Annotated in this window: 98 protein-coding genes, 1 pseudogene and 1 riboswitch (1 of these 100 running past the window's edge); of the genes and pseudogenes, 49 read left to right on the top strand and 50 right to left on the bottom strand. The window is 72.0% G+C overall.

From position 1 onward, the window contains the following. Nucleotides 1-1,237, bottom strand: partial view of an extracellular solute-binding protein gene (locus AB0C33_RS27705; RefSeq protein WP_358293029.1) — the 5' portion only. 104 nt of this gene lie to the left of the window's left edge; 1,237 of the gene's 1,341 nt are visible here — the first part of the coding sequence; the start codon lies at nt 1,235-1,237; its stop codon lies beyond the left edge, outside the window. 513 nt (nt 1,238-1,750) lie between these two features. Here AB0C33_RS27705 and AB0C33_RS27700 point away from each other — a divergent pair. Next, nucleotides 1,751-2,045 (top strand): annotated as a pseudogene (locus AB0C33_RS27700) (IS5/IS1182 family transposase); the annotation flags it as partial. 28 nt (nt 2,046-2,073) lie between these two features. On the opposite strand, the gene AB0C33_RS27695 reads toward AB0C33_RS27700, so the two are convergent. The 3 genes from AB0C33_RS27695 to AB0C33_RS27685 form a co-directional block, all read right to left on the bottom strand. Continuing rightward, nucleotides 2,074-2,589: a hypothetical protein gene (locus tag AB0C33_RS27695; protein ID WP_358293027.1), complete on the bottom strand. Its 516-nt coding sequence runs from the start codon at nt 2,587-2,589 to the stop codon at nt 2,074-2,076. Between the two features lie 175 nt (nt 2,590-2,764). Beyond that, nucleotides 2,765-4,033 carry an RNA polymerase sigma factor gene (locus tag AB0C33_RS27690; protein ID WP_358293025.1) on the bottom strand — a complete coding sequence of 423 codons (1,269 nt, stop codon included), beginning with the start codon at nt 4,031-4,033 and terminating at the stop codon, nt 2,765-2,767. 45 nt (nt 4,034-4,078) lie between these two features. Then, nucleotides 4,079-4,516, bottom strand: coding sequence for a YciI family protein (locus tag AB0C33_RS27685; RefSeq protein ID WP_358293023.1), 438 nt, complete (start codon nt 4,514-4,516; stop codon nt 4,079-4,081). 155 nt (nt 4,517-4,671) lie between these two features. On the opposite strand from AB0C33_RS27685, the gene AB0C33_RS27680 reads away from it, so the two are divergent. After that, entirely contained in the window at nt 4,672-5,490 is an 819-nt protein-coding gene (locus AB0C33_RS27680) for a methyltransferase (protein ID WP_358293021.1), read from the top strand. 55 nt (nt 5,491-5,545) lie between these two features. Here AB0C33_RS27680 and AB0C33_RS27675 read toward each other — a convergent pair whose 3' ends face one another. The 3 genes from AB0C33_RS27675 to AB0C33_RS27665 form a co-directional block, all read right to left on the bottom strand. Then, nucleotides 5,546-6,241, bottom strand: coding sequence for a CHAP domain-containing protein (locus tag AB0C33_RS27675; RefSeq protein ID WP_358293019.1), 696 nt, complete (start codon nt 6,239-6,241; stop codon nt 5,546-5,548). A gap of 13 nt (nt 6,242-6,254) precedes the next feature. Continuing rightward, a riboswitch (cyclic di-AMP (ydaO/yuaA leader) is annotated at nt 6,255-6,392 on the bottom strand. Between the two features lie 117 nt (nt 6,393-6,509). Beyond that, nucleotides 6,510-7,463 carry a Gfo/Idh/MocA family oxidoreductase gene (locus tag AB0C33_RS27670; protein WP_358293016.1) on the bottom strand — a complete coding sequence of 318 codons (954 nt, stop codon included), beginning with the start codon at nt 7,461-7,463 and terminating at the stop codon, nt 6,510-6,512. Between the two features lie 19 nt (nt 7,464-7,482). Then, entirely contained in the window at nt 7,483-8,304 is an 822-nt protein-coding gene (locus AB0C33_RS27665) for an aldo/keto reductase (RefSeq protein ID WP_358293013.1), read from the bottom strand. A 97-nt stretch (nt 8,305-8,401) separates the two neighbouring features. Here AB0C33_RS27665 and AB0C33_RS27660 point away from each other — a divergent pair, with 97 nt between their 5' ends. Together AB0C33_RS27660 and AB0C33_RS27655 are read left to right on the top strand one after the other, a co-directional pair. Further along, the gene (locus AB0C33_RS27660) at nt 8,402-9,346 is read left to right on the top strand and encodes a hypothetical protein (protein ID WP_358293011.1); all 945 of its coding nucleotides are present in this window, start codon (nt 8,402-8,404) and stop codon (nt 9,344-9,346) included. Then, complete coding sequence (locus tag AB0C33_RS27655; RefSeq protein ID WP_358293008.1) at nt 9,343-10,521, top strand: DUF6716 putative glycosyltransferase; 1,179 nt, start codon at nt 9,343-9,345, stop codon at nt 10,519-10,521. The genes AB0C33_RS27660 and AB0C33_RS27655 overlap by 4 nt, the downstream gene beginning before the upstream one ends. On the opposite strand, the gene AB0C33_RS27650 is transcribed toward AB0C33_RS27655, so the two are convergent. From AB0C33_RS27650 to AB0C33_RS27630, 5 genes are all read right to left on the bottom strand, one after another. Further along, entirely contained in the window at nt 10,505-11,752 is a 1,248-nt protein-coding gene (locus AB0C33_RS27650) for a polysialyltransferase family glycosyltransferase (protein WP_358293006.1), read from the bottom strand. The genes AB0C33_RS27655 and AB0C33_RS27650 overlap by 17 nt on opposite strands. Next, a complete protein-coding gene (locus AB0C33_RS27645) occupies nt 11,752-12,738 on the bottom strand; it encodes a glycosyltransferase family 2 protein (protein WP_358293003.1) in 987 nt (328 codons plus the stop codon). The genes AB0C33_RS27650 and AB0C33_RS27645 overlap by 1 nt, the downstream gene beginning before the upstream one ends. A gap of 3 nt (nt 12,739-12,741) precedes the next feature. Beyond that, nucleotides 12,742-14,778, bottom strand: coding sequence for an N-acetylneuraminate synthase family protein (locus AB0C33_RS27640; RefSeq protein ID WP_358293000.1), 2,037 nt, complete (start codon nt 14,776-14,778; stop codon nt 12,742-12,744). Nucleotides 14,779-14,851: 73 nt separating this feature from the next. Beyond that, complete coding sequence (locus tag AB0C33_RS27635) at nt 14,852-15,583, bottom strand: response regulator (protein ID WP_358292998.1); 732 nt, start codon at nt 15,581-15,583, stop codon at nt 14,852-14,854. Beyond that, complete coding sequence (locus tag AB0C33_RS27630; protein WP_358292996.1) at nt 15,580-17,073, bottom strand: ATP-binding protein; 1,494 nt, start codon at nt 17,071-17,073, stop codon at nt 15,580-15,582. Before AB0C33_RS27630 ends, AB0C33_RS27635 begins: the two co-directional genes overlap by 4 nt. A 104-nt stretch (nt 17,074-17,177) precedes the next feature. On the opposite strand from AB0C33_RS27630, the gene AB0C33_RS27625 reads away from it, so the two are divergent. Continuing rightward, a complete protein-coding gene (locus tag AB0C33_RS27625; RefSeq protein ID WP_358292994.1) occupies nt 17,178-18,506 on the top strand; it encodes a cation:dicarboxylase symporter family transporter in 1,329 nt (442 codons plus the stop codon). Between the two features lie 27 nt (nt 18,507-18,533). On the opposite strand, the gene AB0C33_RS27620 is transcribed toward AB0C33_RS27625, so the two are convergent. The 3 genes from AB0C33_RS27620 to AB0C33_RS27610 all read right to left on the bottom strand — a co-directional run bounded on the left by AB0C33_RS27620 (nt 18,534) and on the right by AB0C33_RS27610 (nt 22,312). Beyond that, nucleotides 18,534-19,352: an SAM-dependent methyltransferase gene (locus tag AB0C33_RS27620; RefSeq protein WP_358292992.1), complete on the bottom strand. Its 819-nt coding sequence runs from the start codon at nt 19,350-19,352 to the stop codon at nt 18,534-18,536. Nucleotides 19,353-19,399: 47 nt separating this feature from the next. Then, a complete protein-coding gene (locus tag AB0C33_RS27615) occupies nt 19,400-20,755 on the bottom strand; it encodes an ATP-binding protein (protein WP_358292990.1) in 1,356 nt (451 codons plus the stop codon). Between the two features lie 63 nt (nt 20,756-20,818). Next, nucleotides 20,819-22,312 carry a glycoside hydrolase family 13 protein gene (locus AB0C33_RS27610; RefSeq protein ID WP_358292988.1) on the bottom strand — a complete coding sequence of 498 codons (1,494 nt, stop codon included), beginning with the start codon at nt 22,310-22,312 and terminating at the stop codon, nt 20,819-20,821. A 298-nt stretch (nt 22,313-22,610) separates the two neighbouring features. Between AB0C33_RS27610 and AB0C33_RS27605 the strand changes: the two genes are divergently transcribed. Genes AB0C33_RS27605 through AB0C33_RS27580 form a run of 6 tightly spaced genes read left to right on the top strand, consistent with a single transcriptional unit; the run spans nt 22,611 to nt 29,681 of the window. Further along, the gene (locus AB0C33_RS27605) at nt 22,611-23,888 is read left to right on the top strand and encodes a maltose ABC transporter substrate-binding protein (RefSeq protein WP_358292986.1); all 1,278 of its coding nucleotides are present in this window, start codon (nt 22,611-22,613) and stop codon (nt 23,886-23,888) included. A 1-nt stretch (nt 23,889) separates the two neighbouring features. Then, a complete protein-coding gene (locus AB0C33_RS27600; protein WP_358292984.1) occupies nt 23,890-25,458 on the top strand; it encodes an ABC transporter permease subunit in 1,569 nt (522 codons plus the stop codon). Beyond that, complete coding sequence (locus tag AB0C33_RS27595) at nt 25,455-26,294, top strand: sugar ABC transporter permease (protein ID WP_358292982.1); 840 nt, start codon at nt 25,455-25,457, stop codon at nt 26,292-26,294. The genes AB0C33_RS27600 and AB0C33_RS27595 overlap by 4 nt, the downstream gene beginning before the upstream one ends. A 5-nt stretch (nt 26,295-26,299) precedes the next feature. Beyond that, nucleotides 26,300-28,084: a glycoside hydrolase family 13 protein gene (locus AB0C33_RS27590; RefSeq protein ID WP_358292980.1), complete on the top strand. Its 1,785-nt coding sequence runs from the start codon at nt 26,300-26,302 to the stop codon at nt 28,082-28,084. A gap of 58 nt (nt 28,085-28,142) precedes the next feature. After that, nucleotides 28,143-29,393 (top strand): right-handed parallel beta-helix repeat-containing protein, encoded by a 1,251-nt coding sequence (locus tag AB0C33_RS27585; RefSeq protein WP_358292978.1) that lies wholly within the window; start codon nt 28,143-28,145, stop codon nt 29,391-29,393. Nucleotides 29,394-29,411: 18 nt separating this feature from the next. Continuing rightward, entirely contained in the window at nt 29,412-29,681 is a 270-nt protein-coding gene (locus AB0C33_RS27580; protein WP_358292975.1) for a hypothetical protein, read from the top strand. Between the two features lie 3 nt (nt 29,682-29,684). Here the strand turns inward: AB0C33_RS27580 and AB0C33_RS27575 are convergent, their stop codons facing one another. After that, entirely contained in the window at nt 29,685-30,845 is a 1,161-nt protein-coding gene (locus AB0C33_RS27575; protein ID WP_358292972.1) for a thiolase family protein, read from the bottom strand. Between the two features lie 70 nt (nt 30,846-30,915). Beyond that, nucleotides 30,916-31,473 carry a WHG domain-containing protein gene (locus tag AB0C33_RS27570; protein ID WP_358292969.1) on the bottom strand — a complete coding sequence of 186 codons (558 nt, stop codon included), beginning with the start codon at nt 31,471-31,473 and terminating at the stop codon, nt 30,916-30,918. A gap of 54 nt (nt 31,474-31,527) precedes the next feature. Between AB0C33_RS27570 and AB0C33_RS27565 the strand changes: the two genes are divergently transcribed. The 3 genes from AB0C33_RS27565 to AB0C33_RS27555 all read left to right on the top strand — a co-directional run bounded on the left by AB0C33_RS27565 (nt 31,528) and on the right by AB0C33_RS27555 (nt 36,781). After that, nucleotides 31,528-34,674 carry a cytochrome P450 gene (locus AB0C33_RS27565; protein ID WP_358292966.1) on the top strand — a complete coding sequence of 1,049 codons (3,147 nt, stop codon included), beginning with the start codon at nt 31,528-31,530 and terminating at the stop codon, nt 34,672-34,674. A gap of 265 nt (nt 34,675-34,939) precedes the next feature. Beyond that, nucleotides 34,940-35,575 carry an amino acid-binding protein gene (locus AB0C33_RS27560; protein ID WP_358292963.1) on the top strand — a complete coding sequence of 212 codons (636 nt, stop codon included), beginning with the start codon at nt 34,940-34,942 and terminating at the stop codon, nt 35,573-35,575. A gap of 42 nt (nt 35,576-35,617) precedes the next feature. After that, nucleotides 35,618-36,781: an acyl-CoA dehydrogenase family protein gene (locus AB0C33_RS27555; RefSeq protein ID WP_358292961.1), complete on the top strand. Its 1,164-nt coding sequence runs from the start codon at nt 35,618-35,620 to the stop codon at nt 36,779-36,781. Here AB0C33_RS27555 and AB0C33_RS27550 read toward each other — a convergent pair whose 3' ends face one another. Then, on the bottom strand, nt 36,782-37,138 hold the full coding sequence (locus AB0C33_RS27550; RefSeq protein WP_358292958.1) for a metalloregulator ArsR/SmtB family transcription factor: 357 nt from the start codon (nt 37,136-37,138) through the stop codon (nt 36,782-36,784). Between the two features lie 51 nt (nt 37,139-37,189). Here AB0C33_RS27550 and AB0C33_RS27545 point away from each other — a divergent pair, with 51 nt between their 5' ends. From AB0C33_RS27545 to AB0C33_RS27535, 3 genes are all read left to right on the top strand, one after another. Further along, a complete protein-coding gene (locus tag AB0C33_RS27545; RefSeq protein WP_358292955.1) occupies nt 37,190-38,284 on the top strand; it encodes a cation diffusion facilitator family transporter in 1,095 nt (364 codons plus the stop codon). Between the two features lie 24 nt (nt 38,285-38,308). Beyond that, nucleotides 38,309-39,571, top strand: coding sequence for an acyltransferase (locus tag AB0C33_RS27540; RefSeq protein ID WP_358292952.1), 1,263 nt, complete (start codon nt 38,309-38,311; stop codon nt 39,569-39,571). A gap of 186 nt (nt 39,572-39,757) precedes the next feature. Beyond that, a complete protein-coding gene (locus AB0C33_RS27535; protein ID WP_358292950.1) occupies nt 39,758-40,939 on the top strand; it encodes a hypothetical protein in 1,182 nt (393 codons plus the stop codon). Here AB0C33_RS27535 and AB0C33_RS27530 read toward each other — a convergent pair. After that, nucleotides 40,936-41,559 carry an NAD(P)H-dependent oxidoreductase gene (locus AB0C33_RS27530; RefSeq protein WP_358292947.1) on the bottom strand — a complete coding sequence of 208 codons (624 nt, stop codon included), beginning with the start codon at nt 41,557-41,559 and terminating at the stop codon, nt 40,936-40,938. The two genes, AB0C33_RS27535 and AB0C33_RS27530, sit on opposite strands and share 4 nt — an antisense overlap. Before the next feature lie 213 nt (nt 41,560-41,772). Next, nucleotides 41,773-43,056, bottom strand: a complete 1,284-nt coding sequence (locus AB0C33_RS27525) for an ATP-binding cassette domain-containing protein (protein ID WP_358292944.1) — start codon at nt 43,054-43,056, stop codon at nt 41,773-41,775. Nucleotides 43,057-43,286: 230 nt separating this feature from the next. Between AB0C33_RS27525 and AB0C33_RS27520 the strand changes: the two genes are divergently transcribed. From AB0C33_RS27520 to AB0C33_RS27505, 4 genes are all read left to right on the top strand, one after another. Then, nucleotides 43,287-44,756 (top strand): glycoside hydrolase family 13 protein, encoded by a 1,470-nt coding sequence (locus AB0C33_RS27520; protein WP_358292941.1) that lies wholly within the window; start codon nt 43,287-43,289, stop codon nt 44,754-44,756. Beyond that, entirely contained in the window at nt 44,753-45,778 is a 1,026-nt protein-coding gene (locus tag AB0C33_RS27515; protein WP_352328468.1) for a LacI family DNA-binding transcriptional regulator, read from the top strand. The genes AB0C33_RS27520 and AB0C33_RS27515 overlap by 4 nt, the downstream gene beginning before the upstream one ends. Before the next feature lie 34 nt (nt 45,779-45,812). Next, a complete protein-coding gene (locus AB0C33_RS27510; RefSeq protein ID WP_358292937.1) occupies nt 45,813-46,691 on the top strand; it encodes a PfkB family carbohydrate kinase in 879 nt (292 codons plus the stop codon). A gap of 65 nt (nt 46,692-46,756) precedes the next feature. Next, the gene (locus AB0C33_RS27505; protein ID WP_358292935.1) at nt 46,757-47,323 is read left to right on the top strand and encodes a signal peptidase II; all 567 of its coding nucleotides are present in this window, start codon (nt 46,757-46,759) and stop codon (nt 47,321-47,323) included. Between the two features lie 538 nt (nt 47,324-47,861). Here the strand turns inward: AB0C33_RS27505 and AB0C33_RS27500 are convergent. Beyond that, nucleotides 47,862-49,235, bottom strand: coding sequence for a sorbosone dehydrogenase family protein (locus AB0C33_RS27500; RefSeq protein ID WP_358292932.1), 1,374 nt, complete (start codon nt 49,233-49,235; stop codon nt 47,862-47,864). A gap of 216 nt (nt 49,236-49,451) precedes the next feature. On the opposite strand from AB0C33_RS27500, the gene AB0C33_RS27495 reads away from it, so the two are divergent. From AB0C33_RS27495 to AB0C33_RS27470, 6 genes are all read left to right on the top strand, one after another. Then, nucleotides 49,452-50,057, top strand: a complete 606-nt coding sequence (locus AB0C33_RS27495) for a TetR/AcrR family transcriptional regulator (RefSeq protein ID WP_358292929.1) — start codon at nt 49,452-49,454, stop codon at nt 50,055-50,057. Nucleotides 50,058-50,311: 254 nt separating this feature from the next. Beyond that, a complete protein-coding gene (locus AB0C33_RS27490; protein ID WP_358292926.1) occupies nt 50,312-51,634 on the top strand; it encodes an MFS transporter in 1,323 nt (440 codons plus the stop codon). A gap of 73 nt (nt 51,635-51,707) precedes the next feature. Next, nucleotides 51,708-52,622: a sugar kinase gene (locus AB0C33_RS27485; protein WP_358292923.1), complete on the top strand. Its 915-nt coding sequence runs from the start codon at nt 51,708-51,710 to the stop codon at nt 52,620-52,622. A gap of 781 nt (nt 52,623-53,403) precedes the next feature. Continuing rightward, nucleotides 53,404-54,024, top strand: a complete 621-nt coding sequence (locus AB0C33_RS27480) for a bifunctional 4-hydroxy-2-oxoglutarate aldolase/2-dehydro-3-deoxy-phosphogluconate aldolase (RefSeq protein WP_358292921.1) — start codon at nt 53,404-53,406, stop codon at nt 54,022-54,024. 2 nt (nt 54,025-54,026) lie between these two features. After that, entirely contained in the window at nt 54,027-54,758 is a 732-nt protein-coding gene (locus AB0C33_RS27475) for an FCD domain-containing protein (RefSeq protein ID WP_358292906.1), read from the top strand. After that, nucleotides 54,755-55,660: a D-isomer specific 2-hydroxyacid dehydrogenase family protein gene (locus AB0C33_RS27470; RefSeq protein WP_358292904.1), complete on the top strand. Its 906-nt coding sequence runs from the start codon at nt 54,755-54,757 to the stop codon at nt 55,658-55,660. Before AB0C33_RS27475 ends, AB0C33_RS27470 begins: the two co-directional genes overlap by 4 nt. Before the next feature lie 475 nt (nt 55,661-56,135). Here the strand turns inward: AB0C33_RS27470 and AB0C33_RS27465 are convergent, their stop codons facing one another. The 7 genes from AB0C33_RS27465 to zwf all read right to left on the bottom strand — a co-directional run bounded on the left by AB0C33_RS27465 (nt 56,136) and on the right by zwf (nt 66,308). Further along, entirely contained in the window at nt 56,136-58,211 is a 2,076-nt protein-coding gene (locus AB0C33_RS27465; protein ID WP_358292902.1) for a protein kinase, read from the bottom strand. A gap of 120 nt (nt 58,212-58,331) precedes the next feature. After that, the gene (locus tag AB0C33_RS27460) at nt 58,332-59,468 is read right to left on the bottom strand and encodes a cytochrome P450 (protein WP_358292899.1); all 1,137 of its coding nucleotides are present in this window, start codon (nt 59,466-59,468) and stop codon (nt 58,332-58,334) included. A 212-nt stretch (nt 59,469-59,680) separates the two neighbouring features. Further along, on the bottom strand, nt 59,681-60,463 hold the full coding sequence (locus AB0C33_RS27455; protein ID WP_358292897.1) for an IclR family transcriptional regulator: 783 nt from the start codon (nt 60,461-60,463) through the stop codon (nt 59,681-59,683). A 690-nt stretch (nt 60,464-61,153) separates the two neighbouring features. Continuing rightward, nucleotides 61,154-61,768: a bifunctional 4-hydroxy-2-oxoglutarate aldolase/2-dehydro-3-deoxy-phosphogluconate aldolase gene (gene eda / locus AB0C33_RS27450; protein WP_352351613.1), complete on the bottom strand. Its 615-nt coding sequence runs from the start codon at nt 61,766-61,768 to the stop codon at nt 61,154-61,156. Nucleotides 61,769-61,826: 58 nt separating this feature from the next. Next, complete coding sequence (gene glk / locus AB0C33_RS27445; RefSeq protein ID WP_358292894.1) at nt 61,827-62,792, bottom strand: glucokinase; 966 nt, start codon at nt 62,790-62,792, stop codon at nt 61,827-61,829. A gap of 88 nt (nt 62,793-62,880) precedes the next feature. Next, nucleotides 62,881-64,833, bottom strand: coding sequence for a phosphogluconate dehydratase (edd, locus tag AB0C33_RS27440; RefSeq protein ID WP_358292891.1), 1,953 nt, complete (start codon nt 64,831-64,833; stop codon nt 62,881-62,883). Then, a complete protein-coding gene (zwf, locus tag AB0C33_RS27435) occupies nt 64,830-66,308 on the bottom strand; it encodes a glucose-6-phosphate dehydrogenase (protein ID WP_358009482.1) in 1,479 nt (492 codons plus the stop codon). Before zwf ends, edd begins: the two co-directional genes overlap by 4 nt. 140 nt (nt 66,309-66,448) lie before the next feature. Here zwf and AB0C33_RS27430 point away from each other — a divergent pair, with 140 nt between their 5' ends. Beyond that, the gene (locus AB0C33_RS27430; protein ID WP_358292888.1) at nt 66,449-67,660 is read left to right on the top strand and encodes an ROK family transcriptional regulator; all 1,212 of its coding nucleotides are present in this window, start codon (nt 66,449-66,451) and stop codon (nt 67,658-67,660) included. On the opposite strand, the gene AB0C33_RS27425 is transcribed toward AB0C33_RS27430, so the two are convergent. Continuing rightward, nucleotides 67,657-69,231: an ATP-binding cassette domain-containing protein gene (locus tag AB0C33_RS27425; protein ID WP_358292885.1), complete on the bottom strand. Its 1,575-nt coding sequence runs from the start codon at nt 69,229-69,231 to the stop codon at nt 67,657-67,659. The genes AB0C33_RS27430 and AB0C33_RS27425 overlap by 4 nt on opposite strands. Before the next feature lie 52 nt (nt 69,232-69,283). Here AB0C33_RS27425 and AB0C33_RS27420 point away from each other — a divergent pair, with 52 nt between their 5' ends. After that, a complete protein-coding gene (locus AB0C33_RS27420) occupies nt 69,284-69,910 on the top strand; it encodes a TetR/AcrR family transcriptional regulator C-terminal domain-containing protein (protein ID WP_358292883.1) in 627 nt (208 codons plus the stop codon). A gap of 49 nt (nt 69,911-69,959) precedes the next feature. On the opposite strand, the gene AB0C33_RS27415 is transcribed toward AB0C33_RS27420, so the two are convergent. Both AB0C33_RS27415 and AB0C33_RS27410 read right to left on the bottom strand, forming a co-directional pair. Beyond that, nucleotides 69,960-70,556 carry a hypothetical protein gene (locus tag AB0C33_RS27415; RefSeq protein WP_358292880.1) on the bottom strand — a complete coding sequence of 199 codons (597 nt, stop codon included), beginning with the start codon at nt 70,554-70,556 and terminating at the stop codon, nt 69,960-69,962. 79 nt (nt 70,557-70,635) lie between these two features. Then, nucleotides 70,636-71,337 (bottom strand): DUF2470 domain-containing protein, encoded by a 702-nt coding sequence (locus AB0C33_RS27410; RefSeq protein WP_358292877.1) that lies wholly within the window; start codon nt 71,335-71,337, stop codon nt 70,636-70,638. A gap of 67 nt (nt 71,338-71,404) precedes the next feature. Between AB0C33_RS27410 and rpsD the strand changes: the two genes are divergently transcribed. Both rpsD and AB0C33_RS27400 read left to right on the top strand, forming a co-directional pair. Then, entirely contained in the window at nt 71,405-72,019 is a 615-nt protein-coding gene (gene rpsD / locus AB0C33_RS27405; RefSeq protein ID WP_358293658.1) for a 30S ribosomal protein S4, read from the top strand. 2 nt (nt 72,020-72,021) lie between these two features. Further along, nucleotides 72,022-73,263: a low temperature requirement protein A gene (locus AB0C33_RS27400; RefSeq protein ID WP_358292874.1), complete on the top strand. Its 1,242-nt coding sequence runs from the start codon at nt 72,022-72,024 to the stop codon at nt 73,261-73,263. On the opposite strand, the gene AB0C33_RS27395 is transcribed toward AB0C33_RS27400, so the two are convergent. Next, the gene (locus tag AB0C33_RS27395) at nt 73,237-74,028 is read right to left on the bottom strand and encodes an ion transporter (RefSeq protein WP_358292872.1); all 792 of its coding nucleotides are present in this window, start codon (nt 74,026-74,028) and stop codon (nt 73,237-73,239) included. The genes AB0C33_RS27400 and AB0C33_RS27395 overlap by 27 nt on opposite strands. A gap of 118 nt (nt 74,029-74,146) precedes the next feature. On the opposite strand from AB0C33_RS27395, the gene AB0C33_RS27390 reads away from it, so the two are divergent. Then, nucleotides 74,147-74,455, top strand: coding sequence for a DUF4190 domain-containing protein (locus AB0C33_RS27390; protein WP_358292870.1), 309 nt, complete (start codon nt 74,147-74,149; stop codon nt 74,453-74,455). Here the strand turns inward: AB0C33_RS27390 and AB0C33_RS27385 are convergent. After that, nucleotides 74,384-75,088 carry a TetR family transcriptional regulator gene (locus AB0C33_RS27385; RefSeq protein WP_358292867.1) on the bottom strand — a complete coding sequence of 235 codons (705 nt, stop codon included), beginning with the start codon at nt 75,086-75,088 and terminating at the stop codon, nt 74,384-74,386. The genes AB0C33_RS27390 and AB0C33_RS27385 overlap by 72 nt on opposite strands. A gap of 66 nt (nt 75,089-75,154) precedes the next feature. On the opposite strand from AB0C33_RS27385, the gene AB0C33_RS27380 reads away from it, so the two are divergent. Continuing rightward, a complete protein-coding gene (locus AB0C33_RS27380) occupies nt 75,155-75,892 on the top strand; it encodes an ATP-binding cassette domain-containing protein (RefSeq protein ID WP_358292864.1) in 738 nt (245 codons plus the stop codon). After that, nucleotides 75,892-76,617 carry an ABC transporter permease gene (locus AB0C33_RS27375; RefSeq protein ID WP_358292861.1) on the top strand — a complete coding sequence of 242 codons (726 nt, stop codon included), beginning with the start codon at nt 75,892-75,894 and terminating at the stop codon, nt 76,615-76,617. Before AB0C33_RS27380 ends, AB0C33_RS27375 begins: the two co-directional genes overlap by 1 nt. A gap of 58 nt (nt 76,618-76,675) precedes the next feature. Here AB0C33_RS27375 and AB0C33_RS27370 read toward each other — a convergent pair whose 3' ends face one another. Further along, on the bottom strand, nt 76,676-78,034 hold the full coding sequence (locus AB0C33_RS27370; protein WP_358292858.1) for a S8 family serine peptidase: 1,359 nt from the start codon (nt 78,032-78,034) through the stop codon (nt 76,676-76,678). 185 nt (nt 78,035-78,219) lie between these two features. Between AB0C33_RS27370 and AB0C33_RS27365 the strand changes: the two genes are divergently transcribed. Further along, nucleotides 78,220-80,256: a spermidine synthase gene (locus AB0C33_RS27365; protein ID WP_358292855.1), complete on the top strand. Its 2,037-nt coding sequence runs from the start codon at nt 78,220-78,222 to the stop codon at nt 80,254-80,256. Nucleotides 80,257-80,460: 204 nt separating this feature from the next. After that, on the top strand, nt 80,461-81,798 hold the full coding sequence (locus tag AB0C33_RS27360; RefSeq protein WP_358292852.1) for a hypothetical protein: 1,338 nt from the start codon (nt 80,461-80,463) through the stop codon (nt 81,796-81,798). A gap of 64 nt (nt 81,799-81,862) precedes the next feature. Here AB0C33_RS27360 and AB0C33_RS27355 read toward each other — a convergent pair whose 3' ends face one another. Together AB0C33_RS27355 and AB0C33_RS27350 are read right to left on the bottom strand one after the other, a co-directional pair. After that, nucleotides 81,863-83,416 carry an LCP family protein gene (locus tag AB0C33_RS27355; RefSeq protein ID WP_358292850.1) on the bottom strand — a complete coding sequence of 518 codons (1,554 nt, stop codon included), beginning with the start codon at nt 83,414-83,416 and terminating at the stop codon, nt 81,863-81,865. Nucleotides 83,417-83,551: 135 nt separating this feature from the next. Beyond that, nucleotides 83,552-84,643 carry a neutral zinc metallopeptidase gene (locus AB0C33_RS27350; RefSeq protein WP_358292847.1) on the bottom strand — a complete coding sequence of 364 codons (1,092 nt, stop codon included), beginning with the start codon at nt 84,641-84,643 and terminating at the stop codon, nt 83,552-83,554. A 592-nt stretch (nt 84,644-85,235) separates the two neighbouring features. Here AB0C33_RS27350 and AB0C33_RS27345 point away from each other — a divergent pair. Beyond that, complete coding sequence (locus AB0C33_RS27345; protein ID WP_358292844.1) at nt 85,236-86,105, top strand: LysR family transcriptional regulator; 870 nt, start codon at nt 85,236-85,238, stop codon at nt 86,103-86,105. Nucleotides 86,106-86,245: 140 nt separating this feature from the next. Here the strand turns inward: AB0C33_RS27345 and AB0C33_RS27340 are convergent, their stop codons facing one another. Together AB0C33_RS27340 and AB0C33_RS27335 are read right to left on the bottom strand one after the other, a co-directional pair. Continuing rightward, nucleotides 86,246-87,592, bottom strand: a complete 1,347-nt coding sequence (locus AB0C33_RS27340) for an ATP-binding protein (RefSeq protein WP_352351573.1) — start codon at nt 87,590-87,592, stop codon at nt 86,246-86,248. Beyond that, nucleotides 87,585-88,259, bottom strand: a complete 675-nt coding sequence (locus tag AB0C33_RS27335) for a response regulator transcription factor (protein WP_352328085.1) — start codon at nt 88,257-88,259, stop codon at nt 87,585-87,587. Before AB0C33_RS27335 ends, AB0C33_RS27340 begins: the two co-directional genes overlap by 8 nt. Nucleotides 88,260-88,386: 127 nt before the next feature. Here AB0C33_RS27335 and AB0C33_RS27330 point away from each other — a divergent pair, with 127 nt between their 5' ends. From AB0C33_RS27330 to AB0C33_RS27320, 3 genes are all read left to right on the top strand, one after another. Continuing rightward, nucleotides 88,387-89,550 carry a DUF2092 domain-containing protein gene (locus AB0C33_RS27330; protein WP_358292841.1) on the top strand — a complete coding sequence of 388 codons (1,164 nt, stop codon included), beginning with the start codon at nt 88,387-88,389 and terminating at the stop codon, nt 89,548-89,550. After that, nucleotides 89,547-90,524 (top strand): ABC transporter ATP-binding protein, encoded by a 978-nt coding sequence (locus AB0C33_RS27325; RefSeq protein ID WP_358292838.1) that lies wholly within the window; start codon nt 89,547-89,549, stop codon nt 90,522-90,524. Before AB0C33_RS27330 ends, AB0C33_RS27325 begins: the two co-directional genes overlap by 4 nt. A gap of 88 nt (nt 90,525-90,612) precedes the next feature. Further along, nucleotides 90,613-91,563 (top strand): ABC transporter permease, encoded by a 951-nt coding sequence (locus tag AB0C33_RS27320; protein WP_358292835.1) that lies wholly within the window; start codon nt 90,613-90,615, stop codon nt 91,561-91,563. Between the two features lie 75 nt (nt 91,564-91,638). Here the strand turns inward: AB0C33_RS27320 and AB0C33_RS27315 are convergent, their stop codons facing one another. Continuing rightward, a complete protein-coding gene (locus tag AB0C33_RS27315) occupies nt 91,639-92,373 on the bottom strand; it encodes a YcnI family protein (protein ID WP_358292832.1) in 735 nt (244 codons plus the stop codon). Nucleotides 92,374-92,422: 49 nt separating this feature from the next. Next, complete coding sequence (locus tag AB0C33_RS27310; protein WP_358292829.1) at nt 92,423-92,959, bottom strand: MFS transporter; 537 nt, start codon at nt 92,957-92,959, stop codon at nt 92,423-92,425. Between the two features lie 141 nt (nt 92,960-93,100). On the opposite strand from AB0C33_RS27310, the gene AB0C33_RS27305 reads away from it, so the two are divergent. Next, nucleotides 93,101-93,583, top strand: coding sequence for a hypothetical protein (locus AB0C33_RS27305; RefSeq protein ID WP_358292826.1), 483 nt, complete (start codon nt 93,101-93,103; stop codon nt 93,581-93,583). Here AB0C33_RS27305 and AB0C33_RS27300 read toward each other — a convergent pair. From AB0C33_RS27300 to AB0C33_RS27285, 4 genes are all read right to left on the bottom strand, one after another. Further along, nucleotides 93,577-94,320 (bottom strand): ATP-binding cassette domain-containing protein, encoded by a 744-nt coding sequence (locus AB0C33_RS27300; RefSeq protein ID WP_358292823.1) that lies wholly within the window; start codon nt 94,318-94,320, stop codon nt 93,577-93,579. The genes AB0C33_RS27305 and AB0C33_RS27300 overlap by 7 nt on opposite strands. 2 nt (nt 94,321-94,322) lie before the next feature. After that, nucleotides 94,323-95,111, bottom strand: coding sequence for an ABC-2 family transporter protein (locus tag AB0C33_RS27295; RefSeq protein ID WP_358292820.1), 789 nt, complete (start codon nt 95,109-95,111; stop codon nt 94,323-94,325). Further along, nucleotides 95,104-95,799 carry an ABC-2 family transporter protein gene (locus AB0C33_RS27290; protein WP_358292817.1) on the bottom strand — a complete coding sequence of 232 codons (696 nt, stop codon included), beginning with the start codon at nt 95,797-95,799 and terminating at the stop codon, nt 95,104-95,106. Before AB0C33_RS27290 ends, AB0C33_RS27295 begins: the two co-directional genes overlap by 8 nt. Nucleotides 95,800-95,988: 189 nt before the next feature. Next, nucleotides 95,989-96,399: a hypothetical protein gene (locus tag AB0C33_RS27285; protein WP_358292814.1), complete on the bottom strand. Its 411-nt coding sequence runs from the start codon at nt 96,397-96,399 to the stop codon at nt 95,989-95,991. Between the two features lie 103 nt (nt 96,400-96,502). Here AB0C33_RS27285 and AB0C33_RS27280 point away from each other — a divergent pair, with 103 nt between their 5' ends. The 4 genes from AB0C33_RS27280 to AB0C33_RS27265 all read left to right on the top strand — a co-directional run bounded on the left by AB0C33_RS27280 (nt 96,503) and on the right by AB0C33_RS27265 (nt 100,676). Next, on the top strand, nt 96,503-97,471 hold the full coding sequence (locus AB0C33_RS27280; RefSeq protein ID WP_358292811.1) for an alpha/beta hydrolase: 969 nt from the start codon (nt 96,503-96,505) through the stop codon (nt 97,469-97,471). Nucleotides 97,472-97,619: 148 nt separating this feature from the next. Beyond that, nucleotides 97,620-98,456 (top strand): siderophore-interacting protein, encoded by an 837-nt coding sequence (locus AB0C33_RS27275; protein WP_358292808.1) that lies wholly within the window; start codon nt 97,620-97,622, stop codon nt 98,454-98,456. A gap of 116 nt (nt 98,457-98,572) precedes the next feature. Continuing rightward, nucleotides 98,573-100,249 (top strand): serine/threonine-protein kinase, encoded by a 1,677-nt coding sequence (locus AB0C33_RS27270; protein ID WP_358292805.1) that lies wholly within the window; start codon nt 98,573-98,575, stop codon nt 100,247-100,249. 73 nt (nt 100,250-100,322) lie between these two features. Beyond that, entirely contained in the window at nt 100,323-100,676 is a 354-nt protein-coding gene (locus tag AB0C33_RS27265; protein ID WP_352351545.1) for a hypothetical protein, read from the top strand. Nucleotides 100,677-100,795: 119 nt separating this feature from the next. On the opposite strand, the gene aceA is transcribed toward AB0C33_RS27265, so the two are convergent. Beyond that, nucleotides 100,796-102,082, bottom strand: coding sequence for an isocitrate lyase (gene aceA / locus AB0C33_RS27260; protein ID WP_352351543.1), 1,287 nt, complete (start codon nt 102,080-102,082; stop codon nt 100,796-100,798). Nucleotides 102,083-102,349: 267 nt separating this feature from the next. On the opposite strand from aceA, the gene AB0C33_RS27255 reads away from it, so the two are divergent. Together AB0C33_RS27255 and AB0C33_RS27250 are read left to right on the top strand one after the other, a co-directional pair. Beyond that, complete coding sequence (locus AB0C33_RS27255; RefSeq protein WP_352351541.1) at nt 102,350-103,822, top strand: helix-turn-helix domain-containing protein; 1,473 nt, start codon at nt 102,350-102,352, stop codon at nt 103,820-103,822. 34 nt (nt 103,823-103,856) lie between these two features. Next, nucleotides 103,857-104,801: a glucosyl-3-phosphoglycerate synthase gene (locus AB0C33_RS27250; RefSeq protein ID WP_358292800.1), complete on the top strand. Its 945-nt coding sequence runs from the start codon at nt 103,857-103,859 to the stop codon at nt 104,799-104,801. A 213-nt stretch (nt 104,802-105,014) separates the two neighbouring features. Here the strand turns inward: AB0C33_RS27250 and AB0C33_RS27245 are convergent, their stop codons facing one another. Beyond that, nucleotides 105,015-105,587 (bottom strand): TetR family transcriptional regulator, encoded by a 573-nt coding sequence (locus tag AB0C33_RS27245; protein WP_358292797.1) that lies wholly within the window; start codon nt 105,585-105,587, stop codon nt 105,015-105,017. Nucleotides 105,588-105,674: 87 nt separating this feature from the next. Between AB0C33_RS27245 and AB0C33_RS27240 the strand changes: the two genes are divergently transcribed. After that, the gene (locus AB0C33_RS27240; RefSeq protein WP_358292794.1) at nt 105,675-106,877 is read left to right on the top strand and encodes an MFS transporter; all 1,203 of its coding nucleotides are present in this window, start codon (nt 105,675-105,677) and stop codon (nt 106,875-106,877) included. 75 nt (nt 106,878-106,952) lie between these two features. Here AB0C33_RS27240 and AB0C33_RS27235 read toward each other — a convergent pair whose 3' ends face one another. After that, nucleotides 106,953-108,209 carry an MlaD family protein gene (locus AB0C33_RS27235; protein ID WP_358292791.1) on the bottom strand — a complete coding sequence of 419 codons (1,257 nt, stop codon included), beginning with the start codon at nt 108,207-108,209 and terminating at the stop codon, nt 106,953-106,955. A gap of 140 nt (nt 108,210-108,349) precedes the next feature. Between AB0C33_RS27235 and AB0C33_RS27230 the strand changes: the two genes are divergently transcribed. Then, entirely contained in the window at nt 108,350-109,558 is a 1,209-nt protein-coding gene (locus tag AB0C33_RS27230) for an acyl-CoA dehydrogenase family protein (protein ID WP_358292788.1), read from the top strand. Nucleotides 109,559-109,663: 105 nt separating this feature from the next. Here AB0C33_RS27230 and atpE read toward each other — a convergent pair whose 3' ends face one another. From atpE to AB0C33_RS27215, 3 genes are all read right to left on the bottom strand, one after another. Next, a complete protein-coding gene (gene atpE, locus AB0C33_RS27225; protein WP_352329951.1) occupies nt 109,664-109,897 on the bottom strand; it encodes an ATP synthase F0 subunit C in 234 nt (77 codons plus the stop codon). Between the two features lie 206 nt (nt 109,898-110,103). Further along, nucleotides 110,104-111,675, bottom strand: a complete 1,572-nt coding sequence (locus tag AB0C33_RS27220) for a M28 family metallopeptidase (protein WP_358292786.1) — start codon at nt 111,673-111,675, stop codon at nt 110,104-110,106. Between the two features lie 153 nt (nt 111,676-111,828). Then, a complete protein-coding gene (locus AB0C33_RS27215) occupies nt 111,829-112,749 on the bottom strand; it encodes a cation diffusion facilitator family transporter (RefSeq protein WP_358292784.1) in 921 nt (306 codons plus the stop codon). Nucleotides 112,750-112,862 lie beyond the last annotated feature (113 nt).

The following is a 112,862-nucleotide window of genomic DNA, read 5'->3' as shown; positions in this document are numbered from 1 at the left end:
TGACCTGCGCGTGCTTCACCCCGAGGAAGACCGGCTGCAGGCTCTCCGCGGACTTGGCGAAGATCTCACCGATCGGGGCGTCGCTGAAGAACTCGTTCTTCGCGCCCTGCACGGCGGCGTCGGCCTGGGCCTTGCTGTTGCTCGGCATGTTGCCGAAGTCGGTGAAGATGCTCGCCTCGGTCTGCGCGCTGGTCAGGTAGTCGGCGACCTGCGCGGCCTCCTTCGGGTGCTTGGACTGCTTGGGCACGGCCACCCACGAGCCGCCCCAGTTGCCGCCGCCGCCGGGCACCGAGGCGACGTCCCACTTGCCCTTCATGCCGTCGCCGGCGTTGCCCGAGACCACGCCGAGCATCCAGGACGGGCAGCCGACCGTGGCGAAGGCGCCCTTCTGGGTGCCCGCCGCCCACTCGTCGGTGAAGTTGCGCAGCTTGGCCGTCAGGCCGGACTGGCTGAGCTTGGAGGCGAAGTCGAAGCCCGCCTTCACCGCCGGGTTCTTGTCGACGATGAGGTTGTTGTCCTTGTCGAAGTAGGCGACGTTGCCGTTCTTGGCCGCCTCCTGGTACAGCACCACGTTGTAGAGCGTGTTGGTGCCGTCGGTGAACTTGGTGTCCTTCACCTTCGCCTGGAACTGCTGGCCGACCTTCATGAAGTCGTCCCACGTCGGCCACAGGGCGGCGACCTTCTCGCGGTCCGTGGGCAGCCCGGCCTTCTTGAACAGGTCCGTGCGGTAGCACAGGCTCATGCCGCCGATGTCGGTGCCGAGGCCGAAGATCTTGCCGTCGGCCGTCACGCCGTTCTCCCACTTCCAGGCGGGGTAGTCGGCCTTGCGGCCCTCAAGGCCGTACTCCTTCAGGTCGGCCCACCACTCGGGGTGCGCCTTGGCCAGGCCCATGCCGCCCTCGTCGATGCCGACGACGTCGCCCGCGCCGTTGCCGGACTGCAGCCACTGGATCATCTGGGGCCAGTACTGCTGCTCGAACTGGTCGGTCAGGTGCTCTTCCTTGATCTGGATGTCCTTGTGCTCGGCGTTCCACTTCTCGATGGCGTTCTTGTAGCCGAAGTTGGAGCCGCCGCCGAAGGTCTGCACCCGGATGGTGACGGGCTCGGCCGCCGCCGCGGAGGAGGCGGGGCTGTTGCCGGCGGCCGGCGTGTCGCCGCTGCCGCACGACGCGACGGTCAGCGCCGCCGCGGCCAGGGCTGAGGCCGCGGCCAGACCGCGACGCTTGCTGATCATCATGAGAGACCCCTTCTCGGGTGACTGATGGGAGGTGCACCGCGGCACGCGCTCCGCCGCGGTGGGAGTGTTTGGGAGCGCTCCCACAAAGGGTGCACTTACCGGCTGTGTCCGTCAATCCGCCGAAACGGAACCGTTACCAATCGTGCGTTTTGCCACCCAGAATCAGGATTTAAGGGGATGAAGGGTGTGAAGGGCTGTTTGGGAGCGCTCCCACCTCAAGAGACATCTTTCGTGCCGCATCAAGGGCATGTCGCCCGGACCCTCCAGGCTTGCTCCCGGTCAGGTATGGCTGTCACGGAGCGTGACGATCTTCTGGAGCGTTCCAACGAGTTGACTCGGGGCCCGCCCGCGGCGTCCGGCGCGGCGTCGGCGGCGTCCGGCTGAGTGGCTGCGCGGATAGGGGCGGTTGGGGAGACTGGTGGCAGAGCGGGTACGAGTCCTGGCGATCATGGAATGCGACGTGCTCGGCCACGACGATCCGCACCACTGGACCTGCTGGACGACCTCCGGCCCCTGCCCGACGATATCACCGTGCACCTGGACGCCGGCTACGACTCCGACAAGACCCGCCCCCTGCTTGCCGAACGTGGACTGGACGGCCGGATCGCGCACAAGGGCGAGAAGGCACCGGTCCAGGCAAGCGACAGGTGGCATGGGGAGCGTACCCATGCCTGGCAGAACGCCTTCCAGCGCCTCGCCCGCTGCCACGAACACCACGCAACGGTCATTGCCGCGTTCTTACGCGGCCTGATCCGACGGGCCTGGACAACCCCACCGCTGGGACAACCGGCCCAACCGCCACCCGTGAACACACGCCCGACGGCGCGTCGAGCGGTTCACTGCTCGTCGTCGAGGCCCTCGACGTCGACAGGCTGCCTTCCGTCGAACGTCACGAGGATTCCGTAGGGGTCCGCCAGCCGGAGCCTGCTCTCCGTGAAACGGATTGCCCAGGTTTGGTCGGCCCACACGGTTGCTTCGGGACCTGCCAGTGGCAACTCCGGAAGGTCGAGCCAGCTCAGTTCCTCAGTTGTGAGTTCGAAGTGCGATTCCCGGAGTCGGGTGCGGCAGTACTCCAAAGCTCGGTCGACGAAGACATCGAAGTGGCTCACGACGTCGTGAGCGAAATGGAGGGTGGCCTCTTCTGGCGGGGCGGCCGGCTCGATCACCAGACTCATCCCGGTCTCGACCGCGCCTGCCGGCTCCGGGAAGTAACCGGTCCAGCAGGCCAGCGATGGAGGGCTCTCCATCCTTCTCAACACAACCCCGGCGATACGCACGGTCGCGGGCAGTTTCGCGTCAACGCCAGGCTCTTCAGCGCCCGAGCTTCTCGTGGGGGCGCCGTTGTCGGTCATTGGCTCAGCATAGGTCCAGCCTGGTCACGATGATGATCGACAGCCGAGGCACGTAGCCACTTGCGCCCTCCGCCCCAAGCCCTATTCGCGCGGTCTGTAAGTGCCCGGCCCAGCGGTCGGCCCAGCGGTCGGCAGAGTGCCCGCCACAGCGTCCGGCCTCAGCCTGATGCGGGCCTCAGCAGGCGGCGGCGCGTTCGTGGAGCAGGGCGCGCTCGCGGGAGTTGCGGGTCATCGAGGCCGCCCGTTCGAACTCGGCCCGCGCCTCGCCGCGCCGGCCCAGCCGGAACAGCAGGTCGCCGCGGACGCTCGGCAGCAGGTGGTAACCCTTGAGCGCCGGCTCGTCCACGATCTGGTCGAGCAGGTCGAGGCCCACCGCCGGGCCGTAGGCCATCGACAGCGCCACCGCGCGGTTGAGCTCGACGACGGGGGAGCGGGCCAGCCGGGCCAGCGACTCGTACAGGCCGGCGATGCGCACCCAGTCGGTGTCGCCGGGGTCGAACGCGCGGGCGTGGCAGGCCGCGATCGCGGCCTGCAGCGTGTACGCCCCCGCCACGCCCGCCCCCTCCTCCTCCAGGCTCGCGGCCCGTTCCTCGGCCAGGCTCTCGGCTCGGGCCAGGGCCGCCAGCCCGCGGCCGATGAGCAGCCGGTCCCACCGGGTGCGGTCCTGTTCCAGCAGCAGCACCGGCTCCCCGGACGGGCCCACCCGGGCCGCCGCCCTGGACGCCTGGATCTCCATGAGCGCGACCAGCCCGTGCACCTCGGGTTCGGCGGGCATCAGCCCGGCCAGCACCCGGCCCAGCCGCAGCGCGTCCTCGCACAGGCCGGGCCGCATCCAGTCGTCGCCCGCGGTCGCCGAGTACCCCTCGTTGAAGATCAGGTAGATGACCTCCAGCACGGACGACAGGCGTCCGGCCAGCTCGGCGCCCTGCGGCACCTCGAACGGGACCTTCCGGTCGGCCAGGGTGCGCTTGGCCCGCACGATCCGCTGGGCGGCGGTCGGTTCGGGCACCAGGAACGCGCGGGCGATCTCGTCGGTGCTCAGGCCGCCGAGCACTCGCAGCGTCAGGGCCACCCGCGCCTCCATCGACAGCGCCGGATGGCAGGCGGTGAAGACCAGCCGCAGCAGGTCGTCCTCGATCTCGTCGGGCTCGGGCGGCTCCCCGGCGGTCTCCAGCCGGTGGCCCAGCTCGGCCAGGTTGCGGGACATCCGCTCGTTCCTGCGGATCAGGTCGACGGCGCGGCGCTTGGACACCGTCATCAGCCAGGCGCCCGGGTTGCGTGGCACGCCGGATTCCGGCCACTGCTCCAGGGCCGCGACCAGCGCGTCCTGGGCCAGCTCCTCGGCCAGGCCGACGTCGCGGACCAGCCCGGCCAGGCCGGCGATGAGCCGGGGCGCCTCGATCCGCCAGACCGCCTCGATCGCCCGGTGGGTGTCGGAAGCCATCACCGGCTCATGACACCAGCACCGTCCGGGGTCCGCAAGCCGAGGTCAGCTCTCCCGCCCGCCCAGACGCCGGCGCATGGCCTTCTCCCGCTCGACCTCCGCCGGGTCGGACGAGGCCGCGTCGGGCGCGTCGGAGGCGTCGTACACCCGCCACACGTCCAGGCCGATCCCGTCATAGCCCTCGGGGACGGGCACGCGCATGGCCCATTCCAGAGCCTCCTCCCTGGACTTCACCTGGATCAGCCAGAACCCCGCGATCAGCTCCTTGGCCTCGGCGAACGGGCCGTCGATCACCGTGGCCCGGCCGCCGCTGTAGGCGATCTGCGCGCCCTGCGAGCTCGGGTAGAGCCCCTCGGCGGCCAGCAGCACCCCGGCCTTGGCCAGCGCCTCGTTGTAGGCGTGCATGTTGTCGACGAGCTCCTGGCTGGGCAGCGCCCCGGCCTCGGTCTCCCCGTTGGCCTTGCCGACGATCATGAATTTCATCCTGCCGTCCCTTCCGTCCGCGGCCCCGGGGCGGAGCCGGCCTCGCCGAAGCGTCGAACGGGCGCCGGCCGGATCGACACGCGGGCGCGGACCGTCCGCTTCCAGGGCACCGTACCGGTCGTGCGGCCGGGTGGCCGATGTGCCATCCTCGCCCCATGCACCAACCCGCACAAGACGCCCCCGTCCCCAACCGGGCCCTCTGGGACGAGCGCGCCCGCGTCCACGGCTCCACCTCGGCCGACCGGTTCTACGACGTCGACGCCTTCCTCGCCGGCCGGCAGACCCTCTACCCGCTCGAACGCCGCCTGGCCGGCGACGTCGCCGGCCGGGACCTGCTCCACCTGCAATGCCATTTCGGCCTGGACACGCTGAGCTGGGCACGGCTCGGAGCGCGGGTGACCGGCGTCGACTTCTCCCCGGTGGCGGTCGCGCGCGCCCGCGACCTGGCGGCCAGGGCCGGGCTGGCGGCCACGTTCGTCGAGGCCGACACGCAGCGGCTGCCGGAGTCGCTGGCCGGCGGCTTCGACCTGGCGGTGGCCACGTACGGCGTGTTGTGCTGGATCGGCGACCTGGACGCCTGGATGCGCGGCGCGGCCATGGCGCTGCGGCCGGGCGGGCGGCTGGTGCTGGTCGACCTGCATCCGGCCTACGCGACGGTGTCCTCGCTCGACCCGCTGGTGGCCGACTGGCCCTACGGCGGCGGCCAGGCCCACCGGGAGACGGTGACCGGGACGTACGCCGACGCCGCGGTGGTGACCGAGGCCCACGAGGCGGTCGAGTACCCGCACTCGGTGGGCGAGATCGTCACGGCGGCGGCGCGGGCCGGGTTCACGGTGGCCGAGCTGGGCGAGCACGTCGAGACCGACATGGACCCGCGCGGCCTGCTGGCCGAGGGCGCGGACGGCCGGTACCGGTTCCCCTTCGGGGACTCGCACCTGCCGATCCTGTACTCGCTGCTGGCGGTCCGGCCCTGAGACGCGGCGAGCGCGCGTCCCTCGTACGGGGACGCGCGCTCGGAGCGTGGGGAGGTCAGCTCGCGTACTGCGGGTATCCGTAGCCGACGACCTGCGACTTCGGACGGACGCGCTCCTCGACCTTGCCGTTGCCGGTGTTGCCCTCGATCGTGGAGATCGTGCCGTCCTGGTTGTCCTTGACGACGAAGCCGACGTGCTGGATGGCGTCCAGGCTCTTGCTGCCGCCCCAGGAGAAGAAGACCACCGCGCCGGGCCTGGCCTCGGCGCCCCAGCGGTCGTTGGCGGCGAACCACTTGGCGTGGGCCACGGTCCAGGCGTCCCAGCCGACCTGCGGGCGGGCGCCGGTGTGCTCGCCGACCCAGGAGACGAAGATCGAGCACCAGGGGGCGTTCAGGTACATGGCGCGGGTGCCGCCGTCGCGGGCGATGGTCTCCGCCGCGCGCTGGGAGTCGGCGTACCACTTCTGGAACTTGGTGCCGCCGCCGTAGGCGTTCTCGGAGGTGCCGACCTGGGCCTTGGCCATCGCCAGGACCTGCTGGGCGGTGACGTTGACCTGGGTCTCCTCCGCCTTGCGGGTCTGGGCGGCGGTCTGCGGCGCGACGGCCGAGTGCCCGGCCGCGGCGGCCGGGCCGGCGCTGTCGGCGGCGGCGGCGGTGGCGTGGGCGCCGATGGCGGAGGCGAGGATGGCCGCGCCGAGCGCGGCGTGAGCGTAGGTGATCTTCGGGGCACGGATGGGACGGTGCGTGGCCATCGAGGGCATTGACTCCTTGCTTCCATGCCGCTTACCGGGTTAGCTGACGGGTTCGGACGTGGAAGCTGCCCTACGGCACCGAAGTGCCGATTCACCCCAAAGGACGTGGGTCCCCGGTTCCGCCCGAAGGCGGATTCAGCGGTCACAGGACGATCCTGTGAAATGTCTTGCGATGGTTGGACAAAGCCGGACAAACCGGACGTCTGCCGCGAGATGCCCCACAAGGTAATACATCGGGCAAGAGCAAGGCAAGTGGCTAAAGGTCCAGCTAGGAGAGTTGCGCCCGCGCTTCGGCCAGAAGCCCCATCATGGCAAGGGATTCGTCAAGCGGCATGATCGCGCTCTCCGTGCGGCCCTCGATCGTGGCCGCGCGCACCTCGCGCAGCTCGCCCGCGTAACCGTTGTCGGCCGGGGCGAGCACCAGCTCCTCCGTCTCCATCGACGGCCCCGACAGCAGCACCCGCCGCGGCGCCCAGAACGGCGCCAGGATGTCGGCCCGCATCGACGTGCCCACCACGCTCGCGTCGTTGGCGTGATGGGCCAGCAGCGACACGTCCACCAGGGCCCGCCGCCCGTCCGGGTACAGCAGCAGCCCGCCGGCCTCGGCGTCGACCCCGCTGGGCGCCAGCGAGCCGGCCATGCGCAGCTCCGCGGGCATGCCGAGCAGCAGCTGGGCCAGCCCGAACGGGTAGATCCCCAGGTCGAGCAGGGCCCCGCCGCCCAGCTCCGGCGCCCACAGCCGATGGGCGGGGTCGTAGGGCAGCGCGAAGCCGAACGAGGCCCGCACCGACCGGATCTCGCCGAAGCGCGGATCGGCCGCCACCCGCTGGATGAGCGGGTTGAAGCGCATCCACATGGCCTCCATGAGGAAGACCCCGGCCGCGCGGGCCAGCGCCACCATGCGCTCGGCGTCGGCCACGTCGGCCGCCAGCGGCTTCTCGCACAGCACCGACTTGCCCGCCGCGATGGCCGCCTCGGCCACCTCCAGGTGCTGGGCGTGCGGCGTGGCGACGTAGATCGCGTCGACGGCCGGATCGGCGCACAGGGCCTCGTAGGAGCCGTAGGCCGACTCCGCGCCCAGCTCGTCGGCCAGCGCCCGCGCCCTGAGCGGGCTCCGCGAGCCGACGGCGGCCACCCGCATGCCGGGTTCGGCCACGATGGCCGCTCCCACGGTACGCGCGATGCCGCCGGTCGCCGCTATTCCCCAGGTGAAATCTCGCACGACCGAGATCGTAGAGCGCTCAGGTCAGGTTGAACGAGTCGGGGTCGGGCCCGATCCGCCGCCCCGCGTTCATCGCGCCGATGGCCGCCATGTCCTCGGTGTCGAGGATGAAGTCGAACACGTCGATGTTCTCCTCGATCCTCGACGGCGTGACCGACTTGGGGATCACCACGTTGCCGAGCTGCAGGTGCCAGCGGAGCACGATCTGGGCGGGCGTCTTGCCGTACTTCTCCGACAACACGCGCAGCGCCGGGTCGGCCAGCAGCCCCTTGCCCTGCCCGAGCGGGCTCCACGCCTCGGTCAGGATGCCGTTGGCCTCGTGGAAGGCCCGCATCTCGCGCTGCTGGAAGTACGGGTGGAGCTCGATCTGGTTGATCGACGGCGTGATGTCGGTCTCCTCCATCAGCCGGGTCAGGGTGGCGACCGTGAAGTTGGAGACCCCGATGGCCTTGGCCCGTCCGTCCCGGTAGATCTTCTCCAGCCCCCGCCAGGCCTGCACATACCTGTCCTGCTCCGGGACCGGCCAGTGGATCAGGAAAAGATCTACGTAGTCGAGGCCCAGACGGGCCAGGCTCTCGTCGAAGGCCTGCTCGGCGCGCCCGTGGTCGCAGTTCCACAGCTTGGTGGTGACGAACACCTTCTCCCGTGGCACCCCGGCGGCGCGCACGGCCCGGCCGACGCCCTCCTCGTTCTCGTAGGCGGCGGCGGTGTCGATGTGCCGGTATCCGGCGCGCAGCGCGGCCGTCACCGCGTGCTCGGCGTCGTCGGCAGAGACCTGCCAGACGCCGAAGCCGAGCTGTGGTATCTGCACACCGTCGGTGTTGAGCATCAGCGAGTTCATACCCTCCATTGTTCACGTGTCGTTTCTTGCGGCTTAAGCAGGCCGGGCTACCTTGAGGCGGGTCGTGCAAGGCCATCCACCGGCTGGGGGAAACAGAGTGGTCAGACAGGCGTCGGCCTGGGTGGAGTCTCCGCTCCAGATGCTGTGCGCCGTCGAGGCCCACCATGCCGGGCTGCTCGGCCCGGACACCGTGGTCGTGCCGCGCGCCGGCCTGCGCCCGCTGCGCGCCACCCGCAAGGAGCTGCGCCGCCTCGACCTGCCCGCCGGCCTGGTGCTGGACGAGCCGCGCGAGCGCATGCCGCGCCGCGTCCAGGCCGTGGGCGACGCGTTCTCCGGCAAGGTCCAGATGCGCTGGCTGACCTCCGACCCCGGCCGCATCGTCGTCGTGGACGACGGCCTGGCCACGCTCAGGCTGCTCGAACTGCTGGCCGCCGGGCCGTTCCGGCCGCTGCTGCGGGCGCGGGCGACCCCCTCGCGGGCGCGCGCCCTGCTCGGCCTGGCCGCCGCGCTGCGGCTGCGGATGAGCCGGGTGTCGGTCTTCACCGCCCTGCCCGTCCCCGACGAGCTGGCCGCCGCCGTCCGGGGGGCGGGCGTCGACCTCGTCCGCCACGACTTCGCCTGGCTGCGCGCCCAGCCGCCGAGCGCCCAGGGGCCCGCCGAGCGCACGGTCGTCCTCGGCACGTCCCTGGTCCGCAACGGCCTGGTCCACCGCGACCACTACCTGCGCTGGCTGACCGACCTGGCCGGACGCGAGCCGCTGGCCTACTACCCGCACCGCCGCGAGGACCCCGTCGACCTGGCGCTGATCGGCGAACGTCCCGGCATCACCGTGCACGACGCGGGCGTGCCGGCCGAGCTGACGCTGCGCGGCCTCGACGCCGGGCAGCGGGTGCTCAGCCTGCCCTCGACCGCGATCACCTCGCTGCGGGTGCTGCTCGGCCCGCGCGGCGTCGAGGTCGAGCCGGTGGACGTTCCCGACGACTGGTGGACGAGCAGGGCGGCCCCCGGCCTGCGATCGCATTTGACAGGAGCTTCCAGGTGAGGGTGCTGGCGATAGCCGACTCCGACTCGTATCTGAAGTGGGCGGCCTGCCTGCTCGACGACCTGCCCGCGGGCTGCGAGAGCGAGCTGGTGGTGGTGCGCACCCCGATCGCGCCCTCGCCGGAGCAGATCGCGGCGGCGGTGGGCGGGCGCGCGGCGCCCCCGGTGTTGTCGGCGCGCTCGCTGCGCCGCCTGGCCGAGCGCACCCGCCCCGACGCGATCCTGGTGGGCTGCACGGGCCCGGTGGTGGACGTCCTGGTGGCCGACGTGCTGGCCGGGCTGCGGCCGGCGGGCCGGGCACGGCCGGTGTTCGTCAGCGGGCTGCCCGGCATCTCGGTGCCGGCCACGGAGAAGGCGTGGCTGTTCCGCAGCGGCTGCGACCTGTTCGTGGTCCACAGCGAGCGCGAGGTGGCCGAGTTCTCCGAGATCGCCGGCCGGCTCGGCGGGGGAGGGGCGGTCGGGCTGGCCCGGCTGCCGTTCCTGCGGCCCGGCGCGGTGTCCGGCGGCGGCGACCGGGTCGTGTTCGCCACCCAGGCCAAGGTGCCGCGGGCGCGGGAGGAGCGCGAGCGGGTGCTGACGGCGCTGGCCGAGCTGGCCGCCCGCCGGCCCGGCCTGGAGGTCGTGGTCAAGCTGCGCGCCCTGGAGCACGAACGCCAGACCCACAACGAACGCCACCACTACCAGCGGCTGTGGCGCGAGATGGGCGAGCCGGGCAGGCTGACGTTCGCGGCCGGGTCGATGCACGAGCAGCTGTCGCGGGCGGCCGGGTTCGTCACGGTCAGCTCGACGGCCGCGCTGGAGGCCGTCGCCATGGGCGTGCCGTCGCTGGTGCTGAGCGACTTCGGCGTCAGCGCCGAGATGATCAACCTGGTGTTCGAGGGCAGCGGCCTGCTCGGCACGCTCGACGACCTGGCCCTGGGCGACTTCCGCACGGCCGAGCCGCGCTGGTGCGAGGCCAACTACTTCCACCCGGCCGGCCGCGACGACTGGGCGGCCCTGCTGACCGGCCTGGCCGCGGACGGGGCGCGCCCGCCCGCCCGCTCCCTGCTGGACGGCCCCGAGCACGCCGCGGCCCGCCGCCGGGCCAGGTTGCGGGTGGAGGTGCCGCCCACGATGCTGCGGGCGGGCTACCGGGCCAAGCGGCGGGTGCGCCGCTACCTCAGATCGCTGACCTGATCTTCCTGCGCAGCCTGGACAGCGCCGAGGGCGGCTCGGCCAGCCCCAGCGTCTCCAGGCGCTTGCGCTTGAAGTAGCGCCCGTCGAACGCCCCGTCGAACCCCGGGCCCGACGGGCGCAGCTCGGGATAGGCGTCGGCCTGCATGCAGTAGCCGACCGCGCGCACCAGCGCGGGCAGGTCCGTGCGCGGCGGCTCGTCGATCACGCCGTCGGCGTTCAGCCGGGGCAGCAGCGCGTCCACGATCGTGGCCGGCACCCGGTTGCTGTTCTCGTACGGCGTCAGCCGGTCCAGCACCAGGCCGGTGCCGAAGGAGGCGACCGGCAGGCCGAAGTAGCGCCGGGCGGTCACCAGGCCGGTGGAGAAGCAGCCCACGACCAGCTCGGGCCGCTGCGTCGCGAAGCACACCTCGGCCGGCACGCTCTCCCCGGCCACCGTCAGCCGCACCCCCAGCGGCCCGGCCGCCGCGCGCAGCAGTTGCGCGTGCCGGCGTCCGGCGGCCGGGTGCGGCTTGAACACCACGTCGGTGCAGCCGCGGGCGGCCAGCGCGCGCAGCATCGAGGCGTGCAGCCCGGCCTCCTCCTCCGGCGTGACGATCTCCAGCGCCGACAGGTACTGGCCGAGGACGACCGCCTGCCCGGCGCGCAGGTCCGGCGCGGTGGCGGCCACCTCGTCCACGACCGCGAGGAAGCGCTCCTGCGGCAGCACCACGGGAGGCACGCCGTACTCGCTGAGCAGCAGCGGGGTCAGGCCGGGCACCAGGTCCAGGTGGAGCAGCCGCTCGATGCGCCGGGAGATCTCCGCGGGCAGCGGGTCGCGGGTCGGCCCGTAGCTCATCAGGCCGTCGGAGTAGACGGTGATCGGGCAGTCGCGCACCAGGCCGGCGATCGTGCGCGCGGGCGGCACCGCGATCGACTCCAGCACCAGCTCCTCGACGTCGTCCAGCGCCAGGTGGGAGCGGATCAGCCGCTCGAACATCGGCACCTCGATGACCCGCGCCCGCCAGTCGGAGGGGTGCAGCGGGGCGATCAGCTCGTTCCAGGAGTGCACCTCGTCGAAGCGCGAGCGCAGGGCGGCGAAGCCGGGCGTGCCGTCGAGCGGCACCGACACCTCGGGGATCGCCGCGTTGTTCGACACGATCAGCACGCGCCGACCGGCGCCGAAGCGGCCGTCGTCGATGGCCGCGGCCAGCGACATCGCGCCGAACAGCGTCGAGGCGTAGAAGACCTTCATCAGGAGTCCTCCCGATCCCGGCGGATCCGGACATGGGGGCTGGGGGGAATGTCGGGCACCAGGGCGCGCAGCACGGCCTCCCGCTCGACGGCCATCCGCGACACGGCGTCGGCCACCAGGGCGGGCGGCAGGCCGCGGACCATCTGCGCGCCCCGCTCCTCGAACCGGGCGCGCAGCGCGGGCGTGAACCGGCCCGCGAGCTCCAGGTGGTGGGCCAGCAGCGCGCAGAAGTTGCGCGCCGCCTTGGGCAGGAACTCCGGCTCCAGGTCCTTGAGGACCAGCTCGAAGGCGTCGAAGAAGTGCAGCTGCCGCTCGTCGCCGACCTGCGTCAGCGATCCGGACACCAGCCGCCGGTAGAACACCCCGGCCATCGGCACGACCGCGAACGTGGCCGCCTCCCGGTGCAGCCGCCAGATCCACGGCCGGTCCTCGGCGGTGTGCAGCGAGCCGGGGAAGTGCAGCAGGTCCCGCAGCGAACGCCGGTAGACCCCGGCCCACGCGTACGGGTAGTCCACCATGGTCCGCTCCCCGGCCGGCAGGATCGCCGAGCGGGGGTCGAGCACGACGCCGCGGCGCGACAGCGGGGCCCGGTGCACCACCCGCCTGCGCCCCTCCACCTGGACGTGGTCGACGCGCACGAAGTCGCAGCCGAGCCCGTCGATGGCCGCCACCAGCCCGGCCAGGTAGCCGGGCGCCAGCCAGTCGTCGCCGTCCATGAACGTGACGAACCGCCCCGAGGCGGCCGACAGCCCGGTGTTGCGGGCGTCGGCCAGGCCCACGGGGGCGGGGTTGCGCAGCACGGCCAGGCCGGGCAGGTCGCGGGCGAAGTCGGCGATGATGTCCGGGGTGGCGTCCACGGAGCCGTCGTCCACGACGATGAACTCGAAGTCGGGCCGGGCGTTGCGGGCGAGCGAGGTGAGCGCGTCGGCGATGAAGCGCTCACCGTCACGCACCGGCACGACGACGGAGAGAGTGGTCGGCGTCATGACTCAGACGGTCACCCGGCGCAGCCGGGCCTTGGGCGCCTCCTCGCCGGGGAAGACGCGCTTGACGCCGTCGCCCATGGCCTGCTCGATGATGCGGATGTCGCGGACGAGGTGCTCCAGCCCCGACGGCTCCAGCGAGGCGGCGTGGTCGGAGCCCCACATGGTGCGGTCGAGCGTGATGTGCCGCTCGACGCAGACCGCGCCCAGGGTGACCGCCGCCAGCGAGATCTGCAGGCCGCGCTCGTGCCCGGAGTAGCCGACCGGCACGCCGTAGCGCTCCTTGAGCGTGGTGATCGTGCGCAGGTTGGCCTCCTCCGGCGGCAGCGGGTACGTGGAGGTGGCGTGCATCATGATCAGCCGGTCGGTGCCGAGGATCTCGACCGCCTGGTCGATCTCCGACAGCGTGGACATGCCGGTGGACAGGATGAGCGGTTTGCCGGTGGCCGCCAGGGCGCGCAGCAGCTCGTGGTCGGCGACGCTGGCCGAGGCGATCTTGTGCGTCAGCACGTCCATGTCTTCCAGGAACTCCACGGACGGCACGTCCCACGGCGAGGCGAACCAGTGCAGGCCGCGCTCGTCGCAGTACTTCGCGATCTGCCGGTACTCGTCGTGGCCGAACTCGGTGCGCTCCTTGTACTCCAGGTACGTCATCTCGCCCCACGGCGTCTGCCTGATCTGGCCCTTCTGCTCCTCGGGCACGCAGATCGCGGGGGTGCGCTTCTGGAACTTGACGGCCTGGCAGCCCGCGTCGGCCGCCACGTCGATGAGCCGGCGGGCGAGGTCCAGGTCGCCGTTGTGGTTGATGCCGATCTCGCCGATCACGTACACCGGCTCGCCGTCGCCGACCAGCACGTCGCCGATCGCGACCGGGCCGAGCCGCGGCCGGGCCTTGGCCTCGGCGACGGGCGGCTCGGGCCGGGCGGCCACCACCAGGTCGCACAGCTCGCGCACCGCGCCGGAGCCGCCGGGCCTGGTCAGCACCACGCGGGCGGCGGCGCGCACGCGCGGGTGCGCGTCGGGGGTGGCGATGGGCCAGCCGACCTCGGCCATCGGGCCCAGGTCGTTGACGTCGTTGCCGACGTAGGCCACGCGCGCCGGGTCCAGGCCCTCGATGGCCAGCCAGTCGCGCAGCACGATGCGCTTCTCGGCCAGGCCCTGCAGCACGGGCACGCCCAGCTTGCGGGCGCGGGCGGCCACGACCGGGTTCTGCTCGGTGGACATCACCAGCACCTTGACCCCGGAGCGGCGCAGCAGCGAGACGCCCATCCCGTCCGAGCGGCTGACCAGGACCATCTCCCGGCCGTCGGAGTCGATGTAGGCGCGGTCGTCGGTGTGCACGCCGTCGAAGTCGGTGATGACCGCGTCCACGTCGATCGGCTCGGGCTTGTCGATGAACGGCGCCAGGGCGCGCACCAGCTCCAGGTCCTCGGGGTCGTCGACCTCGATGGCGTGCTGCGGCGGCACCGGCTGCACGGCGACCTCGCCGAAGAAGCGGTGGCCGTGCTCGCGCAGGCCGGCGGTGCGCATGACGTAGAAGGCGCCGTTCTCGCGGAACTGCGGCTCGCGGTCCTGCCTGCGCGGCCGTACGGCGGGGTCGTGGTTGACGCCCGCGCCCGCGGCCGTCCACAGGAACTCGTGCGTCGGCAGCCCGGACACGACCGAGTCGGCCTCGCCGTCCAGGACCTTGCGCACGGCCGCCGACAGGTCCTCGGGGTCGATGAACGCGCTGGTGCACTGCACCAGGACGACCACGTCCGGGTCCGCGCCGAGCGCGTCCAGGGCGTGCAGCACGGCCGACTCGCTGGAGGCGGTCGCGCCGCTCAGCTCCTCGGGCCGCTCCACCACGGTCGCCCCCGCCGCGCGGGCGGTCTCGGCGATCTGCGGGTGGTCGGTGCTGACCACGACCTGGTCGACGAGCTCGGCCCGCAGGCACGCCCGTACCGCGCGGGTGACCAGCGGGACGCCCCCGACCAGGGCGAGGTTCTTCAGGGGAACGCCCGCCGAACCTCCGCGGGCGGGAACAACGGCCAGGACTCGCAAGTGACTTCTCCTCAGTGCATCGGATCGCACCCAGAAGCTAAGGGCCCGGATTGAACGGGCAGCGTCACCGCCATTAACTTTCCATGGGGATCCGGTAGAGCAACTCTGGCCGGCCCACCCCGCCGTACTGCGGCACGCGCACCGCCGTCCCCAGCTCGACCAGGTGTTCCAGGTAGCGGCGGGCGGTCACCCGGGACACCCCGACGGCCTGCGCCACGCTCTGCGCGGTGCTGCCGCCGGGCCGCTCGCGCAGCCGCGCCGACACGGCGTCGAGGGTGTCGCGGGCCAGCCCTTTGGGCAGCTCGGAGCTGCCACGCAGGGTGCCGAGCACCCGGTCGACGTCGCCCTGGGCGACGATCACGCCGGTGTCCTGCCTGAACCGGGCGTAACGCGCCAGCTTCTCGGCCAGGGTCGCGTAGGTGAACGGCTTGAGAAGGTACTGGGAGACGCCCAGCGACACCGCCGAGCGCACCGTCGCCAGGTCGCGCGCCGAGGTGACGGCGATGACGTCGCACAGCAGCCCGCCGGCCCGCACCGCGCGGCACACCTCCAGGCCGTGCATGTCGGGCAGGTACAGGTCGAGCAGGATGAGGTCGACGGGCCGGCCGCGCAGGAACCGCAGCGCCTCGCCGCCCGAACGCGCCACCCCGGCCACCTCGAACCCGGCCACCCGCTCGACGTAGACCCGGTTGGCCTCGGCCGTGATCTCCTCGTCCTCCACGATCAGCACGGAGACCGGCCCGTCCGGCCCGCTCGCCGCGCCCGCTCCGGGCCCGGCGAGCGGGCCGGTGTCCGGCCGGTTCATCGGACCCGCTCCGGGACCGGCAGCCGCACCGTGAACGCCGACCCGGCCACCTCGATCGTGCCGCCCAGCCGCCGCACCGCCTGCCCGACCAGCGCCAGCCCGAGCCCGTGGCCGTCGCCCTTGGTGGTCCAGCCCTTCGCGAACGCCTCCGGCGCGGTCAGCCCCGGCCCGTCGTCGGCCACCCTGATCACCACCCCGTCCCCGTCCGCGCTCAGGTGCACCTCGACCCGGGTGGCCGCGTCGAGGGCGTTGTCGACCAGGTTGCCGACGATCGTCACCAGGTCGCGCGGGTCCAGGCCCAGGTCGTCGAGGTCGCTGTCGGGCGTGAGCAGCAGCTCGCCGCCGCGTTCGGCCGCCTCGGCGCTCTTGCCGAGCAGCAGCGCGGCCAGCACCGGCTCGCGCACCGCGCCCACCACCCGGTCGGTCAGCTCCTGCGCCGCGCGCAGCTCGGCCGTGCCCAGCGCGACGGCCTGCTCGGTGCGTCCCAGCTCGACCAGCGTGATCACGGTGTGCAGCCGGTTGGCGGCCTCGTGCGCGGCCGAGCGCAGCGAGTCGGCGAAGCCGCGTTCGGCGTCGAGCTGCCCGGCCAGCGCCTGCAGCTCGGTGTGGTCGCGTACGGTCACCACCGTGCCGAGCCTGCTGGCCGCGCCGTTGACGGCCAGCACCCGGTCGCCGGCCAGGTGCACGCGTTCCTCCTGGCCTTCCAGCAGCGCCGACAGGCCCAGCTCGGCCATGTGCCGGCCCTCGGCGTCCGGCGGCAGGTCCAGGAGCTGCCGGGCGGCGTCGTTGCACAGCGTCAGCGTGCCGTCGCCGCCGACCAGCAGCAGGCCCTCCCGCACGGCGTGCAGGACGGCGTCGTGGTGGTCGTGGATGCGGCCCAGCTCCACCGGGCCGAGCCCGTGGGTCTGGCGGCGCAGGCGTGCGGTGACCAGCCACGTCCCGGCCGCGCCGAGGCCGAGCGCGAGGGCGGCGACCAGGCCGCTCCAGGCGACCTGGTCGCGCAGCCGGGCGCTGATCCGGTCGATCGTGATGCCCGCGCTGACCAGGGCCCTGACCCGGCCGCCGGACCACACGGGCGTCACGGCCCGCTTGGAGGGGCCGAGCGTGCCGGTGTAGGTCTCGACGAACGTCCGGCCGGCCAGGGCCCGCCCGGTGTGGCCGAGGAAGCGCCGGCCGATCTCGGCCGGGTTCGGATGGGTGTAGCGGGTGCCGTCCGGCTTCATGATGGTGACGAAGTCGACGCCGGTCTCCTTGCGCACCCGTTCGGCGTACGGCTGCAGGGCCAGGGTCGGCTCCGGGCCGTCGAGGGCGGCGGCCACGCCCGGCGCGGCGGCCACGCTGACCGCCACGGCCCTGGCCGTGGCGCCGGCCTCCTCGGTGAGCAGGCGGTGGGCCTGCACCAGCGCGAGCACCGCGCAGCCCGTCACGGCGACCGCGACCACGACCAGTTGCAGGACCAGCATCTGGCCCGCCAGGCTCCAGCGGCGCATGAGCCCCCCTTGCGTGAACGAAACTTACTCAATCGTGACGTGGGTCACAGCGAGCCGCATAGTCGCACGACCAGCCCCTTTTTCCCAAGCGGTGGAGACCCCTCATGCGTGATCGCACTCGCTATCTGTACCTGGCCGTCATCGTGGCGGTCCTGCTCGGCATCCTGGTCGGGTTCGTCTGGCCGGAGGCGGGCAAGGAGCTCAAACCCCTCGGCACCGGGTTCGTGGCGCTGATCAAGATGCTGATCAGCCCCATCATCTTCTGCACGATCGTGCTCGGCATCGGCTCGGTACGCCAGGCCGCCAAGGTCGGCAAGGTCGGCGGCCTCGCGCTGGGCTACTTCATGGTGATGTCCACCGTCGCCCTGGTCATCGGCCTGCTGGTCGGCAACGTCATCGACCCCGGCTCCGGGCTGCACCTGACCGACGCCGCCCGGCAGGCCGCCGAGGCAGAGGCGGCCAAGGGCGAGGCCACCGGCGGGGTCGACTTCCTGCTCGGCATCATCCCCGTCACGCTGGTGTCGGCCTTCACCGAGGGCTCGGTCCTGCAGACGCTGCTGGTGGCGCTGCTGGCCGGGTTCGCGCTGCAGGCCATGGGCGAGCGGGGCGCGCCGATCCTGCGCGGCGTCGAGCACGTCCAGCGGCTGGTGTTCCGCATCCTGGCCATGGTCATGTGGGCCGCGCCGGTCGGCGCGTTCGGGGCCATCGCGGCCGTGGTCGGGGCCACCGGGATCGAGGCGCTCAAGAGCCTGGCCATCATCATGATCGCCTTCTACGTCGCCTGCCTGCTGTTCGTGGGCGTGGTGCTGGGCGCGCTGCTGTGGCTGGTGGCCCGGGTCAACCTGTGGTCGCTGCTGCGCTACCTCGGCCGGGAGTTCCTGCTGATCCTGTCCACGTCGTCGTCGGAGACGGCGCTGCCGCGGCTGATCGCGAAGATGGAGCACCTCGGCGTGAGCCGGACGGTGGCCGGCATCACCGTGCCGACCGGCTACTCCTTCAACCTCGACGGCACCGCCATCTACCTCACCATGGCCACGCTGTTCATCGCCTCGGCCACCGGCGCGCCGCTGCAGGTCGGCGAGCAGGTCTCGCTGCTGCTGTTCATGATGGTCGCCTCCAAGGGCGCCGCGGGCGTGACCGGGGCGGGCCTGGCCACGCTCGCCGGCGGCCTGCAGTCGCACCGCCCCGAGCTGGTGGACGGCGTCGGCCTCATCGTCGGCATCGACCGGTTCATGTCCGAGGCCAGGGCGCTGACCAACTTCGCGGGCAACGCCGTGGCCACCGTCGTGGTCGGCACCTGGACCGGCGACTTCGACCGGGAGCGGGCCGCCGAGGTGCTGGCCGGGCGGGCGCCGTTCGACGAGTCCACGCTGATCGACGAGGAGGACGACCGCCCCGAGCCGGAGCCCGATCGGCGGGCCGCGCGCGTCTAGGGTTGCCGGCTCTCGGCGCTCGCAGCTCTAGGGTTTGCGGCCGATGCCCGCGTACCCCATGCGGGCGAAGTCGTCGTCGTAGAAGGGCGGGCTCTCGGGGTCGGTGAACGGGAAACCGAGCTCCGGCCCCTTGCCCGTGGCCAGACCGGGCGGGATCAGCTCGAAGTCGCCGAAGAAGGCGGCGATCTCCTTGCCCGGCCGCGGGCAGAACGGCGCGTTGGCCCGCCGGTAGAACTGGCTGACGCGGGCCACGCGCTCGGGCGCGTGGTCGGTGCCGACGTGCGACAGGGCCAGGTAGCTGCCGGGCGCGAGCGCGTCGCGGTAGGCGGCCACGAAGCCCTGCGGGTCGTCGGTGTCGGGGATCAGGTGCAGCAGGAACATCATGAGCACGGCGACGGGCCTGCCGAAGTCCAGCAGCCCGCGCACCTCGGGGCTGTCCAGCACCTCCCGCGGGCGCCGGACGTCGCCGTGCAGCATGGCCACCTGCTCGGGGCCGGCCAGCAGGGCCCGCCCGTGGGCGGCCACCACCGGGTCGCTGTCCACGTAGACCACGCGGGCCTGCGGCGCGTACCGCAGCGCCACCTCGTGCACGTTCTCGGCGGCCGGCAGGCCGGAGCCCAGGTCGAGGAACTGGGTGACACCCTGCTCGCACAGGTACCGCACCACCCGGCCGATCAGCAGCCGGTTCTCCCGCGTGCCGTCCCTGACCTCCGGCATCGCGCTCAGCACCAGCTCGGCCAGCTCACGGTCGGCCGGGAAATTGTTCTTTCCGCCCAGGAAGTAGTCGTACATGCGCGCGGTGTTGGGGATGTGAGGATCCACGCCCTGGGGGACTTCTTGCGTCATGAGGGCATGATCCACTAACCGGCTGCCGGAAATCTACGCTTTCGACATCAGATGGCCGGAAGCCGCAGGACGAACCGCGCCCCGCCCGGACGGTCCTCCACCCGCACGCTGCCCCGGTGGGCCATCGCCACGTCCCTGGCGATGGCCAGGCCGAGCCCGGTGCCGCCGGAGTCGCGGCTGCGGGCGGCGTCGAGGCGGGTGAACCGCTCGAAGATGCGCTCGCGGTCGGCCTCGCGGATCTCCTGGCCGTCGTTCTCCACCGCCAGCACGGCGGTGCCGCCCCTGGCCGGGCCCGCCTCCCTGGTGACCACGACCCGCACCATGGTCTCGGCGTGCCGCTGGGCGTTGTCCAGCAGGTTCGTCAGCACCCTGGCCAGTTGCAGGCGCACGCCCTCGACCACCACGCCCTCGGTCAGCTCCAGCCGGGTGGGCAGCTTGTCGCTGCGCACGGCCAGCTCCTGCCGGACGAGCTGGGCCAGGTCCACCGGCTCCCTGGCCACGTCCACCCGGGAGCCGATCCTGGCCAGCAGGAGCAGGTCGGTGATGATCGCCTCCAGCCGGTCGGTGTCCCGCAGGGCGCTGTCCACCAGCGCCTCGACGTCGGTGTCCTCGGGGTAGAGCTGGGCGCTCTCCAGCTGGGCGCGCAGCCCGGCGATCGGGGTGCGCAGCTCGTGGGAGGCGTCGGAGGCGAACTGGCGCTGCTGCAGCGCGGAACGTTCCAATCGGGCCAGCGTGTTGTTGACGGCCTTGGCCAGCATGGCGACCTCGTCCTCGCCGCCCGGCTGGGTGACCCGGTGGCTCAGGTCGCCGGCGCTGACCGCGTCCAGCTCGGCGCGCATGGTCGCCACCGGGCGCAGCGCGCGGCCGGTGACCAGCCAGGTCGCCCAGGCGGTGAGCGCGATCAGCACCGCCACCTGGGAGAACACGATCACCTCCAGCGTCTGCGAGGCCAGCACCTCCGGGGTGCTGCGGCCGGCGTAGACGATGGGGGAGTCCTCCGACATGCCGGCCTTGACCGCCGACAGGTGCACGCACTCGGTCGGCAGGCAGTTGGTGGTGTTGACCACCCGGCTCTCGGCGGTGGGCCGCACGTCGCTGAGCGGCGGCAGGTTCCTGGCCGCGTCGCTGCTGGCCAGGACGCGGCCGTCGGTGCCGACGATCTGGATCAGGTCGATGGACGGGTTGGGCACCGGGATCGTGGCGCCCTGCGGCAGCCCGCCCGCGCGCATCTCCGAGGCCACCCGCTCGGCGGTGTCCCGCGTGTCCCGGTAGACGCCGGCCGTCACCAGCGAGCGCGAGACGATGCACCCGGCGACGCCCACGGGGATCAGCACGAGGGCGGCTACGGCCGTCGCGATGAGGGTGACGCGTCCGCGCAGGGAGCGGGCCCACAGGGGTGGCACTCCCCGAGACTACTAACCGTCATTGCCGCCAAATGCCGCGTCAAGGGAAAGGTTCCCCCAACCTCAACGCTGGATCCACACGGTGGTGTCCGGCGGGACCGAGCCGTCGGCCGCCAGCGGGCCGCTGGCCAGCAGCACCGTGCCGGGCACGACCGGGGCGACCGGGCGCTCGCCGGTGTTCAGCATCACGACCAGGCCCGGGTCGCGCTGGACGGCCAGCACGTCCTCGGGGGCCTCCAGCCACCGCAGCGTGCCGCCGCCGAGCGCCGGGTGCTGCTTGCGCAGCCGGAGCGCGGCCCGGTAGAGGTTCAGCGTCGAGTCCGGGTCGTGCTCCTGGGCCTCGGCCGACAGCTGCGTCCACGACGGCGGGATCGGCAGCCACGGGTCGCGCCAGCCGCAGCCCGGCTCGTTCGTCCACGGGATCGGCACCCGGCAGCCGTCGCGGCTCTCGCCGGTGCGCCGGAAGGCGGGGTCCTGGCGCAGCTCGTCGGGCAGGTCGAGGACCTCGGGCAGGCCCAGCTCCTCCCCGTTGTAGAGGTAGGCCGAGCCGGGCAGGGCCAGCATGAGCAGCGTCGCCGCGCGGGCGCGGGCCAGTCCACCGTGCCGGGTGACGTGGCGCGGCTTGTCGTGGTTGGACAGCACCCAGGTGGTGGGCGCGCCGACCAGCTCGGCCTCCGCCAGCGACTTCTCGATCACCGTACGGAACGACTTGGCGTGGAAGTCGGCCATCATGAACTCGAAGTTGAACGCCTGGTGCAGCTCGTCCGGCCCGACGTAGCGGGCCAGCCGCTCGGGCGAGGACACCCACGCCTCGGCGACGGCCATCCGCCCGCCGGGGTAGGAGTCGAGGATCGGCCGCCACTCCCGGTAGATGTCGTGCACGCCGTCCTGGTCGAAGTAGGGCACCTGCTCGTCGCCCAGCATCTCGGCCTGGCGGCCCTCCTTCGGGCCCACGTCGGGCAGGCCCTGCGCCTTGACCATGCCGTGGGCCACGTCCACGCGGAAGCCGTCCACGCCCCGGTCCAGCCAGAAGCGCAGGACGTCGCGGAACTCGGCGCGCACCTCGGGGTTGTCCCAGTTGAGGTCGGGCTGCTCGGGCGCGAACAGGTGCAGGTACCACTGGCCGTCCTCGACCTGGGTCCAGGCCGGGCCGCCGAAGATCGACTCCCAGTCGTTGGGCCGGTCGCGGAAGATGTAACGGTCGCGCAGGCCGGCCTGGAACCAGGGGTGCCGGTCCGAGGAGTGGTTGGGGACCAGGTCCACGATCACCCGGATGTCGCGCTCGTGGGCCTCGCCGATCAGGGCGTCGAAGTCGGCCAGCGTGCCGAACATCGGGTCCACGTCCCGGTAGTCGGCCACGTCGTAGCCGCCGTCGGCCATGGGCGAGGTGTAGAAGGGGCTCAGCCAGATCGCGTCCACGCCCAGCCGCGCGAGGTGGCCCAGGCGTTCCCGCACGCCCTTCAGGTCGCCGGTGCCGTCGCCGTCGGCGTCGGCGAAGCTCCGGGGGTAGACCTGGTACACGACGGCGTCCCGCCACCAGTCGTCGTTGCCGAGCATGGCTTTCCTTCCCCCGATGTCCGTGATGTCTGGTGCAGGATGTCGCGCGTCCTTGCGACAGGTCAAGTGCAAGTTTCGGAAAGTTGCAGATTCCCGGTACGCCCGTTATCGGAGGTGCGGCGAGGTCAGCGCGTCGCGGGTCGGATGTGGTTCCGGTAACGCTCTTTCGCAAGTTCTTCCAATTCTTGCAAAGAGCCGCTAACGTCCCGGAAACGTAAGCCGTGAACAGCGGCGGAAAACGATCTTCGGCGGCGGCGCACGCAGGCGTCGCCGCTCCTCCATGACCTCGGGAGGTCTCATGCGTGTTCGGGTCCTGGGAGTGGCCGCCCTCTCCACCCTCGCGTTCGCCGCCACGGCTTGCGGTGACTCCGGCTCGACCGCCCCGTCGGCGCAGCCCAGCGGCTCGGCCTCGGCCTCGGCTCCGGCCGCCGCGGCGGGCGGCACGCTGGTCATCTGGGCCGACCCGAGCCGGGTCAAGCCGCTCAAGCCCTTCGCCGACCAGTTCGGCACCGAGAACGGCGTGACCGTCGAGGTGAAGGAGATCAGCAAGGACAACCAGATGACCTTCCTGACCGCCTCCCAGCAGGGCAGCGGCCCGGACATCATGATCGGCGCGCACGACTGGATCGGCAACCTCGTCCAGAACGGCGCCATCGACCCCGTCACGCTGACCGACGAGCAGAAGGCGGCCTTCTCGGAGATCGCCATGAAGGCGGTCACCTTCAACGGCCAGGTGTACGGCGCCCCGTACGCGGTGGAGAACATCGCCCTGATCCGCAACACCAAGCTCGCCCCCGACGCCCCCGCCACGCTCGACGAGATGATCGACAAGGGCAAGGAGCTGAAGAAGGCCGGCAAGGTCAAGGAGGTGCTCTGCCTGCCCGTCGGCGTCAAGGGCGACGCCTTCCACGCCTACCCGCTGTTCGCCTCCGCGGGCGGCGCGCTGTTCGGCCAGACCGCCTCCGGCGACCCGGACCCCAAGCAGGTGCTGCTCGGCTCCGAGGGCTCGGTCAAGGCGTTCGGCAAGCTGAAGGAGCTCGGCGAGAAGGGTGACGGCGCGCTCAAGACGTCGGTCACCAACGAGAACTACATCGTCAACTTCGCCGCCGGCAAGTGCGCCTACCTGATCTCCGGCCCGTGGGCCATGAGCGAGGTCAAGAAGGGCGGCATCTCCTACGACATCACGCCCGTCCCGGCGTTCAAGGACGGCAAGCCGGCCACGCCGTTCGTCGGCGTCCAGTCGTTCTTCGTGGCGGCCAAGGGCAAGAGCAAGGCCCTGGCCCAGGAGTTCGTCGCCAACTACGTCACCAACAAGGACGTCGCCAAGGCCCTGTACGAGGCCGACCCGCGGCCCCCGGCGCTGACCGCCGCCCTCCAGGAGGTCCAGGCCGCCGACCCCGACGCCGCCAAGTTCATGGACGCCGGCAAGAGCGGCATGCCGATGCCCGCCATCCCCGAGATGGCCGCGATCTGGGAGCCGTTCGGCATCGCGGAGACCGCCGTGGTCAAGGGCGGCGACGCCGCCAAGGCCGCCGCGGCCGCGCAGAAGGCCATCGACGGCGCGCTCAAGAACTGACATGGCCCAGGACGTGCACGAGGCCGTGGGGACCACCGCGTCCCCGCGGCCTCGCCGGGAGCTGACCACGGCGTTCGTGGTGAGCAGGATCGCGGTGCTGGCCGTGGCCGCGGCGATCCTGCTCTACGCCGCGCCGCCGCTGGTCGCCGCGGAGTCGTGGGTCTCGCTCACGCTGCTGGGGCTGGCCGCCGCGGCCATCTCCTACCTGTACCTGACCCGCCGCTTCATCCCGGCCAAGTACCTCGTTCCCGGCACCGTCTTCCTGATCGCCTTCCAGGTGCTGCCCGTGCTCTACACGGTGACCACGGCGTTCACGAACTTCGGCGACGGGCACCGCGGCGACAAGGCCGACGCGGTCACCGCCATCGAGACCGGCTCGGTGCGCCAGGCCCCCGGCTCGCCCGAGTACGGCCTGACCGCCGCCCTGCGCGGCGACGAGCTGGTGTTCCTGCTGGTCGACCCCACGACCAAGCAGGTCCGGCTGGGCACCGCCGAAGGGCTGACCCCGCTCGCCGGCGCCCAGGTCGGCCTCACCGGCAAGGTCCTGACGGCCCCCGGCGTGACCGTGCTGAAGGCGCCCGAGGCGGCCGCCCGCGGCCAGGAGATCTCGGCGCTGTCCGTGCCGACGCCGGGCGGCGCGATCAAGGCCAACGGCCTCAGCCGGGCCGTGGAGGGCAAGGCCGCGCTGGTCTACGACGCCGCCTGCGACTGCGTCAAGGGCAACGGCGACACCTGGACGGCCGACGAGGCACAGGGCTACTTCGTCAACGCCGAGGGCGAGCACCTGGCACAGGGCTGGCAGGCGAACGTCGGGTTCGACAACTTCGCCCGGGTGCTGACCAACCCCACCATCTCCGGCTACTTCGTCGGCGTGCTGGGCTGGAACCTGGTGTTCGCGCTGGCCTCCGTGGCCGGCACGTTCGGTCTCGGCATGGCCGTGGCGCTGGCGCTGCACCACCCGCGCATGCGCGGCACGAAGATCTACCGGATCGCGCTGATCCTGCCGTACGCGATGCCGGCCTTCGCCATGCTCCTGGTCTGGCGGGACATGTTCAACCGCGACTTCGGCCTGATCAACCAGTTCTTCGGGCTGAGCGTCGACTGGCTCGGCGAGCCCGTCACCGCCCGCTTCGCGGTCATCCTGGTCAACCTGTGGCTCGGCTTCCCGTACATGTTCCTGGTCACCACCGGCGCGCTCCAGGCGATCCCGCGCGAGCTGACCGAGGCGGCCTCCATCGACGGCGCCACGCCGTGGAAGGCGTTCCGCCGGGTGACGCTGCCGCTGCTGCTGGTCGCGCTGACGCCGCTGCTGATCTCGTCGTTCGCGTTCAACTTCAACAACTTCAACGCCATCGCGCTCACCACCGACGGCGGGCCGTTCCCGGCCGAGAGCCCGCAGGTGGGGGCCACCGACCTGCTGATCACCTACACCTTCCGGCTGGCGTTCGGCGCGGGCGGGGCGCAGTTCGGGTTCGCGGCGGCGATCTCGGTGTTCATCTTCGCGATCGTCGCGGTCATCTCGGCCGTGGCCTTCCGCCGTACCCACAAGCAGGAGGAGGTCTACGCATGAGGATCGCGCTCAGGCACGTGTTCGTGCTGGCGGTGTGCGCGTTCGCGCTGTTCCCGATCCTGTTCGTGGTCTCGGCCGCGATCAACCCCATGGGCACGCTGGCCTCCACCGACCTGCTGCCGTCGGGGGCGAGCCTGAACAACTTCGCCAACCTGCTCACCTCCGACGACTATCCGTTCGGCCGGTGGTTCTTCAACTCGGTGTTCATCGCGCTGGTCTCGTCGTTCGCGAGCCTGCTGCTGTCGATGCTGGCCGCCTACGCCTTCAGCCGCATGCGCTTCACCGGCCGCCGGGTCGGGCTGCTGGCGCTGCTGCTCATCCAGATGTTCCCGCAGTTCCTGGCCATCGTCACGATCTTCATGATCTTCACCAGGGTGACCGAGCTGTACCCGGCGTTCGGCTTCAACACCGTCTGGGGCCTGCTGCTGCTCTACCTGGGCGGCGCGCTCGGCGTGAACACCTGGCTGATGAAGGGCTTCCTCGACACCGTGCCCAAGGAGCTCGACGAGGCCGCCACCGTGGACGGCGCCACCCACGCGCAGATCTTCTGGCGGATCATCATGCCGCTGGTCACGCCGATCCTGGCGGTCACCGCGCTGCTGGCCTTCATCGGCATCATGAGCGAGTTCCTCATGGCCAACGTGTTCCTGCGCGACCCCGAGAGCAAGACCCTGGCCGTCGGCATGTACGGCATGATCGCCGGCGACCACCGCAACGCCAACTTCGGCATGTTCGCCGCCGCGACGTTGCTCACCGCCGTACCCACGGTGAGCGTGTTCCTATGGCTGCAGAAGTACATCGTCTCCGGCCTGACGGCCGGGGCTGTCAAGGGATAGGTCCATTGCGTCATGTCGGCGAGCCGCACCACGACGGCTCAGCTCTCTACGTCTCCAGCCGGGAACCGGCGCTCGGCTCGCGGGTGACCCTCTGGCTGCGCGCGCCGCGCGCCGCCGGGATCACCGGGGTGCACGTGCGCACCGTCTGCGACGGCGAGCCCCGCTACGCCGAGGCCCGCGTCGACGACTCCAGGACCGGCACGCCGGTCGCCGGCTACGGCGCGGACGACGTGTGGTGGCAGGCGGAGATCACCGCCGTCAACCCGGTCACCCCGTACCGTTTCCTGCTGCACACCCGCCGCGGCCAGCTGTGGCTGACCGCGGCCGGACCGGTCGCCCACGACGTGACCGACGCGAGCGACTTCCGCCTGGTCTGCCACCAGGCGCCGCCCTCGTGGATGTCGGACGCGATCGTCTACCAGATCTTCCCCGACCGCTTCGACCGCTCCGGCCCGATGCCGGACCTGCCCGACTGGGCGCTGCCGCGCGACTGGGACCGCGACCCGGTGATCCCCAGCGGCCCCGGCACCGCCCAGCAGTTCTACGGCGGCGACCTCGACGGCATCACCCGGCGCCTGGATCACATCCAGGGCCTCGGCGCCGACACCGTCTACCTGACGCCGATCTTCCCGGCCCGCTCCAACCACCGCTACGACGCCGCGAGCTTCGAGCACGTCGACCCGCTGCTCGGCGGCGACGAGGCCCTGCACCGGCTGTCCGGCGCGCTGCACGCCCGCGGCATGCGCCTGCTCGGCGACATCACCACCAACCACTGCGGCGACGCCCACGAATGGTTCACCGCCGCCGTCTCCGACGTCAACGCCCTCGAACGGGAGATGTTCTACTTCGACCCCGACACCGGCGACTACGAGTCGTGGTGGGGCGTCAAGTCGCTGCCCAAGCTCAACTGGGGCAGCGAGCTGGTGCGCTCCAGCATGCGCGCGGTGCTGAAGAAGTGGCTCGGCCCGCTGGACGGCTGGCGCGTGGACGTCGCCAACATGACCGCCAGGCTCGGCGCCGACGACCGCAACCACGAGGTCGCCGCCATGCTGCGCCGGCAGCTCGGCCCCGAGGCCGCCTTCATCGCCGAGCACAACCACGACGCCTCGCTCGACCTCGACCGCGACGGCTGGCACGGCACCATGAACTACGGCGGCTTCACCCGTCCGGTCTGGGCCTGGCTACGCGGCCCCGACCTGGACCTGCCGCACTTCCTCGGCGTGCCGGGCGGCGTGCCCGAGCGTGACGGCGCCGACACCCTGGCCACGTTCAGGTCCTTCGCCTCGCACATGTCCTGGCGCTCGCTCACGCACTCCTGGCAGCTCCTGGACTCCCACGACTCGCCGCGCATCCGCACGGTGACCGGCTCGCGCGAACGCCACCTGCTGGCCCTCGGCCTGCAGGCCACGCTGCCCGGCACGCCCATGGTCTTCGCCGGCAGCGAGTTCGGCCTGACCGGGATCAACGGGGAGCACTCGCGCACCCCCATGCCCTGGAACCGGCCGCACGACCAGGACCTGGCGACCCTGTCGGCCTACCGCGAGCTGCTCGGGCTGCGCCGCGCCGAGCCCGCGCTGCGTCACGGAGGGTTGCGCTGGCTGCACTCCGACGCCGACTGCCTGGTCTTCGCGCGCGAGACGTTCGAGGAGTCGCTGCTGGTGGCCGTCCGCCGGGCGCCCGGCGCCGCGCTGCCCATCGGGACGCAGGCCCAGGGCGTCCACAATGCCCAGGACGGAGACATGATCCCGGGGGACGGTCCTTCGGTGAGTGTGTGGCGCATCACACGCTGATCACGCTACGGTATGGCCTGGCCCCGTACCGTCTTCAACTGGATAGTGGTGTGCCCGCATGAGGTTGCTCTCCGTAGCCGTCGCAGCTTCGCTTCTTACCGCCGTACCGACCGCCGCGGAAGCCAGGGCGGCCACCACCTACTACGTCGACTCCAGGTCCGGCGACGACTCCGCCGCCGGCACCAGCCCCGACAAGCCGTGGAAGTCGCTGGAGAAGGTCGGCTCCGCCGAGCTCAAGCCGGGCGACATCGTCAGCTTCAAGCGGGGCGGCAGCTTCACCGGCCCGCTCAGGCTCACCGTGAGCGGCACCGCCGCCCGGCCCATCGTCATCCGCTCCCACGGCACCGGCGCCCTGCCCCGCATCAGCGGCGACGAGCGCGACTGCGTGGTCGTCAAGGGCGCCTACTGGCAGATCAGCGGCCTGCGCGCCACCGGCTGCCGGTTCGCCGGGTTCCAGCTCGGCGGCCACCACATCGAGCTGACCGGCGTCGCGGCCGACGGCAACGCCGCGGGCGTGTGGGTCACGCCGTCCGGCTCGCACAACACCGTCCGCGACAGCACGCTCACCGGCAACAACCGCATGAGCGTCGACGACGAGGGCGGCGACAACGACTCCGGCGCCTTCGGCGTGCTGCTCAACGGCGACGACAACCTGGTGACCGGCAACACCATCACCGGCAGTTACGCCAAGAGCCACGACTACGGCACCGACGGCGCCGCCGTCGAGATCTTCAACGGCGACCGCAACCGGGTCATCTACAACACCGCGCGCGACAACGAGACCTTCACCGAACTCGGCGCCCAGAAGGGCAAGACCGCCACCGGCAACGTCTTCGCCTTCAACGTCGTCACCTCCGCCCGCAGCCGCGGCTCCTTCCTCATCACCCGCGGCCCCGGCCACGTCGTGGGCCCGGTCAAGGGCACGATCGCCGTGCACAACTCGGTCTACCTGCCGGCCAAGGACACCATCGGCTGGTCCTGCCACGACGGCTGCTCGCCCTCCATCCTCAGGCTGCGCAACAACGTGATCGCGGTCGGCGGCGAGGCGGGCTGGGCCGACGGCAAGGGCGTCGACGACGGCGGCAGCGTCTACTACGGCCGCAAGCTCACCTTCAAGCTGGGGCCGAAGTCGGTCAGGGCCGACCCGCTGTTCGTCTCCCGCACCGACCTGCGCCTGCGTCCTGGCTCCCCGGCGCTGGGCCGCGGCCTGCCGCTGTCGCCCGCCTGGTTCGGCGGCGCCGCCCTCGCCAAGGACGTGATGGGCCGGCCGCTGTCCGGGGCGCCGGACGCCGGGGCCTACCAGCGGTAGCGGTGTAGCCTACGGGGCATGGTCCCGGATCTTCGCCTGCCGCTGGTCAAGCAGCTCGCGCACACCGCCGATCCCGGTGGGCGCGTCTGGCTGTTCGAGAGCGTCGAGGGCGACGGCGAACACTGGGCGATCAGGCAGATCGAGGTCGGCACCGACCGCGTCGCCCACCGCTACTGGTGGGGCCGGCTCCAGGACGATCGCGGCTTCCTCACCGACCAGCCGCTGGAGATCTGGGAGCTGACCGAGATCACCGAGGCGGCGTTCGAGGCCGTCTGGGCCGCCGCCTGAGCCTCAGCCGGCGTTCTCCAGCACGAGCGCGTTGGCCAGGCCGCCCGCCTCGCACATGGTCTGCAGGGCGTAGCGGGCGCCGCGCGTGCGCATGGCGTGCACGAGCGTGGTCGTGATGCGGGCGCCGCTGGCGCCGAGCGGATGGCCGAGGGCGATGGCGCCGCCGTTGACGTTGACCTTCGCCGGGTCGGCTCCCGTCTCCTGCAACCAGGCCAGCACGACGCTGGCGAAGGCCTCGTTCACCTCGAACAGGTCGATGTCGGACAGCGCGAGCCCGGCGCGGCGCAGCACCTTCTCCGTGGCCGGGATCACGCCGGTGAGCATGAGCAGCGGGTCGGAGCCGGTGACGGCGAAGCTGTGCAGCCGGGCCAGCGGGCGCAGGCCGAGCCGCGCGGCGGTCTCGGAGCTGGTGATCAGGACGGCCGCCGCGCCGTCGTTGATCGGGCTGGCGTTGCCCGCGGTGACCGACCAGCTGATCTGCGGGAAACGCTCGGCGTAGCCGGGGTCGGCGTAGGCGGGCCGCAGCCCGGCCAGGATCTCGGGCGTGGTGGCGGGCCGGATCGACTCGTCGCGGTCCAGGCCGGCGATCGGGGCGAGCTCGGCGCCGAAGTCCGCGGCGGCGGCCTTGGCGTGGGAGGCGGCGGCGAAGACGTCCATCTGCTCGCGGCTCAGCGACCACTTGGCGGCGATCAGCTCGGCGCTGACGCCCTGCGGGACCAGCCCTCCGGGGAAGCGCGCGGCCACCGAGGGCCCGAACGGGTCGGCGCCCGGCGGCACGTTCGACCACATGGGCACCCGGCTCATCGACTCCACGCCGCAGGCCACGACCAGGTCGTACGCGCCGGACATGACGCCCTGGGCGGCGAAGTGCACGGCCTGCTGGGACGAGCCGCACTGCCGGTCGACCGTGACCGCGGGCACCGAGTCGGGGAAGCCGGCGGCCAGCCAGGCGTAGCGGGTGGTGTTCATGGCCTGCTCGCCCACCTGGTCGACGCAGCCGCCGATCACGTCGTCGACCAGCGACGGGTCCACGCCGCTGCGCTCGATCAGGGCGCGCAGGGCGTGGGCGAGCAGGTCGACGGGGTGCGTCCCGTGCAGCCCGCCGCCGGGTTTGCCCTTGCCGATGGGGGTGCGTACGGCTTGCACGATGACGGCGTCGCGCATCGCGGCCTCCTGTCCGTTGGAAATTCCAACTCACTCTAACGCGAGCGGGTTGGACTTTCCAACGCAGGCGTCATCGGGCGGCCAGGCCATTGATGATCATGTGCAGGGCGACGTCGAAGCTGCGCTCGACCTCCTCGGGGTCGCCGCTCAGGTGCCCCCGCGTCTCGGCGAAGACGAACCCCGAGACGAACGCGTGCAGCACCTCGCTCGTCCGCCGCAGCTCCTCCTCGGGCACCCCGGAGGCGCGCAGGATGCGGTAGAGCGCCTGCCACAGCGGCAGCCGCCGGTCCTCGCTGAACTCGGGGTGGTTGTGCAGGTAGTTCCACATGGCCGGATGTTGCCGGGCGTGCCGGTGGTAGGCCAGGGCCAGGGCGCGGAGCTGGTCCTGCCACGGGGTGCCGTCGTCGGGCGGCAGCGGCAGCCGGACGCTGACCGTCTCGCAGATGCGGGCCAGCAGCGCCTCCTTGCTCGCGACGTGGTGGTAGACCGACATGGGGTTGACGTCGAGCTCGGCGGCCAGTTTCCGCATCGACAACCCCTCGACGCCGGCCTCGTCGATCAGGCGAAGCGCCGTGGAACAGATCTCGTCAAGACTCAGGGGAGCTCCCCTGCGCGCGCTCACTGCCATACAGCGTATGGTAGCGTCAGCCATACGGTGTATGGCTACCCGAAGGGAGCACTCATGAGGCGTATCCCCGCCCCGCAGGGCCTGCCGATCCTGGGCAACACGCTGCAGATCCCGGCCCACTCGCCGGTGGAGCACTTCGTCAAGGTCGCCGAGCGGTACGAGGAGGGCATCTTCCGGCTGGAGGTCGCCGGCCGCACGATCGTGCTCGTCTATGACCCCGACCTGGTCGCGGAGGTGTGCGATGAGAGCAGGTTCGTCAAGCGCATCAAGCCGCCGCTGTCGATCGTGCGCGACTTCGGCGGCGACGGCCTGTTCACCGCCGAGCCGCACGAGCCGGTGTGGGGGCAGGCGCACCGCATCCTGCTGCCCGCCTTCAGCCAGCGCTCGATGAAGGCGTACTACCCGCAGATGCTGGAGGTCGCCGAGCAGCTCGTCGCCTCGTGGGCCGGCCGCCAGGGGCAGGACCTGCCCGTGGCCGACGACATGACCCGGCTCACGCTGGACACGATCTCGCTGACCGGCTTCGGCTTCCGGTTCGACTCCTTCGCCTCTCCCGAGCTGCACCCGTTCCTGAAGGCCATGGGCGGCGCGCTGACCGAGGCCATGCTGCGCAACCAGCAGCTCCCGTTCGTCACCAAGCTGAAGCGCGGCCACGAGGACGCCTACCGCCGCGACATCGAGACCATGCGCGCCCTGGTGGACGACGTGATCAAGCAGCGCCGCACAGAGCTGCCCGCAGCGGGCGCCGGCGACGCCAAGGACCTGCTCGGCCTCATGCTGGCGGCCGCCGACCCGCAGACCGGCGGCCGCCTGTCCGACGAGAACATCCGCAACCAGGTGCTCACCTTCCTGATCGCCGGGCACGAGACCACCAGCGGCCTGCTCTCCTTCGCCCTGTACAACCTGCTGCGCGACCCGCACACCCTGGCCAGGGCCTACGACGAGGTCGACCGCCTGCTGCCCGGCGACGAGCCGCCCAGCTACGAGACGATCATGAAGCTCGACGTCATCCCCCGGATCCTGGAGGAGACGCTGCGGATCTGGTCGCCGATCCCCGCCTTCGCCGTCAGCGCCGTCGAGGCCACCACCATCGGCGGGTACGAGATCGAGGCCGACCAGAGCGTCGCCGTGCTGCTGCCGTCGCTGCACCGCCACCCCAAGGCGTGGGAGCGGCCGGCGGAGTTCGACATCGACCGCTGGCTGCCGGAGCACAAGAAGGCCCACCACCCGGCGGCGTACAAGCCGTTCGGCAACGGCGAGCGGGCCTGCATCGGCCGCCAGTTCGCGCTGACCGAGGCCCGGCTCGCCCTGGCCATGATCCTGCGCCGCTTCGCCGTCTCCGACCCCGACGCCTACCGGATGAAGATCAAGCAGACGCTGACCATCAAGCCCGACGGGTTCACCCTGCGGGTGCGCGAGCGTCGCGCCCACGAGCGCACCGCCCCCGCCGCCGGCGTCCAGGCCGCCGGTGAGGGGGAGCGGCACGACCTCGCGGTCACCGGCGTGCCGCTCACCGTCGCCTACGGCTCCAACCTGGGCACCGCCGCCGACATCGCCGAGCGGCTGGCCGAGCGGGCCGGCCGGTCCGGCTTCGCCACCACCCTGACCACCCTGGACGACCTGACGCCGCCGTCGCAGGGCCTGCTCGTCGTGGTCGCCTCCTCCTACAACGGCAAGGCGCCCGACAACGCCCAGCGCTTCGACGCCCTGGAGGAGCTGCCCGACCTGTCGGGCGTGCGCCTGGCGGTGCTCGGCTGCGGCAACTCCCAGTGGCCGACGTACCAGGACTTCCCGCGCCGGGCCGGCGAGAAGCTGACCGCCGCCGGGGCGGTGCCGCTCGTCGAGCGCGGCGAGGCCGACGCCGACGGCGACTTCGACGGCGACGTCTCGGCGTGGACGGCCCGGCTGTGGGCGGCGCTGGCCGACGAGTACAGCGCCCCGGCGGGCGCGGCCGGGCCGCGCTACGAGATGGAGGTGCTCGGCGAGAGCGAGGTCAGGCCGGCCGTCGTGTCCGAGCGGGCCGTGCCGATGACCGTCGTGTCCAACGAGGAGCTGACCGGCGACCCCGCCGGGCTGTGGGACTTCTCGGCCGAGGCGCCGAGGCCCGGCGTGCGCTCCATCGTGGCCCGCCTGCCCGAGGGCGTCACCTACACGGCGGGCGACCACGTCGCCGTCTTCGCCAAGAACGACCCCGAGCTGGTCGAGTGGGCCCTGCGCTGCCTGCGGGTGCCGCGCGAGCAGGTGGTGCGGCTGCGCGCCGCCGGCGCCACCCACCTGCCCGTGGACACGCCGGTGACGGCCGGCCTGCTGCTGACCGAGTTCGCCGAGCTGCAGGAGGTGGCCACCAGGGCCGACCTGGAGGCCCTGGCCGCGCACACCGGCTGCCCCTGGACGCGCGGTCAGCTCGCCGAGCTGACCGCGAACTACGCCGACGAGATCCTGGCCAAGCGGGTCTCGCCGCTGGCTCTGCTGGAGCGCTTCCCGGCCGTCGAGCTGCCGCTGCCGGTGTTCCTGGAGATGGCCGGGCCGATCCGGCCGCGCTACTACTCGGTGTCCTCCTCGCCGCTGGCCGGCCCCGACCTGGTGCGGCTCACCGTCGGGCTGGTCGAGGGGCCCGCCTGGTCCGGCAGCGGCACCTACCAGGGCATGTGCTCGGCGTACCTGGCCGGGCTGCGGCCCGGTGAGGTGTTCTACGGGTACGTACGCGTGCCCGCGCCGCCGTTCCGGCTGCCCGCCGATCCGGCCACCCCGGTGATCCTGGTCGGCCCCGGCACGGGGTTCGCGCCGCTGCGCGGCTTCCTGGAGGAGCGGGCGCTGAGCGGGGCGGGCGGCCGGGCCGAGGTGTTCACCGGCTGCCGCCACCCCGACCACGACTGGCTGTACCGGGACGAGGTGACCGCCTGGGCCGCCCGCGCGGAGGTGAACGTGCACACCGCGTTCTCGGCCGTGGCCGGGCATCCGTATCGGTACGTCCAGGACGCCATGGCCGATCACGCCGAGGAGCTGTGGGAGTTGCTGAAGCAGGGCGCGTACGTGTACGTCTGCGGCGACGGCCTGCGCATGGCCCCGGCGGTGCGCCAGGCGCTGCTGGACGTCCACCGGCGGCACACCGGCGAGGGCGGAGAAGGCGGCGAGGACGGCGCGGCCTGGCTGGCCGCCCTGGAGGCGGACGGCCGCTACCAGCAGGACGTGTTCGCCTGACCCCCGGCTGACCTCACCCTGATCCCTTGCCTGATCCCCGCCTGATCCCCCGCCCGATCCCCACGTGCGGGGATCGGTCTGCCTGATCCTTGAACGATCCTTGGTCGTTTTTGGGAAAACACCTGCTCAAACCGCCACCCAGGTTCGACAATCCGGACTTAGCGCCGGATCCTGGGATATAAGCGCAGCATGCGCGACATATCCGTGGAACATACGCGAAACCTGTCCACGGCACTGTGAGAGCCTCTGGGAAAGGGGGCGGCCAATGCTGCTGCGACTGAGGGTGTCCCTGCCGGACCGGCCGGGCGGCCTTGGCCAGGTCGCGAAGGCGCTGGGGACGCTCGGCGCCGACATCCTGCAGGTCACCGTGCTGGAACGGGAGACCGGCCGGGCCGTGGACGACTTCATCGTGTCCTGGCCGGGCCCGATCAGCGCGACGGAGGTCTGCGAGCGGTTGTCGGCGACGCCGGGCGTACGCGTCGAGGGCGTCTGGCCCACCCGCGACGTGCCCGGCTCCGCCCCCGACTACGACCTGCTCATGCACGTGGCGACGGAACCGGCGCGCGGCCTGGCCACGCTGGTGGACGCCCTGCCCGCGCTGTGCGGCGCCGAGTGGTCGGTCGCGGTCGAGGACGGAGCCGTCCGGCACGCCTCGATGGCCGCGCCGGAGGTGCTGAACCTGCCCGACCCGCCGCCGCGCGCGATCACCCTGGACTCGGCGGACCTGCGGCTGATGTTGCTGCCCTTCGTCCCGCAGGGCATGCACGTCGTCGTCGCCCGCGCCGGCGGGCCCGTCTTCCACCGGGCCGAGCTGGAACGCGCGGTCCGCATCGTGGACGTCGTCGCCAAGCTGGCCGCCCGCGCGCCCGCACGATTGACCGGCCAAACATCAGACGAATAACGTGAGCCTCGACCGTCCCTCCCGCGCAGAGGACCTGAGGCCATGGATTTCGAGCTGACCGACGAGCAGAGGGCCTTCCGCGAGACCCTGCGCGCCTTCGTGGAGAAGGAGATCCTGCCCGTGGCCACCGAGTGGGAGCACTCGGGCCGCTACCCCACCGAGATCGTCGAGAAGATGAAGCAGATGGGGCTGTTCGGGCTGACCGTCCCCGAGGAGTACGGCGGCCTCGGCGCGGACATGGTCTCCTTCGCGCTGGTCTTCGAGGAGATCGCCCGCGGCTGGATGGGCGTGGCCGGCACGATCGGCTCCCACTCGCTGGCCTGCTGGATGATCGCCAGACACGGCACCGACGAGCAGAAACGCCTGCACCTCGCCGACCTGGCCGCGGGCGTCCGGCGTACCGCCATCGCGCTCACCGAGCCCGGCGCCGGGACCGACCTGCAGGGCATCCAGACCCGCGCGGTCCGCGACGGCGACCACTACGTGGTGACCGGCACCAAGACGTGGATCACCAACGCCCGGCACGCCGACCCGCTGCCCGTCCTGGTCAAGACCTCGGTCACCGAGCCCGCCCACAAGGGCATGTCGGTGCTGCTCGTCGATCCGGCCTCGCCCGGCTTCGGCGTCAGCCGCGACCTGCCCAAGCTCGGCTACAAGGGCACCGAGACCTGCGAGGTCGTGCTCGACGAAGTGCGCGTGCCGGTCTCGGCGCTGCTCGGGGGCGTCGAGGGGCGCGGCATGCAGCAGGTGCTGGGCGGGCTGGAGATCGGCCGGGTCAACATCGCCGCCCGCGCGGTCGGCGTCGCGCAGGCGGCCTACGACGCCGCCCTGGAGTACGCGCGCGAGCGCACCGCGTTCGGGCAGCCCATCGCCGACTTCCAGGCCGTCCAGCTCAAGCTCGCCGACCTGGCCACCGAGATCCAGGCCGCCCGGCTGCTCACGTACTGGGCCGCGGCCCGGGCCGACGGCGGCGAGCGGGTGGACATGGAGGCGGGCATGGCCAAGTACTTCGCCTCCGAGGTGGCGCTGAAGGCGTCGCTGGAGGCGATGCGCATCCACGGCGGCTACGGCTACTCCCAGGAGTTCGTGGTCGAACGGCTCTACCGGGACGCGCCGCTGATGGCGATCGGCGAGGGCACCAACGACGTGCAGCGGCTGGTGATCGCCCGCGCCCTCGTCTCCGGCAAGGGCCGGGTGGGCTGGTAGCTAGTCGTGCCGGGGCAGCCCCGAGACCTCGTGGTCGGCATGGGACAGCGCCTCGGCGATGAGCGCCCGCACGTGCCCGTCGCGGGCGCGGTAGAGCACCCGGCGGCCGTCCCTGCGGGTGTCCACCAGACCGGCCAGCCGGAGCTTGGCCAGGTGCTGCGACACCGACGGGCGCGCCGCGCCGACCGCCTCGGCCAGGGAGTTCACGTCCAGCTCACCGGCTGACAGTTCCCACATCAGCCGGAGCCGGGTGGCGTCGCTGAGCATGCGGAAGGCGTCCACGGCGGCGTTGACCTGGGCGGGAGTGGGTTGCTCCTGCGAGTGGTCCGCACTTGAGACGTTGTCGCGTGCGTACATGACTACATATCCTGGTCGGAGCGGACGAGACGCGCAAGCGAAGGGGTGCTCATGTCTGACTCCGATACCCATCCGCACGGGCACGGGCACGGTCACGGGCACGGGCACGGCCATGGGCATGGCCATGGGCATGGCCACGGTCCGGGGGAGCGGCGGGGGCTCAGGGCGCTGGCCGCCAAGGCCGCGCACGTGTTAACGCCGCACAGCCACGACAGCGCCGCCAGAACCGACAGCGCCCTGGAGTCCAGCAGCCGGGGCATGCGCGTGCTGGCCGTGTCCTTCGCGGTCCTCATGCTCACCGCCGTGGTCCAGGCCGTGATCGTCGTGGCGTCGGGGTCGGTCGCGCTGCTCGGCGACACCCTGCACAACCTGGCCGACGCGCTGACCGCCGTCCCGCTGGCCATCGCGTTCTCGCTCGGCCGCCGGGCCGCCACCCGCCGCTTCACCTACGGCTACGGCAGGGCCGAGGACCTCGCGGGCATCGTCATCGTCGTGCTCATCGCCGCCTCGGCCGCGCTCGCCGGGTACGAGGCCGTCCGGCGGCTCGTCGAGCCCCAGGACGTCCGGGCGCTCGGCTGGGTCGCCGCCGCCGCGCTGGCCGGGTTCGTCGGCAACGAGTGGGTGGCGCGCTACCGCATCACCGTGGGCCGCCAGATCGGCTCGGCCGCGCTCGTGGCCGACGGCCTGCACGCCAGGACCGACGGCTTCACCTCCCTGGCCGTGCTCCTCGGCGCGGGCGGCGCGGCGCTCGGCTTCCCGATCGCCGACCCGGTCGTGGGCCTGCTGATCACGGTCGCCATCTGCTTCGTGCTGCGCGACGCCGCCCGCGAGATCTACCACCGTCTCATGGACGCCGTCGACCCCGCCCTGGTGGACGAGGCCGAACGCATCCTGGCCGGCGTCCCCGGCGTCGAGCGCGTCGGCTCGGTGCGCCTGCGCTGGCTCGGCCACGCCCTGCACGCCGAGGTCGAGATCCTGGTCGACCACGCCATGTCGGTCGTGGACGCGCACGCCGTGGCGGTCGAGGCCGAGCACCGCCTGATCCACGACCTGCCGCGCCTGCGCGCCGCCACCGTCCACACCGACCCCTGCGGCCCCGACGGAGCCGACCACCACGCGTCCCTGGCGACCCACCGCATCACCTAGCCCGCTGCGGGTAAGTTGGGGCGGGTGCCGACCGCCGCGACCCCCCACACGACCACGCCAGGCGCGCCGTCCAGGCTCGCCTGGCTCGACGCCCTGCGCGGCATCGGCGCGCTCGCGGTGGTCGCCGAGCACCTGCTGCCGTGGTTCCTGCCCGCGCTGCGCCCCTACTGGTTCAGTCTCGGCGTCTACGGCATCCTGGTGTTCTTCATGGTCAGCGGGTACATCATCCCGACCTCGCTGGAACGCCACGGCGACGTGCGGGCCTTCTGGGCCAGCCGCGCCTTCCGCCTCTACCCCCTCTACCTGGCCGTGATCGCGCTGGTGCTGGCCGCGTCCTGGTGGGTGCCGGTGCGCGAGGGCGTGCCGCGCGACGGGAGCGCGGTGGCGGCCCACGCGACCATGCTGCTCGACGTCGTGAGCGTGGGCGGCGTGGCCGACACGATGTGGACGCTGTCGTACGAGATGGTGTTCTACCTGCTGGTCACGGCGCTGTTCCTGATCGGGGCGCACGAGCGCAGCGGGCTGGTGTCCGTCCTGTTCGCCGGGGCGTCCGTCGCGGTGGGGCTGGTGGTGTCGGGGGCGGTGCTGCGGGGCGGATGGCCGGCGTACGTGTCGTGCGCGGTGTTCGCCGCCGGGCTCACCTGCGTGGTCGGCGGCTGGTTCCGCCGGACCGCGGCGTGCCTGCTCGGGCTGATGGCGCTGGCGTTGCTGCTGCTGAGCAGCCGGGTGCCGTGGCTGGGCGCGGCCGTGGTCGCGGTCATGTTCGCCGGCACGGCGATCCACCGCTGGGAGCGCGGGCGCGGCGGCCTGTGGCCGGTCGCGGTGACGGCGGCGCTGGTCGTCGTGGCTCCGGTGTGGGCGATCGAGAGCGGCTGGTGGTGGGTCGAGGCCGACGTGTGGCTGACCACGATCGCGCTGGCGGCGGCCACCTTCGCGGGCGCGATGGCGCTGCGCGGGCGGCGGCTGCCCGCGGTGCTCACCTGGCTCGGGCTGATCAGCTACTCGCTCTACCTGGTGCACCATCCGCTGCTGAAGTACTTCGTGGAGGTCACCGGCGACCTGCGGCTGGCGCCGCTGCCGTACCAGCTCGCGATGGCCGGGCTGGCCCTGGCGCTGATCCTGGCCGTCAGCGCGCTCTCCTACCGTTACGTCGAACGCCCCATGCAGGCGCTGGGCCGGCGGGTCTCCCGGCGGTCCGCCGCCGCGGGCGCCGCGCCGTGCGCGGTCCCCGTCACGGGAGCCTCGGCCGTGGGCGGCCAGGGCGACGGCTCGGGGCACACCGCGTAGGCCGGCACGATCCTCTCGCCGGGCTCGTGCCGCCGGCTCGTGGAGTGCAAGATGGGGGACGGGTCATCGGCGCGGACCCCGCCGGGCCGTCGCGCGGCCTCCTCTGGGCTCTCGCCGGGCCCGGGGCTGGTCAGGGCGCGTGCCGGGGCCCCCGCGGTCGCCGGCGGGTGGGAAGGGGCCGAGGTCATGCCGGGTTCGCTGGTGCTCATGGGGTCGGGGGAGACGAGCCCGACCATGGTCGAGGTCCACCGCGCGGTGGCCCGCGGGCTGCGCACGGGGGCCCGTGCCGTGCTGCTCGACACGCCCTACGCCTTCCAGGAGAACGCCGCCGACATCTCCGCCCGTGCCCGCCGCTACTTCGCCCGCAGCGTCGGGCTGGAGGTCGAAGTGGCCACCGCGATCACGGGCGCCGACTGGGTGTTCTCCGGGCCGGGCAGCCCCACGTACGCGCTCGACCGGTGGGCCGCCTCCGGCGTGGGCGGCGACCTGCGTGCCCGGGTGCGCTCCCGGCAGGGGGTGACCGTGCTGGCCTCGGCCGCCGCCTGCACCGCGGGCCTGGCCACCGTGCCCGTCTACGAGATCTACAAGGTGGGCGCCGAGCCTCACTGGCGCGAGGGGATCGGCCTGCTGGAGCAGGTGGGCCTGCGGGCCGTGCTGATCCCGCACTTCGACAACGCCGAGGGCGGCACCCACGACACCCGCTACTGCTATCTGGGCGAGCGGCGGCTGTCGCGGATGGAGCGGGAGCTGCCGCCGGAGACCGCCGTCCTGGGGCTCGACGAGCACACGGCGCTGATCATCGACCTGGAGTCGGAGGCGGTGGAGGTGGCCGGGCGCGGCGGCCTGACCGTACGGCGTCCGGGGGCGGTGACCGTCCTGCCGGCCGGGACGCGGACGAACCTGGCCGCCGTCCGCGGCCTGGCGGCGGGCGCCATGTCCGGCGCGGTCCCGCCGTTACCGCCCGCCGCCCGCGCCGCCGCGGGGCCCGCCGTCACGCTGGAGGAGACGATCCGCTCCTGCGAGCAGTCGTTCGAGGACGCGGTCGGCAAGCCGGACCTGGCGGCGGCGGCGCGGCTCGTGCTCGACCTGGAGGCGGAGATCGTCACGTGGGCGGCCGACACCGAGGAGGACGCCGGTGGGGTCGGCCAGGCCCGGGAGCTGATGCGGCTGCTGATCGCCCGGCTGGGCGAGGCCGCCGCGACCGCCGGTCTGCGCCCCCTGGTCGAACCCCTGCTCGACCTGCGCGCGCGGCTGCGGGGGGAGGGGCGGTACGAGATCGCGGACGCGCTGCGCGAGGCGATGGCGCGCGGCGGCGTGACCGTGGAGGACACCCCGGCCGGTCCGCGCTGGAGCCCGGCGACGGTCTAGAAGGTCCTGGCGACGCGGCGGGCGTGCTCGTCGGCCTGCTTGCGCTCGGCGTCGTAGGAGCCGGTGAGCGTGGGGTGGTGGCGGATCTCCTGGACGTCGGCGATGCCCGTCCAGCGCAGCCAGTCGCCGAAGAACGTGGACTGGAAGTCGGCGCCGAACTCCGGGCCGAGCCGCGGCCCCCACACCGCGCTGGTGTAGACGACGGCCGCCCGCTTGCCGGTCAGCAGCGCGCGGTACCCCGTCTCCGGGTGCACGTCGAAGATCATCGCGGGCTGGCTGACCACGTCGATGAACTGCTTGAGCTTGTACGGCACGCCCGCGTTCCACATCGGCACGCTGAACAGGTAGCGGTCGTAGGCGTCGAAGCGCTCGAACGTCCTGACCGCCGCGGCCCAGGCCTCGGCCTCCTCGCCCGCGGGGGTGCCGCCGCCGAACACCGTCATCTTGGCGCGGGCGGCGGCGGGGCCGAACTCGGGCAGCGTGCCGTCCCAGAGGTCGAAGCGGTCCACGGTGTGGGCGGGGTGGGTGGCGAGGTACTCCTGGACGAACGTCTCGGCGATGGCGGCGGAGATCGATTCCGTGCCGCGGGGTGAGGCGGAGATGTGCAGCAACCTGGACATGGCGGACACCTTTCTGGACTGCGGTCCGTTTAGTGTCGCCAACGATACGGACCGAGGTCCGCTTGGTCAAGGTGCGGCTGTGCCGGGGCATGGCGAAAGCCGGGCCCGCGCGGCACGGTGGGTGCGGCGCGAGTCCGGCGGGGCGTCAGGTCGGTGCGCTCGACGGTGGTGACGGGGTGTCGATACCGCTGTGCCTTCGAGGCGCGCCAGGGGTCAGCGGCGCGGCGGGTCGATGCGGGCGCCGTCCAGGGTGAAGATCATGAGGCGGGACAGGTCCACCGCGACCTTCGCCGCGTCCCCCGCCCGCCACATCGGCCGGTTGCCCAGCCGGACGATCAGGTCGGAGCGGCGGTGGAAGCCGCTGCCCACGTTCTGGCCGACCTGCTCCTGCTCCTCGTGCTCCGGCGCGCGCTGCGAGAAGAGCCGCCGCACCATCCCGGTCAGCCCGCCCGCGCCGTTGCGCTCGCCGTTGAGGCGGGCGCGCGGGTCCGGCGGCTCGGGCACCGGCATCGCCGGCATGCCGCACTCCAGGTACGCCAGCCACTCGTGCCCGTGGTACTCCAGCGCCCGCACCCGCCCGTAGAAGGACGGCCCGTCATACGACTCCGGCACCGGCGCCAGCCCGTCGGGACGCATGCCGACCAGCACCTGCCCGCCCGTGTGCTGAGAGATCGCGTATGCCCTGGGATCGCTCCAGGGCATCGTGAGCCGGTGCGGGCCGAAGTCGAGCATGACGTACTGGTTCTGCGGCGTTCTGACACCGGCCGCCAACAGGTTCAACTGCTGGGAGTTGAGGAAGGCGGCCACGAACGCCGTCGCTGGATCGTTGTAAATCTGGGCCGGAGTGCCGACGTCCTGCAGGACCCCGCGATTCAGGATCGCGATCCGGTCGGCCAGGGTGAGCGCCTCGACCTGGTCGTGCGTGACGTAGATCGTGGTGACCCCGAGCGACCTGACCAGCGCGGAGATCTCCATCCGCAGTTCGGTGCGCATGCCGGCGTCGAGGTTCGACAGCGGCTCGTCCATGAGGAACAGCTTCGGCTGCCGGACGATCGCCCGGCCCATCGCCACGCGCTGCCGCTGGCCGCCCGACAGGGTGCCGGGGCGGCGGTCGAGCGTCTCGTCGATGTGCAGCGCCTTCGACAGCTCGGTGACGCGGTCGCGCACCATCGCCGGGTCCGACTTGGCGATCTCCAGGGGGAAGGCGATGTTCCCGCGCACGGTCCGGTGCGGGTAGAGGGCGCCGTTCTGGAACACCATGGCCACGTCGCGGTCGCGCGGCGGCAGGTGGTTGGCGAGCTGGCCGTCCAGCCAGAGATCGCCTTCCGTGATCTCTTCCAGGCCGGCGATCATCCGCAACAGCGTGGACTTGCCGCAACCGGAAGGACCGAGGAGGACGAGGAACTCGCCATCCTCGGCCTGCAGGCTCAGCCGGTCGACTGCCAGGTAGTCGCCCGGATACACCTTGGTCACTTTGTCGAGAACGACCGAGCTCATGGGCCCACACCTTGCGCGCGTGTCACCTGTGACGAGGCTGATTGAAGAGGTAGTACATCGCGCCTTAACGCTGGATGTCCACCCTTGACATAAAGAATCTCACCCGCAGGGGTTTCGGCCAGGGGTTTTAGGCGGCCGTATACCCATAAATCCCGAAACGAGGTGCATGGAAGGGCTTGCGTAAACTTGCGGCAAGGGCTTTCATGGTGCGGAAACCCGGGGGGAGATCCATGAACATGTGGTGGCGTGACGCCGTGATCTACCAGGTCTACGTGCGCAGTTTCGCCGACGGCAACGGCGATGGCGTCGGCGACCTGATAGGCGTGCGCGATCGCCTGCCGTACCTGGTCGAGCTGGGGGTGGACGCCGTCTGGCTGACGCCCTTCTACACCTCGCCGATGGCCGACTTCGGCTACGACGTGGCCGACTACCGGGACGTCGACCCGCTGTTCGGCTCCCTGGCCGACGCCAAGGCGCTCATCGACGAGGCCCACGGCCACGGCCTGCGCGTCATCGTGGACGTCGTGCCGAACCACACCTCGTCGGCGCACGCCTGGTTCCAGGCCGCGCTGCGCGGCGAGCGGCGCGATCGGTACATCTTCCGCGACCAGCCCAACGACTGGGAGTCGATCTTCGGCGGCCCGGCCTGGACGCAGGTCGAGGACGGCCAGTGGTATCTGCACCTGTTCGACCCCGCGCAGCCCGACCTCAACTGGGACGACGACGAGGTGCGCGGCGAGTTCGAGTCGATCCTGCGCTTCTGGCTCGACCTGGGCGTGGACGGCTTCCGCGTGGACGTGGCGCACGGCATGGTCAAACCGGCCGGCCTGCCCGACATCGGCCACCCCAACCAGACCAGGATGATCGGCCGCGAGCCGGTGCCGTACTTCGACAACGACGGCGTGCACGAGATCCACCGGGCCTGGCGGCGGGTGCTCGACTCCTACCCCGGCGAGCGCATCGGCGTCGCCGAGGCGTGGGCGCCCACCGCCGAACGCCTGGCCATGTACGTCCGGCCCGACGAGCTCCACCAGGCCTTCAACTTCCACTACCTGTTCACCCCGTGGGACGCCGCCGAGCTGCGCGCGGTGATCGACTCCTCGCTCGCCACAGCCGGCTCCGTGGGCGCGCCCACCACCTGGGTGTTGTCGAACCACGACGTCAAGCGGCACGTCACCCGCTACGGCAGCCTGGCCAGAGCCCGCGCCGCGGCGTTGCTGACCCTCGCGCTGCCCGGTTCGGCCTACGTCTACCAGGGCGAGGAGCTGGGCCTTCCCGAGGTGCTCGACCTGCCGGACGAGGTGTGCCAGGACCCGCAGCGGCTGCGCGACCCCGACAGCGGGCGGGACGGCTGCCGCGTGCCGCTGCCGTGGACCCGCGAGCTCGGCTGGCGCGACCCGTGGCTGCCGATCCCGGCCGACTGGGCGGACCTCAGCGTCCAGGCCCAGGACGGCGTCACGGGCTCCACCCTGGAGCTCTACCGGGCCGCGCTGCGCCTGCGCCGCTCCCTCGACGGCGACCTGGTCTGGCACGACTCGCCCGAGGGCACACTGGTCTTCTCCCGCGGCGACGTGCTGTGCACCGTCAACCTGACCGGCGCGCCCGTCGACTTCGGCGTCGAGGGAGAGCTGCTGCTCGCCTCCGATGTCCCCGGAGCAGCCGATTCGGCCGCCTGGTGGAAAGTAAAGTGTGTTCCATGAACGGTCACGCTCGCCTAGCCGACATCGCCGCCCAGGCCGGGGTGAGTGAGGCCACGGTCAGCCGGGTGCTCAACGGCAAGCCCGGCGTCTCGGCAGGCACCCGGCAGGCGGTGATGACGGCCCTCGACCTCATGGGTTACGAGCGGCCGCCCCGGCTCAGGCAGCGCAGCAACGGGCTCATCGGGCTCGTCACGCCCGAGCTGGACAACCCGATCTTCCCGGCGTTCGCGCAGGCCATCGAGAAGGCGCTGACCCAGCACGGCTACACGCCCGTGCTGTGCACCCAGCTGCCCGGCGGCGCCCCTGAGGACGAGTTCACCGAGCTGCTGGTCGACCGCGGTGTCAGCGGCATCGTCTTCGTCTCCGGCCTGCACGCCGACACCACCGCCCGGATGGACCGCTACACCCGCCTGATCGACCGCGGCCTGCCGATCGTGCTGGTCGACGGCTACAGCGAGCACATCGACGCGCCCTTCATCTCGCCCGACGACCGCCTCGCGGCGCGGCTGGCCGTCCAGCACCTGGTCGACCTCGGCCACGAACGCGTCGGGCTCGCGCTCGGGCCGCGCCGGTTCGTCCCGGTGATCAGGAAGATCGAGGGCTACAAGCAGGCGATGGCCCACCTGCTCGGCGCCACCGACGTCGACGACCTGATCTCCCACTCGCTGTTCTCGGTCGAGGGCGGGCAGGCCGCCGCCGCGCAGCTGCTGGCCCGCGGCTGCACCGGAATCGTGTGCGCGAGCGACCTGATGGCGCTCGGGGCGATCCGAGCCTGCCGGCAGAAGGGGCTGGCGGTGCCGGGCGACGTGTCGGTGGTCGGGTTCGACGACTCGCCGCTGATCGCGTTCACCGACCCGCCGCTCACCACCGTGCGCAAGCCGATCGGGGCGATGGCCTCGGCCGCCGTGCAGACGCTGCTGGAGGAGGTCAGCGGCGCGCCGGCCAAGCACGTCGAGCTGATCTTCCAGCCAGAGCTGGTCGTGCGCGGCTCCACCGGTTCCGGTCCGCTGGTCAACCGCTGATCCCGGACGCTCTCTGTGAAAGGCCGACCCACCGATGACGCCTGACGTGCTGGTCCTCGGCGGCGCCGGGGTGGACACCACTGTCTACGTGCCCGCGCTGCCTCTGCCGTACCAGGACACCTACCACGTGCCGCCCGTCGTCGACCGCGTCGGGAACACCGGGGCCGGGGTCGCCCTCGGCTGCCACGCGCTCGGGCTCGGCGTCGCCTTCGCCGACCTCGTCGGCGACGACCCGCAGGGCGCGCTGATCAGGCACGCCCTGCGCGACATCGACTGCAGGTGGGGGGTGGCGCAGGCGGGCACCCGGCGCAGCGTGCTGCTCGTCGGCCCCGACGGGCGGCGCACCTCCCTGCACGACCCCAAGGTCACGCCGGGGGAGCGGCTGCCCCGCGAGCTGTACGCCGGTCCGCGGCCCAGGCATGCGCACATCTCGATCATGGACTTCTGCCGCCACGTCTACCCCGACCTCGACGGCGTCCCCATCTCCACCGACCTGCACGACTGGGACGGTGTCGCCGACTACCAGAAGGACTTCGCCTACGGCTCCGACCTGGTGTTCCTGTCGGCCACCGCGCTGGCCGACCCGGCGGCCACGATGCGCGACATCCTCGCCGAGGGGCGCGCCCACACGGTCGTCTGCACGCGGGGCGCGGACGGCTGCCTCGTCCTGACCCGCGACTCGGCCGACGTACGGGCCTTTCCCGCCGCGCCCCTGCCCGGCCCGGTGGCCGACAGCAACGGCGCGGGCGACGCTTTCGTCTCCGGCTTCCTGTACGGCCTGCTGAACGGCCGGACGCTCCCCGAGTGCGTCGCACTGGGCGCGGTCGCCGGTGCGCACGCGTGCACGGTCGAGGGCACCCACGAATCCCCGATCACCGAGAAACTGTTGCTCAGTAGGGCGTCCCAGCTCTGAGTGAGCGTGGCCGCGACCAAGGTTCGGTAGATTCGGGGCGAGAAGCCATGGATTGTGAGGCAAGAGTGTCGGACGAACGCGGCCCGCAGGAGAGCAACCGGGGAAGGCGGCCTCGCGCGTGGATGATCGTGCTGGCCGCGGTGGTGCTCCTGGTAGATCAGGCGTCCAAGTTCTGGGCGCTGTCGGCCTTGTCCGGTGGTGAGGAGATCACCGTGATCCCGCGGCTGCTCTCGTTGCGGCTGCTGCTCAACCCCGGCGCCGCGTTCTCCCTGGGTGAGGGCGTGACCTGGGTGTTCGCGCTGGCCGCCGCCGGGGCGGTCGCCGGCATCCTGTACGCGTCCCGGCGGCTGCGTTCGCCGGCCTGGGGGGTGGTGCTGGGCGCGCTGCTCGGCGGGGCCACCTCCCACCTGCTCGACCGCCTCTTCCGCCCGCCCGCGTTCGCCCAGGGGCACGTGGTGGACTTCATCGACTACGGCGGGCTGTTCGTCGGCAACGTCGCCGACATCGCCCTGACGGGCGGGTGCGCGCTGCTGTTCCTGCTCAGCGTCCGCGGGATTCCGCTGGGGGACGCTCCCGGTGAGGCGCGCCTGTCCTCGACGCCTTCGGCGTCCTCGGGGTCCTCGGCCGCCTGATCGAACGGCCGAAGGCCGGGCGGCGGTGGACCGTCGCCCGGCCTCCACCACTATGCGGAGGCCATGCGCCTGACGGAGGCCCATGCGCTTGACGGAGGCCCATGCGCCTTACGGAGGCCACGCGCCTTGCGGAGGCCATGCGTGTGGCGGAGGAGACCGGCTGGCAGGAGGCGCTCACCGCAGCCCTGTGCAACGCCGGCGCCACATACGCCGACCTGGCCATGCTTCGCGAGGCTCTCGATCATCTGGAACGGGCCCTCATGCTTCGCGAGGCTGTCGATCATCTGGAACGGGCCCTCATGCTTCGCGAGGCCATCGCCCATACCCAGGCCCAGGCCGTCAAACGGGGCAACCTCAGCTGCCTCTACCTGGAGGTGGGACGCCTCTACGACGCCGAGGCCAGTTTGAACCGCTCGCTGGCCCTGTGCCGCGAGCTGGAGCACCGGGCCAGCCAGGCGAACGGCCTGGCGATCATGGGCAAGGTCCTGCACGGCCCGGACCGGCTGCCCGAGGCCCACGACACCCTCCTGCCCGCGGGTCACGATCGGGGCGTGACGTGCCAGATCGTGTTTCCTGCGTCGTCTGCGACCAGTAGGCGGCCGTTCTTGCCCGTGATCACGCCGACCGGCCGGCCGTACGTGGTGCTCTCGTCGGGGGCCGGTTTGAATCCGGTCAGGAAGTCCTGGGGCTTGGCGCTGGGCATGCCGTTCTTGAAGGGGACGTACACGACCTTGTAGCCGACCGGATCGCCGCGGTTCCAGGAGCCGTGTTCGGTGATGAAGGCGCCGCCACGGTAGGCCTCGGGGAACGTGGGGCTCTCGGAGAAGGCCAAACCGAGGGGAGCTGTGTGAGCGCCGAGGGCGTAGTCGGGGCGGAGCGCACGAGCCACCATCTCGGGACGCCGTGGCTGGACCCGCTCGTCTACGTGCTGCCCCCAATAGCTCCACGGCCAGCCGTAGAAGTCACCGGGGCGTACACGTGTGAAGTAATCAGGCGCGGCATCGTCGCCCAGAAGATCGCGTTCGTTGACGACTGTCCAGAGTGTCCTGGACTGTGGTTCGAGGGCCAGCCCATTGGGGTTTCTGAGGCCGGAAGCCAGGATGCGCTCGCCGCTGCCGTCAGGGTTGATCTCCAGGATGGCGGCGCGCCGTCGTTCGGCATCCAGGCCATGTTCGCCCGCGTTGCTGGACGAGCCAACCGTGACGTAGAGCTTGGTGCCGTCAGGGGCGGCGAACAGGTTACGGGTCCAGTGGTTGTTGTAGCCGTCGGCCGGCAGGTCGAGGATCTTCTTCCCAGCGGCCGTGACCCGGGTTTCGCCCAGCTTGTACGGAAATCGCCAGACGCCGTCCGTGCCCGCGACGTAGAAGGCCGCCTGGGTGCCATTCGGGGCCGCCGGGCCGAGCGAGTACGGGGCGGACGCGGCCAGCAGCGCCATCCCGAACGGCTGGTTGAGGTTCTCCAAGAACACGCTGCGGAAGTCGGCCACGCCGTCGCCGTCGGCGTCGCGCAGCAGCGTGATCCGGTTGGCGCTGCGTTCGGCGGTCGAGCCGTCGTTGCGACGCAGCCAGTAGAACAGCCCCATGATCGGGGACTCCGGGTCCTTGGGCAGGGTGGCCGACTCGGCCACGAGCACATCGCCGTTGGGCAACTCGTAGAGCCAGCGGGGATGCTCCAACTCGCCCGCGAACCGCGTGACCATGAAGCCGGCCGGTGCCTTCGGCGCTCTGCCGGAGGGCCAGCCGACCACGTCGGGGGCGTTGACCTTGGGGATGGGGAACGTCTCGCGTTCCCCGAGCTGGGGCTCGGAGCCCAGGTGGGCGGCTGTCTGCGGGGCTCCGCCCCGGTTCACCGCGTAGGCCGCGCCGGCCACCGCGAGGACCATGAGCAGGAGCAGCACAAGCAGGGCTCGCATCAGGATCCGGCGTCTTGGGCGGCGCGGGGCCGTCGCCGGCGCTGTCACTTTGGATGTCGTGGACACGGGGGTGTCTCCCAGTGAGCGGCTGACCATGGATGGAATGGCTGGACGGCACGTAAGAGCGGCAGCCGAGGATGCTCTCTCCTCGGATAAGCTGTCCGGAGTTAACGGCCGTTAGATTTCTAACATGTGTTAAGCGCGAGGTCAATTCTGATGCTCACCCGTCACAAGATCCTGGAAGCCGGCCTGGAGGTCCTCGAGGCGGACGGCGCTCACGGGATCAGCATGCGTAAGCTGGCCAAACGTCTCGATGTGACGGCGACGGCGATCTATCACTACTTCGACGGGCGCGAGTCGCTGCTGGAGGCCATCGTGGACGAGGTGTGCAGCAAGATCGTCTCTCAGGCCCCTCGTGAAGGGGGATGGAAGGATCAGCTTCGCGGGCTCATGGCCTCGATGGTCAGGCAGTCGCTGGAGCACCCCCGAGCCTCGGTCTGGTCCATCACCACATACGCCCGGCGTGCGCCCGTGATGAGCCTCCACGAGGCCATCTTCGGGATCCTCTTGGATGCGGGCTTCCCTCCTGACCAGGCGGATCACGTAAAGGGGGCGGTGCTGCGCGTGTGCGTCGGGCATCTCGTCCTGCACGAGGCCGCCGCGCGGGACTGGACCGAGCTGCCCGCCGACAGGTATCCGCACTATCACGCTGTCGAGGCCGCCCGCCTGCGGGCCGATCAGGTCGAACACTTCAAGTTCGCGCTCGACGCCGTCCTCGCCGGGTTGCCCGACCCCAGCAATGAAGGTGAATCCCCTGCTTGACGGCCTTTCGGTCATGCCCTTGCCCGATGTGGCCGCCCAGTGAAGCCGGTAGCCGCGCGAGTTAACGAGTGTTAGAGTTCTGCTCGGCTCCGCATCCAGCCGGGCGGAGTCGGGGGGTGTCCCGACGAGGGGAGGCGTGACCATGGCCGGAGGTTTCCCGCTGGGGGAGGAGGCCGGAGGTGGTTCGAGGCGCGGGCGCGGGGTAGAGCAACCGTTGGCGCGGACGCGGCCCAGGAACGCCTTCGAGGTGCAGCGTGACCGAGAGCAGCAGCGGATTAACGACCGCCGAGCACAGAGCCCAGGTGCGCAAGGCCGCGACGGCCAGCGTGGTCGGCACCGCCATCGAGTGGTACGACTTCTTCCTCTACAACACGGCCGCCGCTGTGGTCTTCGCCGAGGTCTTCTTCCCGAAGTCCACGCCGTACGCGGGCACGCTCGCGGCCTTCGCGACCAACGCCGTGGGCTTCGCGGCCCGGCCCGTGGGTGCGGCGATCTTCGGGCATTGGGGCGACCGCATCGGCAGGAAGGCGACCCTCATCGTCACCCTTCTGACGATGGGCGTGGCCAGTGCGCTCATCGGCGTGCTGCCGGGCACCGACAGCATCGGCATCGCCGCGCCGATCATCCTGGTGGTCCTGCGCGTCCTGCAGGGCATCGCGGTGGGCGGCGAGTGGAGCGGGTCGGTGCTGCTGTCGATGGAGTGGGGCGACCAGCGCAGGCGCGGGCTCATGGCGAGCTGGCCGCAGGTGGGCGTGCCCATCGGGCTGATCCTCGGCACCGGCGCGATGTCGCTGCTGGCCGCCACGACGGGCGACACCTTCAAGGACTGGGGGTGGCGGGTGCCGTTCGTGGCCAGCTTGGCGCTGGTGGCGGTCGGCCTATGGGTGCGGCTGAAGGTGCTGGAGACCCCGATGTTCGCGCGGGTGCTGGAACGGCGGCAGGTGGTCAGGCTCCCGGTCGTCGAGGTGCTGCGCAGGCATCCGAAGGAGGTGGTGCTCAGCGCGTTGCTGCGTGTGTCGGAGCAGATGCCGTTCTACCTCTACACGACGTTCGCCATCACGTACGTGACCCAGCAGCTCGGCCTGTCCCGGACGGTCGCGCTGTCGGCGGTGACGTGCGCGGCGGCGGTGGAGTTGATCGCGATCCCGTTCTTCGGGCACCTGAGCGACCGTGTCGGCCGCCGGCTCGTCTACGCGACCGGCGCAGCGCTGTTGGCAGTGGTGGCGTTCCCGTACTTCGTGCTGCTCAACACCGGCCTCGTGCTGGTGGTCTTCCTGACGATCATGATCACGCAGATCCAGCACGCCATGGAGTACGGCCCGCAGGCCTCGCTCATCGCCGAGAGCTTCCCGACCAGCCTCAGGTACGGCGGCGCGGGTCTCGGCTATCAGCTCGCCTCGATCATCGCCGGCGGCCCCGCGCCGCTGATCGCGACATGGTTGTTGCACGACTACGGCTGGCAGGCGATAGCGATCTTCATGATCGTCGGTGCGGTGGTCGGGTTCGCCGCCGCACTGGCTCTGCCCGACCGATCCATGATCGACATCTCCCAGCCCTCCTCCTACAAGACGACCTGAATGATCCTTCTCTTGTCCTTCATGACGTGATAGCACCGTTGACGGATCCGGAACGACAGGAGATGGGCGAGTCATGAGCGTCGTGGTGTGCGGAGAGGCCATGCTTCTGATGCTGGCCGAGCCCGGCATCCCGTTGGAGCGTGCCACGGTGTTCCGTCGCTCCATCGCGGGCGCGGAGTCGAACGTGGCCGCGGGGCTTGCCAGACTGGGCCATGACGTGCGCTGGCTCGGCCGGGTCGGCGCTGACCCGGCGGGCCGGGCGGTCCTGTCCATGCTCAGAGCCGAGGGTGTCGACACCCGGCACGCGGTCATCGACCCCGATGCGCCGACCGGTCTGCTGGTGCGCGACAGCCATCCCTTCCGGGCCATCGACGTGCAGTACTACCGTTCCGGGGCCGCCGCGTCCAGGTTGAGGCCGGACGAGCTGACGCCGGAGATGGTGAACGGGGCGAAGATCGTCCACGTCACGGGCATCACTCCGATGTTGTCGGATTCCGCACGCCTGGCGACCCTGCGGCTGCTGGAGCTGGCCGGGCAGGCCGGAGCGCTCGTCTCCATCGACCCGAACATCCGATACAAGCTGGGCGAACCCGCGGCGTGGCGCGAGCGGGTGGCGCCGCTCCTGTCCAGGGCGGACGTGGTGCTGGCCGGTGAGGACGAACTCGACCTGCTCCACGTCGACCCGGCGACGCTGCCCGGCCTCACCGTGGTCAAGCACCGGGACAAGTCCGCCACGTGCGCAGGGCTGCGGCAGAAGGCGTTCACGGTGCCGGTGACCGATCCCGTGGGAGCAGGGGACGGCTTCGCCGCCGGGTTCCTGTCGGGGATGTTGCGCGGTGAGTCGTACGAGGTGTGCCTGCGCGAGGCGGCGGCAGTGGCGGCACTCGTCGTCCAGTGCGCCGCCGACACCGACGGCCTTCCGGACCGGCCGAGCCTGGATCGTGCCTTGGCCGCCTTCACCGGGCACGCCGAAACGGTCCATCGATAGCCCGCCAACCAGCCGAAGATTCTCCGCCGTCAAGAGCGCGATCACTGCCGAAGAACCGCCACTGCTGATCACTGATTCATCGAAGTCGTTCTGCTACCAACCACGAGCCTGTCGAAGGCGGTCGAGTACGGAGCTCGAGGCCGTCCACGCGGAGGTTCGTGACGCTGATGTCGGTCTGCTGATGATGTACATGGCGACGGGGACCTGCGCTAACTGGCCTCTCGCGCCGCATGAGCCCGTTGAGGACGAGCGAACGTGAATTGCGAGTCTGCTGGAGGGGTTTGTCCGGATGGGTGAGGCCGCCATGTCGGTCGCCTCGATGAACGGGGAATCCGAAGACGGTATGCCGAAGGCGGAGAGCCCGTGGAGGGCTGCTGGTGCGAAGAGGGTGCATGCGGAAAGCGGCCATTGAAGGATGCGAGCCTCGGGCGAAGGGACCTGTTCCAGGTTGAGGCGATTGAAGGACATTTCGACGGTGGACCGGCAAGTGCGGTGGAGGCGGGTTCACCTGAAGGTGGCCATGCGAGAGGCGGTCCGTCCGGGAGCCGACGATTTCGGGCGGAGGTGGGCATGCGTGAGGCGGTCCGGTCGTGGGGTGACGAGGTCGGAGCTGAGGTGGGCATGCGAGAAATGAGTCCGTCCATGAGCTGACGAGGGCGGGATGAAGGCGGTTCGGGGGGGAGGCGGGCCGGGCGTCGGATGGCCAGGCGGGGATCGTGCGTCACCACGGAGGGCGGCTCGCCGTAGCTGTTCGCTGGTGAGGAAACCAAGGAAGGAAGTCATGTACCGCTGGGAGATCGTCCAGGCTGTCACAGAGCAACGCGTGTTCGGCATCGTCAGGGCCGCCACGCCCGAGGCGGCGCTGACGTCGGCCGAGGCCGTGCTGGATGCCGGGTTGCGTGCCGTCGAGGTCGCGCTCACCACGCCCCGCGCCCTCAGCGCCGTGGCGAGGCTCACCGAGCAGCGGCCCGACGCGCTGGTCGGGGCGGGGACCGTCCTCGACCCGGCCGCTGCCAGGGCCGCCGTGGAGGCCGGCGCGCGCTTCCTGGTCTCACCCAGCCTGCACCCTGAGGTGATCCGCGCCGGGCACCGCTACGGCGTGCCGGTCTTCCCGGGCGTGGCGACCCCGACCGAGATCGTTCGTGCCCTGGAAGAGGGGGCGGACGCAGTCAAGATCTTTCCGGCGTCGGGCGTTTCACCCGCCTGGCTGCGCGACGTGCGGGCCGCCCTTCCGCAGGCGCCGGCGATCCCCACCGGCGGCGTGACCGTGGACGATGCGCCCGAGTGGATCGCGGCCGGCGCCGTGGCCTGCGGCATGGGATCGGCGCTGACTTCGGGTGGCCCGGGTGCCGCGGTTGAACGGGTTGCGGCGTTGCTGGCCGGGCTGGCGGGGGCTCGATGAGCGTGGAGACACTACGAGGCCTGCACGGGCAGGTGCTCGACGCGGTCGGCAGGTCGCTGGCGGCCGGGGAGATCCGTGCGGGGCAGGTGTTGCGCCTGGAGGACGTCCAGGAGCGGTACGGGGTCTCCCGGACCGTCGCGCGCGAGGCCGTCCGCGTGCTGGAGTCGAAGCGCGTGGTCACCAGCCGTCCTCGTGTCGGGGTCACCGTACGGCCGATGAGCGCCTGGAACCTCTATGATCCCCAGGTGATCCGCTGGCGGCTGGCCTCGCCGGGGCGTGAGGCGCAGCTGCGTGAGCTGGCCGAGCTGCGCGCCGCGGTCGAGCCTGCCGCCGCCGCGCTCGCCGCGTCCAGGCCCGACCTCCGCGTGCCGGACGAGCTCGCCACCCACGCCCGTGCCATGGACGCCGCCGCTCGTGAGGGTGACAGCCAGGCCTACGTCACGGCAGACGCCGCTTTCCACCGGGTGCTGCTGACCGCGTCCCGCAACGGCATGTTCGCCCAGCTCGCCGAGGTGACCGAAGTGCTGCTCGAAGCCAGACGCGAGCTGCTGCTCCTGCCCGAACGCCTGGAGACCACCGCCATCGGACTCCACCACGAGATCGCCGAAGCGGTTGCCGCCGGGCGGGCTGCCGAGGCGGCGCAGGCCGCCGCGGACATCGTCGGACGGGCCCGCGACGAGGTCGAGCAGATCCTGGCAGACAGCCGCGAGCACGTCACGGAGGTACCCCGATGAGCGTCGCCGTCCACGTCGGCCCGGAGCCGGTCCCCATGTTGGTCGACGCCGTACGGCGGTCGGGCGGCAGCGTCGTGCCGCTGGAGGAGGCCGAGGCGATCGTCTACTACGGGCGCGGCGGCCCCGAGGAGCTGCGGTCCATGATCCATGACGGCATCCGGTGGGTGCAGCTGCCCGCGGCGGGAGTCGAGCGGTACGCCGAGGCCGGAGTGATCACTGAGGAGCCCGTCTTCACCGCCGCCACCGGCTCCTACGGTGTGCCCGTCGCCGAGCACGCGCTCGCGCTCATGCTGGCCGCGGCCCGCAACCTGCCCCGGCTGGCCAGGGCCACCGAGTGGGGGAGGAACGAGTCGAGGGAGTTCGCCGGCTCGACGGTCGCGATCATCGGCTGTGGAGGCATCGGGCGGGCGCTCATCAGGATGCTGGAGCCGTTCGGCTGTCCGGTGATCGCGGTCACCGACAGCGGCCGGGCGCCCGGTGCGCACCGGACACTGCCTCGTGCCCGTTATCGGGAGGCGCTGCCGGAGGCCGCGTACGTCGTCCTTGCCGCTGCGACCACGCCGAGCACCAAGGGCATGATCGGTGCTCCCGAGCTTGACCTGATGCGTACGGACGCCTGGCTGGTCAACATCGCCCGGGGTGCGCTCGTCGTGACCGAGGAGCTGGTGACGGCGCTGCGCGAGGGACGGATCGGTGGTGCCGCACTGGACGTCACCGACCCGGAGCCGCTGCCGTCCGGGCACCCGTTGTGGCACATGGACAACGTCCTGATCACCCCGCACACGGCGAACCCGCCGTCGTCCTACTGGCGCGGCCTGGCCGAACGTGTGGCCGCGAACGTGCGCCACTTCGCCGACGGCGCCCCGATGGAAGGGGTGGTGTCGCCGGAGCAGGGGTTCTGAGGGGGAAGAGCCCTGGGAATCATCGGAACGGGGGAGTGCCGTTGTCGCGAGCCGTGCCTTTTGTCCGTAGTCCTGCCTTCTCATCCGGAGTCCTGCCCTTTCGAGTGACGTCGCCATCACACCGCCAACAGACCATGGCCATGATGGAGAGGGCTTGGCGTGGGGCTAGCTGGTCGGTGCGAGGTGGTGAGGGGTGGCGATCCAGGGCGGCGTTTTGCCGGGATGTGAGGGTTGGTTCTCGGTTAGCCCATGGCTACTTGGGCTCTAGGGTCAGTCTGGGTCGCTGGTTAGCTCGGGGCTGCTCGGGCTCTGGGGCTTATGCCTGGGTAGCTGGTTAGCCCTGGGCTGGTTGTGTTCTGGCGTTCAGGTCTGAGTTGCTGGTTTGCCCCGGGCTACTCGGGCTCCGGGGCTTATGTCTGAGTTGCTGGTTGACCCTGAACTGGTTGTGCTCTGGCGCTTGGGTCTGAGTCGCTGGTTAGCTCAGGGCTACTCGGGCTCCGGCGCTCAGGCCTGAGTCGTGTACTTCGAGGCCCGCCGGCTCGGCGCTCTTCGGCAGGTCGAACACCAGCGTGCCGGTGAAGGACTGGCTCGGGGCGATGCGGACCGGGGTGATCTCCGTGCCGCTCTTGTCCAGGAGCTTGCTGCCGCCGTGCAGGGCCTCGTCCTCGTCGATCAGCTTCTGCTGGCCGGGGTAGAGGACGCGGGCGTCGGGGCCGACGTTGTTCACCTTCACCGTGACCTGGCAGGTGCGGCGGGAGGCGGACTTCGCTGGTTTGGGGCACTTTGTGCCGGTTACCGCGAACTTCAGCTTTCCGTCCTGTACCGGGCCCTCCTCGCCTATGGCGGGGGAGCGGAAGATCCAGGCCAGGGTGGCCAGGACCACCACGAACAGGACGATCACGATCACCAGCGCGGTCATGCAGCCGGTGAACACGCCGCGCTTGCGGCGCGGAGGCGGGTACCCGGGCAGCGGTCCCTGGCCCGTGGTGTGCGGAGGTAGGGGGGCCTGGCCGGTGGTCTGGTGGTGGGGGAGCGGGATGTTCCCGGTCCGGTCCACGGGAGGCGGCATCTGCGGCGCGCGAGGTGCCGGGGGCTCAGTGGGGGCGGGCATGGGCGGGCGAGGGCCCGTGCGTTCGGCCGGGGAGGGCATCTGCGGCGGACGCGGTCCGGTGCGCTCGGCGGGCGACGGCATGGGGGACTGCTGCCCAGGGTGCTCCATGCCCGAAGGCATGGGGGGCCGCTGCCCCATGTGCTCTGCGGGGGCGGCGGCGGGCATGGGCGGGCGGGGGCCGGTGCGTTCGGCTGGGGAGGGGGCGTGCGGTGGACGCGGGCCCGTGCGCTCGGCGGAAGGCGGCATCGCGGAGCCCGCCCCCGTGCGTTCGGGTGCGGGTGGCATCGGAACGGCGGATCCCGTGCGTTCGGCAGCGGGTGGCATGGGGGAGCGGGACCCCGTCCGGTCGGGGGACGGGGGCATCGGGGGGCGAGAACCCGACGCGGAGCGCATCGGAGGACGGGGGCCCGTGCGTTCCGCGGGAGGAAGCAGATGGGGGGAGCCCGTGCGTTCCGCAGGTGAGGGCAGGTGCGGAGGCCCCGTGCGTTCGGCGGGTGAGGGCGGGTGCGGGGGGCCGGTGCGTTCGGCGGGTGGGGGCATGTGGCCGAGGGGGCGGAACTCCGAGGGGTTCCAGGCGTTCGTCAGGTGTTCGGTGGCCGCCAGCTGGGCTGCGGGCTCGTCGGCCGCGCCGACCAGTTCCAGCAGGAGCTGTTTGGCCGCGGGCCGGCGCGCCGGGTCGGGGTGGATGGCCGCGGCGACCAGCCGGTCCAGGGGGGCGGGCAGGCCGCGCAGGTCCGGCGGCGCGGTACGGGCCCGCGCCGCCATCACGTACGCGTCCCCCTCGCCGAACGGATGTCCGCCGAGACCCGCGTACGCGATCAGCGAGCCCCAGGCGAACACGTCGCCGGCGGGGCTGGTGTGCCCCTCGAAGACCTGCTCGGGAGCGATCCAGCCGGGCGTGCCCATCACCATGCCGGCGTTCGTGTGCCGGGACTCGACGTGCGTGGAGCGCGCCAAGCCGAAGTCGATCACTCGCGGCCCGGCCAGCGTCAGCATGACGTTGGCCGGCTTGAGGTCGCGGTGGACCAGCCCCGCGGCGTGGATGGCGGTCAGTGCCGCCGCCACGCCCACGGCCGCCGAGTGCAGCACCGACGGCGGCAGCGCGCCGTGCTCGATCAGCTGGTCTTCCAGCGAGATGCCGTCGATGTACTCGGTGACCAGGTAGAGCACGCCGCGGTCCTCGCCGTGGTCGAGCACCCGCGCGGTGCAGAACGAGGCCACCTTGCGCGCGTTGGACACCTCTTCGTGGAAACGCGCCCGGTAGACCGGGTCGGCCGTGAAGTCACGCCTGATGGCCTTGAGCGCCACCTTGACCCCGTCGGCGCCCCTGGCGAGGTAGACGGTGCCCATGCCCCCCGAGCCGAGACGGCTCAACAGCTCGTAGGGGCCGATCGCCGGCGGATCCTCAGGCTTCAGCGGAGTGCCTGCCGAGCGCCCCACGGTCGCCGTCCTCTCGCCGTCGTCATCCCGTCGCAAACCGAACCGTTTCTTCCGCCGGTACGCCTTTTTCCACCCCAGACTCTAACGGAGAAGCCGCCGCCCGGTGGCGACGAAGCCCGGTCAGCTCTGGCCCGGACGCCGCTTCAGCGGGCGCATCGTCACCCGCAGGCGGGCGGCGTTGAGCGTCTGGGGCAGCGGGCGGTGCGGGGACAGCGGCCGGCCGGTCGCCTTCGGGCGGGCCGAGGCCAGGATCCCGCCCAGGAAGGCCGTGCCGACGCCCAGCATCAGGTGCACGCCGTCGCAGCGCGGCAGGGCCCACCATTCGCTGGCGGCGGTGCCGTCGAGCCAGATCTCGGGGGCGAAGGAATCGGCGTAGTGCAGGCGGGGGCTGCGCTGGTGGGGGGCGAACGGGAGGATCACGTGGGTGCCGGCGGGCACCGGGACGCCGTACCAGTCGGTCTCCTCGGTGGTGAGGCGGGACAGGGCCGGGACCGGCGGCCACAGGCGCAGGCCCTCGCGCAGGCAGGCGCGCAGGTAGTGGGGGTCGGCGCGGGCGCACTTGCGCTGGACGGGGTAGGTGGCCAGCAGGGCGAGGGTGCGCATGAGGCTGGCGGCGGTCACGCTGAAGCCGAGCAGCCAGAACGCCGCCTGCCGCAGGCCGCGCGCCTCCGGCCCGCTGGTCTCGGCGAGCAGACCGGCGAGGGTGCCGGGCTCGGCGCGGCGCAGGTGGTCGAGGATGCGGGCGTCGTAGCGGCCGGAAAGGATCTCCTGACGGCGTCTGGCCCGCCCCCTGCCTGCCCGTCTGACCTGGGCGAGCAGGGCGCTCAGCTCCTCGTCGCCGGCCGCGCCCGCGCCGTAGACGCACCGCCGCGCCACCCGCTGCCAGCACGACTCCAGCCGGGCGTAGTCGATGACGCCGTCCGTCAGCGCGGCCGCCTCCTGCCGGGCCACCTCCGCGAACGCCGGCCGCAGCACGTCGTAGGGCAGGCCGGCGGCCCGTTCGCGCACGGTGGGGACGAAGGCGGGCTCGGACAACACGCGTTCGGCGTCCCGCTGGGACAGCACCACCAGCGCCGTGCGGCGCGGGCCGCGGACGAGCACCGGACGGCCGCCGTATCGGACGTGCAGGCCGGTCAGCAGGGAGCGGGAGCGCAGCAGGTCGAGGCCGGCCGTCGCGTGCGGCGTGCCCGCCGGCAGGAGGGCGCCGGCCAGGCGCAGGGTCTCCAGCACCGTGGCCCTGTGCAGGCCTCTAGGCACGCGTGGCCTCCCCGTCTCCGGCCGGCGCCCGCGTGCCTCGGGTCGTCCGGGCCTGATCCGGCGGGGTCGCGGGCGCCTCCTTGGTGGCCGGGACGGGAAGGAAATCCATGGGGTCATGCGATCGCCCGTCCGCCGGGTGCGCAAGCGGGGGTCTCGCTGGGCGGAACGTTTTCGGGACGCGTCCCGTGGAGCGTTCCAGGGGCCGGAACACGTCAGGCCACCACCAGCGCGGCCGAGATCGCCTGCGCCGCGCCGCGTACGGTGAGGCCCAGCCGGGCCAGCGGCGCGGACGGGCCCGGCGCCGCCACCCCCACCGACATGCACACGCCGCCGCCCGGTCCGAACACCGGCGCGGCCACGCACGACACGCCCTCGGTGTACTCCTCCTGGGCGTAGGCCACGCCGTACCGGCGGACCTGGGCCAGCTCCCGCTCCAGCGTGGCCACGCCGGTGATCGTGCGGCTGGTCAGCCGCTCGAAGCCGCCCCGCCCGAGCACCTCCTCGCGCAGCCCGGTGTCGAAGGCCAGCAGCGCCTTGCCGGTCGCCGTGCAGTGCAGCGGCGCCAGGTCGGTGCCGTCGGAGCGGGACCGGACGCGGTCGTGGCCGTACAGGCGCTCGACGTAGCGGGCCTCCAGGCCGGCGGTCACGGCCAGGTTGACGGTCTGGCGGGTGGTCTCCTGCAGGCAGAGCAGGTACGGCAGGACCACCCGCCGCGACCCGGGGATGCGGTTGCGGGCGATGCCGGCCATCGTCTCCAGCTGCCGGCCGGGCAGGTAGCCGGTGCCCACCCGCCGGGCCAGCTCGCGCGCGCACAACACGCCCAGGATCCGGTGGGCCGTGGACTTGGGCAGGCCCGTGCTCCGGCTGAGCTGGGCCAGGCTGACCGGCCGGTGCGCGGCGCTCAGCGCCAGGAGGATGTCGATGCCCCGCTCCAGGCTCCCGATCGGCGTCACCGGGCGCGTGAGGTGTTCCTGACGGGCCGTTTCCAGCGGCATGGTGCTCCCTTTCGCTCTCCGAGGAGCGGATGGGGCTTCCCGGGGCTACGGCTTGGCATTCCTTGCCCTACCCCGCCGTCACACGTCCGAATACCGGTTCGGCGCAGGCTGATGATCTCCGAGTGCCCGGAAAGGGCCAGTTCGGCGGGAGTTTTGGGAGAAAGATCCAGAGTTGCGGCATATGCGCCCACCGGCCGCGCGCCGTCGTTGACGCGTGCCTGTGCTCCCGGTGCATCGGCGGGACGGACCGCCGGTGCGAGCGCCCGGCAGTGTGCAGCGCCTACGTGCAGCGGGGCGGCGGGAAGGCGGGGCGGCGGGAAGGCGGGGCGGCGGGAAGGCGGGGCATTCTGTGGCGACGCCGCCCCGGCTGCGACGCCTGCTGGACGCGGTCGGCCGGAGGCGCTGAGATCGCCCGCCGCACCTGCGTGGAAGGCGTCGAGGAGTGCGCGTACTGCCGGTACGGGTGGAGCGTCACCGCCCAGGGCGACGCGTGCCCGCACGCGGTCGCCGTCCACGAGGACCGCCGCACGCGATCACCCGTCCAGAAGGGCCGCAACACGCGATCACCGACCACGGGGGCCGCAACACGCGCGCGCCCGTTCCCGAGTGAGAGAAGGCGCGGCGACGCCAAGGCCCGTCGCCCGGGAACGAGCGCAGGAAAGCACAGGGCCGCCGTGGCGGTCTTGGAAGCTACCGGGGCAGTGCCGCTGCGGCGGCGGCGAGCTTCTCCACGCGGGCCCAGTCGCCTGCGGCCAGCGCGTCGGCGGGGGTGAGCCAGCTGCCGCCCACGCAGCCCACGTTCGGCAGCCGCAGGTAGTCGGCGGCGCTCTCGGCCCGGATCCCGCCGGTCGGGCAGAAACGCACGTCCGGCAGCGGCCCGGCCAGCGACTTCAGGTACGCGACGCCGCCCGCCGCCTCGGCCGGGAAGAACTTCAGCTCCTTGATGCCGCGCTCGGCCAGCGCCATCACCTCCGAGACGGTCGCCGCGCCCGGCAGGTACGGCACGCCGCTGGACTCCAGGGCCTCCACCAGCGACAACGTCGTGCCCGGCGAGACCAGGAACCGGGAACCGGCCGCCACGGCCGCCGAGATGTCGGCGGTGGTGCGGATCGTGCCCGCGCCGACCGTGGCCCCCGGCACCTCAGCGGCGATCCGCTCGATCGCTCCGAGCGCGGCCGGCGTGCGCAGCGTCACCTCGATGACGGGCAGCCCGCCCGCCACGAGAGCCTCGGCCATCGGCACGGCGGTCGCCACGTCGTCGATCACCACGACGGGGATCACGGGGGCGAGGTCGAGCAAGCTCATCAGAGTCTTCTCCTCATCGGCCGGGGTCACGGCCGTCTAGTGGTGATCAGGGTGGGCCTCAGCCCACGAGTTCGGTGGTGGCCCGCGCGCGCAGCCAGGCGGCCGCGCCGGTGAGCGCCGGCTGGGGCGCGACGATCAGCGTGGTGGCGATCGCCTCCAGGTATCCGGGCATGTCGGGGTTGCCGACGAACCGGGCACGGAAACCGCTGGTCCGCACCCGTTCCACGATACGGGGCAGCACTCCGCCGCCCAGGTAGACCCCACCTCTGGCGCCCAGGGTGAGCGCCACGTTCCCGGCGAAGCTGCCCAGCATCTCGCAGAACACCTCGACGGTCTCCGCGCAGAGCGAGTCGTCGAGCCGGGCCACGATGTCGGAGGCGTTCAGGTCGGGCGCGGTCACGCCGTTGACCTTGGCCAGCGCCCGGTGCAGGCGTACCAGGCCGGGGCCGGACAGCAGGTGCTCGGCCACGACGTGCGGCAGCCCCTCGGCCTGCAGCACCCGGACGATCTCCAGCTCGCGCCGGTCGATCACCGGCACCGTGACGTGCCCGCCCTCGCCCGGGACGGGCGTCCAGCCCCGGTCCGTGGGCACGAGCCCGCCGACGCCGAGCCCGGTCCCGGGGCCCAGCACGGCCTTGACGCCGTGGGAGGGCTCGGGGCCGCCCAGGGACACCAGGTCGGGGCCCTCCAGGTGGGGCAGCGACACGGCCAGGGCCTCGAAGTCGTTGAGCAGCACCGCGTACGGGATGCCCAGGTCGCGTACGGACCCGGCCCACGCCGAGTTGGTCAGCCGGTAGCGGTCGCCGTCGATCGGCCCGGCCAGCGCCAGGCACGCCGCACCCGGCCGCGCCCCGCCCGCGTGCTCGGCGAGATAGGCGTCGACGGCGTCGGGCAGCGTGGGGTAGGCGGAGCCGGCCAGCACCGCGACGTTCGACGGCCGGGCCTGCGGCGAGGTGACCAGGCCGAACCGGGCGTTGGTCCCCCCGATGTCGGCGACCAGCCAGGGAAGGTCAAAGGCACTCATCCCACACCTCCGATGCTCACGCCTCCGATGCCCACGACGACGGGGCCGAGATCGCACGCCGTCGTCACCGGAAGGATGCCACGGACGCTCACCGGCCCAGCCCGGCGGCCCGCGTGCCCACGGGCGCGCCGCTCTCCAGGTGCGAGGCGCCCGCCTCGGCGGGGAAGCCCAGCCCGGGGCCGTGGTGCGGCGACTCGGCGCCGCTCACCCCGAAGATCCCGGCGCCCTGCTCGGCGTGCCCGGCCATGCGGCGGAACGTGGCGAACAGCTCGCGTCCCGTGCCGACCCACTCCGCGTCGCTCAGCGGCCGGCCCTCGGGCGTGCGCCGGGCCAGCTCCTCGGCGGGCACCAGCAGCTCCAGCGTCCCGGCGGCCGAGTCGAGCCTGATCACGTCGCCCTCGCGGACGATCGCGATCGGCCCGCCGTCGGCGGCCTCGGGCGACAGGTGGATGGCCGCGGGAACCTTGCCCGACGCGCCCGACATGCGGCCGTCGGTGACGATCGCCACCCGCTGCCCGCGGTCGAGCAGCACCGCCATCGGCGGCGTGAGCTTGTGCAGCTCGGGCATGCCGTTGGCGCTGGGGCCCTGGTAGCGGATGACGGCCACGAAGTCCTGCCCGTCCAGCTCGCCGGCCTCGAAGGCGCGCAGCAGGTCGAGCTGGTCGTCGAACACCTTGGCCGGGGCCTCGATCACCAGGTGCTCGGGCTTGACCGCCGACACCTTGCTGACGGCCCGGCCGAGGTTGCCCTCGACCATGTGGATCCCGCCGTCGGCCGAGAACGGCTCGGCGACCGGGCGCAGCACGTCGCGGTCCTTGCTGCCGCCCGTGACCGGCTCCCAGACCAGCTCGCCGTCCACCAGCGAGGGCGCCTCGCGGTAGCGGTCGAGGCCGGGGCCGGCGACGGTCAGCACGTCGCCGTGGAGCAGGCCCTCGTCCAGCAGGTCGCCGATGAGCACCTGCATGCCGCCGGCGTCGCGGAAGTGGTTCACGTCCGCCTGGCCGTTGGGGTAGATCTTGGTCAGCGACGGCACGACGCGCGACAGGCAGGCCAGGTCGTCCCAGGTCAGCACGATGCCCGCGGCGGCGGCCATGGCGACCAGGTGCAGCGTGTGGTTGGTGGAGCCGCCGGTGGCCAGCAGCGCCACGCAGGCGTTCACGATCGACTTCTCGTCCACCAGCTCGCCGATCGGCGTGTACTCCGGGCCGTGGGCGGTGATCTCCACCGCGCGGCGGCCGGCCGCCTCGGTCAGGGCGTGCCGCAGCTCGGTGTGCGGGTTGACGAACGTCGAGCCGGGCAGGTGCAGGCCCATGACCTCCATCAGCGCCTGGTTGGAGTTGGCGGTGCCGTAGAAGGTGCAGGTGCCGGGGGAGTGGTAGGACTTGGCCTCGGCGTCCAGCAGCTCCACCCGTCCGACCTTGCCCTCGGCGAAGAGCTGGCGGGTGCGCGCCTTGACCTTGTTCGGCAGGCCGGAGGTCATCGGCCCGGCCGGCACGAAGATCGCCGGCAGGTGCCCGAAGTGCAGCGCACCGATGAACAGGCCAGGCACGATCTTGTCGCAGACGCCCAGCAGCAGCGACGAGTCGAACATGTCGTGCGACAGCGCGATGGCGGCCGCCATGGCGATCACGTCGCGGCTGTAGAGGGACAGCTCCATGCCGGCGCGGCCCTGCGTGATGCCGTCGCACATCGCGGGCACGCCGCCGGCGACCTGCGCCACGCCGCCCGCCCTGCGCACCGCCGCCTTCAGCTCGGGCGGGTAGGTCTCGTACGGCTGGTGAGCGGAGAGCATGTCGTTGTAGCTGGTGACGATCGCCACGCCGGGCTTTGCGGCGCTCCCGGCACCGCGCAAGATCAGCTTGTCCTCGTCGGAGGCGGCGGCGAAGCCGTGCGCCAGGTTCGCGCAGCCCAGGTGGGCGCGCGCCGGGCCCTTGGCCCGCGCCGCCTCGCCGTCGCGCCGGATCCGCGCCAGGTAGGCGGTACGGCTGGCCGCGCTGCGCTCGGCGATCCGATCGGTGATCTCCTGGATGACGGAATTCACAGGTCTTCCTCCTCGTGCCAGGCGCGACCGCTGCGGCCGAGCAGTTCGTGGGCCCCGGCGGGGCCGGTGGTTCCTGCGGGGTAGGGCTCGGGCAGGTCGGCGGAGGACTCCCAGGCCGCCAGGATCGGATCGATCCAGCGCCAGGCCGCCTCCACCTCGTCACGCCGCATGAACAGCGTCGGGTTGCCCGCCAGCACGTCGGTCAGCAGCCGCTCGTAGGCCTCCGGCACCCGGGCGGTGAACGTCTTGCCGAAGCTGAGCGACAGCGGCACCGGCTTCAGCGTCACCTCGCCCGCGCCCGGCTCCTTGGCCATGATGTGCAGCTCGATGCCCTCCTCGGGCTGCAGCCGCAGCACCAGGCGGTTCGGCGTGCCGCCGGGGAAGATGGAGTGCGGCACGTCCTTGAACTGCACCACGATCTCCGACCGCCGGTACGGCATGCGCTTGCCGGTCCGCAGGTAGAACGGCACCCCCGCCCAGCGCCAGTTCTTGATCTCGGCCCGGATCGCGGTGAACGTCTCCACCCGCCGCGAGGCCTCGGTCGTCGGCGTGGAGGCGGGCTCGTCCAGGTAGGACGGCATGCCGCCGGCCTCGGTGTACTGGCCGCGCACGGTGAACCGGTCCACCTCGGTCCCCACGATCGGCCGCAGCGACTGCAGCACCTTGACCTTCTCGTCCCGGATGGACTCGCGGTCGTTGCGCGACGGCGGCTCCATCGCGGTCAGCGTGAGCAGCTGGAGCAGGTGGTTCTGCACCATGTCGCGCAGCGCGCCCGCGTGGTCGTAGTAGCCGCGCCGTCCCGGCGTGCCGACGGTCTCGGCGGCGGTGATCTGGACGTGGTCGATCCACAACGAGTTCCAGATCGGCTCCAGGAAGGCGTTGGCGAAGCGCAGCACCAGCAGGTTCTGCACCGTCTCCTTGCCCAGATAGTGGTCGATGCGGAAGATCTGGCGCTCGTCGAAGATGGCGCCGACCTCGTCGTTGATCCGCTGGGCGCTGGGCAGGTCGCGGCCGAGCGGCTTCTCCAGCACCACCCGCGACAGCGGGGTGACCAGGCCGGCCTCCTCCAGCTCGCGGCAGAAGGGGCCGAACGTCATCGGCGGGCTGGCCAGGTAGAACACCCGGTCGCGCTGCTCGTGACCGGCCAGCAGCCTGGTCAGCGCGCCCCAGCCCGACTTGTCCTCGCCGCCGACGTCCACCGAGACGTGGTGCAGGCGGCCCAGGAAGCGCTGCCAGACGGCGGGGTCGTCCACGGGGACCTGGTCGCGTACCTCGGCGTCCACCTTGCCGCGGAAGTCGGCATCGGTCAGCCCGCCCCGGGACATGGCGATGACGCGGGTCTCGGGGGACAGCCGGCCGTCCCTGTCGCTGTGGTAGAGCGCCGGGATCAGCTTGCGCATGGACAGGTCGCCGGTGCCGCCGAAGACGACGAGATCGGCGGTATGAGCGGGGCTGGCGGTCGAGAGGGGGGACAAGGCGAAGCTCCGTTGATCTACCAAGCAAGGACAGAACGGACACTAACGAGAGTTTGGGTCGTGCACAAGCAGGGTTTTGGTGTCTGAGATGAAAAAGTCTTCACTTTTCATTACCGAAGCCCATGTGATTCACTTGGCCGATGCCTCGACGTACCGCCGCGACCCTCGCCACGAGTGGCGAGGTGCTCCGCCTCATCCGCACGGGTGAGGCCGTCACGCGCGCCGACCTCGGCCGCGTGACCGGTCTGTCGCGCCCGGCGGTGCAACTGCGCGTCGGCGAGCTGCTCGACCGCGGCCTGGTCGTCGAGCGCACCGACGCCCCCTCGACCGGCGGGCGGCCGCCGGTCCGGCTGGAGTTCAACGCCGGGGGCGGCGTCGTCCTGGTCGCCGCGCTGGGCGCGAGCCGCACCCGGGTCGCGATCTGCGACCTGGCCGGGCGCGAGCTGGCCGGCCGCGACTTCTTCATCGACGTCGAGCAGGGCCCCGACGTCGTGCTCCCGCTGCTCATGGACACCTGGGACGAGCTGCTCGGCGACCGCCCCGGCTCCTGCGTCAGGGGCGTCGGCATGGGCGTGCCAGCCACCGTCGAGTTCGCCCAGGGCCGCACCGAGAGCGCCCGGGTGATGGCCTCCTGGACCGGCGTGGTCATCCCGCCGATCATCCGCGAGCGGTTCCCCGTGCCGGTGCTCGTCGACAACGACGTCAACGTGCTGGCCATCGGCGAGCACCGCGGCGCCTACCCCGACCTCGGCGACCTGATGTTCGTGAAGGTCTCCACCCGCATCGGCGCGGGCGTGATCGCCGGCGGCGAGATCCTGCGCGGCGCGCTCGGCGCGGCCGGCGAGATCGGCCACATCCCCGTGCTCGACGGCGGCGGCGTGTTGTGCCGCTGCGGCAACACCGACTGCGTCGACTCCGTCGCCAGCGGCACCGCGCTGCTGCGCGACCTGCGCGAGGCGGGCAAGGACGTCGGCACCATCGCCGACGTGACCGCGCTGGTGCGCGCGGGCGACGCCGAGACGATGGCCATCGTGCGCACGGCCGGCCGCCGCATCGGCGAGGTGCTGGCCGGGGCGGTCAACATCCTCAACCCCTCGGTCGTGGTGCTCGGCGGCGACATGGCCGAGGCGTTCGGCCCGCTGGTGTCGAGCATCCGCGAGGTCGTCTACCGCCGCTCCACCGCCCTGGCCACCCGGCGGCTGCGCATCGAGCCGAGCCGGCTCGGCGCGGGCGCGGGCATCAGCGGCTGCGCGGTGATGGTGCTCGACCACGTGCTCTCGCCCGAGGCGGTCGACGAAACGATGACCGTCTCGACGCTGCGCCGCGAGCGCGGCCTGGCCGGCGCCGGCTAGAGGTCCCAGCGAGGTTCGGGGCTCTCCCGCACCACGCCGTCCGCGCCGAAGATCAGGTGGCGGTCCAGGTCGTCGGCGAACCAGCGGTCGTGCGTGACCGCCAGCACCGTTCCCGCGAAGCCGTTCAGGCCCTCCTGCAACGCCTGCGCGCTGGCCAGGTCGAGATTGTCGGTCGGCTCGTCGAGCAGCAGCAGCGTCGCCCCCGACAGCTCCAGCAGCAGGATCTGCAGCCGCGCCTGCTGGCCGCCGGACAACGTCTCGAACCGCTGCCCGCCGGCCGGCGCCAGCTCGTAGCGGGCCAGCGCGGCCATGGCGTCGTTCCTGGTCAGCGCGAACGTCTCCGTCACCAGCTCGCCGATGGGCCGTCCGTGCAGGTCGGGCCGCAGGTGGGTCTGCGCGAAGTGGCCGGGGACGACGCGGGCGCCCAGCCGGGCCACGCCGGTGTGCGCGACGGGCTCGCCGGCCAGCAGGCGCAGGAAGTGGCTCTTGCCGGTGCCGTTCAGGCCGAGCACGCCGACCCGCTCGCCGTAGGCCACCTCGGCCGAGAACGGCCGCACCAGCCCGGTCAGCTCCAGGTTCTCGCACGTCACGGCCCGTTTCCCGGTACGCCCGCCGCGCAGCCGCATCCGTACGTTCTGCTCCTTCGGCGGCCGGCTCGGTGGCCCCGCCCGCTCGAAGCGCTCCAGCCGGGACACCGCCGACCGGTAGGCCCCCGCCAGCGCGTCGTTGTTCGCCGACCGCTGCCGCAGCACGTGCACCAGCCGGCGCAGCCGGGCCCGCTCGTCCTCCCAGCGCCGCCGCCGCTCCTCCAGGCGCTCGCCACGCCGCCTGCGGGCCTCGGCGTAACCGGCGAAGCCGCCGCCGTGCACCCACACCTCGCGGCCCTCGACGGTGACGATGCGGTCGGCCGCCTCGGCCAGCAGCCGCCGGTCGTGCGAGACCAGCAGCACGGTCTTGGCCGAGCTCCGGACCGCCCGCTCCAGCCACTGCTTGGCCGGCACGTCGAGGTAGTTGTCCGGCTCGTCGAGCAGCAGGATCTCGTCGGGGCCGCGCAGCAGCGCCGCCAGCATGAGCCGCTTCTGCTCGCCGCCGGACAGCGTGGCCAGGCTCCGGCCGGCGACCTGCTCGTACGGCAGCCCGAGCGCCTCGGTCGCGCACGCGTCCCACACCACCTCCAGCTCGTAGCCGCCCGCGTCGGCGTAGTCGGCGACGGCCTGGGCGTAGGCGAGCTGCCGGGGCTCGTCGTCGCGCAGCCCGATCGCGGCCTCGGCGCGGGCCAGCTCGGCGGCGGCCGCCCGGACCCGCGCGGGCGCGACGCCCAGCAGCAGGTCGCGCACGCTGCCGGTGCCGAGGAACTGCCGCATCACCCCGACGCCGCCGCCGGTGGTGACGCGCCCGTCGTCGGGCCGCAGGTCGCCCGCGATCAGCCGGAGCAGCGTCGTCTTGCCCGCGCCGTTGGGGCCGACCAGCGCCGCCTTGGCGCCGTCGCCCACCTTGAACGACGCCTCCAGCAGCAGCGGACGCCCGTCCGGCAGCAGGTACGTCAAGCCGCTCACCTCGATATGACCCATGTTCCATTACTAGACCATCGATCCGGTTCGCGTACACCGTATTATCCGTCGGATGGACAACGTTTGGGTTCGCCCCCGCAAGGACGCCAAGCCGAGGCTGACGCTCGACCGGATCGTCACCGAGGCCGTCGCGCTGCTCGACGAGGAGGGCGTGGCCGGGTTGACCATGCGCCGCCTGGCCGAACGCCTCGACACGGGCTCGACCACCCTCTACTGGCACGTCCGGACCAAGGAGGACGTCCTGGACCTGGCGCTCGACGCCGTCTTCGGCGAGGTGCCCCTCCCCGGCGGGCACGACGACTGGCGGGCCGCCGCGCGCGACCTCATGGACGGCTGGCGCGCCGCCCTGCTGCGCCACCCCTGGTCGGCCACCATCCTCGACCGCCCGCTCATGGGCCCCCACGCCCTGGAGCGCACCGAGTTCCTCTACCGCACCCTGTCCGGGGCCGGCCTGGACGGCCCGCAGGCCGCCTACAGCCTGTCCAACTACGTCATGGGCTCGGTCATCATGCAGGTCACCTGGCAGCGCCGCGACCGGCTCGACACCGACGCGTTCCTGCGCGAGCGGGCCGCCAGCTACCCGGCGCTGGCCCAGCACGGTCTCGGCCACGACTGGGACGCCACCTTCGCCACGGGCCTCGGCTACCTGCTGCGCGGCATGACGCACGACGCCGGCTGAACCGCCCGCACACCGCCGTCGGCACCCGTCGCACACCGGCGACGGATGGTCATCTCCCGGGCTTGTGGGTCCTGGACGGGTGGCGGCCCGGCGGGGTGCCGTGCGGATGCGACGGCGGAGTCGTCACCGGACCGGCGCTCCAGGACGGCGTCGGCGCCGGGCTGGGACGAGAGCCCTGCGAGGGCGACGAGGACGGCGAGGGGGCCGGGGTCCTGCCGGGGGAGGTGACGACGGCGCCGGGGGTGGCGCCGGGGACGGCGCCGGACGTGGTCGAGCGCGGCTTGCGCGTCCCCCGCCCGCCCTCGGGCCGGACGCCCTCAGGCGTGGAACCGGTCACGGCGGGCCCCGTGCGGACCCTGGTGGGCCGGGTCGTGGCGGTGGCGGTGGGGGTGAGGGGGGTGGCCGTGGCCCGTTCCGAACCCACGGCGACGGGCCCCGGCTCGCCGGAGGTCCGGCTCGCGTCGTGCGGCCAGTGCACCGGGTCGAGGCCGGGCGAGCTGAACGCGTCGCCCATCAGCGCCCCCGCTCCGGCCAGCATGAGCGTGCCGAGCAGCACCCCGGCGGCCATCAGCGCCCGCCCGCGCCGCGCGCCCCCCTCCGCCGGGGAGGAGGCGGTCCGCGTCGTCGATCGATGGGTTCCGCTCACGTACCCCGATGGTAGTGACGTGCGGGCATGGGTCGGCCCGTGGCGGACGTCCAGCGGGGAAATTCAGCGTCAATCGTGATCAACAGCCGCACAGCAGCCCGCGCAGCGCCGTCTCCAGGCACAGCCCGGACCGGGCGGGGACCGGCCACGGGAAGCGCACCAGCGACTCGTCCACGCGCACGGTGGCGCCGTACCGGTCGAGCTCCCACAACCACACCTCGCCGGGCTCCTCGCCGAGCTGCCTGGCCACGCCCGCGGTGAGCTGCGGCCGGTGGGAGTCGTTGACGTGCGCGATCACCCGTTCGGCCGTCTCGGTGAGCGGGTCGGGGGCCGCGCCGAGGTAGTCGTCGGCGTCCAGCAGGCCGGACTCCTGGCCGGTCAGGTAGACGACCTGGGCCACGTCCAGGCGCAGCAGGCGCGGGGCGTCGGGACGGCCGTACCGCTCCAGGGCGTCGAACAGGCCCTCGTCGGCGCTGTGCGCGGCCACCGCCACCGCCGCGGAGCGGGCCTGCGACTCCGGCACGGCCTCCGCCCATCCGTGCACCTCGATCATCGCCCGCGGGTGTGTCACCGCGCCGAGCTGCCGCATGGCCGTCAGGTTCACCGCGACCACGGCGTCCTCGCGCAACCCGTGCAGCGGTTCGCCGGGCCGGACCAGCAGCACCGGGCGGCCGCTCTCGTCCACGCCGCCCCGGGCGGGGGAACAGGCGCCGTCCACCGTGAGCTTGGCCAGGGTCGAGGTCGAGGCGAGAGTACGGATCCGCTCGGCGAGGGGCAACATTGAGATCACATCCACTGGTAGGTTAGCCTTACCTAAGTAAGGATTACCTAACCACATCGAGGTGAACGTGCGCTACACCGGCCCGAAGGTGCGACTGTCGCGTCGCGCGGGCGTCCCGCTGACCAGGAAAGCCGTCCGCTACTTCGAGCAGCGCCCCTACCCGCCGGGCGAGCACGGCCGCAAGACCAACCGCCGCACCACCGGCGACTACGGGCTGCGGCTGATGGAGAAGCAGAAGCTGCGCTGGTACTACGACGTGTCGGAGCGGCAGCTGCGCCGCTACTGGGACCTGGCGGTGCGCAAGCCGGGCGCCTCGGGCGCCGAGCTGGTCGCCATCCTGGAGACCCGCCTGGCCTCCCTGGTGCTGCGGGCCGGCCTGGCCCCGTCGATCTACGCCGCCCGCCAGTACGTCAACCACGGCCACATCGCCGTGGACGGCCGCAAGGTGGACATCCCCAGCTACCTGGTCAAACCCGGCCAGGTCATCACCGTGCGGGAGCGCTCGCGCCGGATGCAGCCCTTCGTGGCCGCCGCCGAGGGCGTGCACGCCGACGAGCGCGTCGCGCCCTACCTGTCGGTCGACCACGCCGAGCTGCGCGTCACCCTCCTGCACCGGCCCGAGCGCGAGCAGATCGCGGTCCCCGTGGACGAGCAGCTCGTGGTGGAGTTCTATTCTCGTTAGCCGTGACTGAAGCGGGAGAGCGCCACGCGAGCTGGCTTGAGCTGTTCTTCGACCTGGTCGTCGTCGTGGCGGTCGCCCAGCTCGCCCATCGGCTCCAGCATCCGACCTGGACGAACGTCGTCCTGTTCGTGGTGCTCTACTACGCGGTGTGGAGCGTCTGGACGTCCTTGACGCTCTACTCCAACGTCCGGGCCGGCAAGACGCGGGTGCCCAGCATGCTGGTCGGCATGTTCGGCATCGCGGTGATGGCCGCCGCCGCGCCCGACGTGGCCCACGAGATCGACAAGGCGGCCGGCACGCACGACGGGTGGTTCATCGCGGCGTACATCGTCTGCCGGATCAGCGCCTCCCGATCGATCCAGCACGCCGGCACGGTCATGACGGCCTGGCCGGCGGCCCAGCTCGGCGCCGGGCTCTTCCCCTGGGTCGCCTCCATCTGGGCGGACGGCTCGACGCGCTACGGCCTGTGGGCCCTCGGCATCCTGCTCGACGTGGTCTTCTCCGTCGTCAACAGCCGCCGGCCCGAGCGTTTCCTGGCCGAGATGCGCGGTCAGGCGCACCGGCTGGCCGAGCGCGAGGAGCGCCGGGTCAGGGCCGGCCGCCCGGCCCGCCCGCTGCCCAGGCCCGCCGCCGCCGTGCTCGACCCGGCCCACCTGGGGGAGCGGCTCGGCCTGTTCGTGATCATCGTGCTGGGCGAGGGGGTCATGCAGGTCGTCGTCTCGGCCTCGGGCCACTCGTGGGGGCCGGAGCTCGCCGTCGCCGCCGCGGCCGGATTCGGGCTGATCGTCGCCCTGTGGTGGCTGACCTTCCAGTACGGCCTGACCACCGTGCCGGGGGCCGCCGAGCGCGGCCTGCCGCCGTACGTCGCGCTGCCCGCGCACTTCGCCATGACCGCCGGGGTGACGGCCACGGCGGCCGGGCTCGGCGTCGTCGCCGCCCAGCCGGCGCAGTCCCTGCACCACGGCGCCGGCTGGGTGCTGGGCGGCGGGCTGGCGCTGTACTTCGCCGCCTCGGCCGTGCTCGGCGTGGCCCTGCGCGCCGGATGGCGCTGGATCTGGGGGTGGGCGGTGCCCACCGCCCTCGCGCCGCTGGGGGTCGCCGCGCTGTCGGGGCTCGTCCCCGGGTACGTCTCGGTCACGCTGCTGCTGGCCGTGGCCCTGTGGCGGCTGGTCTACCGGCCCGGCCGGACCGGCTCCGAGCATTCTGACCAGGTGCGCTCAGCCGGCGACGTCCTGCCGGCGTAGCTCGGCGACCTCGCGGCGCAGGGCGGTCAGCTCCTCCAGGATGCGCTGGGTGTGCAGGGTGTTGTCCTGCTCCAGCGCGGCGCGCTCCTCGGCCGACTCCTCGTCCATGGCGCTGACCACGACCGCCATGAACAGGTTCAGCACGACGAACGTGCAGACCAGGATGAAGATGGTGAAGAAGATCCAGGCCGTGGGGTGGGCGCCCATCACCTCGCGGGCGATGTTGCCCCAGTCGTCCCCGGTCATCGTCTGGTAGAGGGTGAACAGCGAGGTCGGCAGGCTGCCGAAGCGCTCGGGGGAGTCGCCGCCGTACAGCTTGGTGGCCATGACGGCGGCGACGTACAGGACCAGGGAGAGCAGCAGCACGATCGAGCTCATCCCGGGCAGGGCGCGCAGCAGCGCCGAGACCACCCGGCGAAGGCTCGGCACCACCGACAGCAGCCGCAGGGCCCGCAGGATGCGCAGCGAGCGCAGGACCGACAGCCCGCCGGTCGCCGGGACCAGGGCGATGCCCACGATCAGGGTGTCGAACAGGTTCCACGGGTCGCGCACGAACGCCGAACGCTCGACGTAGACCTTGGCCAGCAGCTCGGCCACGAAGATGTAGAGGGCGGCGTGGTCGATCACGACCAGCAGGTGGCCGAACTCCCCGACGACGGCGGGAACGGTCTCCAGGCCGAGGGTGGCCGCGTTGACCAGGATGACGCCGACGACGAAGCGCTGGAAACGCCGGTCGGCGAGGAAGGCGCGGACGCGTTCACGCACGGGGGCAAGCTCCTAAAGATCGGTCATGTGCCGTTCCATGATGCAGCAACATGATCAAGGAGGTGCCTGTGGTATAAATCGCACCTGACAGTCACAGGGGCAAGGGGGCGCAAGGGGCATGTCGTATCCGAACTACGGTCCGTCCTATTACGGGCCGCCGCCCCAGAGCCACCCCAACGGCACCACGATCCTCGTGCTCGGCATCCTCAGCCTGGTGGTCTGCGGCATCCTCGGCCCGTTCGCCTGGTCGATGGGCAACAAGGCGCTCAAGGAGATCGACGCCAGCGGCTACGCCTACGACAACCGCGGCGCGGTGCAGGCCGGCCGCATCTGCGGCATGATCGCCACGATCCTGCTAATCCTCGGGGCCGTGTTCATGGTCCTCGGGCTCGGGGCCGGCATCCTGTCGGCCGTCTTCTCCAACTGAGGGCCGCACGCAGTAGTCGCCGATGCCCGACTCCAGCAGGTCGAAGGCCGCCGTGGCCTGGGCCCGCAGGTCGGGCGCGATCGTCTCCCAGCTCTCGCCGGCCAGCATCCGGGTCACCGCGTGAGTGCCGAGGATCCTGGTCGTGCCGAGGATCTGGGTGGCCACCATCTGCGGGGTCAGGTCGTCGGGGTCGGCGTCGAGCTCGTCGGCCAGGGCCCGGGCCAGCGCCCGCTCCCGCGCGACGTGCAGCTCGCGCAGCTTGGCCACCAGTGACGGGCTGCCGTTGACGATGCGGGCGAACACGTCGCCGCCCTCGTTGAGGCCGTAGCGCCAGTGGCGTGAGTCGAGGGCCTCCAGGAAGTCGCGCCGGAAGGCCCGTGCCACGCTCTCGCCGGGCCGCCGCCCGTGCACCACCTGCTGCGGCAGGTCGGTCACCAGCTCCTGCCGGTCGGCGAACAGGTCTTCCTTGGTCGGGAAGTAGTTGAACACCGTGTTGACGGACACGTCCGCGGTGCGGGCGATCTCGGCCACCGTCACGGGGTCGAACCCGCGCGTCATGAACAGGCCCATCGCCACGTCCGCGATGCGCTGCCTGGTCTCCCGCTTCTTGCGCTCCCGCAGCCCCTCTTCCATGCCGCCATGATACCGAACTTGCAGTGACTCCAAAATTATGGCTACTCTAATTTTGGAGGCGATCACATGTTGAGAACCACAGGTCTGACCAAGACCTTCGAAGGCGGCGTGGAGGCCGTCAAAGGCGTCGACATCTCGGTGGCGGCCGGCGAGATCGTCGGCTTCCTCGGGCCCAACGGCGCCGGCAAGACCACGACCATGCGCATGCTGACGACCCTGCTCCGCCCCACCTCGGGCACCGCCACCGTGGCGGGCCGCGACCTGCTGGGCGACCCGCGTGAGGTGCGCCGCCGCATCGGCTACGTCTCGCAGGGCGGCGGCGTCAACGTCATGGCCCCGCTCGCCGAGCAACTGGAGCTCCAGGGCATGCTGTACGGCCTGACCAGGGCCGAGGCCAGGACCCGGTACCGCGAGGTGCTGGCCCGGCTCGGCCTGTCCGGTCTGGAGGGGCGCGTGGGCGCCGCGCTGTCGGGCGGGCAGCGACGCCGCTTCGACATCGCCTTCGCCCTGCTGCACGACCCCCGTCTGCTCTTCCTGGACGAGCCGACCACCGGCCTGGACCCCCAGAGCCGCGCCAACCTGTGGGAGCACGTCCGCTCCCTGCGCGAGGAGCACGGCGTGACGATCTTCCTGACCACTCACTACCTGGACGAGGCCGACGCGCTCTGCGACCGGCTGCTGATCATCGACGACGGCCGGATCGCCGCCGCGGGCACCCCGGCCGAGCTCAAGGCGGGACGCACCCTCGACGAGGCGTTCCTCGACATCACCGGCCGGTCGCTGCGCGAGGAGGCGGGGGTCTGATGCTGCGCGACACCTGGGTGCTGTTCCGCCACTCCCTGCGCGCCACCCTGCGCCAGAAGCTCGGCATCGTCTTCGGCGCCGTCCAGCCGCTGCTGTTCCTGGTGCTGTTCGGGCCGATCTTCGCCACGTTCGGCACCTGGGAGGTGCTGGTGCCGGGGCTGATCGTCCAGCTCGGCCTGATGAGCATGGGGCTGGCCGGGTTCGGGGTGGTCTTCGACAAGCGCTTCGGCGTGCTGGAACGGCTGCGCGTCACCCCGGCCAGCCGCCTGGCCCTGCTGCTCGGACGGGTGCTCGACAACGTCGTGACGATGGCCGTCCAGACGACGATGGTGCTGGCCGCCGGGTTCGCCTTCGGGATGCGGGTGCCGGTGGCCGGGCTCGCGGCCGGGTTCGTGCTGGTCGTGGTGCTGGGGGCGAGCCTGGCCGCCCTGTCGTACGCCGTCGCGCTGACCATCGGCGAGCAGCTGTTCGCGCCGGTGATGTCGACGGCGGTCATCCCGCTGGTGCTGCTGTCGGGCGCGTTCCTGCCGATGTCGATGGCGCCCGGCTGGCTGGACGCGCTGTCGCGCCTCAGCCCCTTCAGGTACGTCCTGGAGGCGCTGCGCGACCTGTTCGCCGGCCACTACGCCACCGGCACGGTCGGGCTCGGCGTGGCCGTCACGGCGGGGCTCGCCGTGGTCGGCCTGACCGTCGGGGCCCGCGTGTTCAACCGCGAGACCGCGTGAGCGGGCCGCTCCGGGACGGCCCGCCCACCCGTGCCCAGGGGAGTGGACAGGGCCGCGCTCAGGCCGCGGCCTTGGCCCGCCGGTGCAGCGCGGGCAGGATGCCCGCCGGATCGACCGTCCCGTAGCCGTAGTCGTAGTCGAAGCCCACCTCGCTGCGGTCCTCGGCGGTGCGCCGCAGCAGCGCCCGCAGCTGCGCCGGCGACAGCGTGGCGGCCGGCCACCGGGTGCGCACCGCGGCCACCAGCCCGGCGGCCACCGGCGTCGCCGCCGAGGTGCCCGTGTCCGGCTCGCCGTCGCCGAACGCCCGCGACCCCGAGAAGTGCGTGTACGCGCACACGTCGGGCTTGCGCGCGGTCAGCCGCCCCGGCCCCTGCGAGGAGTAGCCCACCCGCTCGCCGTTGACGTCGACCCCGCCGATCGACAACGCCTTGGGATGGGAGTTGGCGCCCCCGATGGGCCGGTTGGGGAAGGCGCACCGGCCGTCGGGGCACTGCCTGCCGCAGTTGCCCGCCGCGAACAGCACGTCCGCGCCCGCCCGGTCGAGACTGGCCACGAGCAGGTTGAACGGGTGGGCGGCGTTGTCGGAGTAGTTGCCCGGATGCCCGACGGGGAAGTCCCACTCGGGGGAGAACGACCCCCAGGAGTTGCTCACCACCAGCGACCTGGACGCCGCGGGCTGGGCCTCCAGCACCGTGCGCAGATGGGTGAAGGCGGCCACCGCGTCCGACAGCAGGCCGTCGAGCGCCGAGCCGCCCGGCCGGGCCGACCGCAGCAGCGGCACGTCGATCAGGGACGCCTGCGGCGCGGCGATGAGCGCGTCGAAGGCGCACATCGTGCCGTGGTCGACCTCGAACTGGCCGGCCCGACCGGTGACGCCGGAGGGGTTCCAGCTCCGCTCGGCGTCCAGCGTGACGCCGCGGCCGAGCCGGCGGGCCACGTGCGCGGCGTTGACGCCGGTGTCCAGGACGGCCAGCGCCACCCCGGCGCCGTCGAGCCCCTCGGCGTGCAGCCCGGCCACGTTGAGCAGGCGTTCGACGTCGTGCCAGTCGCCCACCGGCGGATCGCCGCCGCAGGTCAGGCTGGACTCGATCACCGGGTCGGCGAACACCCCGACGACGTCGGGGCGCAGCGTGGGCAGCAGCGTGACCCGCGAGGTCAGCTCGTCGTCGGAGATCGTGCCGCGGACCAGCACGGAGGCGTCCTCGGGGGCCAGCGAGAAGTCGAGGGGCTGGTGGAGGGAGAGGGGATCGCCGCCGGCCGCGGGGACCGGCCTCGGCACGGCGACCGGTGTGAAGGCCGTGTCGAGTTCGACGCCGGGCAGGCCGTCGGCGACGTCGGCCGTGGTGGCGGTCTGGCCGGGATCGGCGACGGCCGCGACCAGATCGGGGGAGGGACGGAGCTGGATCAGGACCCGCATGAGTCACCACCGAACGTAATGGAGGCAAACGAACGACCCAACATTCCTGCATCCGTCAAGGCGCGTCCACCCCCTTACGGTGGTTGTGACCTGCGAAAACACCGCATAAGTGGCGAAGCGGACCATAATTGTTTCCGGAGCGTCAGGCTTCCTTGTCTTCGGTCTGTTCACTACGGTGATGCATCATGACGCTCCAGGCGCAGACGCCGGTTTCCGACGGGGAAAGACAACACTGGCTGCCGGTCCGGCCGAGGCTCGTCCTCGCCAGTGCCTTCATGCTCTTCCTCGAACTGGCGCTCATCAGATGGACAGGCTCGAACATCGTTCATCTGAGCTATTTCACCAATTTTGTCCTGCTCGGTTCTTTTCTTGGAATCGGGCTCGGATTTCTGCGCGTGGGGCGCTCGCGCCGCCAGCCCTATTACTCGCCGGTCGTCCTGCTCGTCCTGGTGGCGCTCGTGCTGGCCTTCCCGGTGACGGTCGACCGCAACACCGAGGGCGTCCTGTACTGGACGAGCCTGGGCACCGTCGGGCCGCCCGCCTGGCTGATCCTGCCGGTGATCTTCATCGCCGCGGCGGCGGTGCTCATGGGGCCCGCCGAACTGGTCGGGCGCTGCTTCCCCGAGCTGCCGCGCCTGGAGGCCTACCGCTACGACCTGATCGGCAGCCTCAGCGGCATCGCCGCGTTCACGGCGCTGTCGTTCCTGTCGGCGCCGCCGGTGTTCTGGGGGGTGGTCGCGGCCCTGTGCTACGGCCTGCTCCTGGTGCCCCGGCCCCGCTCGCTCTACCTCGGCCTGGTGGTCCTGCCCTCACTCCTGGTCGCCGGCCTGCTGCTGTCGGAGACGCTGACGGCCGGGGCTCTGTGGTCGCCGTACTACAAGGTGACCTACAAAGCGATGCAGATGCTCGGCGTGCCGGTCACCGACATCTCCGTCAACGGCATCCCGCACCAGCAGGCCGTGCCCGCCTACGCCCGTCTGCAGTGGGAACGCCAGTACGGGCTGCCCTACGAGCGCACCACCAGGCCGCCCGAGGACGTGCTGATCGTCGGCGCGGGCAGCGGCACCGACGTGGCCATCGCGCTGTCCAAGGGCGCTCAGCACGTCGACGCCGTCGAGATCGACCCCAAGCTGCGCGAGCTGGGCGGCAGCCTGCACCCCGACAAGCCCTACGCCGACCCGCGCGTCACCACCCACATCACCGACGGCCGCGCCTTCCTGGAACGCAGCGGCGACCGCTACGACCTGATCCTGTTCGCCCTGCCCGACTCGCTCACCCTCGTGTCCGGGGCCAGCTCGCTGCGCCTGGAGAGCTACCTGTTCACCGCCGAGGCCATGCGGGCCGCCCGCGACCACCTGCGGCCGGGCGGCACGTTCTCGATGTACAACTACTACCGCGAGAGCTGGCTGGTCGACCGGCTGGCCTCGACCATGCAGACCGCCTTCGGCCACAAGCCGTGCGTCGACGTGGTCAGCACCGCCGGCCAGCAGGCCGTCATCACCGCCGGCCTGACCGCCGCCGACCAGCGCTGCGCGAGCCAGTGGCCCGGCGCCGCCGCCGGTACCCCGGCCCCCGCCGACGACGACCGCCCCTTCCTCTACCTGAAGGACCGGACGATCCCGCCGATCTACATCATCACCCTCGGCCTGATCCTCATCGTCAGCCTGCTGGCCGTCCGCGTGGTGGCGGGCCCCTACGGGCGCATGAAGCCCTACGCCGACCTGTTCCTGCTCGGGGTGGCGTTCATGCTGCTGGAGACCAAGAGCGTGACGGGCTTCGCGCTGCTGTTCGGCACCACCTGGGTGGTCAACGCGATCGTCTTCGCCGGGGTGCTGGTCGCCGTGCTCGCCGCCGTCGAGGTGACCCGCCGTTTCCGCACCCCGCCGCTGCCCGTCATGTACGCCGTGCTGCTGGCCGGCCTGCTGCTGGCCTGGCTGGTGCCCAACGCGTGGCTGTTGTCGCTGCCGGTGCCGCTGCGCGCCGTGGCGGCCGTGACGGTGGCGTTCCTGCCGATCTTCGCCGCGAACGTGGTCTTCGCCAAACGTTTCTCCGACACCGCCGACGCGACCACGTCCTTCGGCGCGAACCTGCTCGGCGCGATGGTCGGCGGCTGCCTGGAATACCTGGCGCTGGTGATCGGCTACAAGGGCCTGCTCATCGTGGCCGCCCTGCTCTACCTGGGCGCCCTGGCGCTGATGCCGCGAAAGACCGCGCTCGTGTGACAAAGGGAAATGGCTCGCGGCGGTCCTGTGTAATGCCTTGACCGGTGGTCAGGGTGAATTGTCGGCGGCGCGGGTTGATTTGTCGCCGTGGGCGAGGTGAGCTGGAGACGTCATCGAATCCGGAAAAAGATCGAACGATATTCAGAAAGGCGGGCACGCGAATCGGGGGTCACATCCGGTAACCCACGAGAAAAGGTGACAGTCATGGCGACACCAGGGGCGGCCAGGATCGACGTCGAGCGCATTCAGGCACAGGAGTCCGGGCCCGCGCCCGCCGGACGCGCGCAACAGGTCGCCGGAGCGCTCCCCACGGGGGTGTTCTTCGCGCACGACCCCGGCGGCTCCGGGGAGCACCGCGCGCCCGACGCGCGGTGGGAGCTCACCTCCGCCTGGCCCTACCAGGGCCGGCTCGCCGCGGGGACGGCCGCCGTCCATCTCGCCGCGGGCCACGACGCGCTCGTCCGTCCCATGATCTTCGCCGACGGGTTCGGCCACGGGCCCAGCGACCTGGCCGGGCTGTGGGGACGGCTCGACGCGCCGTACCCGCCGCACGGCGACCGGCTGCTCAGCCGGCTGCTCGCCCAGGGCATCGACGTCGTGCTGCTCGGCTTCGCCGCCCGCCACACCCACATCCAGGCCAACGCAGGGGTCGCGGCGACGTGCGTGGGACGCGCGATCCGCGAGCGGCTCGGCACCACGCCGCTGATCGTCGGGGGCCTCGGCGCGGGCGGCCTGGTCACCCGGTACGCGCTGGCGGAGATGGAACGCCGCCGCGAGGACCACCAGACGATGACCTACCTGTCCTACGACTCCCCGCACAACGGCGCCTGGATCCCGCTCGTCCTGCAACAGCTCGCCTACTTCGCCGAGGCCCTGGCGCCGGCCGCGCCCGGCCAGGCCGCGCTGATCAGGAGCCCGGCCGCGCAGCAGCTCCTGTGGGGCTGGGTCCAGGACGAGCGCTACTCCGGGCCGGTCGCCACGGCCAGCCCGCTGCGCCTGGCGTTCATCGAGGACCTGCGCGCCGCTGGCTGGTTCCCGCTCAGGCCGCGCAAGCTCGGCGTCTCCAACGGCGCCGCCGACGGCACCGGCCGCAACGTCCCGCCCGACGCACTGGCCTTCGAGTGGACCGCCCTGGACGGGCTGGCCGGCGCCACCGTGCGCACCCAGCCGGACCGGGGCGCCCGCCAGCGGGTGGGCGGCATGCGGGCCGTCCCGCTGTGGGCCAGCACCAGCCGCACCAGCGACGTCGCGGCCTTCGACGGGGCGCCCGGCGGCACGCTGCCCTCCTACGGCATGGTCGCCGACGCGTTCGGCGCGCCGATCACCGGCCGGTTCCGGTCGGCCTGCTTCGTCCCCACCGTGAGCGCCGTCGCGCTCCAGTACGACCCCGTGGACTGGACCGTGGACCTCTACACCGACATCACCGCCCTGTCGCCGGAGCACAGCGAGCTGGACGACTACCAGTGCGACTCCGACAACTCCGAGCACGGCACGGTCACCGGCACGCTGGCCGACTGGATCCTCGGGCACCTGACGAAGTGACCCGAGGCCGCGGGCCTTCGCCGTCGCAGCTCCCGCCGGAGCCCGGCTCCGGCGGGGGTGGCGGTCACAGGCCGCACAGCTCCGTCAGGGACTTCGCGCCGCCCCGCTGGCTGTTGCGGGTCGGGGTCTCGGTCGGCGTGCCCCCCTGGGCCTGCGTGCGGGTCCGCGACGGCGTGGCCGTCGGGGAGCCCGGGGACGCGGTCACGTTGGCGGTCTGGGCCTGGCGGGCGGAGCGGTCGGAGTCGGCGATCGCCTTCTTCGCGGCCGCGCGGATCTTGACCCAGTCGGGCCTGCCCGAGTAGAAGTCCGGCGGCACGAACTGCAGGCTGGTGATCTTGGCGTCCTTGACCTTGAGCGCCAGGTCCGCCAGCGGCGCGACGAGCGGACGCGGGATGTTCGTCTGGGCCAGCCGCTTGGCCGCCCCGGCGATCTTGGTGAAGTTCGTCAGGATCACGCCGGGCGTGGCCTGCTGGGCGAAGGCGCCGATCACGCAGCGCTGGCGTCCCATGCGGGAGAAGTCGTCGCTGTTGACGCGGGAGCGGCCGTACCACAGGGCCTGCTCGCCCGACAGCTTGCGGTAGCCCGCCTTGATCGTGCCCGCGGTGCCGAAGTGGCCGCCCCACTTGACGTCCTCCTCCACCCGGATCTTCAGGCCGCCGATGGCGTCCACCAGGGCGGCGAAGCCGTACATGTTGATCAGGGCGTAGTAGTCGATCCTGAGGTTCAGGGTGTAGCCGATGGCGTCCATGAGGGCCCGCGGGCCGCGGTTCTTGCCGCCCATGAGCTGCGGGTTGTCGTTGGCGTACTGCCAGACCTCGTTGAGCAGGCCGCCGTTGGGCAGCTCGGCCATGTAGCCGTTGGGGAAGTGCTTGTGCAGCGGCGAGGACGGCGGGAAGCGCACGTGCTGCAGGTTGCGCGGCAGGCTGAACAGCACGGTGTTGCCGGTCCTGGTGTCCACGCTGGCCACCGTCATGCTGTCGGTGCGCACGCCCACGCGGTTGCCCGCGGCGTCCCCGCCGACCAGCAGGAAGTTCACCCGGGTCTTGCCGTCCCAGGGGTCCTCGGGGTTCTTGATCTGGACGGGGTTCTCCGGGTCCGGGTGCGAGGGGAAGATCGCGTTGACGGCGTTCCGCCCGGCCAGCACGTAGTTGGCCGTCAGCGCGAACGGCGACATGACGGCCACGCACAGCACGCCCACGACGATCCCGGTCACCACCTGGCCCTGCTGGTTCAGCCTGTTGGGGCCCAGCGCCACGTACGAGACGGCGATCACTGCGAACCAGGCCAGCGCGCACGCGGCCGCGATGACGATCACCGTGACCATGGCGCCGTCCTCGGCCAGGCCCGTCACGTTGCTCAGATCCCGGGTCAGGCCGAAGGCCAGGGCCGCGAGCAGCAGCACCGCGTACGCGCCGATCATGATCAGCCCGGTACGACGGCGCCCGGCCCGCAGATGCGCGGCGCCGGGCACGAGGGCTGACAGAGCCGTCCAGCCGATGACGGAGGCGGTCGTCAGGGGTTTGGCGAAGCGCGGCGCGGGGGAGGAGCCCTTGCGCGGGCGTGGAGTCCGCCGTTTGGCGCCTCCGGGCACGGCGTCCACCCGATCGCGCTTGCTCACACCGGCTCCTTCACACGCCTACCAGGCAAAAAAATGACGTTCGCCCCATGTCGGGCACAAGATTGCCAGGATTCTAGCCCCCATACCTGGACATCAGAGACAACTCTTCAACATGAGATGAACGCCACGTGTCGCTCAGGAGGTCGTCGAGGACGGCGCCAGCCACGTGTTGCACTGGTACGTCTTGTCCCGCTCCCACCCCTGCCGGAACCAGCGGTTGTTGTTGGCGGGCGTGCCGTGGTCGCGCGGATAGCCGGGGTAGTCGCCCACCTGCGCGTAGAACCAGAACAGCCGCGAGCGCAGCGAGGACGGGACCGGGTAGGACGAGGCGACCGAACGCATCCACATGCCGCCGAGACAGGTGGCCTGGAGCTCCAGTTTCCTGCTCAGCGCCAGCTTGCCGCTCTGGCTGGAGGAGTTGACGGTGCCCTGCCACCAGGAGTCCATCACGCCGGTGATGTTCTGGACGTGGTGGCCGTACTCGTGGGCCATCATGCTGATGATGCCGCCGTGCCAGGAGATGATCTGGCCGTAGCCGCGGGCGTTGCCGTTGCCCCTGGACATCGCCGAGGTGGAGGCGTAGATCGTGTTGTTGCGCGGGCAGTAGTACGGCACCATGCTCCCGGCCGACGGATAGTCGCCGCACGCGCCCCGTCCGCGCCCGGCCGCGACGGCGTAGTTCGGCGGGCTGAACGCGATGCCCTGCCGCTGCAGGATCGGCCCCCACGCCTTGTCCATGCACCGGCCGGTCTTCAGGATCAGCGCCTTGAGCTGGCTGTGGCTGAAGATGTTGGTGTTCCCGGCCCGGCAGTTCACCCGGGGCAGGCTGCCCGCCCGGTAGAGGGTGTTGTTCTTCAGGCTGGTGTTGAGCGTGACCTGCTTGGGCGGCGTCACCGTCTCCTGGGTCGGCTGCTCGGTGGGCTGCTGCGACGGCTGCTGGGTCGGCTCCTGTGTCGGTTCCTGGGTCTGTTCCTGGGTGGGCTCCTGCGACGAGGTGTCGTGCGTCGGCTCGTGGCTGGGGAAGGGCTCGTCGGTGTGCGACGGCTCGTACGACGGGAGCGCGACCGGCGTGGTCGTGTCCGGGTGCGAGGACGACTTCAGCATCGCCGCCCCGATGACGATCAGCACGAACAGCGCCGCCAGCGACCCGAACACGGCCCCGAGGACGCCGGCGACCCCCATGCCGGACTTCTTCCTCGGCTGCTGCGGCCACTGCCTCGTGGGCATGGGCGGCATGGGCGGCGGCGGCGGGGGCGGCGGCTGGTACTGCTGCCCGTACTGCGGCGGCGGATACTGCGGGCCGCGCGGCGGATGGCCCTGCGGCGGATAACCCTGCGGAGGCTGCGGGGGGCCCTGCGGAGGACCCTGAGGGGGGGCCTGCGGGGGCGGCGGCTGCGGCGGATAGCCCTGCGGCTGGGGATGCTGCGGCGGATAGGGACGGCCGGGCGGCGGACCCTGAGGAGGGCCCTGGGGCGGGGTCGGCGGCGCCTGCGGGTAGGGCTGACCGCCCTGCGGCTGCGGCTGCCGGTAGCCCGGCGGCGGCCAGGGCCGCGAAGGGGGCCGCAGGGGCTGCCCGGGCCCTTGTGGCGGAGGTGGATATTGCCCGTTTGCTGTCACCGTGTCTCCCCGTTAACCCGCTTGTCTGCAATGCACGGCTTTGCGGCAGACCCCAAAGGATCTTTGCCAAATTTGGGGCAAAAGCATACTGATTTATCACCCGTCACGGATGTAGCGGTACTCGGTCACGCTCCGAAATCAATCGAGGTGATCTCCGCTATCTACCGGTCCCGGAGCAGGGCGGTGTCCTAGCTTCGTTGGCATGAATCTCCAGCAGCTCCGCTATGTGGTCGCGACTGCGGAGCACCGCACCATGACCGACGCGGCCAGGTCGCTCTACATCGCGCAGCCTGCGCTGTCCCGCGCGATCCGCGATCTTGAGCGAGAGCTCGGCATGACGCTCTTCGCCCGCTCCGGCCGCGGCGTGGTGGTCACCGCCCAGGGCCGCCGCGTGGTCAAGCTGGCGAGGGAGGCGCTCGACGCCGTGCACGAGATCGAGGGCCTGGCCAACCACGCCGGCGTGACGGAGGCCGAACTGCGCATCGCCTCCACCCCGAGTCTCGAACCGGGACTCGCGGGGCGGCTGCTCCCTGCCTACGCGGCCGAGCACCCAGGGGTACGCGTGCACATCGTGCGCTGCGACGGCCGCGACGGCGTCGTCAGCGCCATCCGGGATCAGCGGGCCGACCTCGGGCTCACCGATCTGCCCGTGCCCACCGACCTCATCACCCACCCGCTCGAACGCCAGGAGATCGTGCTGATCTCCCCGCCCGGGCTCGACCTGCCCAACCCGGTCCCCATGGGCAAGCTGCACGGCATGCGCCTGGCGCTGCCCGCCCGCGGCAGCTCGCGGCGCAGGGAGCTCGACGCCATGTTCGGCAAGTACGCCGTCACCCCCGTGGTCGTCCTGGAGACCGACGAGCGCAACGGCTGGCTGAACGCGGTCCGCGCCGGCCAGGCCTCGCTGCTGTGGTACCGCGGCATGGCCGACCAGGCCACCAGGGCGGGCCTGGTAGTGCGCTCACTCGAACCGGCCGTGCGGCGCGTCATCGCCGTGGTGCACGCACGCCGCCGCCTGCCCCTCATCGCCCAGGACTTCCTGTCCACCGCGGAGAAGGGCACAGCCGCCTGACCAGGAACGTTCCATGATCCCGCGCAGTCCCCGCCGTTGACCCCCAGCCCGCCGGCGCCCCGAGCGCGTCGCGCGGGCGAGCGTCCCCGCCGATCGTTCCCGCCGATCGCTCCCGCCGATCGCTCGGCCCCGGCGCCCGCCTAGCGGGACACCGGAAGGCGGACCACGGCACGCAGGCCTGGCGCCGCGTCCTGCAGCACCACCGTCCCGCCGTGGGCGCGCACGGTCTCCCGGACGATCGCCAGCCCCAGGCCGGCCCCGCCCTCGTCCCTGCTGCGCCCGGAGTCCAGCCGGGTGAACCGGTTGAACACCCGCTCCCGGTCCTGCTCGGGGATGCCGGGCCCGTCGTCGGTCACCGTCAGCACGCCGTCGGCGGTCAGCGCCACCTCGACCTTCGAGGAGGTGTGCCGGACGGCGTTGTCCATCAGGTTCGTCAGCACCCGGCTCAGGTCGAGGGCGTCCCCGCGCACCACCACGGGGTCGCACGCGGTCAGCCGGGCCTCGCCGTACCGCTCGGCGACCTGGCGCACCACCTCGTCGAGGTTGACCGGCTCGTCGCGGGCCGGCACGCCGCCGCGCTCGTCCAGGCGGGCCAGCGCGAGCAGGTCCTCGGCCAGCCTGGACAGCCGCAGGGCGTCCTCCAGCACGCCCTCGGCGGTCTCCCGCCACTCCTGGCCCTCCGGATGGCCGAGCGCCACCTCCAGCTGGAGCCGGATGCTGGCCAGCGGGCTGCGCAGCTCGTGGGCGGCGTCGGAGACCAGCGCGCGCTGGCGCTGCTCGGCCTCCTCCAGCCGGGCCAGCATGCCGTTGAGCGTGGTGGCCAGGGCGTACACCTCGTCGCGCGACTGCGGCACCGGCAGCCGCCGGGACCGGGCCGTGTGCGTGATCTCGGCGGCGACCCGGCGCAGCGACGAGATCGGGCGCAGCGTCCTGCCGATCATCAGCCAGCTCGCCACCGCCAGCAGCACGACCAGCGCGGGCGTGCCGACCAGCAGGACGCGTCCGGCCACGCCCAGGCTCGTCTGGATCTCGCCGATCGGCCTGGCGGCCAGCACCGTCTGCCCGTGGTCGGCGCTGAGCACCACCACCCGCAGCGGCCCCGGGATCGCGTACGGCCGCCCGTCCAGGAACGTCGCCCGCCCCTCGCGCAGCACCCTGGCCCTGGCCGCCGCGTCCAGCAGCGGCACCAGCCGGTCGGTGCCGTACGTGACGTGCGTGATCCGCCCGCTGCGGTCGAGCACCTGGACGATCGTGCCGTCGTGCGTGGTGATCGGGCTGGTCAGCGTCCCGGCGTCGGCCGCCACGCGCACGGTCTGGGCCTGCTGCCTGGTCGAGGTGTCGACCGTGTCGATCAGCGCCCGGTCGAGCACCGACAGCAGCACCGAGGCCGACAGAGCCAGCGCCAGCCCCAGCACGGCGGCCGCCGCGACCGTCAGCCTGAACCGCAGCCCCTGACGCCGCCACCAGGCCATCGGGGTGTCAGCCACCGTCGCCCGCCAGCCGGTAGCCCGCGCCGCGCACGGTCTGCAGCGCGTTCCTGCCGAAGGGGGCGTCGACCTTGCGCCGCAGGTAGCCGACGTAGACCTCGACCACATTCGGGTCGGTGTCGAAGGTGTCCCACACGTGTTCCAGGATCTCCGACTTCGACACCACCTCGTCACGGCGGCGCATGAGGAACTCCAGCAGCGCGAACTCCCTCGGCGTCAGCTCCACCGGCGTCTCGCCCCGCTGCACCTTCCGGCGGGCCGGGTCGAGGGTCAGGTCGCCGGCCGCCAGCACCGACGGCCGCCGCCCCGAGTCGCGCCGCAGCAGGGCCCGGAGCCTGGCCACCAGCACCACGTACGAGAAGGGCTTGGTCAGGTAGTCGTCGGCGCCGAGGTCGAGGCCGTCGGCCATGTCGTACTCGCCGTCCTTGGCCGACAGCATGAGGATCGGCACCCAGTTCTCCTCCGCGCGCAACTGCTTGCACACGTTGTAGCCCGACAGCCTCGGCAGCATGATGTCCAGCACCACGACGTCGTAGTCGCCCTGCCGGGCCGCGTGCAGGCCCTCCTCGCCGTCGTGGGCGAGGTCCACGGCGAACCCCTCGGCCTGCAGCCCGCGCTGGAGGGCCGCGGCCATCCGCCGCTCGTCCTCGACGACCAGTACTCTCATGTGCTGATTCTCCCGTCCCTGAGCTGAGACGCCGCTGAGAAGGCTGAGAGGCGTCTCAGACAGTCTCAGGCCGGCCACAGGATGCATGCCGCAGGCTCTGGTCATCGACATACCGTTAAGGAGTGAGATGCGCAGAGGCACGTTCGTGAGGTGGGGAGTCCCGATCGCCGCGGCGGCGCTGATCGGTGGCGCGATCGGAGCCGGCCCGGTCATCGCGGCGGTGAGCGGCGAGCCCGTCCTGCCCGAGCGTTCGGCCCAGCAGCTGCTGGCCGACGCCGTGGCGGCGACGAGCAAGGGAGGCGGCCTGCCGCCCATGTCCGGCACGGTGCAGCAGACGGCCTCGCTCGGCCTGCCGTCGCTGCCCCAGACCGGCGGTGAGTCGCCGCTGAGCCTGCTGTCCGGCTCGCACGAGATCAAGGTCTGGTACGGCGGCGCCGACCGGTTCCGGGTGGCCATGCCGACCCAGCTGAACGAGACCAACCTGATCGTCAACGGCGAACAGGGCTGGTACTGGGAGAGCGCCACCAACACCGCGACCAGGTTGACCATCAAGCCGGGCACGGGCCAGGAGCACAAGCTGCCCAGCACGCCGCCGACCCAGCTGACGCCGCCGCAGGTGGCCGAGCAACTGCTGGCCAAGGCCGGCGAGCACACCGCGGTCCGCGTGATCAACACCGCTGAGGTGGCGGGCCGTCCGGTCTACCAGCTCGTCCTCGCCCCCAAGGACGAGGGCTCGCTGGTGCAGGAGGTGCGGCTCGCGCTCGACGGCGAGACCTACGTCCCGCTCCAGGTCCAGGTCTACGCCAAGGGCTCGGCCGAACCGGCCTTCCAGGTCGGCTTCACCCAGGTGACGTTCACGCCGCCGGCCGCGGAGAACTTCGCCTTCACCCCGCCCGCGGGCGCCAAGGTGGAGGAGAAGGACCTCAGCGAGCTGGGCGACGCCAAGCGCGCCGAGCAGCACGCCGAGCAGGCCGAGAAGGTCGCGGGCGAGCTCAAGGTCGTCGGCGACGGGTGGACGACCGTGGCCGTCCTGCCGTTCAAGCCGGAGGACCTCACGGCGGCCGGCCGTCCGGCGGCGGGCGAGGGCCCGACGCCCGGCGACGGCTCGAAGGCCGACGTGGGGGCGCTGGCCGACACCGTCCTGAAGTCGGCCACGCCGGTGAGCGGCACGTGGGGCTCGGGCCGGCTGATCAGGACGAAGCTCGTCACCGTCCTGCTGACCGACGACGGCCGCCTGCTGGCCGGCGCGGTCACCCCGGAGGAGATCACCCAGGCGGCGGGCGTCAGGTGACCACCGCCGTCACGCAGGAAGCGGGGGCGCCCTTCGGGGCGGCCCCGCCCTCCGGGGAGCACGCCATCGTCACGCGCGGCCTGACCAAGCGTTTCCGCGGCGGCCAGGTGGCCGTGGACGCGCTCGACCTGGCGGTGCCGCGCGGCTCGGTCTTCGGCTTCCTCGGGCCCAACGGCTCGGGCAAGACCACGACCATCCGCATGCTGCTGGGCCTCATCGCGCCCACCGAGGGGGAGCACTCCCTGCTCGGGCTGCCGCTGCCGCGGGCGCTGCCCCGGGTGGGGGCGGTGGTGGAGGGGCCGGCGTTCTACCCGTACCTGTCGGGCGAGGCCAACCTTATGCGCTTCGACGCCGCCGACCCCACCGCGGTGCGCCGCACCGCGCGGGCGCGCGTCGCCGCCGCGCTCGACCGGGTGGGCCTGTCGGCCGCGGCCGGCAAGCGCTACCGCAACTATTCGCTCGGCATGCGCCAGCGGCTGGCCATCGCGGCCGCGCTGCTCGGCCCGCGCGAGCTGCTCGTCCTGGACGAGCCGACCAACGGCCTCGACCCGCAGGGCACCCGCGAGGTGCGCGCGCTGGTCAAGGACATCGCCGCCGGCGGCACCACCGTCTTCGTCTCCTCGCACCTGCTGGCCGAGGTCGAGCAGATGTGCACGCACGCCGCCATCATGCGGACCGGCAAGCTGGCCGCCCAGGGCACGATCGCCTCGCTGAACGGCGGCCTGGCCACGCGCGTCCGGGTCGAGACACCCGACGTGGCCGACGCCGCGCGGGTGCTCGGCGGGCTGGGGCTGGCCGACGTGCGGCGCGGCGACGCCGACGTGACGGCCGAGCTGGGCGGCCACGCGCCGGAGCGGATCAACGCCGCGCTGGTCGGCGAAGGGGTCGCCGTACGGGGGCTGGCCGTGCTGCGGCCGAGCCTGGAGGACGTGTTCGTCGGACTGACGGGGGAGGGCTTCGATGTCGACGGCTGACACCTCGGCGCCGGACGCTGGGACACACGCGCCGCGGACGCGGGACACCGGGGCGCCGCAGGCGCGGGACGGCCGGTCCGATGGGCGCATGCCCGGCCTGGTGCCCGTGACCGAGACGCTGCGCACGGTGGAGCGGCACACACAGGACCCGGCCCGACAGGCCGCGGCCGTCCCCGCGCGGGACTCCGGGACGGACGCCGCCGACGGCCCGCGGCGGGCGAGGTGGGCGTTCTGGCGGCTGCTCGGCTCGGAGCTGGGCCTGACCTTCCGCCGGCCGCGCAACCTGGTGATGCTGGCCGTGCTCGCCTCCGTGCCGGCCGTCCTCGGCCTCGCCCTGCGCGCGTTCGGCGGCGACGACCGCGACGGGATGGGCGGGTTCATCCAGAGCGTGGCGGGCAACAGCCTCATGCTCACGTTCGTCGCGTTCTCGTTCCTCGTGCTGCTGCTGATGCCGGTCGCCGTCAGCGTGGTCGCCGGTGACTCGGTGGCCGGGGAGGCGGGCGGCGGCACTCTGCGCTACCTGCTGGCCGCGCCCGCGGGACGCACCCGCCTGCTGGCCGTCAAATACCTCAACGCGGTCGTCTTCGCCTACGCCGTCACGGCGGTGGTGGCGCTGTCGGCGCTGGTCACCGGGCTGATCCTGTTCCCGGCCGGGCCGGTGACGCTGCTGTCGGGCACGACGATCTCCATGGGCGAGGGGCTGCTGCGCATCCTCATCGCCGTCGGCTACGTCGGGGCCGGCATGGCGGCGCTGGCGGCCGTCGCGCTGGCGCTGTCGACGTTCACCGAGGTGTCCATCGGGGCGGTGGCCGCCACGCTCGTGCTGGTGGTCGTCTGCCAGGTGCTGCGGGCCTTCCCCGAGCTGAGCGCGGTGACGCCGTACCTGCTGCCGACCAGGTTCACCAACTTCGACGCGGTGCTGCGCAGCCCGATGGACCTGTCGGCGCTGCGGGACGGGCTGCTGGCCTTCGGCGCCTACATCGTGCTGTTCTGCTCGATCGCGTGGGCGCGCTTCTCCGGCAAGGACATCACGTCCTGACCGGGTGGCGCGTCCCCGGCCGGGCGAGGATGCCCGGCCGGGGACGCCGCGTCGCGTGGGTCAGGGGCGCGAGGGTCAGGCCGACCGGCGGCGCAGGCCCAGGGCGCCGACGACGACGCCGATGACGCCGACGACCAGCCCGGCGCCGCCCAGCAGGCGGGCCGTGCCGTCGGAGGAGGAGGCCGCGGAGGCCGCCACCGGCGCCACCGAAGGGCCCGTGGCGGCGGCCGGCGCGGCCGAGGCCGACGCGCTCGCGGCGGAGTGGTGGTCGTCGTCGCCGGAGGCCGGGACGAGCTTCAGCGTGGGAACGGGGTGCTCGGCCTCGGTGCCGTCGGACTTGGGCGCGTCTGCCCAGTCGACCACCTCGCCGCCGGAGTAGGTCTGCTTCGTCGGGAACGTCAGCGAGTCGACGTCCTTGGGGAGCTGGCCCATGGACACCTCGAACTCCTGGAACTCACCCGGGTTGATCTTGCCGCCGGACCACACGACCGTGGTGACGGCCTCCTCCAGGTCGCCGTACTCCGTCTTGACCGGCTTGGGCAGCTTGCCCTCGGTGACCTTGACGTCCCAGCCCGGCACGGGCTTGACCGACACGAACGCCAGCGGATGGTCGGTGGGGAAGCTGACCTGGACCTTGGTCGTGGCGGCGTTGTCCCGCTCGTTGGGCACCCGGAAGGCGACCTTGGTGAACCCGCCCTGCTCGGCGGTGCCCGGGTTGATGGAGACGTGGGCCAGCGCGGGCAGCGCCAGGCCGGCGGTGAGGGCGGTGGCGGCGGCGAGCACGGTCGCCGCGCGACGGACGAAGGACATGGCGGAACTCCACTTCGGAAAATGACAGGGGTCTACGGGTGTCAGCAGGTCAGGCGGGAAGTGGAGGACCACGCCTGGCCACCCGGTGCCGGAACTCCGGCTGCGGGGGGACCACCCTGGTGTGCACGACCGGGACGCCCGGCCGCACCGCGGGCACGACCGCGAGCAGCGGCGGCACGAGCCGCAACCCCAGCCGGCGCAGCAGCGACCACAGCACGATCTCGCCGCGCGACAGCCACCAGCCGGTCATCAGGGTCGCCGTGAGGTGCGCGAGCAGCATGCCCGCGTTGACGGCCAGGCCCTGGCCGTGGCCGTGCTCGAAGACGTAGGAGGACGGGCTGCCGCCCGCGAACAGCTCGTGCAGGCCGAACTGCGCCACACCCAGCACGACGTTGATCAGCGGCGCCGAGCGTTCCCTGCCGGACAGCGCCAGCCCCAGGCCGGACACCGCCACCAGGCCCAGCGCCGCCGCCCACGGCCCCGGACGCCCGCCGCCGCCCGCCATGTGGGCGAGGGCAGCGAGGGTCACGCAGACGGCGGCGAAGGCGGCCGTCCGCGTGAGCCGGAGGGGAAGTCGCGCACGCATGTGTGCCACATGGTCTCACGAGGCTCCCTCGCATGAGACCCCTAACTTCCGGGCGGGCTGATGCCTGGTCCGGAAATGGCATTTGTCGCTAGGGTCGTGCCGAGCGCGTTGACATTCGCGTTGACATTTGAGGTGAGAACGTTGCGGCACTTAGCAGGTTTGCTCATCGGCGTCGTGGTCACGGCGGCCGTCCTCGGGGGTGGCGGATGGGCCGTGCAGCAGGCCCTCGCCAGCGCGGCGATCACCCCGCCGCCGCCCGACAACCAGAAGATGTGGATCGCCCTCGGCGCCATGGCCGCGGTCGGGCTGGTCGTCGGCCTCGTCGTGGCCGGCCGGATCTCGCCGCTGGCCACGTTCGTGCCCTCGATGGTGCTGCTGGCCTGGACCGTCGTCTACGCCCTCGACACCGGCAGGGCGCTGTCCCTCATCCCCGACCAGGCGTCGGTCCACCAGATCGTCCTGGACGCCGGCGCGGGCGACAGGACCCTGCTCACCACGGGCGTGCTGGCCCTGCTCGGCGTGGTCCTGTTCATCCCCGTGCTGATGCCCTCCCGCTGGTCGCGCCCGCACGACGACCTCGACGACGACGACTACGAGACCACGCAGGAGGGCGGCTACTACTGAGTGCCGGTGTAGAGCCTGGTCACCACGTCCTCGATGGTGGCCTGCTCCGGCGCCGTGGCCATGAGCTCGGCGAGCGTCCCGTCGAAGGCCAGCCGGCCGTGGTCGATCAGCATGATCCGGCGGCACAGGCGCTCGATGTCGCCGAGGTCGTGCGTGGTCAGCAGCACGGTCGTGCCGCGTTCGGCGTTCTGCCGCTTCAGGAAGCCGCGGATGCTGGCCTTGCTGACCACGTCGAGGCCGATGGTCGGCTCGTCCAGCACCAGCACGTCGGGCGCGTGCAGCAGCGCCGCGGCCAGGTCGCCGCGCATGCGCTGCCCCAGGCTGAGCTGACGCACCGGGGTGCGCAGGAAGGAGCCGAGGTCGAGGGTCTCGGTCAGCTCGGCCAGTCGGACCCGGAAGGTTCTACGATCTACTTTGTAAAGGTGCCGGACCAGTTCGAAGCTGTCCTTGAGCGGCAGGTCCCACCACAGGGTGGTCCGCTGGCCGAACACCACGCCGATGCGCCGGGCGAGCGTGGTGCGTCGGCGCGAGGGGTCGAGCCCGGCCACCCGCACCGAGCCGGTGGTGGGGGTGAGGATGCCGCACAACATCTTGATCGTGGTGGACTTGCCCGCGCCGTTGGGCCCGAGGTAGCCGACGAACTCGCCGGCCGGCACGCTGAACGACAGATCGCGTACGGCGTGCACGACAGTGCGCCTGACCTTGAACGAGCGTCCCGCTTCGCGCAGCTCGATCATCGTTAACTCCCCGTCGATCGGTAGTGCCTGATGCCCTGCCGCCAGGCCGCCGCGGCGGCCAGGGCGAGGACCAGCGCGGCGGCCGGTCCGAGGAAGCGCATGAACCCGGGCGTGCCGAACGGGTCGTCCCGGCCCAGGACGTAGAGGCCGGGCTGCCAGTTGACGAAGGCCAGGGGCAGCGCGTACGTGACGCCGCGGACCAGGTCGCGGGCGTAGATGCTGAGGGGGTACTGGCTGAGCTGGTGGGTGCCGTAGGTGAAGGTGTTGACCACCTCCGGGGCGTCGGTGAGCGCGAACTGCAGCGCGCCGGCGAGCGTCCAGAGCGCGGTGAAGATGACGAGGCCGGTGACGATCATGACGGGGATCATCCAGGCCCGCCGCCAGTCGAGGCCGAGCGCGGCGACGGCGTAGGCGAGCACGGCCACGGCCTGGAAGACGCGGCCGATCCTGGTGGGCGCGAAGCGGTCGGCGGCGATCTGGATCCACGCGGCGGCCGGGCGGATGAGGATCGTGTCGAGCGTGCCGGCCTTGATGTGCTGGCTGATGCGGTCGAGGTTGCTCACGAAGGTGTCGCAGACGGTGAAGGAGACGGCGGAGGCGCCGTACAGGAACAGCACCTCCTCGCGGGTGAAGCCGGCCAGGGTGGTGGTGTTGGCGAAGACGACGAGGATGGCCGCGACGTCGATCGCCCCCGTGACCAGGCCGAACACGACCATCAGGGCGAAGGAGAGGCGGTAGGCGGCCGCGGCGCGGGTCCAGGTCCAGGCCAGCAGGAAGTACGTCCTAACCACCCTGGATCACCACCTTGTGGCGGACGGCGCGGGTGGCCAGCAGGCCGAGGGCGAACAGCGTCGCCGCCCAGAACGCCTGGAGGGCGAGCGTCTGCCCGACGGGGGCCTTGCCGAGGTAGAGGTCGGCGGGCGCCTGGACCATGGAGGCCCACGGCAGGGCTCTGACCACCTCGCCCAGCGGGCCGGGGAACAGGTGGAGGGGGAGCATCATGCCGCTGAAGAACGTCGTCAGGACCAGGGACACGACGGCCACGCCCCGGTCGTCGGCGAGCCAGCAGACCGACAGCGCGACGAGGTAGCGCCAGCCGAAGCTGATGAGCACGCCGACGAGGCAGCCGGTCAGGGCCGCCGCCCATGCGCCCGGGGAGGCGGGGGTGGTGATGCCGAACAGGGCCGCGCCGAGCAGCAGCGGCGGGAGGCTGCGCACCAGCAGCAGGTACGCGGCCCGGCCGAGGTCCTCGGCCAGCGACCAGAGCTGGAGCGAGGCGGGGCGGACCAGGTCGAGCGCGATGTCGCCGCTGCGGATGCGCTCGGGGATGGCCAGGCCGCCGCCGAACAGCATCATCGGGCCGATGAGGGCCTGGGTGACGAAGCAGTAGGTGACGGCGTCGGTGACGTCGTAGCCGGCCAGGCCGGGGCGGGCCTGCCACAGGGCGATGAGGACGTAGGCGCGCAGGACGCCGAACACGCTGTTGGTGAACGCGCCGGCGAGCGCGGCCCAGACGTAGACGGCGTGTTTGCGGAAGCCGTACCGGACGAGGCGGGCGTAGAGGGGAATGGTGGCTCACCTCCCGAGAGTGAGGACACGGTCACGCGCCGTGCCGGGGGTCGGGCACGGGTCCGCCTTGGCGGGAGCCTGGAATTATCCGCCGGTGGGTCAGCGGTCCGCAACGCGATAAACGAAGCGCAGGCCCGACCAGGTCTCGTCGATGGCCGCGACCTTGTTGTCGACCAGCCCGGCGGCCAGGCCGAAGTCGCGGACGAGGCGGTCCGACAGGTCGGTGGGGATGCCGGAGGCGGGTTTGATCCGGCAGATCCACAGGCCGCCGTTCCTGGCCAGCGCGGCCTTGGCCGGGGGGAACGCGCGGTACAGGGTGGCGGCGTCGGGGCAGAAGAGCAGCACGACGTCGTACGCGGGACGTGCGCCGGCGGGCTGGTCCTGCTCGCGGTGCACGGTGGCGGCGGGTTCGCCGAGGTCGAGGCCGGCGGGGGCGGCGAGGGCCAGGACCTGGTGTCCCGGCTTGATGCCGAGCTTGCGGGGGAGCGGAGTCCCCGAATATCCCGCCATATCCCCAGAGTCGCACAAGGCCGGAATATTCGCGTCAGGGACGAGATCCTTACTGGCCGGTAGAGCCCTGGCGTTCCGGGAAGAAAAGGGGTGGAGGACCGTCATGCGCATCAACAAGGACGTGGCACCCGACTACCCCTTGAGCTGGCAGGCCAGGGCCCTGACCTCGGTCATGTGGGGCACCCTGAAGCCCGCCTCCTCGGTGCTGATGCGTCATCCGCTGGCCCTGATCGGCGCGGCCCGCCTGGGCGAGCTGGCGCAGCTGATGCCGGTGCGCCTTCCCGAGCACGCCGTCGTCGCGCCCGCCGAGGGGCCGGACTGCGGCGGCGAGTGGGTCCGCGCCGGCCGGGTGGACGAGCGCAAGGCGCTGCTCTACTTCCATGGCGGCGGCTACTTCTCGTGCTCGCCGCGTACCCACCGGCCCATCACCTGGCGGCTGTCGGCCGTGGCCCGGCGGCCGGTCCTCGCGCTGGACTACCGGCAGGGGCCGGTGCACCCGCTGGCCGACTCCCTGGCCGACGCGCTGGACGCCTACGAGTGCCTGATGCGCAACGGGCACGCCCCCGAGGACATCGTCATCGCCGGGGACTCGGCGGGCGGGCACCTGACGCTGGCCACCCTGCTGGCGCTGCGCGACCGCGGCCTGCCGACGCCCGCCGCGGCGATCTGCCTGTCGCCGTGGGCGGACCTGACCGACATCCCGCGCCGCGCCAACCGCTGGCACGACCCCATGTTGCCGGCGGGCCGGGTGCGCTGGCTGGCCCGCCACTGGACCTGCGGGCTCGATCCGTGGGACCCGCTCGTCTCGCCGGTGCACGGCGACTTCACCGGCCTGCCGCCGCTGATGATCGTCACCGGCTCCACGGAGGTGCTGCGGGACGAGGCCCGCCGGGTGGCCGAGCGGGCCCGGGAGGCGGGGGTGCCGGTGCGGTACGAGGAGTGGCGGCGCATGCCGCACGCGTTCCCCATCCTGGCCGACGTGCTGCCGGAGGCGCGGCTGGCCTTCCGGCACATGTCGGCGTTCCTGGAGGCGGTCGCGGCCCGTGCGGCGGGGGATTCGGCGGCGGCCTGACTGGGCCTGCTGCGTCAGGGTAGCTTGAGCTGATATTTCACAGTTTGGGGTTGCGCGCGGCGGACGGCGTCGAGGCGGTGCGGTGGCCATGCGCGTCAATCCCACTGTAAGGTTAGGTATACCTAACTAACATATGGGGGCTGAAGTGATGGCTGACAAGCCCACGGACCACCATCGGGGCGTCGTCCTGCGGACCGAGCGGCTCTCCCCGCACATGATCCGCATCGTGGTCGGCGGCGACGGCCTGCGTGACTTCGCCTGCCGCGGCCTCACCGATCATTACGTGAAACTCGTCTTCCCGCACGAGGGCGTGGACTACCCCGAGCCCTTCAGCGTCAAGCACGTGCGCGAGACCATGCCGCGCGAGCTCTGGCCGCGTCTGCGCACCTACACCGTGCGCGCCTGGGACCCCGACGCCCTTGAGCTGACCCTCGACTTCGTCCACCACGGCCACAAGGGCCTGGCCGGGCCGTGGGCCGCAGCGGCCCGGCCCGGCGACGTCGTGCTGATGCTGGGCCCCGGCGGCGGATACGCGCCCGACCCCGAGGCCGCCTGGCACCTGCTGGTGGGCGACGAGAGCGCGCTGCCGGCCATCGCCGCCTCCCTGGAGGCGCTGCCCGACGGCGCCCTGGCCCACGTCCTGCTGGAGGTGGACGGCCCCGGGGACGAGCTGAAGCTCGGCACGGCCGCCGACGCGCGGATCACCTGGCTGTACCGGGGCGCGCGGCCCGTCGGCCAGGCGCTGGTGGAGGCGGTGCGCGCGCTGGAGTTCCCCGAGGGGGACGTGCACGCGTTCGTCCACGGCGAGGCCGGTTTCGTCAAGGAGCTCCGCCGTCACCTGCGGCTGGAGCGGGGCGTGCCGATGGAGCGGCTGTCCATCTCCGGCTACTGGCGCATCGGCGTCGACGACGAGGGCTGGCGGGCGGTCAAGAACGACTGGAACCGCGAGGTCGAGGCCGACGAGGCCCGCGCCCTGGCCTCCTGACCCTCTTCCGGGCGAAAGCCCGCAAACCACAGAAAGCCACTTCAGAACGTTCCATCCCAGCACTTACTAACCCTCCGGGCACGAACGCCTTACCTTCGATACCCCTTGCGCAAGACATGCGGAAAGGGCCCCCGGATGCCGCCACAGTGTGCCTTGCCGTGTCCCCCACAGGAGAGGCGAGACCCGGATGGCGCGTGGTGCGAGCGACATGCCTCCTGGCGTGCGACCGCTTACGGTGGGCGACCCGGTCGTCATCGGCCGGTACCTTCTCCTCGGCCGCTTGGGGACGGGCGGGATGGGAGTGGTGTACCTGGCCGAACACCCGCAAGGCGGCCTCGTCGCGCTCAAGACGCCGCACGCGGTACATCTCCACGATGCCACGTTGCGGGCGCGTTTCGCCGAGGAAGTGGCTTTCTCGCGGAGATTGGTGCCTTTCTGCACCGCCGCCGTCATCGAGGACGGCGTCGAGGACGGCCGTCCGTCCGTACCTGGTCACCGAGTACATCCCGGGGCCCGCGCTGTCCCAGGTGGTCAAGGCCGGGGGAGCGCTCACGCCCGACCTCGCCTACGGCGTGGCACTCGGCGTGGCCGCCGCGCTCGTCGCCGTGCACGAGGCCGGTCTGGTGCACCGCGACCTCAAGCCCGGCAACGTGCTGCTGTCGCCCGGAGGGCCGCGGGTCATCGACTTCGGCATCGCCTGCGACGTGGACACCCTCGCCGCCCACACCCAGGCCGGCCAGGTCATGGGCAGTCCCGGCTGGGTGGCGCCCGAGCGGCTGACCGGCGGCCCCGCCCTGCCCGCCTCGGACGTGTTCGCGTGGGGCTGCCTGGTGGCCTACGCTGCCAGCGGGCACCACCCGTTCGGCGGCGGCGAGGCGGACGTGCTGACCCGGCGCATCCTGTTCGACCCGCCGCGTCTGGACGGCGTGCCCGTCCTGCTGCGCCCGGCCGTCGAAGCGGCTCTGGCCAAGGACCCGGCTTCCCGTCCCGGATCGGCCGGCCTGCTGCGGGCGCTGCTGGCCTCCGGGGGCGTGGGCGATCCGTGGGACCTGCGCCGGGCGGTCTCCGACGTGCTGGACGGGAGCTGGGCCGAGGTGCCCTGTCCGGCGGGCGGCGGGGCGGGCCACCCGATCACATCGGCGGCGGAACCGGCCGGGTCCGAGCGCGGGAGCAGGCGCAGGAGCAGGGCGAAGGCCGGGGCGCACCTGTCGCACGCGAGCTTCGCCGCGCTGGCCACGGTCTCGATCGCGGCGATCACCGTGATCGCGGCCTCCGGCGGGGACGCCCTGAGCCTCGGCGGCGGCTCGCTGCTGCCCGAGCCCGCGGTCGTGCAGCCCCAGGACAGCGCCCGACCGAGCGAGCGGCCTGCGGCGACCCCCGACGGCGTCCGGCCGTCCGTCCACGCGGCGCCCCCGGCGAGCTCGGCGCCCACGGCGAGCGCGGCGAGCGCGGCCACGCCCGCGGTGTCCGGCACGCGTTTCCGCACGCCGGGCGGGCATGTCGCGAGCCTCACCTCCGAACCCGACCGGTGGTCCGACGACTTCCGCCGGTCCCGCCCGTCCCGTCCCGCCCGCCCGTCCGGCACGTCCGGGCCGGGCGATCTGGGTGATCCGGGCGGGGCGGAGCCCGGTCCGTGCGCCGGCCCGGCAGGTCGCCGCCGTGGGGACGGGGGCCGCCGCGACTGCCCGCGGCCGTCGGGCTCGATCAGCACGATCCCCCAGGACGGCCCCGGCGAGTCGCCCGGCCCCACCGTCTCGGTCCCGGCCACCCCGACGGCCACCGGAGCGTCCTGACCGCGCATGCCTCATGATCGAGGTGAGCGGGGGAAGCGTGGTCCCCCTCCCGCACCCGAGAGCGAGGCCGTACATGAGCTACTACGACATTGAGGGCAACCCCATCAGCCCGGCGCGGGCGCAGGAGCTGCTGGCCGACCGCGCCCGGCGCACGATCGGGGACGACCGCGTCGGCACCGCCGCGGGAACGTTCCGCATCCGCACCCTGCATCTGGTGCTCGACCAGGCCGACGGCGGGACGGTGCCGCTGCTGTTCGAGTCGACTGTGCGCCTGTCGCCGCCCGGCGCCGATCCGGGGACGGGCGGCGAGGAGGTGCTCAGCCTGCACTGGTCCACCAGGCAGCAGGCCGAGGACGCGCACGCCCAGCTCGTCCGCGACATCACCGAGCGGCAGGACCTGCCGTCGTGGGCCCGGGAGGGCGGCTGATCACATGACGGGCATCGAAGGGACAAGAAAAAGGGGCCGCGCCGGGCTGGGGGAGCCGGCGCGGCCCTTCGCCGGGGGAACCGTCCCATGCCCTGGAGGTGGCCGGCGAGATCAGAAGATCAGTGGTGGAACTGTTCCTCCTCGGTGGAGCCCTTGAGCGCGGTCGTCGAGGAGTCGGGCGCGACGGCCGTGCTGACCAGGTCGAAGTAGCCGGTGCCGACCTCGCGCTGGTGCCTGGTCGCGGTGTATCCGCGCGACTCGGCGGCGAACTCGGCCTCCTGGAGCTCGACGTAGGCCGTCATGCCGTCGGTGGCGTAGCCCTGGGCGAGGTCGAACATCGAGTAGTTCAGCGAGTGGAACCCGGCCAGCGTGATGAACTGGAACTTGTATCCCATGTGCCCGAGTTCGCGCTGGAACTTGGCGATCGTGGAGTCGTCCAGGTGCGCCTTCCAGTTGAACGACGGCGAGCAGTTGTAGGCGAGCATCTGGTCCGGGTAGCGGGCCTTGATCGCCTCGGCGAACTCGCGGGCCACGTCCAGGTCCGGCGTGCCGGTCTCCATCCACAGCAGGTCGGAGTAGGGGGCGTAGGCCAGGCCGCGGGCGATGCAGGAGTCCACGCCGTTGCGCACCCGGTAGAAGCCCTCGGCGGTGCGCTCGCCGGTGGTGAAGGCCTGGTCGCGCGGGTCCACGTCACTGGTCAGGAGCGTCGCGGCCTGTGCGTCGGTCCGCGCGACGATCAGTGAGGGGACGCCGCACACGTCGGCGGCCAGCCGCGCGGCGTTGAGCGTCTTGATGTGCTGGCCGGTCGGGATCAGCACCTTGCCGCCCAGGTGGCCGCACTTCTTCTCGGAGGCGAGCTGGTCCTCCCAGTGCACGCCCGCGGCGCCGGCCGCGATCATGCCCTTCATCAGCTCGAACGCGTTCAGCACGCCGCCGAACCCGGCCTCGGCGTCGGCCACGATCGGCGCCAGCCAGTGCGGCGCGTCCGGCACGCCCTCCGACCAGGTGATCTGGTCGGCGCGCAGCAGCGCGTTGTTGATGCGGCGCACGACGGCGGGCACGGAGTTGGCCGGGTAGAGGCTCTGGTCCGGGTAGGTCTGGCCGCCGAGGTTGGCGTCCGCGGCCACCTGCCAGCCGGACAGGTAGATCGCCTTCAGCCCGGCCTTCACCTGCTGGACGGCCTGGTTGCCGGTCAGCGCGCCGAGGGCGTTGACGTAGTCCTCGGTGTGCAGCAGGTCCCACAGGCGCTCGGCGCCGAGCCGGGCCAGCGTGTGCTCCTCCTGGACGCTTCCCCGCAACCGGATCACGTCCTGCGCGCTGTACGTGCGCTCGACGCCCGCCCAGCGAGGGTCGTTCTCCCACTTGTCCTGCAGCTGCTCCGCAGCTCCCTTGAGGCGATCGTTCATCGTTCGCTCCTTTGTCGTCCCCTGGGGCTCACGTCGATGATCTGCCCGGAGGCCGCGGGTCAATAGGCTCTAGAGCTGAGAAGAAGCGTCAAAGTTTCCAGGACGTGCATTACTCGTGGGTATTCAGATGAGAAGAAATCGCAAGTTTTCCTGTTGGCCTAGACCAATCCTCATCCCGAACCGCAAGCGGCTCGCGCGTCCCGCTGCGACGCGCCCTGGGTGTCCAAAGGCTAGAAAATGGGCCGAATTTCTGTCTAAGATGCCTGTATGGCGTCCCTGCTAGGCGAAGAACCGCTGTCTTTGACGCAGGAGCTCGATCTGATCGCGTTCGGCCAACGTCTGCGCCACCTGCGCAAACAGCGCGGCCTCACCCTGTCGGACCTGGGCTCGCGCGTCAGCAGGGCGCCCAGCCAGCTGTCGCTGCTCGAGAACGGCAAGCGCGAGCCCAAGCTCTCGCTGCTCAAGTCCCTGGCGACCGCGCTGGGCGTCCCCGTCGAGGAGCTGCTGCGCCGTCAGCCGCCCAACCGGCGCGCCCAGCTGGAGATCGCGCTGGAGGAGGCGCAGCGCGACCCCATCTACGCCGGTCTCGGCCTGCCCCGGCTCAAGGTGTCCGCACGCGTGCCCAACGACGTCCTGGAACACCTGCTCGGCCTGTACGGCGAGCTGCGCGCCCGGCAGGCCCGCGGCACCGCCACCCCCGAGGAGGCCAGGGCCGCCAACGCCGAGCTGCGGCGCAGGCAGCGCGAGGTGGGCAACTACTTCCCCGACATCGAGAAGGCCGCGGCCGAGGCCCTCGACGCCGTCGGCTACCGCACCGGAGCCCTGTCCCAGAGCACGATCCAGGGCCTGGTCACGCACTTCGGCTACACCGTCCACACCGCCCAGGACCTGCCGCGCTCGGTGCGTTCCATCACCGACCTGCGTAACCGGCGCATCTACGTCAAACACGAGCAGCTCGGCATGCACACCCCGCGCACGATCCTGCTCCAGACGCTCGGGCACCTCGCGCTCGGCCACGGCAAGCCGCGCGACTTCGCCGACTTCCTGCGCCAGCGCACCGAGGCCAACTACTTCGCCGCCGCCGTGCTCGTGCCCGAACGGGCCGCCGCCCCCTACCTCCAGGAGGCCAAGGCGGCGCGGGCGCTGTCGGTGGAGGACCTGCGGGACGTGTTCGCCGTCTCCTACGAGATGGCCGCCCACCGCTTCACCAACCTGGCCACCCACCACCTGGGCCTCGTCTGCCACTTCGTGCGCAACGATGCCGGTGGCACCATCTACAAGGCGTACGAGAACGACGGCATCGTCTTCCCCGCCGACGAGCAGGGGGCCATCGAGGGGCAACGGATGTGCCTGCAGTGGTCGGGGCGGCAGGTGTTCGCCTCGCCCGACCGGTTCTCGGTGTTCTACCAGTATTCCGACTCGCCCACCGGCACCTATTTCTGCGTCGCGCACGTCGATCCCTCGCGGGAACGGGACTTCGCGATCACGCTGGGGGTGCCGTACCGGGAGTCGCGGTGGTTCCGGGGCCGGGAGACCACCAACCGCACCAAATCCAGCTGCCCCAACGGCGACTGCTGCCGCCGTCCGCCCGCTGAGCTGGCCGAACGCTGGGAGGGCTACGCCTGGCCGTCCGCGCGGGCCAATTCGCACATCCTGGCCGCCCTGCCGCCCGGGTCGTTCCCGGGTGTGGACGAGGCGGACGTCTATACCTTCCTGGAGCGTCACGCGACCCTCGCATAAGCTGACAAGCGGGGGAACGGGGGAGGTGTCGCACATGCTGCCTGATGTGCGGAAATGGTGGCATCGCCGAACGTCGTGCGCCGCGGACTGGCCGCTGCGCGACCTCGTGGCGGCCAAGGGGGGCACCACGGTGAGCGTGGTCCTGCCTGCCCGCGACGAACGGGAGACCGTGGGGGAGATCGTCCAGGTGATCCGGCGGGAGCTGGACGGCCTGGTGGACGAGCTCGTCGTCATCGACTCGTGCTCGGCCGACGACACCGCCCGCGTGGCGGCGCGGGCCGGGGCCGCCGTGCACGCCCAGCGCGACATCCTGCCCGAGCTCGCACCGCTGGAGGGCAAGGGCGAGGCCCTGTGGAAGTCGCTGGCGGTCACCTCCGGCGACGTGGTGGCCTTCGCCGACGCCGACATCAGGCACTTCCGCGCCTCGCTGGTCGCCGGGGTGCTCGGGCCGCTGCTCACCGATCCCACCGTCGCCTACGCCAAGGGCTGTTACGACCGTCCGCTGAACGGCGTGCCCAACGGCGGCGGCCGCGTCACCGAGCTGGTCGCCCGCCCGCTGCTCAACCTGCACTGGCCCGAACTGGCCGGTTTCGTGCAACCCCTCGCCGGGGAGTACGCCGGCCGCCGCTCGGCCCTGGAACGCGTGCCGTTCCTGACCGGGTACGGGGTCGAGCTCGGCCTGCTCATCGACCTGCTGGACCTGGCCGGGCTGGACGGCCTGGCCCAGGTGGACCTGGGCTCGCGCGAGCACGCCCCGCAGTCGACGGAGGCGCTCGGGGGGATGGCGGCCCAGATCATGCTGGCCGCGTGGTCGCGGCTGCGACGCCAGGGGAAGATCGAGGCCCGTCAGGCGCCGGGGGTGGAGCTGGCCCAGTTCCGGCGGTGCGAGGGCGGCCACGACGTCCTGACCCGCCAGGTCGCCATCGGCGAACGCCCCCCGATGCTCACCCTGCCCCGCCCCACCCCACCACCTCCGTGAGGCTCCGTGAGGCTCCGTGAGGCTCACGCCGCGCACGGCGTGCCTCCGTGACGCCTCCCGCCGCCTCGGCCTGCCGACGCGGCTGGCTCAGCCGCCCTTGGCCTGCCTTCGGGAGGATGCGCCACAGCGGTCGGCCCTCTTCGGCACGGCGCCCTGTCCTTGCCTGCTCCTTGACCGGCCTGCGGCGTCAGCGGGCGGGCGACCCGTGAGGCGCTACTTGAGGGCCGCTGTCACGAAGGCGCTGATCTGGTCGCGGATGGCGTCGTGGTCGTCGGCGTCGTCGCCCAGCATGATCCGCCCGAGCTGCGGCATCATCGACGGGAACAGTGCGAGCCCGGTCAGCATGAACAGCGTGCGCGCCGTCGCCTTCGACGGCTCCTCGCCGCGCCCCTCGGCCAGCGAGGCCGCCTTGCGCGCACACCGCTCGACCCTGGCCTCCTGGCCGGGCAGCAGCTCCTGGCCGCGGTAGTTGAGCGCCTCCCACATGAGTAGCCGGACCAGGTCGGGATGGCGCCGGTAGTAGTCGGTCAGCCGGGCCACGTAGTCGACGGGGTCGGCGCCGGGCAGGGCGATCTGCGACGTCAGGTCGTCGAGCGCCTCGTTGATGACGGCGTCGAACAACTTCTCCTTGTTGCCGAAATGCCCGTAGATGCGCTCTTTGTTGACGCCGGCACGCTCCGCGATGCGATCCACGCGCGCCCCCGCCACGCCGTACGCGGCGAACTCCTCGCGGGCGGCTTCGAGCAGGGCGGCCCGGGTGGCGGCGGTCGAGACCTTGGGTGACATGCCACCATTCTGCCACCAACAACTAGTTGGTTGAAAACCAACTAACTAGTTGACGTCCAACTGGTTGGTTGGCTACCGTCCTCTCCCATGGCACTCACGCTTCCCCGTACGGCGGCCGCTCCGGCAGTCCGTACCGATTACGCCCGCTTCGGCCGCACCCTGTTGGCGTTCACCCTCACCGCGGTCCTGTGCAGCGGCCAGTTGTACATCGTGATCCCCCTGCTGCACGACATGGCGACCGGCTGGCACGCCTCACCCGGCGGCCTGACCTGGCTGGTCACCGCGTTCGGCGCCGGCTACGGCATCGGGTTCCTGGTGTTCGGCCCCCTTTCCGACCGGCACGGCCGCCGCCGCCTGCTGATGGCCGGTCTGCCGCTTGCCGCGTTGACCAGCGCGTTGGTGGCGTTGAGCCCGAACGTCGAGGTGGCCCTGGTGTTGCGTGCCCTGCAGGGGGTGGCCGTGGCGATGTTCCCGCCCGCCGGCATGGCCTACCTGGTCGAACGGCTGGAGCCGCGGCGCCGTGTGATCGCCATCGCCGCGGTGACCGGCGCTTTCCTGGCCTCGGCCGTGTTGTTGCAGGTCGCCGCACAGGTGCTGGTCGAGACGATCGGCTGGCGGGGGCTGTTCCTGCTGTCGGCCGCCGGTTTCGCCCTCGCCGGGCTCGGCCTGCGCGCCGTCATGCTGCCCGACCTGCCGCGCGAGGCGGCCGGGTCGCTGCTGTCGGCCTACCGCGCGGTGCCCGGCCTGCTGTTCGACCGGGTGCTCGCGCTGCGCTACCTGGCGACGGTCATGCTGATGGCCGGGTTCGTCGCCGTCTACACCGGGTTGCAGATCTACGGCGGCACGTCCGCCGCCGACCTGCTCACGTTGCGCGCCTCCGGGCTGCCCTCGATCGTGCTGATGCCGGTGCTCATGCCGTGGCTGGCCCGGATCCCCGCCACGGCCAGGGCCGCCGCGTTCCTGGCCGTGGGCGCGCTCGCCCTGGCGGCCGTCGCGTTCAGCGGGGCCGGCGCCCTCGGCCTGGTGCTCCTGCTGGCCGTCTACGTCGCCGCCATCACCGGCGGCCTGCCCAGCATGAACGAGGCCATCTCCGCACAGGCCGGACCGGCCCGCGGCACGGCGCTCGCGCTGTTCTCCTTCGCCCTCGCCGTCGGCGGCAGCGTCGGCCCGCAGCTCGCGGCCGCCTTCGGCGGGTTCACCCCGCTGGTGTACGGCCTGGCGATCGGCATGGGCGTGGCCGCCCTGGCCGTCCTCGCCTCCGCCCACCGCTCCACCCCTACCGCCCGCTGACCGCCCCGACCCGTCCCCCAGGCCCCCACTGGACGCCGACCCGGCGCCTGATGGGGGCCGGTCTGCGTGAGGCGGTCAGCGGATCGTGACGAGCCCGCCGAGCGACAGGTCGGGGCGGTCGACCCGCACATCGGGCAGCAGCCACGACGTGTCGATCGCCACCGTGTCGTTGAGCGCCCGTGCCAGGGGGTTGAGCGCGCCGAGCAGCGACTCGCAGCCGCCGTCCATGGAATGGGCCAGCGAGCACAACCACATCGCGACGTCGTCGGTCTGGCCGTTGAGGTTGAACCGGGCCCGGAACGTCGCGCTCACGGGGTCGTAGGCGTTGTTCGCGTTGTTCAGGGCGAGTGGCGCGGTGTCGAGGAACGTGCCGATGGACGCGCGCTGACGTACCAGCAGGGTGGTGAGGTGGGCGAGATCGCGGGTGTTGGCGGCGATCTCACCCCTGTTGTCCTCGACGAAGTCGGCGACCTGTGTGAGCGTGGAGGACAGCTGGCCCAGCACCGCGCGCAGTTCCTGGCGCTCGCCGTCGAGCTGCGCCGACACGCCGGCCAGGTCCTTCATGAACGCCCGGATCCGCGCGTCGTCGCGGGCCATCGCCCCGGTGATCGTGGCCAGGTCGCGGACGGTCTGAGCCAGGTCGTCGCCGTCGCCGGCCAGCACGGAGGCCGCGTCGGACAGGCCCCGCACGGTGGCCCCCACCGTCTCGCCCTGCCCTCCGAACGTGCCCGCCGAGACCCGCAACAACCGCGCCAGCGCCCCACGCTCCTCCGCCGCCACACCATCCGCCCCTGGCGGAGGCGAACCGAGCCGCGGGGAACCGGACCGTGGGGAGCCGGACCGCGGGGAGCCGGACCGTGGGGAGCCGGACCGTGGGGAGCCGGACCGTGGGGAATCGGGCTCCGGCGAGACCGGTGGGGCGAGGGCCGCGGCGAGCTGGTCGTAGCCGCGTAACGCCTCGTCGATCTCGACCGGCGAGCGGGTCCGGCCCAGCGTGCCGCCGTCCTGGAGCACGGGCCCGCCCCGGTACGGCGGCGTGAGCTGCACGAACCGGTCGGCGATCAGCGATCGCGCCACGATGACCGCCTGCGCGGCGGCCGGGACCTTGCGCCCGGCGTCGAGCGCCAGCTCCACCCGGACCTGCGCGCCCGCCGGGCTGACCGCGGTGACCCGCCCGACCCGCACCCCGAGGACCCGCACGTCGGACCCCGGATACAGCCCCACAGCGGCGTCGAAGTAGGCGACGGCACGGACGCCCGCGACCGGCCTGAGCAGCAGGTACGCCGCCCCCAGCGCGAGGACGGCGAGAAGTGCGGCGAGCCGGCGGTCCATCGGCCTTCCTCGATCGACATGGGCGTACGGTGACCAGAACATTACCGTGAGTCGCCGGACCGCCGCACCTTCCGGCCGAGCCCTACTCGCCGGTAGGGTGTTACCGACGGTAACAAAGGAACGGCCAGGGAGTGGACACGATGACCGGGTTCTGTCCGGAGCTCAGTGACGACGTGATCGAGGTGCGTGACTGGGTCCACGCGTTCGCCCGCGACGTGATCCGCCCCGCGGGCGCCGAATGGGACGAACGCGAGCAGACCCCCTGGCCCGTGATCCAGGAGGCGGCCAAGATCGGCCTGTACTCGCTGGACTTCTTCGCCACCCAATGGTTCGAGCAGAGCGGCCTGGCCCTGCCGGTGGCGTTCGAGGAGATCTTCTGGGGGGACGCCGGCATCGGCCTGTCCATCGTCGGCACCGGCCTGGCCGCCGCCGCGCTGTCCGCGAACGGCACCCCGGAGCAGCTGGGGGAGTGGCTGCCGCAGATGTTCGGCACGGAGAACGACGTCAAGCTGGGCGCCTTCTGCGCCTCCGAGCCCGACGCCGGCTCCGACATCGGCGCCATCCGCACCCGCGCCGTGCACGACAACGGCGACTGGGTGCTGAACGGCGTCAAGACCTGGGCCACGAACGGCGGCATCGCCGATGTGCACGTGGTCGTCGCCTCGGTGGACCCGTCCCTGGGCACCCGCGGGCAGGCCAGTTTCGTCGTCCCGCCCGGCACTCCGGGCCTGTCGATGGGGCAGAAGTTCCGCAAGCACGGCATCCGCGCCTCGCACACCGCCGAGGTGATCCTTGAGGACGTGCGCGTGCCGGGCTCGTGCCTGCTGGGCGGCAAGGAGAAGCTGGACGCCCGCCTGGCCAGGGTCCGCAACGGCGAACGCGCCGGCGAGCAGGCCGCGATGCGCACGTTCGAGACCACCCGCCCGTCGGTCGCCGCGATGGCCGTCGGCATCGCCCGCGCGGGCTTCGAGTACGCCAGGGACTACGCCCGCGAACGCGAGCAGTTCGGCCGCAGGATCGGCGACAACCAGGCGATCGCGTTCCTGCTCGCCGACATGGCGACCCGCGTCGACGTGGCCCGCTTGCTGACCTGGCGCGCCGCCTGGATGGCCCGCAACGGCAGGCCGTTCGAGCAGGCCGAGGGCTCGATGTCGAAGCTGGTGGCGGGCGAGACGGCGGTGTGGGTGACCGAACAGGCGATCCAGATCCTCGGCGGCGCCGGCTACACCCGGGAACACCCGGTGGAACGTTTCCACCGCGACGCCAAGATTTACACGATTTTCGAGGGCACGAGCGAGATTCAACGGCTCATCATCGGCCGCGCGGTAACCGGCCTGCCCGTGCGCTGAGGAACGTCCGCTGGAGGAATGGTCGTGGGGGTGGCGTGACTCCGGGGCGGTCATCGCCACCCATCTTCAGCTCGAATTCGCCATTCGCGTCGCGGAACGCGGCGATTACTTGAGGAACTGGAAGATGAACGGCGCCACCAGCCCGATCAGGGCCAGCGCCTCGGTGAGGACGAAGCCGAGCAGGATGTTCTGGCGGATCAGCGGATACGCCTCGGGCTGGCGGGCGATGGCCTGCACGCCCTGGCCGAAGATGATGCCGACGCCCACGCCGGGGCCGATCGCGGCCAGGCCGTAACCGATGGCGGTGATGTTGCCGGAGACTTGAGCGAGTACGTGCATTGCGCCGCCTTTCTGGCGTCCGGTGAAGCAGTGAACCGCTGGTCTGCTTGCATTCCAACCCGTGGACGCGAGAAAAAAAATATGGCGTTTCTCCAATTTCTCCGCAAAATGCTCGTTGATCAGCGTACTGGACAAATCGATCTACATGTAGAACGCGTGAGCGGATCCTTCCGTGCGCCCGGCGCGGGCGCACGGGAGGGCCGGGGTCAGCGGGTCTCCCTGCCTTCGATGGTCGCCTTGAGGGTGCTTGTGGCGGTCCGGGCCTTGGCGGCCGGCCGGGCGGCGTCGGGGCCGGGCAGGTCGCGGCTGTAGGCGTAGACGACGGCCGCCGTGGCGACCGCGCCGGTGTTCAGCGCGAGCGCCTTGTCGTTGATGTTGGCGATGGTGTCGCAGGCCTGGTGATAGCAGGGGTCGTAGGGCTGTCCGGCGGTGCCGCCGAAGATCGCGGCCTCCTCGGGCGTCTTGATGCCCTCGGCGCCGGTGAACACGCCGCCGGAGGGGATGCCGGCCTCGATGAACGGGCCGTAGTCGGAGCGGCCGTCGAAGTCGGTGCCGTTGTGTCCCTGGTGCAGCAGGTCGAAGTACTTCTCGTAGAGCTTCTCGATCTCGTCGGAGCCGGGCGGGCCCGCGGGGGCGCCGACGCCGTCGGAGTCGTCGCCGTCGTAGATCTTGAAGGCGTAGTTGGTGGAGCCGAGCATGTCGTAGTCGAGGAAGAGCTTGATCTTGGACAGCTCGGCCGCGGGCAGGGTCTCGACGTAGTGGATCGAGCCGAGCAGGCCCAGCTCCTCGGCGCTCCACCAGGCGAAGCGCAGCCGGTTGCGGGTCGGGATCTTGCCCAGGGCCTCGGCGACGGCGAGCGTGGCGGCGGTGCCGGAGCCGTCGTCGTTGATGCCGGGCCCGGCCGGGACGGAGTCGAGGTGGGCGCCGGACATGACCACCTTGTTCGGGTCGCCCCACTTGGAGTCGGCGATGACGTTGTAGGTGGTGCGCATCTCGCTGACGGTGTCGGTCTTGATGTGGATCACGCCGCCGGTCGTGGCCAGTTCCTGGCCGACGTCGAAGCTGGTGCCCAGCACGGGGATGGTGACGGGCGTGCCGAGGTTCCCGCGCAGGGTCGCGGTGCGGCCCGGCTGGCCCTCGTTGAAGACGATCACCGCCACGGCCCCCGCGGCCTTGGCGTTGTTCGCCTTGACCACGAAGTCGCAGGTCCCGCGCTGCAGCAGCGCGATGTTGCCCGGCGTGAACCCGGCGAAGTCGGCCGCCTCGCACCCGGAGTTGGACGTGCTGGGCGTCGGGCCGGGCGGCAGGACGAGGTCCACGTTCTGCAGCGAAGCGGTGACCTCGCCGGACCCGGAGTACGTCATGGTGGCGAACTCGCCGACGGAGGAGCCGTCGGGCGGGGTCGGGGTGAAGACGCGCGGGCTGGGGGAGACGCGCTCCATCAGCGCCGTGGACTTCTCCTCGAAGTAGGCGATGTCGAACGGCTGGAGGGTGACGTTGTAACCGGCCTTCTTGAGCTTGGCCGCGACGTAGTCGCGCGAGGCCAGGTGGCCGCTGGTGCCGGCGGCGCGGTTGCCGTTGTTGGCGTCGGCGATGTTCTGTAATGCCTGCAGGTGTTTCTTCACCGCCGGCGCGGTGACCGAGTCGATCAGCTTCTTCTCGGCCGGGGCAGGCGTGGGGTCCGCCTGCGCCGCGGTCGGAAGGAGAGCCAGAGGCAGGGACAGTGCCGCGGCCGTCGCAAGGACGCGGAAGGTGCCTCTGCGCAGGGTGATGCGCATACGAGCTCCTCGAACTGTGATGAAACAGGTGTCTTTCCCGATTCAGCGGCCCAGGAGAATACATAAGCCGACAAATCCACCCGTGGGAAGAATTTGAGTCGTCCAATGTTGGACAAGTGCAGCGTGGGGACGGCAGGGCCGGCGCGCCGCCCGCTACCAGCCCAGTTCGTCGCAGCCCTGGTGGTCGACCGGCTCCACCTGCAACGTGGCGTGCGCGATGTGGTGGCGCTGCCGCAGCACGTCGCGGGCCCGGTCCAGGACGGCGTGGTTGTCGCCCGGCTCGGCGGTGACCAGGTGCGCGGTGGCCACGTTCATGCCGGAGGTGAGCGTCCACAGGTGCAGGTCGTGCACGTTGTGCACGCCGTCGATGGCGGCCAGGTCGGCCGCCACGGCGGCGGCGTCGATGCCCTCGGGCACGTGCTGCCCGAGCACCGCGAACACCTGCCGGCCGAGCGAGATCGCGCGGACGGCCACGAACACCCCGATGGCCAGCGCGACGACGGTGTCCCAGAACGCCTGCCCGGTGGTGGCCACCAGCCAGCCGGCCACGATGACGCCGACCGAGCCGGCGGTGTCGGCCACGACCTCCAGGTAGGCGCCCTTGACGTTGAGGCTCTCGCTCGCGCCCGAGCGCAGCAGGAGCAGGGCCACGAGGTTCACCACGAGGCCGATGGCGCCGACGACGAGCATCGGGCCGGAGGAGACCTCGGCGTTCCCGCCGATGCGGCCGATCGCCTCGATCACGACGTACAGGGCGACGCCGAGCATCAGCACGACGGCCAGCAGCGAGGCGAACACCTCGGCCCGGTAGGAGCCGTAGCTGCGCCGGCCGGTGGTGTCGGGGCGAGCGGCGATCCTGGTGGCGACCAGCGCCGCGCCGAGGGTGACGACGTCGGCGGCCATGTGCCCGGCGTCCGACATCAGGGCCAGCGACCCCGACAAGAGGCCGTAGCCCAGCTCGACCAGGAAGAACGCGCCGATCAGGACGAACGAGACCGCCAGCCGCCAGCGGTGCCGGGCCCCGGCGTGCCCCTGGGCCTGTCCGTGTCCGTGCCCGTGTCCGGCGCCCATCATGACGTCCCTTCGCGTTCGGGGTGGATGGCCTCGGTGTGCTCGGTGTGGGCCAGCGCCAGGTCCAGCAGCATCCGTACGTGCGGATCCTCCAGCCGGTAGTACGCCATCCGGCC

This window comes from Nonomuraea sp. NPDC048881 (genome assembly GCF_040649795.1).
GTDB lineage: Bacteria > Actinomycetota > Actinomycetes > Streptosporangiales > Streptosporangiaceae > Nonomuraea.
This window is presented reverse-complemented; position numbering and strand designations above follow the sequence as displayed.

Bases quoted from the DNA above. Each gene is read 5' to 3' on its own strand.
- AB0C33_RS27320 (WP_358292835.1), top strand. From the start codon at position 90,613: ATGCCCGGCCTGGTGCCCGTGACCGAGACGCTGCGCACGGTGGAGCGG.
- AB0C33_RS27535 (WP_358292950.1), top strand. From the start codon at position 39,758: ATGCCGGGTTCGCTGGTGCTCATGGGGTCGGGGGAGACGAGCCCGACC.
- AB0C33_RS27300 (WP_358292823.1), bottom strand. From the start codon at position 94,320: ATGATCGAGCTGCGCGAAGCGGGACGCTCGTTCAAGGTCAGGCGCACT.
- AB0C33_RS27650 (WP_358293006.1), bottom strand. From the start codon at position 11,752: ATGAAGGTCTTCTACGCCTCGACGCTGTTCGGCGCGATGTCGCTGGCC.
- AB0C33_RS27245 (WP_358292797.1), bottom strand. From the start codon at position 105,587: ATGTCACCCAAGGTCTCGACCGCCGCCACCCGGGCCGCCCTGCTCGAA.
- atpE (WP_352329951.1), bottom strand. From the start codon at position 109,897: ATGCACGTACTCGCTCAAGTCTCCGGCAACATCACCGCCATCGGTTAC.
- AB0C33_RS27410 (WP_358292877.1), bottom strand. From the start codon at position 71,337: ATGTTGCCCCTCGCCGAGCGGATCCGTACTCTCGCCTCGACCTCGACC.
- AB0C33_RS27285 (WP_358292814.1), bottom strand. From the start codon at position 96,399: ATGGCGGGATATTCGGGGACTCCGCTCCCCCGCAAGCTCGGCATCAAG.
- AB0C33_RS27220 (WP_358292786.1), bottom strand. From the start codon at position 111,675: ATGCGCATCACCCTGCGCAGAGGCACCTTCCGCGTCCTTGCGACGGCC.
- aceA (WP_352351543.1), bottom strand. From the start codon at position 102,082: ATGAACGATCGCCTCAAGGGAGCTGCGGAGCAGCTGCAGGACAAGTGG.
- AB0C33_RS27495 (WP_358292929.1), top strand. From the start codon at position 49,452: ATGCTCACCCGTCACAAGATCCTGGAAGCCGGCCTGGAGGTCCTCGAG.
- AB0C33_RS27620 (WP_358292992.1), bottom strand. From the start codon at position 19,352: ATGACGCAAGAAGTCCCCCAGGGCGTGGATCCTCACATCCCCAACACC.
- AB0C33_RS27230 (WP_358292788.1), top strand. From the start codon at position 108,350: ATGACCGGGTTCTGTCCGGAGCTCAGTGACGACGTGATCGAGGTGCGT.
- AB0C33_RS27585 (WP_358292978.1), top strand. From the start codon at position 28,143: ATGAGGTTGCTCTCCGTAGCCGTCGCAGCTTCGCTTCTTACCGCCGTA.
- AB0C33_RS27675 (WP_358293019.1), bottom strand. From the start codon at position 6,241: ATGGCCACGCACCGTCCCATCCGTGCCCCGAAGATCACCTACGCTCAC.
- AB0C33_RS27645 (WP_358293003.1), bottom strand. From the start codon at position 12,738: ATGACGCCGACCACTCTCTCCGTCGTCGTGCCGGTGCGTGACGGTGAG.
- AB0C33_RS27430 (WP_358292888.1), top strand. From the start codon at position 66,449: ATGCCTCGACGTACCGCCGCGACCCTCGCCACGAGTGGCGAGGTGCTC.
- AB0C33_RS27685 (WP_358293023.1), bottom strand. From the start codon at position 4,516: ATGAAATTCATGATCGTCGGCAAGGCCAACGGGGAGACCGAGGCCGGG.
- AB0C33_RS27275 (WP_358292808.1), top strand. From the start codon at position 97,620: ATGGCTGACAAGCCCACGGACCACCATCGGGGCGTCGTCCTGCGGACC.
- AB0C33_RS27425 (WP_358292885.1), bottom strand. From the start codon at position 69,231: ATGGGTCATATCGAGGTGAGCGGCTTGACGTACCTGCTGCCGGACGGG.
- AB0C33_RS27335 (WP_352328085.1), bottom strand. From the start codon at position 88,259: ATGAGAGTACTGGTCGTCGAGGACGAGCGGCGGATGGCCGCGGCCCTC.
- AB0C33_RS27635 (WP_358292998.1), bottom strand. From the start codon at position 15,583: ATGAACCGGCCGGACACCGGCCCGCTCGCCGGGCCCGGAGCGGGCGCG.
- AB0C33_RS27555 (WP_358292961.1), top strand. From the start codon at position 35,618: ATGGATTTCGAGCTGACCGACGAGCAGAGGGCCTTCCGCGAGACCCTG.
- AB0C33_RS27350 (WP_358292847.1), bottom strand. From the start codon at position 84,643: ATGCCCACGAGGCAGTGGCCGCAGCAGCCGAGGAAGAAGTCCGGCATG.
- AB0C33_RS27315 (WP_358292832.1), bottom strand. From the start codon at position 92,373: ATGTCCTTCGTCCGTCGCGCGGCGACCGTGCTCGCCGCCGCCACCGCC.
- AB0C33_RS27520 (WP_358292941.1), top strand. From the start codon at position 43,287: ATGAACATGTGGTGGCGTGACGCCGTGATCTACCAGGTCTACGTGCGC.
- AB0C33_RS27530 (WP_358292947.1), bottom strand. From the start codon at position 41,559: ATGTCCAGGTTGCTGCACATCTCCGCCTCACCCCGCGGCACGGAATCG.
- AB0C33_RS27255 (WP_352351541.1), top strand. From the start codon at position 102,350: ATGGCGTCCCTGCTAGGCGAAGAACCGCTGTCTTTGACGCAGGAGCTC.
- AB0C33_RS27215 (WP_358292784.1), bottom strand. From the start codon at position 112,749: ATGATGGGCGCCGGACACGGGCACGGACACGGACAGGCCCAGGGGCAC.
- AB0C33_RS27330 (WP_358292841.1), top strand. From the start codon at position 88,387: ATGCGCAGAGGCACGTTCGTGAGGTGGGGAGTCCCGATCGCCGCGGCG.
- AB0C33_RS27480 (WP_358292921.1), top strand. From the start codon at position 53,404: ATGTACCGCTGGGAGATCGTCCAGGCTGTCACAGAGCAACGCGTGTTC.
- AB0C33_RS27665 (WP_358293013.1), bottom strand. From the start codon at position 8,304: ATGAACTCGCTGATGCTCAACACCGACGGTGTGCAGATACCACAGCTC.
- AB0C33_RS27560 (WP_358292963.1), top strand. From the start codon at position 34,940: ATGCTGCTGCGACTGAGGGTGTCCCTGCCGGACCGGCCGGGCGGCCTT.
- AB0C33_RS27605 (WP_358292986.1), top strand. From the start codon at position 22,611: ATGCGTGTTCGGGTCCTGGGAGTGGCCGCCCTCTCCACCCTCGCGTTC.
- AB0C33_RS27575 (WP_358292972.1), bottom strand. From the start codon at position 30,845: ATGCGCGACGCCGTCATCGTGCAAGCCGTACGCACCCCCATCGGCAAG.
- AB0C33_RS27455 (WP_358292897.1), bottom strand. From the start codon at position 60,463: ATGCCGCTGGAAACGGCCCGTCAGGAACACCTCACGCGCCCGGTGACG.
- AB0C33_RS27240 (WP_358292794.1), top strand. From the start codon at position 105,675: ATGGCACTCACGCTTCCCCGTACGGCGGCCGCTCCGGCAGTCCGTACC.
- AB0C33_RS27370 (WP_358292858.1), bottom strand. From the start codon at position 78,034: ATGCGGGTCCTGATCCAGCTCCGTCCCTCCCCCGATCTGGTCGCGGCC.
- AB0C33_RS27280 (WP_358292811.1), top strand. From the start codon at position 96,503: ATGCGCATCAACAAGGACGTGGCACCCGACTACCCCTTGAGCTGGCAG.
- AB0C33_RS27345 (WP_358292844.1), top strand. From the start codon at position 85,236: ATGAATCTCCAGCAGCTCCGCTATGTGGTCGCGACTGCGGAGCACCGC.
- AB0C33_RS27235 (WP_358292791.1), bottom strand. From the start codon at position 108,209: ATGGACCGCCGGCTCGCCGCACTTCTCGCCGTCCTCGCGCTGGGGGCG.
- AB0C33_RS27570 (WP_358292969.1), bottom strand. From the start codon at position 31,473: ATGGCAGTGAGCGCGCGCAGGGGAGCTCCCCTGAGTCTTGACGAGATC.
- AB0C33_RS27580 (WP_358292975.1), top strand. From the start codon at position 29,412: ATGGTCCCGGATCTTCGCCTGCCGCTGGTCAAGCAGCTCGCGCACACC.
- AB0C33_RS27515 (WP_352328468.1), top strand. From the start codon at position 44,753: ATGAACGGTCACGCTCGCCTAGCCGACATCGCCGCCCAGGCCGGGGTG.
- AB0C33_RS27265 (WP_352351545.1), top strand. From the start codon at position 100,323: ATGAGCTACTACGACATTGAGGGCAACCCCATCAGCCCGGCGCGGGCG.
- AB0C33_RS27360 (WP_358292852.1), top strand. From the start codon at position 80,461: ATGGCGACACCAGGGGCGGCCAGGATCGACGTCGAGCGCATTCAGGCA.
- AB0C33_RS27310 (WP_358292829.1), bottom strand. From the start codon at position 92,959: ATGCGTGCGCGACTTCCCCTCCGGCTCACGCGGACGGCCGCCTTCGCC.
- eda (WP_352351613.1), bottom strand. From the start codon at position 61,768: ATGAGCTTGCTCGACCTCGCCCCCGTGATCCCCGTCGTGGTGATCGAC.
- AB0C33_RS27545 (WP_358292955.1), top strand. From the start codon at position 37,190: ATGTCTGACTCCGATACCCATCCGCACGGGCACGGGCACGGTCACGGG.
- AB0C33_RS27485 (WP_358292923.1), top strand. From the start codon at position 51,708: ATGAGCGTCGTGGTGTGCGGAGAGGCCATGCTTCTGATGCTGGCCGAG.
- AB0C33_RS27250 (WP_358292800.1), top strand. From the start codon at position 103,857: ATGCTGCCTGATGTGCGGAAATGGTGGCATCGCCGAACGTCGTGCGCC.
- AB0C33_RS27500 (WP_358292932.1), bottom strand. From the start codon at position 49,235: ATGCGAGCCCTGCTTGTGCTGCTCCTGCTCATGGTCCTCGCGGTGGCC.
- AB0C33_RS27690 (WP_358293025.1), bottom strand. From the start codon at position 4,033: ATGGCTTCCGACACCCACCGGGCGATCGAGGCGGTCTGGCGGATCGAG.
- AB0C33_RS27365 (WP_358292855.1), top strand. From the start codon at position 78,220: ATGACGCTCCAGGCGCAGACGCCGGTTTCCGACGGGGAAAGACAACAC.
- AB0C33_RS27695 (WP_358293027.1), bottom strand. From the start codon at position 2,589: ATGACCGACAACGGCGCCCCCACGAGAAGCTCGGGCGCTGAAGAGCCT.
- AB0C33_RS27610 (WP_358292988.1), bottom strand. From the start codon at position 22,312: ATGCTCGGCAACGACGACTGGTGGCGGGACGCCGTCGTGTACCAGGTC.
- AB0C33_RS27510 (WP_358292937.1), top strand. From the start codon at position 45,813: ATGACGCCTGACGTGCTGGTCCTCGGCGGCGCCGGGGTGGACACCACT.
- AB0C33_RS27420 (WP_358292883.1), top strand. From the start codon at position 69,284: ATGGACAACGTTTGGGTTCGCCCCCGCAAGGACGCCAAGCCGAGGCTG.
- AB0C33_RS27595 (WP_358292982.1), top strand. From the start codon at position 25,455: ATGAGGATCGCGCTCAGGCACGTGTTCGTGCTGGCGGTGTGCGCGTTC.
- AB0C33_RS27600 (WP_358292984.1), top strand. From the start codon at position 23,890: ATGGCCCAGGACGTGCACGAGGCCGTGGGGACCACCGCGTCCCCGCGG.
- AB0C33_RS27550 (WP_358292958.1), bottom strand. From the start codon at position 37,138: ATGTACGCACGCGACAACGTCTCAAGTGCGGACCACTCGCAGGAGCAA.
- AB0C33_RS27375 (WP_358292861.1), top strand. From the start codon at position 75,892: ATGCTGCGCGACACCTGGGTGCTGTTCCGCCACTCCCTGCGCGCCACC.
- AB0C33_RS27390 (WP_358292870.1), top strand. From the start codon at position 74,147: ATGTCGTATCCGAACTACGGTCCGTCCTATTACGGGCCGCCGCCCCAG.
- AB0C33_RS27625 (WP_358292994.1), top strand. From the start codon at position 17,178: ATGCGTGATCGCACTCGCTATCTGTACCTGGCCGTCATCGTGGCGGTC.
- AB0C33_RS27680 (WP_358293021.1), top strand. From the start codon at position 4,672: ATGCACCAACCCGCACAAGACGCCCCCGTCCCCAACCGGGCCCTCTGG.
- AB0C33_RS27270 (WP_358292805.1), top strand. From the start codon at position 98,573: ATGCGGAAAGGGCCCCCGGATGCCGCCACAGTGTGCCTTGCCGTGTCC.
- AB0C33_RS27565 (WP_358292966.1), top strand. From the start codon at position 31,528: ATGAGGCGTATCCCCGCCCCGCAGGGCCTGCCGATCCTGGGCAACACG.
- AB0C33_RS27380 (WP_358292864.1), top strand. From the start codon at position 75,155: ATGTTGAGAACCACAGGTCTGACCAAGACCTTCGAAGGCGGCGTGGAG.
- AB0C33_RS27525 (WP_358292944.1), bottom strand. From the start codon at position 43,056: ATGAGCTCGGTCGTTCTCGACAAAGTGACCAAGGTGTATCCGGGCGAC.
- AB0C33_RS27470 (WP_358292904.1), top strand. From the start codon at position 54,755: ATGAGCGTCGCCGTCCACGTCGGCCCGGAGCCGGTCCCCATGTTGGTC.
- glk (WP_358292894.1), bottom strand. From the start codon at position 62,792: ATGAGTGCCTTTGACCTTCCCTGGCTGGTCGCCGACATCGGGGGGACC.
- AB0C33_RS27385 (WP_358292867.1), bottom strand. From the start codon at position 75,088: ATGGAAGAGGGGCTGCGGGAGCGCAAGAAGCGGGAGACCAGGCAGCGC.
- AB0C33_RS27630 (WP_358292996.1), bottom strand. From the start codon at position 17,073: ATGCGCCGCTGGAGCCTGGCGGGCCAGATGCTGGTCCTGCAACTGGTC.